The sequence below is a fragment of the Lysinibacillus xylanilyticus genome (assembly GCF_001183605.1).
In the GTDB taxonomy this organism is placed as follows: Bacteria; Bacillota; Bacilli; order Bacillales_A; family Planococcaceae; genus Lysinibacillus; species Lysinibacillus xylanilyticus.
On sequence record NZ_LFXJ01000005.1, the window covers coordinates 1722053 to 1804347 of the forward strand.

Sequence of the window (82295 nt, forward strand, 5' to 3'; positions counted from 1 at the left end):
AGATGTGTCCATGTCCCAGCCCTCGGTAAGGGAACGAATAAAAAGGCTTGAGGAGAAAGACATCATCTCGGGTTATACGGCAACCTTTCGCCATCAGGCGCTAGGCCGAGGGACCACGGCATTCTTTCTTATTAAAACAGAGCAATGTCAAGCACTGGTGGATTTTTGCGAACGAAATCCCGTTGTAACTGATATGTTTCGAATTAGTGGTGAATACAATTACATGATCAAGATTCAGACTGCTTCCATAGAGGATATTGGTCAATTTCAAGATTCTATTATAAAGTTCGGACCATCCAAGTCCCTTATCAGCTTGAAAAACCTGATTGAGAATCGGATTCTACTACAAGCACCATTCTCAAAATAACAAAAGAATCCTACTTATGCTAAACTGCTCCGTTAGTAGCTATATGCATTAAAAAATATATTTTTGTGCGATAAAACCATTAAAAAAGGGCCACTTGAGATGGAGTGACCCTTAGTAAAAAGAATAGGAGGTGTAAGGCTAAATTAGCTTTACCTTACTATTATTATGATGTGATAGATGGTCGCCCTCGCAGCCTGGTGACCCTTTATTAATTTCTTACATCAGAATGCCCCCACCTTACTGAACATTTTCTTTCAGATATTCACTCAATATAGTTATGAAATTTATAGTTTCACTTTGGTATCTCTGTTTAAAGTAACCTTCTACTCCATCTTCAACTTACCTGCACCGTTAGTTCAATAAGAAAAGCAAATCTAATAAAGAATAGTACATACTTATGATACGGTTCACCTTAATATAGTTAGTTTCCATTTTCTATATATATCCTTACCAGCGATTCATAGCTATTTTCACTCAGACAACGTATAATAAGAGAAGCAGAAGAAGAATTCATTTTTCCTCTAGTTAAAAAAAGAGGTGCAATTACTTGAAACAGTTTGAAACAGCATTACCTGAACAGTATGAAACATTAAAAAAACAGGCCAATTATACGTCTAGCTGGCGAGAGCGTTTAGACGCAGTCGAAATGTTATCGGCTTATCACCATGACAAAATCATAGATTTATTAAAAAATCGTATGCAGCATGATACTGTCAACAAGGTGCAATTAGCAGCCTATGAAGCACTCACGGCGTTTGGTGAGGACGTAGAGAAGCCATCACCTGCACGTTTTGATATTATCAAAGGCACAGACAAAATTTTCCTGCGGGTGAAAAAGAGCTTGCCGAAGGACCATACAGTGGCAGACTTTGCGGATAAACTAAAACGTATGCGTTTAGATGTCTTTGATGCGTATGAAGGCGACAAAGGTGTAGAATTTATGAACTGGTTAGAGGAACGTTGGGCAAAACTATAATCAGTAGTTTTGCGATTTATGAAGGAAAGTCATTCTCTCCGCTTGTGGAGCGAATGGCTTTTTCTTATCTTACGCTGCGGTTCATCGAAACTAATATTAAATTGTATTACTTCTTTTCTTGATCATCTATCTTTATTGTTTAATGATAAAACAAACACCTTATTAAACTAACCTACCCCGTTAGCCATCCATGTCGCTTAAAATCAACACTACACCACAGAAAATGAAAGATGATTTAGTTCTTTCATGGGAGTTCAATAAAAATAAGGCTATGTTATAAGAAAAGGTTGATTTATAACTTTAAGGAATCCGCTGTATACGTAAAATTTTATTCAAAATATGACCCAGTGCAATTTCTTTTGAACAGCATTGAAAGCTTTGTTGAATCTAAGGTCAAACGATAGTGCATAAAAAGGTGTATATGAATGAAATACAGAAAAACACTTAATACATTGGTATGACAACGTTTTAAGTGTTTTATTTCGTCCCAAAACTTTCATTTTGGAACGTTTATTAGGTTTATTTTGTATACTTTATAAATCTTTAATAAACTAAAGTAATTTTGATTTTAATAAAATAAAAACGTTTCTTAAACAATCGTGCCTGATTGAGGTATAAATATTATATTTTTGCTAGAACAGAGCTAACAAAATCAGTGTTTCTTCTGGATATTTGTGTTTATTATAGGTCAAGCCGTGATAGCTTACATTTCTTTCTGAGAGATCCTATTCTACTACGTCTTCTGTTATTTTCCCATCTAGATTTCTAATCGCATGCACCGAATTATCCTGAATGATGCCTGTTTCTACAAAACCAAATGAAGCGTATAATTCTTTAGCTATGACATTACTTTTATGATAAAAGAGATCTACATATTGCGCTTCCCCATATGGGATATTTTCAATATCCGCCAACATTTTTTCAAAGGCAAGCTTGGCATATCCTTTCCCCTGATAAATCTTATCAATCATAAAATGCCAAATGAAATAGGTCTTCTTCCCGTAATAAACTTCATTTTGAAATGATTCATGATCCGTCGTATCATAAATATACATCAAAAATCCAACCATCGTATTATTCGCATAAATAGCTAATGGAGAAGCTGGTATACCATCTGTGTTCAACATATGAGCGTCTGCGAAGCATCTAAGGTTAGTAGTTTCTAATATAAATTCTTTCTGGTTTTCTTCAACATCAAGTGCTATTACTTCATCTATGTTATTCCCGTCTATTTTTCGTAATTCAATCATCTTTTTATCTCCTCTCCTAAGACAAGCTACTTCCACACCTAGTCTAAAACATCATAACTATAATTTCCATAATTATTAAAACGAGGTATATAAATATTTACCTATGCTAACTCTTTTTCCCCTGTGAATTCTAAACCTTGTTCCGTAAAATGGCTCGATTGTTGAATAATGAAAATGTACCCAAAGCGTCGTTTGGAACAATTCATTCCTTAACGTTGTAAATCTTCACAAGTCTGGCTCCCTTTATTGAACTAACCTACCCCGTTAGCCATCCATGTAGCGCAAAACCAGTGCTACACCACAGAATATGAAAGATGATTTAGTTCTTTCATGGGAGTTCAATAAAGAAAAAAAGAGCTGCATATGCAACTCAATGTTTTTCAAGTAAAGCACTCTGTTACTTTAAGTACAGTTTTTCACAAACTCTTTAACCAATCTTCGTAGTGATTCAATTGTTCATTGATAGTGACAAACTTTAAATCTTCATCACAATTAAATATATCAACCAAATCCTCCATTTTGGCTTGCCTTCCCAAATGCAGCTTGTAGGCTAACCGTCCAATTCCCATTGAAAGCGCCATTGGAGACGGATAAACATTCAATGCTGCACCATTACACTGGATTTGGATGTTCTTTTGTTCAAGGTAATGTCGAAGTTGTTCTAATGCCTCAAAGCAGTTTTCACTTTTAAAACTGATAACCTCATCGGTTAGTTTCATCTTTAACAATACAAAATCCTCGTCATCTGGTGCTTCTTCGCATATTTCCAGCAGTTCTTCTGTAAACTTGCCTTCTTCCCACAGAAGTTTGACGATTTTCTCCTCAAAACCCATTTACAACACTCTCTTCTTATAATTCCTTCTTGCCTACTCCTTTATTTCCACAAAAGAGGGCACTCTTCCTTCTTCAAGTAACCTGCCTCGTTTGCCATCCATGTAGCGCAAAACCAGAGCTACACCACAGAATATGAAAGATGATTAAGTTCTTTCATGGGAGTTCAATAAAGAAAAAACATACTAAGATTAGTAGTGCAGACCAAGGCATTGGTTCGTACTACTATTTTTTTATATAGTAGAGGTGAAGAATAGGTCGGGCAGCTCTTTGGATCTTGAATCCGTAAAAAAAACTGACCTACTTCACAACCTTATTTGAATCAGGTTTAAGTATGTTGGATCCTTTGAGATCGTGTATAAGAAATGGGAATCAATAAGGCTAATGTGAAGACTTCAAAACACATAGGGAGGGAGAACATGAAACATGTCATCGCCTTTGATATTAGTATGGGAAAGAGTTATATGGTTGTCTATAACGCGCTGAAAAAATGTCAGTTGGAAAAGGAAATTGCGCACAATCGTCCGGGATTTATGGACCTTAAAAAGTTAATTGATGACTTAATTGAAGGATATGATGAGCAACCTCATATCGTATTTGAATCTACAGGAGTCTATTCAAGAACATTGGAACGTTTCATGCAAGAGAACAACTATAGTTATTGCCTATTAAATCCCTTGGAAGCAAAACTCCAATGTGATTCCTTACGGATTCACAAAACGGACCGAAGTGATGCACATCAATTGGCACTCACACACTTTACGCACGAAAGACGGATTGAAACAGATTCCAATGATGTTTACCGTCAGTTAAAACGATTATCGAGACACTACAGCGAATTGGATGATGAATTGAGCGTCACCCGCAGTCGATTGCATAAGGTCGTCCAGGAAACATTTCCTGAACTCGAGAATATTTTCACGACCAAGTCTGAACTGTTCCTAAACGTAGTACAATTATACCCTCATCCAGATCTAGTCTTGAATCATTCAAAAACAATCATTAAAAATCGAATACTCGCAAACACAAATAAACGAATGGCAGTAAACAAAGCAGAAGAAAAAGCTGTTGAATTAATAGAGGCCGCAAAGCAATCTTACCCCGCCGCGTCTTCAACAGATGTGGTTTGTGATCAAGTTCGTGTATATGCTAAACGGTTTCAAGAGCTTCTCCTTCAGAAAGAACAATGTATCAGTAAAATGGAGTCGATAGCCGAAAGGCTTGAAGAGTATAGCATAATACGTAGTATTCCGGCTATTGGAGCTAACTCAGCTGTCAGAATCATAGCAGAAATTGGGAACATTCAGAGGTTTGACAACAACAGACAGTTGAATGCCTATACAGGTATTGATATTAGGCGGTATCAATCCGGGAAGTTTATAGCTAAAGACAAGATTAATAAACGCGGCAATAAACACCTACGTAAAATAATGTATCTAACCGTTCAGAACATGATTAGACAGCGACGATTTGGTGGAAATCACATCGTTGAGTACTACGATAAATTAAAAACGCAACCCTATAACAAATGTCATAAGGTTGCCTCCATCGCATGTGTAAACAAGTTATTGAAAACGATCTTCTTTCTTGTCACACATAATCAAAACTACGACTACAGGTTGGCTCCCTAGTACAGTCGTAGCATCAGTTTAACATACTAAAGACTTATGAAAAATCGAAAAATCACTAGGCTTATTCGGCATGGCCCAATTTATCAAAATAATATCAGAGAGTTAAGAAAGTTATTATAGATACTTGACTAATCGTAAGAAAAGAGCTGCCTATGCAACTCAATGATCTTTAATTAACGCACCTGATAGTTGAAGATCGTTCCAACATTATTGCCAAAGAAAAAAGCACACCGTTGTTCAATAAGATTAAAAAGAGATTTAGTTACCAATTCTATTTATAACAACTTCAGGAGTGCTTTGTAAATTTTTTACTTCCATAAACATATTTAAGTTATATACAAAAACCATACTTTGACATTGTCTAAAGCATGATTTTTATTTGAACTAATATAAAACTGCTAAGTTGATTTTTTAGTTCAGCTATTTATTGAATTCATTAACTGGAAGAAGTATTCAGGTTTATGAGTCTTATTTAGGTTATACCATGAATGTAATGTGTCGGGTGCAAATACATCTAATTTTTTCAGTACTTCCATCGTAAATTCTAGGGGTGCTACTCCTGATGCAGTAATCAAATTCTCACCAGATACCGCAGATCTCATCTCATAAAATTTTTCTCCTTTATAATTTGGACAGACCATTTTAATATACTCTAAGTCATTGCTTGTGTGTTTTCTAGAATCTAAGTATCCCATATTCGCAAGGGCCTCAGTTGCACCACAAATTGCAGCAACAATAGTACCAAGCTTTAAAGCTTCTCCAATTCTTTTTAAGATAGGTTGATGAATATCTTCTCTCCAAGTAGTCCCTCCTGGTAAAATTAAAAGATCATTACTCTCAAGAGTACATTCATCAAGAGAAATATCTGGTTTTATGCTCAGGCCTCCCATAGTAGTAATCATTTCTTTATTAGCTCCTACTGTAATTACTTTTAAAGGTGCTAAATCTTTTTTGAAATATCTTCCTGAGTTTAGTTCAGCAATTAAATATCCATATTCCCAGTCCGACATTGTATTAAATACATATAGAAAAACTTTTTTTGTTTGCATCCAATAACACTCCAATCACAATTGATATAGCTATTATAATATAACTTCCCTGACAGTTAACGTCAGGGAAGTTATCATACTTGATGAAATTTTATTAATTCCGACAGAACTTCAATAAGTCTTTTCTTAAGACTTATTGGCTCAATAACTTTAATAGATTTATTGTACGGTAAAAGTAAATAAGGTACATATGTATGTATCATATCTTTTTCAAGAAGAAAAACTGCTTGATTTGAAGTCCGTTCTTGTAAATAATGTCCTAAAAACCAATGTTGGCAAATATCATCCAACGCCCTTGTATTCCCATTAATAACCAAAGGGATAATCCCTTCCTTACCTTCTATAGTTGGAAGGAGATTGTCCATAAAAAAGTCACGTGCTGAAAAATTTTCTGGTCGGTTAAACTTATTTTCAGTTAGCATTAAGCTTTCAATTCGATCTACTCTAAAGCTACGGATATCATTCCTAAGATGACAAAATCCAATCACATACCACTTATTATTCCAATAAATAATTCTGTACGGATCAACCAATCTAAATGTTGATTGTTCTTCGCCACTTTTAAGGTATAGAATTTTTACAGAGTATCCGTCAGCTACGGCCTGCTCCACTTCCTTCAAGGAAGGCTCCATAGAGATGGAACTTAATCGACTTATTACTTCAAGACTGGTTAAACGTTGGTTTATCTTTGTTTCCTGTTCTTGATTTGAATATCTGCTTAGCTTTAATATAGCCCTATTTAGTGCTTCACCTCCATAATATCCGGCTTCTTCTGCAAAAACAGCAGCGTGAAATAGTGAGGCTTGCTCCTCAAAATCAAAAAAAAGAGGAGCTTCAATAAAATTGTTTAATAAAGTGTATCCACCATTATGGCCTGTTTCTGAAACTATAGGTACTCCACTTGTTGAAAGTGTATCAATATAACGATACACAGTCCTTATATTCATTTCTAACCTTTCTGAAATTTGTTTTGCAGTAATTTTTTCACTTGAATTAAGCATCCATAGAATTGCTAGTATATTGTCAATTTTAGGCATATAAATCCACCTCTATATAGAATTTATTATCTTTCATATAAGTTTATTTTTCTTAATTAGTAATAAGTAAACTTTAGTTTATCATTTAAATTTAACTTATTTCCTTGAATTAGATTATCCTGTCTTGTTAGTTTAAGTATAATTCTTAACAATCTATTTCTGATTTTTAGTATAACCCATCAACTGCGCCGTTAGTTCAATAAGAAAGCAACTCAATGATCTTCAAGTAAAGCACCCCGTTTGTGGAATAAGAAGGTATAGGTATAAATCATCTGTTACCAAACTGATAGCTTTGTTCTTGTATCATTTTTATCAGTAATGTATTGGAGATTTCCAAACCCTTTTATCTTTGCATTATCATATAATCTTTCAAGTTTTTCACTGTCCTTACAATAAATCGTGACATAAACTGAATCCACAACTAATAATACGAGTTCACAATCACTATTAAAAAAATCCCTATACGTTTCAATTAATGATGGATTATTCTCTTTTGAGTAGGCTTTTAAGTCCACAAAAATGAGATAATATCTATTATCTTCTAAAAGTTCTTTAAGGGTTAAGCCTTCTATCCAGTTTACCTCATCTGTGAATAGTAGTTTTCCTAATTCATCATCCTCGACTAAATATGATTCCTCGCCTCCACTTAGCCAAATGAATTTAGTAATTTCAAAGGGTGTTAATACCTCCCAAAGAAACCTTCCGTATTCATTGGGAATTTCAAAACTGATTCCTCGTTTCATTTTTTCTCCTGGCTTTATTTTATTGAATTAACCTGCCTCGATAGCATAAAAAGCAATCGCTCTAATTGAACAATCACTCCTGCTAGTGAAGTAATTAAGGTTTGATAATTTCCCCAGAATATTCTCTTAAATGTTCAATGGCCAGTGTTACTGCACCTTCCTCTGTCTCAATCAAAGACAATCCATTTTTAATAGGACTCCAATACTCATATCCGCAGTCTTCCTGCCACCTATATAATTCTGTGGTAAAAAGACCATCCTTACGTTTAATAATTTGAACTTTATATTGATTACTCGGAGACAACATTTCTTTTAGAACTTGTTCCATTAGCCCACCATCTTTCCTGGTAATAATGTGAATAGTATAGTATTTCTTCTTCAACTAACCTGCTCCGTTAGCACAATAAGTTCAACAAAAAAGGGTTAAAACATCTAAGACTGACGCCTTCAAACGATTAATCTACTTCAATTTTTCAATTGATGTTAGGGATATTTTTTTTGTTAATCCCAAATTATCTGTTTCAGCTTCTAACTCTTTTTCATCAAATGGACCAAAAACTTGATGATTATTTACATCAATAATCCAATATGAAATTTCTTTATTAGAAAGCTTTTCAGGTGGCTTTTCATAACCTTTTTCATCAACCACTAATACTAATTGTTTGGTAACTATATAATCTTTGTTCCACCAAACATCTGTCACTTTAGCTGGAACATATAAATAATTTACAATTGTTTCATCATCAGATTGTACAGGCTTATCTCCATAGATTGCGATTTGATGAGCTGATAGTCGGTCAATTCGATATCCATTTTCTAAATCGATTGTATAATCAGCCATCCCAGCACAGCCAGTTAAAAATAAACATAGCAATATTAATATCACTTTTTTTATCAGAATCACACCCCTCTCAAATATGTAACGACATATTAGACATTGGGTTTCATTTCCACCTCGAACTATACTCCTTATTTAACTAAATGCTCCGTTAGTTCAATAAAGAAAAAAGAGCTGCCTATGCAACTCAATAATCAATAATTAACGCACCCGCTAGCTTAACAAGTGTTAAACCTTATTTCACCATAAATATATTCAGTATTCCGAGTTGTAATTAGCGAAAAAAGGAAATAATAAAACTAAAAAAACACAATATAAAATCATTATCGAAACAGTATAAGAAATGGATAACGATAATTGAGTTGATATGATTGATCCAAATAAACACAATGGTAGAACAGATAACAAAGACAATATAATCCTTGAAAAGAATATTATCCTATGCTCAGTACCACATTGATTGCATTGAATAGGTCTGTATGCTAAAAAAATAGATTTTATGATTTTACTCCATTTAAATTGAGTATTACATTTATCACATTTCTGTAAACTCATATATTCATCTCCTCCTATGTAAGAATCATTACAACTATCTTATCAATTCTCTTGTCCGAATTGGTTTTAATATCCAATTCACTTCAACTAAACTGCATCGTTAGTTCAATAAAGAAAAAAAGAGCTGCCTATGTTATTTGGATTAAATTTGTATAATTAATTCACTTCTTTAGTTAAAAATTTTTCTCCAAAAGTTGTAAGTCTGGCTTTAGATAGGTCAACAGAGTGAACTCTTTCATCGTAATATGTATCATCATCCCCAAACCAATAAATAGTAACATCAGCAATATATGTTCTATCATGCATATACTCAATAAGATCTGCCCACATGTCTAAATTTAAATTGTAATCTGTATGAACAGGTATATTTCCATTTTTGATTTCATTTAAGATATTAAGTATTATTTCTTTGTTTTCCAATTAACAACACCACCTTCCTAAATACTCTATGAATTCCAGTCTATAGTATATATAAAACCTTCTCAAAGCATTGATTTACATAATCACTATTAATCCATCAATCTTTTTGGAAACGATCAGATGGGAGACTACCATTTAAAATATCTTCCGTCCTGCCATAGCAATTCTCAATAAACGTATCACAAACTCAATGTAATTTCGTTAAATTCAAATATGCATTACTTGTTTGCAAAGAATCGTATGTCCAGGTGATTTTTTCGAAGCCAATTCGAGAAGCAAGTTGTTTTGTTGTAAAAAAAACAGCTAAGCACCTATTTGCTTAGCTGGGTTTATTTTAAAATTATGCCTTAATTCTTCCCATGACAATCGTATTATAATAGTTGCCATCTGAAAGGAGTTTATCATTTTTTAAGACGCCTTCAACTTCAAAGCCAAGCTTTTTATAGAGCAAAATCGCTTTGTCATTTGTCTCTATAACATTCAAAGCCATTTTTTTAATATCATTTGCATCAGCCCACTCTACCGATGCTTTTAAGAAACTTTTGCCTATTCCAAAGCGCCAAAACTCCTTTAATACACCAACACCGAATTCTACTTTGTGAGCAATTCTTTTTAATGGAGACCCCGCACATCTAGAAAATCCGATGATTCGATTATCGACCACTGCCACTAAACACAAATTCCTTGGACTTTCTGTGTCTTTCTTAATGATCTCTTCGAATTCTTTCGTATCGATAAAGCCTTCCCCTTGTTCTCTATCGAAGTTTTCCGTTTCACCATCAAGCTGTAACCTTAAATCTGATAATGCTTGGGCATCTTCTATATTGGCGGATCTAATTGTATAATAAAGTTCATTTACATAAAATTCTTGGCTGTTTACAAGCATTATTGAACCCCCTCTTTACTTCGTATTAAAAAAGAAAGTGGCTGAATTTTCACGAATCGATTGTTCCAAACGGACTCGTGGTGCTTTATAATTTGCAGTGCATTTAAAACGTGACTATCTAGTGTGGTATGTGCACCTTCAACTAACATATTATGATGGTATCCACGGCTATAGGCATTTCGGATGGTCGTATCAAGACAAAACTCTGTTTGAGCACCAGCGAAAATAAGCTGCTCAATTTGTTGTTCCTGTAAGTATTGAGCCAACTCCGTTTGATAAAATGCATCCCACGTTGTTTTTTGAATTACTTTATCCTCTGGTTGTCGTAAAAGCCCGTGATATAGATCCCAGCCTGGCTTGCCGAACGCAAAATCGTCGTCTTGATTTGAATCCGTATGCTGGATAAAAACAATCGGAACTTCGCTGTGCCGTGCCCAAGTTATTAACATATTAATGTTTTCTAATACTTTTTCATAATCAAATAAGTAGTTTTCACTATCCAAAAAGAAGGCTTCCTGTATATCCACTATAATTAGAGCTTGCTTCATTCTATTTCTCCTTTAAGAATCTGACTTTAATTCTCTTATTGTACAAAAATTCATTTTCCATTTAAAGTGAATTATAGGAAATGAATGATCTTATGCCAATTTCGTTGTGCATTACGCTAATTTCGACTCATTTTTTTGTAAACTAGCGTTCCCCTTTCGCTTTCTAAAACATCTACTGAGTAAAGATAAAGCCCCCTCCATAATCCATGAAGGGGGTAAACAACATTTTATTTCATTAATTCTTCAACAAATTCAACCGGTACATATGTTTTTGTTGGTTCTAATAAAGCTGGTGCTACTTTAAAATAACGAAGTGCTTTATTATAGCCATATTCTTTTTGACCACGTGTAATTGTATAAGATAATGCGCCTTTAGAGATAATAGCGCCTTTTCCTGTTGATTCTACTTTAAAGCCTAACTCTTCGGCAATTAAACGTAGGGGTACCATTTTAGTACCTTCAACCTCATAAAAGTCATTGTTAATAATCTCTTGTACAGCAGCTTTAGACGGATCCGTTTCACCAGGCTCTTGTGCAATTGTATCTAAAACGACAACTTTAGAAGGTGGTGTTTGTGCTGGGATACTCATTGTTGCAATTGTATAGAACACTAGTAAATGTTGTTCTGCTAAATCCTCAGTCTTCACTTTTTTACCAGATAAGCTAAGTATTTCCGTTTCTTTACCAACATTCAATTTTAACGTATTATCAGTATTCACTAATTCTTTATTGAAAAAGTCTACTTCTACAGTTCCCATTTCTTTTGTTTCAACAATAATTACCTCTGGGTTATATTGTGGTGGATAAATCATAAGCATTGGCTTATTAGCATATGTGTATGCCGTTACTTTATCACCTTTTTGTAGTTTAACTTCTTTACCGGTATTATCGAAAACTAGTGTATCGTCATTTACGACAAAAACATTTGTGTTTTCGTCCTCTTTAACAGTGTAATATGTTGAATCCTCACGTTTTTCAACATTCTCAATTGTTCCAGTTATTTTAATAAAAATAGGTTGAACTTGTGGATTTTGCTCATTATTATCAGTAGCGTTCGTCACAACCGCTTCTCCTTCGTTTGCTGATGCAGTTGGAGCAACTACAGCGCCCCCGATTAATAATGCTGACATGGCAAATGGTACGACTTTCGTCATTTTCATAAAAAAGCATCTCCTTCATTTCACGAATTCAAAGTAGTAGTCGGATATAAAAGAAAAAGGTTACAGCATTGCCAACATTTTTTCATTCCGCTAAAAAAAGCCGTGATTCTTTTACGATGAAGAATCACGGCTTTCACTTATACTATTTGGATGAGTATTTTATTCGGTTCGGGGGTATTCATTCATCTTCCGCGGGTATCTCTCTTCTTCGCGTAGCTATTCATTCGACTTCCGCGAGTATTTCCCTGCTTCCGGAGTATTCACTCTTTTTCCGCGGGTATTCACCCTGCTTCCGCCAGTATTTACTCTGCTTCCGCGAGTATTCATCCTGCTTCCTCGAGTATTCACCCTACTTCCGCGGGTATTTACTCTGCTTCCGCGAGTATTCACCCTGCTTCCGCGGGTATTCACTCTTCTTCCACGGGTATTCACCCTGCTTCCGCGTGTATTTACTCTGCTTCCGCGTGTATTCACCCTGCTTCCGCGTGTATTTACTCTGCTTCCGCGTGTATTCACTCTTCTTCCGCGAGTATTCACCCTGCTTCCGCGGGTATTTACTCTGCTTCCGCGAGTATTTACTCTGCTTCCGCGAGTATTCACCCTGCTTCCGCGAGTATTCACCCTGCTTCCGCGGGTATTCATCCTGCTTCCGCGAGTATTCATCCTGCTTCCCGCAGGTATTGCATATAATCACATTCATTTAAAACATAAAATGAAGTAGGTTTAATATACGCTGTATAAAATATTCACGTTGATTTTGTTTTTTTCTTAATTTTAGAGCCACATCTGGAAGATCGGTAATGACTCCATTGACATTTTTCCGAATAAAATCGTGTAATGATTGATCTTTATTTAATGTCCATACAAACAAATCAATTTTTTGTTGCTTCATCTCACCGATAAGCTGATCTGTTACCCATGCTTCCTCAAGTGAAATAAAATCAACCGTTTCATCCATTGGACCAATATTTAATGCATAGACAATCCCAACACGTAAGTTCGGTGCCAATTTTTTTAACTGTGACATCATTTGTGGATCTGATGATTGCACATAATACTTATCGAGCACCTTATAAGCTTTTAGTTTTTCTACTAACTTGGGTAATACATCTTCCGTTTCTTTACCATGAACTTTCAATTCAATCAGTAAGGAAACATTCAGTGCTTTTGCTATTTCAATAAAATCATCTAAAGATGAAATTTTGTCGTTAAAGCCATTCGCATGAATCGTTAACGTCTTTAATTCACCGAGCGTCATATTGGCGATTACACCATTTTTACCTGTAAGTCTTCTTAATGTTCGATCATGAAATACAACGAACTGTCCATCTACCGTTTGCTGAATATCTGCCTCGATTAGGTCTGCACCAGCACTTGCTGCGCTGACAAGGCCACTGATTGTATTTTCCACATTACCCTCCGTGTAACCACGATGAGCAATAATTTTGGTATCTGGTGCATAGACACTTTTCTCTAACGAAATTATGTTTATCACACTTAATGCGATGAAAACAAACAAAACGATGAATAACAATGGCTTATTGCGCCTTCTCCGAAATTTCGGTGTAAACCTTGACTTGCCTAAAGGCGTATTATAAGTAAAAGCCACCAAAACTTGTGAAAACATTGCTTGCAGTAAACTAAATAACACAACGAAGACTATTTCTAAAAAAGCAAGAGTAATCGCCGCTGTGACCAGTGCTGTACTCGGTATCAAACGCTCCAAAATGTATAATGGCAAGGAGCTTATAAGTGTAATTCCAAGCATCAACAGCAAATGAACCGCAACAAGCATAGCTAATAATCCAAGGAGTTTAAACAAGCCCTGCTTTGATAAACGCCAACTCTGTATTAAAGAACGAAATAATGATATGTTGGGCTGTATTGCAAAAATCGGCAATGCCAAAATGCTACGTATACCCACTATTATTAAAACTATTACTACAACAGCATAAAGTAAACGACCAGATTGACTGCTCATTATTTCATCATTAAAAAAATGGGGGATGGACATTGCTTGAGTTAACGATAGTGGAAATATAAATGAAGCTAATGGCCATAAAAGTGCAATATAAAGAAATAATAAAATGACTTGAATACTAAAAAAATAAATAACCTTACGATTGAGCTGCTGCCATATGTCTAGATATCGATAGCGAATTCCCCGTTGTTGATAAAAGGCCATTAAAAAAAGAAAGCCCATTTCATAATAAATAAATAACAACATGAGCATGAACAAAAGAATAATCATCGAGATGACAAAGGGATGCACCATAAAACTTTGAATATTTTGCTCGGTAATATGTGTGAAGCCCGTTACTCGCAGCATAAGCTTAAATACGATAGCCGTCATAGGAACAATTAATAAAAACTGAAATAACTTAATCAGTGCGAAAACCTGTATATAATCGTAGCGATACAAATAAATATTGTAGACGGCTTGTCGCATTACTTGTCCCTCTTTGTGCATTTCCCCACCCCAGTCATACCTATCGTATCCCCTATCTTAAGCATCTTTACGAATTTTATAAGCTCTTCCTATATGATATGTAAAGCAATTTATTTTAAATTACTTTTCGCATTTGAAATACAATTTGTTCCATATAATATGCGAGGAAAAATGATAAGATTTCTGTATTTTTAGTGTCTATAAATATTTTCTTGAAACTTTTTTGTATGTAACTCAGTAAATAATAGAATCGATACAAATTAAGGGGGCTAATAATTATGAGACAAACATTTTTTAACTTTGGAGATATTAGTACAACCGTACTTCTTGTAATTTTCCTGGCCCTATTTTTCGTGATGATTAATATGATTAAAAAAATGAAATCTACAGCTCCTGTGCCTCCCCAAGAAACTCTTCAGCAAAAAGTAGATGATTTAACAACACGAGTGACAACACTAGAACATCAAGTAAAAAATTTATCAGAAAGGCGCTAGCTCCTAATAAATATTGATGAATGAAAAAAACGCTGTAAAGTTTATTCTTTACAGCGTTTTTCATAAACGATACGGCCATCAACAACCGTATATGCGACTTTTATTTGTGGAATGTTCTCAATATCTATTGTAAAAAGATCTTCTTCTAAAACTGTGAAGTCTGCTGTATAGCCCTTTTCAATCTTTCCTCGAACATGGTCTTGAGCTATTATTTGTGCAGCTCCTACAGTATAGAGTCTTACTGCCTCAAAACGTGAAATCTTCTCTTCTGGACCGTAGCCGTTATGGGATTCCCCAAAATTCCGTCTTGTTACTGCAGCATATATACCAAATAAAGGATTTGGCACTTCAATCGGGGCATCACTGCCACCCGCAACAACTAATCCACGATTTAACAGCGATTTTAATGGGTGCAAACCTTTCGCTCTTTCTTCTCCTAGCCTAGCTAGTTCCGCCGAATACTCACCCTGCACAAATTGAGGCTGCATATCTATTGCGACAGGCAATGCAGCAAGTTTTTCTAGAATATCTTCATCAATCAAGCTGCAATGAATAACACGATCTAATTGTCCTTCGCGGGGTGGATAGGCGGCAAATACTTTTAAAATTGTTTCAATGGCTAAATCACCAATGGCATGAACCGCCACTGTTTGTCCATACTGACGTGCAAGTTTAACATATTCCGCTAATTGTTCTGTTGAATGTACAAGCATACCGTAATTGCCTGGCTCATCGCAGTATGGTTCTCGTAGGGCAGCAGTTCGTCCTCCAAAGGCACCATCGATAAAGATCTTCATTGCACCAAACTCTAGATACGGAGAAGATAGTTCCTCCATCTTGGCAACTTCCTCAAATACCGTGTGGTGTTGTAATAAATGAACTTTAAACGATTGCTTTGCCTCGACAATCTTCCGAAAAGCATTTATTGGTTGAAACGGTGGCCCGTAGTAGCTTAAATCCTCAGAATGGCCACCCACTAAACCATATGATTGCAAGGATACTACCGCCTTTTCAAGAGCATCCTCAATATACTCAGGAGTAATATGAGGCATATGGTTTACAATCATATACAATGCTGCATCCTTTAAGACTCCCGTTAGCTGTCCATCCACCTTATCAATGACGCCACCTTCTGGAGATGATGTGTCCTTTGTAATTCCCGCAAATGCCAGCGCTTTGGAATTAGCCAGAATTAAATGATGGCAGCTTCGCTTAATAATTAAATGGGCATCCCCTAGAGCATCAAGCTCCGCTAATGTTGGGAAAATAGGATCTTCAAATTGTGTCTCATTAAGGCCTATAGCAATCACCCATTCATCAGTGGGAACTTCTAGCATCCGTTCACGAATAATTACCAGTAGCTCATCCTTACTTCTAACGTTCGAGACATCAATATGCTTTAATTTCTCCCCGTAGCCAATAATATGTAAATGACTATCGACAAAGCCTGGATACATTACATTTCCTTGTAAATGTCTAATAGAAGTAGCTTGTGGCGACAAGCTGTCTACTGAGCCTGTCGCCACAATTTTTCCTTCTTTTACAAGGACTGCTTCAACTGTTTCGCCAACTTGCGCCATTGTGTAAATTTTTCCACCTGTCCATAACGTTGCCAAAACAATTCCTCCTTTGCAATCGCTTCTAATCAATTATGCCTCGGCATAATTGTAGCTGTCGCTTTGCTTTCGCTACAGAAAACATTTGCCGCTGTCGCGCAAATAAACAATGCGTCCGGAGGCTTTAACTTCTTTCAGCGGGTGTTTGGACCCCACTGAAAGAAATTAAATGTGCTTGTTCTAAGCGACGACGTACAATTACGCCAAACCATGCTGCCAGAACAGCTTTCACAATACCTACAACTATAAATGGTGCTGCACCACCCATAAATGCAGCTGTCCAAGTTAAATCTCCGACAATTTTTAACCAAGCCGTTCCAAACGCCAATGTCACAACCATCCCAATCACATTCGCAATGATGGCTTGGAAAATTGTAATGCCGAATTTATCTAAATATAAGCCCATAATGATTGCACTAACTAGGAATCCAACAATATAGCCCCCTGTTGGACCAATCAAAATTCCAATTCCACCCGACATACCTGAAAATACCGGAAGACTAGCTGCACCAAGTAAAATATAAAGCAGTACTGATAATGTACCAAGTCTTGTCCCTAAAATCGTTACAACTAAGCCTACTGCTAATGTTTGTCCTGTAATTGGAATAAGTGGTAGCGGAATTGTTACTTGTGCAAGAACAGCAATAATCGCTGCTCCAAATGCCGCTAACACATAATTGTATGTACTACTCTTTTTCAAACTAAATTGCCTCCCTTTGTATGTTAACTCATGCTGAAAACAAGTTAACACAAAGATAATGCAAATAAAAACTGTTGTCAATCTATTTCGAAAAATTGCTATAAAAAAAGAAATTGCTATAGTGAACTAGCAATTTCTCTTCACAAATTACCAAAGCGGATCATTGATAGGATCATTTTCTTGTAAATCAAAGACATATGGTGCTAATAGACGATAATAAATAAGAACACCAACTATAAAGAAAATAATTCCAATCGTAATATTATCAAAAACAAATTGCATAAAAACGAAAAAAGGAATTGGAAATGTTAAAATGCCACCCATTTTCATAGATTTTTTTGTGCGATATTGTTTTTTCCCACAATAAGGACATTCCAGTTGTCCATTTTTTCGGTACATTTTTCGAGCTTGGTTCTCCGACCAAGTTTCCCCACACTCAATGCACACTGGTAGACCATATCCTTTCTTAATTAATACGCGTTTAACAATAAAAGCAATCCCTACAAAAAAGCTAAAAAGCAATATACCATTTACTAAATCGTATTGTAAAAATGTCCATATACTCCATGTGTCCGATTTTTGCTGTAAGCTAGATGCCTGATGACTTCCTGAATTTCTATTGTGTGATAATAAATAACTAAAACCAATGACAAAAAGCGTAAACGTTGCTAGTACCACGCGATATTGCCACGGACTACTTCTTCTTTGTTTAGTTTTACTACGAGCTTTTTGGGCAATCATTAATTTCTTCTGATCTGTAAGACTTACATCTCGAAGTTCATTTAGCACCTCTTCTTTAAATTGATTCATGGCGTAACACCTCCCAATCATAATCACCGATTGCTGTTGCAAGTTGCTTTCTAGCACGCTGTAATCTTGTGCGTATCGTTGCCTCTGGACAACATACGAGCTGTGCAATTTCTACTGTCGTCATATCCTCAAAATAATAGAGAATCAGCACTTCCCTATATGCCACCGATAATGTAAACAAAGCTTCCACTAGCTCTCGTTTTGTAGACTTTGCAAGAAATTCTTTTTCAGGCGTAACCGCTGTCGTACGTCCTGTTATTTTTTCAAAGAGTGTCAGTCGTTTACTTTTCCAGCTACGCAAATAATCGTGGCTTCGATTGACCGTCATTTTCACTAAATATGTACGTAATGATGATTCTTGACGAAATTGCTCCTGCTTTTGATAAAAAGCGATAAACACATCCTGCACAATGTCTTCTGCTGTTGCTTCATTTTTCACATATAAATAAGCAACCTTTAATAAATAGTCACCATGCTCGGCAATAATTTTTTCGATATCCATCGCTGTCCTCTCCTTCTTTCTAAACTATTGACGGAAGCCACTTCATTTCCGATTCATTTTTTCTAAAAATTTTTTAAAAGAAAGTCTTTTTTTCATATTAAAAGCGTATTCGAGAATTTTCGAATACGCTGGTTTTCAAGTGGCAAATACATAAAAATCTACCTTTATAACGTTTCAATTTTTTGAAAAATCTCTTTGTAAAGGGTATCTAACTCTTTTTCATCTTTTAAATAGAAATACCAAGCATCTTCTCTATTTGCATCTACATCAGATAAATAAATTGTCGTATGTGAACCATTATTTAATGATTCCCAATGAGCTGTTTCATAGGTAAGCCCCTCTCTTGTGAATGGAAAATGACGTTTTGTTGAATCAAAAAAAATAATAGGTATTTTAGAATTATTATAAACTTTAACAAATCTATCTTCTGATGCTTCATCAAACATCACTGGTGTTATTATAACAGCATCAAAATTTGTTGATATATGCAATGTATCTTCACTAAATTCATTTAATGAAATTGGTTGGAAATGAATTTTTTCGTTATTTAATTTAGGAATATCACCAACTACAGCAATTTTTAAAGGTGCTCCATCATATTTAACTTCATCATTTGAACACGCAACTAAAAATAACAAACTTAATATTAATAGAATTTTTTTCAAATTTATTCCCCTTCGTTTTATTAACTAAGCTTACTTATGTTTCTTTCATTTATATTATCATTATACAAATATTCTCAAAAACTTTATTATGCTATCATTTTTCTTCGGTGCGTTAATAGACGTTCTATATCCGCATTGGATAAATTTTATAATTCCAGTGATAATCTCAACTCCCTTCATAACTTTTCCGCCTTCGAACATATATAATTTAATAATCATATATCAACACCTTAATTAAATAGAACCAAAAGAAAAGAATCTGCAAAACTCCAACGACTGGTTCGTTGAAGTAAAACAGATTCTTTATAATTGGAAATATCACAATTTAAAATCCACCAGTACCATCATCTGACCTGGTTATTTACTATTTACCACATCGCTATATTGATTATAGAACGTGATTTGGTTACGACCATTGCGTTTGGACTCATACAGTGCTGTGTCCGCGATATGAATCAGCTCTTCGACCGCGGTAATCTGGCCTTGTTTATTTGTACTTACGCCAATACTAAATTCCAACTGAACGTTCTCATCATTGATTGTTAAGGTTAGAGAGTTTAATGTTTGATAGAGATTTTCTGTCATCGTTTGAACAGATTCATCTTCTTGTAATTGACAAAGTACAATAAACTCGTCGCCGCCAAAACGAGCAACTATCGACTCAAAAGGTTGAAAATAGTCCTTTAATGTAGTAGCAGTAATCGTTAAAGCATCATCACCAAATAAATGACCATTTGTATCATTAATTTCTTTAAAATGGTCTAAATCAATCATCATCAATGCTAATTGTTGATTTTCTACTGAAGCTTTCTCCACCATCTTCTCTGCATTCTCATCAAAATAGCGTCGATTATAAATATTCGTTAATGGATCAATGTAAGAGGTTTTTTCAAAATGTTTTTTCTGGTCATTGTACTCCATCTCAAATAATAAATGAGTGTAATTTTCCCTTTGAATTTCTAATAAAATATTAATATATTCCTTTTGTACCGCACACAATATAAGTTTATTACCTTGCTTTTCTATTAGCTTCACCAAAGAATTATAGATCGTTTGAAGCATAGATAAATCATTATTTTGTAAAGCATAGTGCTTTGACTTTTGGTACAAATCAATGGCCTCGCCAATGCGTCCCTGTTTTTCACAAAGTAATGCATAGGCATTTATAACCTCCAATTGTACCTTGGAATAAGGTGGTTTCTGAATCGTCACTAACAGCTCTTGCAATAATTCACTTGCTTCATCAAACTCCTCCAAGCAAATTTGTGCAACAGCTAAGTTTATTTTTGAATAATTAATCCCTGAAAATGGATTTTCATGCTTAGTCTCAAAATAATTAGCATAGTATAAGCTCTTTAAAGCAAAATCCTTCGCTTTTTGATGGTTCCCTAATGAGTTTTCTAAGTCGCTTAAATTATTATAAATTTTCCCTATACTATCTATATGTTGAATACGCTCAGCAATCTTTAGTCCCTTTATCATAAACTCTTTCGACTTCTTTATATGGCCAGACGTCCCCCAATAAATAGCTGCTAAAATATAATGATGGATTAAATCGATATCATCGCCATATTGAAAGGTTAATTCGCGATACTGCTCAAGCACACTAATGGATACTTGCAAATCACCAGTTTGGAAATAGCTTGCACAGCTATATCGCAATAACAGAATTGCTTTTTTATACATACCAAGCTCAATAGCACTTTCAATTGCGACACTACTTAGTTCTATATATTCTATAAAGCGATTCGCTTCATACAATTCATTTAGTGTAATCCATAATTCTTCAAAATCCTGTGTGTTCATACCGCCCCTCCTTAAATTCACCCTACTTCTTTAATACTATCTTTATGCGCATAATATTACAATTCCTCGGACTCATTTATTTCCAAATAAATGAGTAAAATTAATCTTAAAATACCATATAGTGATTCATTTCTCCCAAAATGGTGATACACCCTCTGTAAAATGGAAAGGGAGCCTAGTAAGTAAGTGGGGGTAGTTCAAGACAGTACAATAACTATAATTTCCTGACAAATAAAAAACAAGCCTCTGCTCTAAAGAGGCTTGAAAAATGTTGGAATGAAAATGATGTCACCATAAAATGGGGTGATATTCGTTTTGGCTGACCGCTTTCCTTGAAGCGTCCAATGAGCCCTTGGGCAAGTCACGAAGGCGTTATCACACATCTTTATCGCCGTGATTCCCATTGGAGTAGCCCAACCTTCACTTTAATCAACAACCTAATATTAATAAACCATTTAAGGCTGATTTTCATTTCAAGTGGGCAAGAACAAAGGATTGTCTGTTTAAGATTATTTAATACCTAATATCTTCTTTAGCTCTTCTGATCTTTTTTGACTAAGATGTACGGTACCGTAACCTACTTTATTCAAATAAAGTGATTGACCATAACTTAGCCAGACATCTATACGAACTCCTGCTAGCATAAATGAATAATCTGGAGGGTTTCCTATATCTTTGTCAGGCTGCCACTCTGTTTGTCGAAAGAATTGTATAACTTCCTTTTCATTTTGAATGTTGAGCTTAGTAGTAACTGTTGGTTCACTAATTACCATATTGTTTAATACGCCGTAGTGTGTGACAATTCCATTTTCATCAATCGACTGGTTACTATTTGATTCTATTCCGACATAATCTCCTTGTTTTACAGGGAAATCATCCAAAACCGGATACCAAGTAGCTTTTGGGTACTTTTTCACGATTTGCTCTTGGGAAAGGTTTTCTAAGTCCTTCGGAATAACTCCTTCAACAAATAGAAAGGCATTGGATTCTACCTCTACTTTTATAACTGTTCCCAAATACATAATTCCTTGTGAGCTACTATAATAATTCTTGATGCCATTTTGCTCTTCAAACGTTTTTGCCTGCTCTACAAAATGTTTATCAAAATAACGAAGAGCATCTTGAGCGGCTATTTCTTGTACTATACCTTTCGGAAAAGTGGGGTATTTTTCAAGAAAAAAGGTATCAAGCTTTTTTTTTAGCTGTATACATTGGTAACAACGGCTCCAGATACTTTTTAAAATATTTTTCGACTCCCTCTTCTTTAAAAAGATCAGCATATTCAGGTACTTTTTGTATCCTAACAAGATCTTCATAATGCTCATTTCTCACAGCTTTTAGCTCTGCCTCAGAATAATGAAGACCAAGTGACTTCGCATAATAATAAATGGCAACTACGTTCTTATAGCGTTCAAACGCCTCTTTTGTGTAATATCCCTCGTCTTGTTTGCCCCAATTGATGCGTGTGATTTTTTCAAAATGAGTAAGCTGTGTATCGTTAAATACGTTCGAAGATTGTTGGCTTATGGGTATTGGGGTATACAAACTGGGAAGGGCATATTCTTCAAGCTTTTACTTGGTATTGGAGTACCGGCTTTGTTCGTAGTTATTTGGAGTTTGTTTGGTTCACCTAAAGCAACTTTTCCATTGGATGGAGCTTTGCATTTTATTCTTGAATTAGTAGTATTCTCTTTAGCCGTCATAGCTCTATATGCAACAGGACGAACACAATTAGCTATTGTATTTGCAATACTAATTATCATTAATCAGATTTTATTGTCCGTATTTCATCAACGCTAAAAAATCCACTTTTTTTAAAGGTGGATTTTTAGCTTTTTTGAAGGTAAGTGTATATCGTTGTAAGGTTAGCTTTAATACCGTTTACACCCTTCCATTCCCTATACTCTTTAGGTATAGCAAATCCAGAGATAAATTCTTCCAGTGACAATTTGTATTGAATAGCTTCTTTCGCGCGGTGAGTGATTAAAGACAAATATTCAATTAATGTATCGCATAAAGCCATATCTGTAACATTACCATGACCAGGTACAATTTTACTTATATCAATTTGTTTAACTCGCTTTAATATGGACAAGAAATCTTCAGGGTTATAGATCGGTACATGTAAATCTTCTGTCACTATATCACCCATAAATGCTATTTTTTCTATAGGTAAGTACATAAATGTATCGCTCGGTGAATGTCCTCCGCCTAAACAGTATAATTCCACAGTTCTATCTGCACCAGTGATGGTCAATTTTTCTTCAAACAACATGGATGGTAACACAATTTGCAATCGAGATAAGTCTTCCAACACTTTCGACATTTCTTGATATTGGTTGATCAAACTCGCTTTTATAATGGTGTCCTCTGTTGAATCGATTTGTTTTTTTAGCTGAAGCAGATAGTGATTCATGTCCTGCTTTTCCTTCTCATAATCTTCAATCTTATTTTTTTCTTTGCACATTCTCTCCGTTACATATGTAGAAATAATCGTTGTATCTGAAAATACTTGATTTCCAAAAACGTGATCCCCGTGATAATGACTGTTAATCAAATACTTTACTTTCTTACCCGTTAAACTTTCAGCTTGACGTCTTAACTCCTCCCCCGCTGATGGAGTACTGAGCGAATCAAAAACTAGAAGCTCGTCACCTAAATCAATTATTCCCGCATTACTCCAAGCACCTTGACCTGGTTTAGCAACGGCAGCAAACACACCATCACATAAAGTATGCAAAGTAAAATATTCTGTTTCTACTATCTCTTGTTCCATTCATAGCTCCCCCTAGCAGTTTTTACATATTATAGCATTCAAACTTTAAAAAAGGTTGTTTCTTAAAGATTGTTGCTATCCTACTAACAGAGTGGTTTACAATGAGGTATTGGTTTCGCTGGCTTTAAAATGGAAAATACCAAAAATCAAATCAATTAATAGTATAGATGTTAAAAGCTATTAATAGTCTAATTTTCAGGTATATATTTGTTGCTTCCAGGGAGTTTCTTAATTTTATTCCAAGCTTCAATCGCTTCTGCACGACTTTTTCCTTTGTTATTTGAGTCAGAAAAAAAGTCACGAATGAATTGATTGTATTCAAACTGAGGGGGAATTTTCTTCTGGTGGGATGGGTCTTTCTTGCGTTTATCTTCTTCATACCAAGCACCTACAACATCACGATACGTTTTTCCAATATTGTTTTTAATGTAGTTTTGGATATAGGTAGAAAAATGAAACTTTGGAATTACAGTCTTGAAAAATGCTCTCACATCTTGGCCACATCGATGATTTTCCGTAATGACTGTATCAAGGCTGAGTTCACTGATAGTTCGAGATTTATTATTAGCCTTTAAATTTCTCTGTGGTTTTTTTATCTTTCCTGTCCAAAGAAATGTTTCAATTCTATCTGAAATCTCTATTTTAGAACCCGATGCGCTTATTCCATTATCTCTACAAAATATTTGCAATTCTTCTTTCAACCAATAATAATCCATAAAATCTTGAATACTAATTTCTTTTGTAAGAATAGGTCTCATTCATAACACTCCTTATAAATACACATTCATATTATAGAATGTTTCCTATTTAATGTAATCAAATTTTATTATTTTAAATAGAAACAAACTTTACGAAAACACCTAAAAAAAGAAAACCCACTCTTTTTCAGAATGGATTTTCTCATTATATTAAATAAGTCGCTTAATCTTCGTTTCATATAATGCAACAATTAGTAAGCCACCAAGTATAGGGGTTAAAGAACTAAAACTGAAATATAAACCTCCATCATTGTATTGTCCGAAGAAATGAAATTGCAGCCACGGGACACCATATGTTTCACCTATACCGTATAAAAAAACTGTGCTAAATAAAAACAATGCGAGACATTTAATAAATTCATTGCTCTTCATACAATTCACCTCACTTAACGATGGTCATTTGTTTTGCGTATGCTACAAGGTCTTCGATTGTTAGCTTAGAGTTTGCAAGAAAAATGCTATATTGATAGCCGTTTTCCTGCCAGCTAATACAACGGAAATTTTGCTCATCCATTACAGTACCTTTTTGACCTCGGATGTCCATTTCTTTTTCTCCTAAAATAGGCTCTTCCTTTGTAGCTTTACTATTTGCTTTAAAAACTGTTACTGAAATATCTTCTTGACCATTCTTCGCATAACTAAAGGTATACTCTGAACGATTTTCTATCCCTTTATCTAATGAAATTTGCTCCAAAATTAGTCCATTTTCTTCTGGCACCATTAAAAATTCGCCAAGCTCGTTCTTTACTGTTTCCAGTTTTACTAATTCAGATCCACTTATTTCTTCCACTTTTGCATCCTTTGGAATATCAATTGTAAATTGTGCATCATCAATTTTTGCATTTTCATCCATTTTCGTATACTCTGTTATCATTTTATTTCCAGCACTATTCGTTATTGTTTTTAATGTTACCCATGTTTTTTTATCAACCCATACTTCTATATCACCTATTAAAGTATCATCTTTTTTTGCTTTCGCTACAATTTTATACGTATCTCTACCAGCAATCTTTTCCTCTCCATCAATTTTCACATCATGTGTATCCTTTACTAGATTAAATAGTAATTCTGCCTGATCTCTTGGTGATTGGAATCCATCTAAACCGTCTTCGCCTAAATCCATTTTATGAACCGTGTTTTTTACAACATCATATATAATGACTTGTGAACCATTGTTGACTGAGATGATATGTTCACCATTTTCAGCTGTTGTCTCGATTCGTCGTTTACCATCTTTAGCCCACTCCTTGACTTGAGCTTTTCCACCAACGTCACCCATATCCATTTTGTATTCAGCGTAATAAGTAAGTGGTTCTTTCGTTTCCTGCAATGCTTGATCAATAATTTCCTGTGGTGAATATGATCCCTCTGTATTACAACCAACTAAGCTAAATGTTAGTGCTGCAATTAAACCTGCTGCACGTAATGATTTTTTCCAATTCATTATGAAATCTCTCCTTTATATGGTGGCAACCAGCAAAGTACAGCTGTTCCATAGCCCTCTTTCGATACGAGCTCTACTGTCCCACCATGCTTTTCAATTATTTGTTTTGCTATATTTAATCCTAGTCCAGTTCCCCGCTCCCCGGCTTTTGTTCTTGCCGTATCTGCTTGGTACATGGGCTCAAATAACTTCTCAATATCCTCTTTTTTTACGCCTTGCCCGCTATTTTGCACAATGATATACATACCATCTTGCTGTTCCTGTGCTGGCGATACAAAATCAAAGCACCATATTGGACACTTTCCTGCCCTTACGGCTGCTATGCCTATCGTCGTACCTACTGACCCGTAGCGCCAAGCATTACTCATTAAATTGTCGATCACTCGTTGAAGCTGCTTCGGATGAACTGCATATATCCCCTCTATGTCACAAGTAACTTCAAGCATAAATCCATGATCCTTGCTTAGCTGTTCATAATCAGATAGTGCCATTTCAAAAAACTCTGCCCCATCTACTGCTAAAAGGTCCAAATTATAGCTTGTAGATTGCAGTAAAGTGTACATTAGTAAATCCTCTAACATATGCTTCATCGTTTCAGACTTTGTTAAAATAATTTGACTGTACTCGTCCTGCTGTTCTTCCGATAACACCTTGCTTTGTAAAGACTCCGCATATGCTTGAATAGCTGTAAGAGGTGTTTTCAAATCATGCGAAATACTTGCAATCATTAGCTCCTTCTGCTGTTGTTCAGCTTTTAAATGAGCACGAGCAGTTTCAATTTCTTCCTGCATGGCAAGAAAGGTTTGAGCAAGTTCACCAATTTCATCTTTTCTTGCCACTAAATTCGATTCCACATGCTCCCCCTTTGCAAAAGCACGCATTTGCCTCATTAGTTCTTGCAGTGGTCGATTCAATTTGCGATTAAGTAGCAATATAACCGCCATATAAATTAGGAGAAACAATAATATTGCACCGACCAATACAAACCAAGAACGATTTTCTACTCCCTGTTTCCAGTCCGTCCGAACTAGTTGAATTTCATAAATTCCAAGCAATTCGCCGTTTTGATAAACCGGTTCTTTATACATAAATGCGTTGTACTTTTGTTTTAGTTCATATAGGTTCTTAAAAACTTGTTCTTTCGACGCAAATCTAGTAGTCAACGGATTGGAGGAATACAAAACAATACCCGTTTTGGAATAAAGCGTAATAGCTAGCTGATCATTCGTAAAAGTATTAACTTCTTTCAAATCTGCATTTCTTTTATATAATTCAGGATTACCTATAACAGATTTTATATCATTAAGCTCTGTCAGCTTTTCAAAATATTCTTCAAAGCTTTTTTCATGATAATAGGCATTAATCCATACATAAAGGCTATAAGCACCTGTTATCGGTAAAACCATCACAATGAAAAAAGTGATAAGTAACCATGTTTTTATTTTCATAGCGGTTCACCAATAAATCGATAGCCCTTCCCCCAAACAGTCTGTATGTAATAAGGGGTTTTAACTGGATCCTTTAGCTTTTCTCGCAGTGCTTTTATATGTACTGTAACTGTATGTGTGTCATCTACGCTCGCCTGTTGCCAAATATGCTGATAGAGCTCTTCTTTTGAAAAAGTTTGGCTTGGATTTTTCGAAAGTAGTTTTAACAGAGCAAATTCCTTCTGTGTTAAGGCAAGCTCTTGGTCATCAAGGCGCGCTGTTTCCTTTTGCCAATCAATTTTTAAGCCGTGTGCAAAGGATGTAACATCTTCTGTTATCTCTTTTTTCGTATAACGTTTCCAGCGACGTAAGTGTGAGGCTACACGTGCCTTTAACTCCTCTAAGCTAAACGGTTTAGCTATATAATCGTCAGCGCCCTGCAAACCCTCAACCTTATCTGACTCTTCCTTACGTGCACTCATCATTAAAATAGGAACATCACTTTCCCAACGAATATTTTGACAAACCGTCAGACCATCCATCTCAGGTAACATCCAATCGACTAACACTAAATCGAACGTATCCGCTTGAAAATCCGCTAGCCCTTCAAGTCCTGTTGTTGCCCAAGTAATATGGTAACCCTCCAGCTCAAGCGTATCCTTCACAATACGTCCAATCGCCGTATCATCCTCAATCAGTAATAGCTTTTCTTTCATCTGTTTTCCTCCTGTACTAACCTTACTATGTAAAAAGACATTTTTTCTGAACTTTATACTTTCTTTATAATTACCATAGATACGGCTATCCGTCACTTTTCGGTTTTTATCCGTCGTTCTGACCGGACTTTCCGTCGCCTTCTTTTCTATCCGTCGTTCTGCCTGGATTATCCGTCGCTTCTCCATCTCTATCCGTCGTTCTGACCATTCTTTCCGTCGCTTCTCCTTTCCATCCGTCGTTCTGACCGGACTTCCGTCGCTTCTCCATTTCTATCCGTCGTTCGACTGGTCTTTCCGTCGCTTCGCCTTTTCTATCCGTCATTCTGCCCGGACTTTCCATCGCTCCACTCGTCTCTTTGCCACGATAAATCCATTTCAAATAAAAAAAGGAATGCACATAATTTGTGCATTCCTCCCAATATGTTAGAAAAATAAACTTAATATAAAGTAAATACCTGCAGCCATGACTGCGGAAATTGGCATGGTGATTACCCATGTTGTTATAATTTTACGTGCCATGCCCCATTTAACACCTTTTACACGATGCGCTGTTCCTACTCCCATGATAGATGAAGAAATAACATGCGTTGTAGATACTGGTAAGTGAATTAATGTTGCACCGAAGATGATGGATGCAGAAGCAAGGTCTGCTGCAACCCCGTTTACTGGACGGATTTTCATAATCTTGCCACCGACTGTTTTGATGATTTTATAACCACCTACTGATGTACCAAGACCCATCGCACATGCTGCTGCAAAACGTACCCAGAAAGGAATGTCATCTGTGTGATGTAAGCCACCTGCAATTAATGCGAGCGTAATAATCCCCATCGCTTTTTGCGCATCGTTTGTACCGTGAGTAAATGATTGTAATGCTGCTGTACCAATTTGCATTGTTCGGAAGCCTTTATTCGTTCGATATAAGTTCATATCTTTAAATAACACTTTAAATAAAGACATCATTAAGAAACCGCCTGCAAACGCAAGTAATGGTGAAAAAATAAGCGCCTGAAGGATTTTTATAAAGCCACTATAGTTCAATACATTAAAGCCGGCAGCTGCAATTGCAGCACCTGCCACAGAACCGATTAATGTATGTGATGAACTAGATGGAATCCCAAAGTACCATGTTACTAAATTCCATGTAATCGCTGATAATAATGCCGCTAAAATAACGACAGAACCTGTTATATCTCCATCAAAAGAATTTAAGCTGAACGGGTCAACAATATCCTTTGTTAATGCTTTCGCTACCCCAACGAATGTAATAGCTCCAACGAAGTTCATAACTGCAGCCATATATACTGCTGTACGTGGCCTCAATGCCCTTGTTGATACAGAAGTTGCTATCGCGTTGGCTGTATCATGGAAGCCGTTAATAAAATCGAACACAAGCGCGAACATAACGACTAATATTGTTATCAGTAATATCGTATCCATTTCCTACACTCCATCTTACGCGTTACGCATAATTATTGTTTCAATTGTGTTTGCTACAGTTTGGCAGTAGTCTGCAATATCTTCAAATTGTTCATATATACTCTTGAACACCATGATGCGCATTGGATCCTTTTCTTGAATAAATAATTGCTTCATAGAAGAGCGGAAAATTTCATCACATTCACGCTCATAGTCCTTAATTTGAATAGCATGTTTACGCATTTCAACAAGTTTTTTACTATTTAATAGCTCCATTGCCTGGACCATTTCGTCTGTACTTTTCGCAATATATGTTAAAAATTGGCGCATCGGCTCTGTCACTTCTGTTAAATTATACATGTCAAAATGAGCAATACAGCCTTCCATACCATCAATAACATCATCTAATTTATTGGCAAGTGCTAAAATATCTTCACGCTCGATAGGTGTCATAAATGATTTATTTAGCATAACGATAAGTTCGTGAATTAATTTATCTCCACTTGTTTCATATTGCTTCATTGTGTCTGCGATTTCTTTTAGTGAATCTATATTTTCAATACGTGCATTATGTGCATAGTAAATACCTTCTTTGACATTTTTAGAAATATTTAATAATGCTTTGAAAAATGGATCTTGCTTGTTTGAGTTGAACATCGTGTTCCTCCTGTTGAATGAATATTGTCGATTTCTGCAATCATCATAACAAAACTTTCACATAATTCTACAGATTTTTAAACATAAACGAGTTGAATTTACAAAAATGTAATATAAAATTTGCCACAATTATTTTTAGGCACATTTCCAAGTTGCAAACGTTGGAAACTCGATAACAAAAATTATCGATTTTTCTTCAAATATTACCGTTTTTTCTTTCATTTTTATAAAAATACTTGAAAAAACTTTTTTCCCTTCTATTTTTTTATCGTTATGAATGTTAAGGAATTGTAAACGATATTTACATTCCTGCATTGTCATTTATTACAATCCGCAGTACTGTTATAAGAAAAGTGTAACTTAATAAGGATGTGAGTATCATACATATGGACATCGATTTACTATCACTTGTAATACTTTTAGTACTTGGCTTTATCGCATCCTTTTTAAATGCGATTGTCGGTGGCGGAGGATTAATTTCATTACCTGCGCTTTTGGCTGTTGGTTTACCCCCGAGTACAGCGATTGCCACAAACAAACTAGCAAATACAATCAGCAATGGGACTAGCATGTTAACTTTTTTACGAGCTGGCAAGGTTGATGTTAAAAAGAATAAGAAAATAATGCCTTTTATTTTTATTGGTTCATTCATTGGTGCATACACCGTGCATCTCGTATCACCAGCTATTTTAAAGCCTCTAATGCTTGTTATGCTCGTACTAGTAACAGCTTATACGGTTTTCAAAAAAAATTGGGGTCAGCAACCCGAAGAGCGGACATTAAGTACTGTGAAGAAAATAGCCTTTATTGGCGCTTTTGCTGCTATTGGCTTTTACGATGGTTTCTTCGGACCTGGCACTGGTTCTTTTTTTATTTTCCTTTTATTAATGATGGGAAATGATTTCTTGCAGGCTGCGGGTAATGCAAAAGCCTTTAATTTCACATCGAACTTAGCCGCGCTTGCTATGTTTTTACTTTTAGGAAAGGTTAATTTTTTATACGGTCTACCTATGGGCTTCGTCATGATTTTCGGTGCGATATTGGGTTCAAAATTTGCGCTGAAACGTGGAACAAAAATGATGCGTGTTATTTTTATCATTATGACTTGTACATTAATAGTCAAAAATGCATGGGATTATTTTAGTACCCATTAAGGAAAATCCTATCGATTTGATTGACAATTTTTATCAATCGATTGACAAAATTTATTAGCGTGCTATAATTCTTTTAGGCTTCACCGCGTTGAAGCGAAGAAGTAACTAGTAGGAGGATTAGCATGTTTCGAATAGAAGCAAAGAGTAACCCTCGATTTATCGAGGCAGGCTTTATTATATTTTTAATTATTGCCACGATGGCATTCAGTATTGGGTATTTAAAAGCGACACCCCATATACCTATTTTTCTTGTCATTTCACTTTTAATTGCCTATGGATTACTTAAAAAAGTTCCTTTTCGCGAGCTTGAATCTGGGATGATTGCTGGTGCAAGTGCTGGACTTGGGGCAGTTTTTATTTTCTTCTTTATTGGTATTTTAATTTCGAGCTGGATTATGGGTGGTACAATTCCAACACTTATCTACTACGGCTTTTTAACAGTTACACCAAGCTTTTTCTTTGCAATCGTATTTTTGATTTGTAGTATCGTTGGTGTGTCAGTTGGTAGTTCTTTAACTACTGTTGCAACAGTGGGCGTTGCCTTTATGGGAATTGCCGGTGCAATGGACATTTCTTTAGCGATAACGGCTGGTGCAATTGTTTCAGGAGCTTTCTTTGGGGATAAAATGTCTCCCCTATCGGATACAACCAATCTTGCATCTGGTACGGTTGGAGTCGATCTTTTCGAGCATATTAAAAATATGGGTTGGACAACGATTCCAGCATTCGTCATCTCATTCGTCCTTTATGCAATTTTATCGCCAACAGAAGCAAATACTTCATTTGAAACAGTTGAAAACTTTAAAGAGGGATTACTGTCAACTGGACTTATTCATTGGTATACATTATTGCCAATTGTTGTTCTTGTTATTATGACTTTTTATAAAGCGCCTGCACTTATCACACTCGCAGTTGTATCAATTATCGGTGTTGGACTTGCCTACATACAAGAACCGATTGCACTATCAAATGTCTTTAAAATGCTTTTTGAAGGCTATGTATCTACTACGGGCAATGAAGACGTGGATGCATTACTGAGCCGTGGTGGTATGAACAGTATGCTATTTACAATTGCCTTAGTCTTATTAGCATTAACAATGGGCGGTTTATTATTTACGCTCGGTATTATTCAAAGTATTTTAGCGAAGGTAGAGAGCCTCTTTAAAAGCGCTGGCTCTGTTATTACAGGAGCAGCTATTACGGGGATTGGTGTTAACACATTAATTGGTGAGCAATATTTATCCATCCTATTAACTGGTGAAGCATTTAAAGCACAGTTTGAGAAAGTAGGACTTGCCCCTAAAAATCTTTCTCGTGTTATGGAGGACGCAGGTACTGTAGTCAATCCTCTAGTTCCATGGAGTGTTTGTGGTATTTTTATTGCTAGTGTACTAGATATACCAACAACGTCTTACCTACCATTCACTTTCTTCTGTCTACTCGGACCAATTTTGACGATTATCTTTGGTTGGAGCGGTAAAACATTAACGAAGCTTGAAAAATAAGATAATAAGATTAGTAGCTGATGAATTCGTCAGCTACTTTTTTTCTATCTATGCTTCGGTATAATTGTAGCTGTCACTTTGCTTTCGATATGGAAGAACGTAGAGCAATTTGGACAATATGAGGCATGTATTAGCCGATTACAAAAGATTTAACTTTATTGGTCCTCTGAAAGAGAAATTGCGAAGTAAATTTCCTTCTCTAATTATTTTATTTCTGTCTCCTGCAATTACAAGAATAGAAAACCATGGGATAGAATGAGGGCTGTCACAAAAGTCACTTTTATGACAGCCCTTTTCATTTTATATATGCACAATAAATGTAAGTGTTTGTTATTTAGAAGCAACTTTTATGACTGTTGATTCAATTTTGATTCCAGCCTTGTCTTTAGCTTCAACAGTTAGACTTGTGCCTGCATTTTGGGCTTCAATCTTCACAGTGAATTTCCCTTTTGAATTTGCTTTTGCTTTCCCTATCAATGTTTTCCCGTTATAAACTTTTACAGTAGCATCTTTTTCAGTTGTACCTGTAACTGATTTAGATTTTGTTGTTACTTTATTTACTTTAGGAGCATCAGGTGCAGTGAAATCTGGCATATTTGTTAAAGAAGGCAGACCAGAGATATAACCAATACCACCTGTTTTATTAATACCAATTTGTTCGTCAACAGCTTTAAGTAATTCATCTTTATTAACAGCTGTAATTGACTTAGCATCTACTTCATCACCAGGATGCTGGAAATTACTGAAAATGTATGAGAATCCATTGCGGTCATCAGCAGCAAATAATCCAGTTGCTTCCGCTCCTGCTGGAACAGATAAGACCCGATCTAATTCTTTCGTATCAACGTTATATGCCCATACGTAGTTATTTGTGTGAGCTCCACTATCTTCACCAATAAAGAGTGTTCTCATTGATTCAGAGTAACTTAAGTTATCTGGATTGGCTACTTTATCTACATTTGCAGTGTTACCAAATGAATCAGCTTGTTTTAAATCTTCACCAACAACTAATCCAGACATTGATGGTGCTACATAAGAGCTATGAATAGCCTTTCCTTCGCTATCCTTTTGACCACCTTGCAAATCTAATTGATAAGTTACACCAGCTTTAATTTTTGGTAATTGAATATGGTCTGCTGGGTCTTTTCCAGTTGAATCTTTTTCCATAGACTTACTTTGATCGGAAATTGCGATATATACTTTTTTATCCTTTTCGTTTAGTGCTAAACCTTCCATTTTGTTAAATTCTGTAGTCGCACCTAGAATGGCAGCGTAACGGCGAGTTTCTAGGAAGGCTGCTGCTTTTTCTTTGCCAGGTTTAAGTTTTAAATACTCAACTTTCCCTTCATTTGAGTATGTTTTAATAGCTGTAAAACCTTCTTTTGGCGCATCCGAAGTTTCAAAAATATCATTGAATGTAATGCCGCTATCAATAATAGCTTTCACTTCTTTATCGGTTGCATGTCCTAAATTAATCCATTGTAAATCCCCTGAACCACCGTTTTCAGTACCAATTTGTTTAAATTTAGCTGCATATAATGTACCTGATGATAAATCTTTTGCTTTGTCGGCCACATACATAAACATTCCTGTATTACCGCCATCATCCCCGTAAAAAACAGTTTTGTTATCAGGCATGACTTTCGCTAACTCATGAGAGAAGCGTCCTGTACTATAATGCTTTACAACTGATGTTTTCCCGTTCTTTTCTACTGTAATTTCAGGAGTGTATCCATAGAAATAAGGATTAGCCTTTGCTTTATCTCCAAAATAGAATTGAGAGAATGTTTCAACTTGACTTCTTACTTTCGAAGTTGGATCTAAGAAAAGTCGTGCATCTGGTTCGTACTCTTCAGAACCTAAATGTGTATTCCAAGGAGATAATGATCCGTTACATGGAATCCAAAGTCCATTTACTGCTGAAAAATCAATTTTTTCTACTTTTACAGGTTTCAATTCACCTGTTTTTTTGTCCTGTTCCAACTCAGTTAAAGACATAGAGGCAGGAACTAAACCGTATGCTGATTTTCCAGCAGCATCAATGGTTTGATATTCATAATGTGTAACCATATATAGTTTTCCATTAATAGGCATCATTAAGCTATTTGAATCCGGAGCATCGGAAACAAAGTATTTTCCGTCTGTGCTGCTTGGGTCCTTAATTGGATTTCCTTTTACATCAATTGGTGTACCTGCAGGGATTTTTTTCCCTTTAACAGTTGCTACCTTATCTTCTGATTTAAATAGGTAGTTGTAGGACAACGGAAATGTTTTTACTTTTCCATTGCTATATTTCACATCAACTGTTGCGGTTGTATAAGTTTTTACCATTTCTTCAATAGTAGATGGTGCTTTCATTCCATTAAATTTAACAGCCTCTATTGTTATATTTTTCTGAGCATTCACCGCTGTCGGTGATAATGCTGGAACTGCAAGAGCTAGGGCAAGTGCTAAAGTAGCACCTTTTTTCACAAGTTTTTTATTAATCATCAAATAATCCTCCTAGTAGATTCCTTTTGTACAGTTTTATTAAACTATGTGAATGTTAATTTACTATTGATTTTATATTTAGTATTTATTAACATTTGATGTTACTAGGGGTTCTTTTTTGTAACATTCCATGAAAAGAATGACACGATTAGGAATTAAAAGCTGGATTTTATCGTTCAAATTTAAAATATCATTTACCAAAAACAGCGCCATCCACACGTAATGGAATGGTGCTGTCTCTCTGTTTTTCACAAAAACTCAATTACTTATGACTCGGTTCTCCGTAGCATATCTAAATGAAGTTTAACCTTTATTACTAAAACAAATTTACTAGAATTTCAATATAGAATAGTACTGATAAAAATGCTATTACGCTTTAAAATTAATTCTATCGTTCAGGAATCTCTATCTTTACTGGGTGTGAGAAAATAAGGGGTAACTGGCCAAACTCAAAATTATTTAGACTTTAACTAGTACTGCTTATAGGCAAATAGCTGTCGAACGAGAGATGTTTAATTCTCGCAAAGTAGTGGCGGTTGTATGGCTCGTAGATAATCAGTAGCATTTCTGCAAAATGGTTCTTCAAAAGACGATAAAACAGAACGATATTGCGGTTATATAAATCATTAAGGACCCGTTTTTAAACAGATTGGTGGTCCGCATTGAATATTGCTCATAAGCCTGAGTACCTGAGGTGGCAACAGGCCGTCGAGTCCAGGCTCTTCCCTTTCTTCTTTAGAAAAAGCGGTTCCTTTATTCAAAAAAGGATTTGAAAGAACCTCTATTCCTTTTAATGTTGTAAGAATTACATTTTCAAGAACATTCATGGGTTCCTCTTCTTTTTACAGAAAGGTTTTTATTAAGTACTCTTTAATTTGGTTATATTCATGCTGGTAAACAGGCCTTCCGATGGTTCCATAAATAACCTTGACATCAAGGATTCCTAAATCCTTTAAGAAGTTCAGATACTTTCTCGCAGAGACTCTTGAAATGCCCACAACATTTGCCACTTCTTCGGTGGAAAACGGCCCTTCTTTCAATTCCTGAACCGCTTCCCAGACTTGCTTTAAGGTATCTTTAGTCAACCCCTTTGGGAGCTCTTCAACTATTGCAGCTTCATCCCTGTGCAAAAGATAATTATCGAGCTCCTGCTGGCTGACTGCTTCCAGTGTACCAGTAAGCCGGGTCTTTTGCTGATAGCTGACAAGAGCAGCGTTGAACCTTTCAAATTTAAAAGGCTTTATTAAATAATCGACAACGCCGTACCTTAATGCCCTCTTGATTCGTTCCAAATCCGATGCAGCCGAAATAATGATTACATCGATTTCAAGTTCATTTTTCCGGAGATACGCCAATAGCTCTAGGCCCGGCTTACCCGGCATAAAAATATCCAGAAGTATAAGCTGTATTTCCTCTTTTCCGAGCAAACGGATAGCCTCATCGACTGAATTGGCTATTGCCGCCAAACGGAACCCACCAATCTTAGAAAGGTATCGTTTATTGATTTCCGCCACCATAGGGTCGTCTTCGACAATCATTACATTGATCATGCCTCTTCATCCTCTGCTTTATAAGGTATATATACCGCAAAATTCGTTCCCTTTCCCGGCTTGGAAGAAATGATTAGGTCCCCTTCTAGTCTTTCAATAGCCTTAGCTAAAAGATATAGCCCTAACCCACGATTATCTCCTTTCGTGGAGAAGCCTTTATCTAATATTTTATTTTGCATTGCTTTAGTCATTCCCATCCCTGTATCCTTAACCTCGATTGTTAAAATATCCTCTGCGTAATCGAGCTTTAAGTCAACTTTTTTAATAGGACTGTCCGCTATCGCTTCCATTGCATTATTGACGAGATTTCCAATAATCGTTATCAGGTCATTGGTGATTTCTTGGTTCACAGGCTTGGGAAGCTTATTGGAGCAATCAAATGATAGTGATGCACCTGATTCTCTTGCAAAGCTTTGCTTGCCAATCAAAAATCCGGCTAGAACTGTATCCTGAACATTCTCGGTTACAAAACCCATTTCCGTTTCTCGGTGGTTAACCGTTTCACTCACATAGTTTGCAAGTGTATGATATTGCTCAGTACGGACAAGTCCAAGAATGACATGCAGCTTATTCATGAATTCATGGGCATGGGCACGTAGAGCATCCGCATAATTGCGTACACCTGTGAGCTGTTCGGCCAATAACTGAACTTCTGTTTTATCACGGAATGTAGCGATTGCTCCAACCGGCTGATTATCCACTACTACCGGTACCCTGTTTACTAAAATAGTAACCCCATGCAGATCCTGTTCCTGGTCAAACTCAGTTCCTCCAGACTTCAAAATATGGTTTAAACGGGTACTAGGTAAATAATCTTCTATTTTGAGTCCCATTGGATTCCCTTCTAGACCGGCTTTTTTAAAAAGCTTTCGGGCTGCCCTGTTTACAAGGGTAATTTTTCCTTCTTGGTCAATGGCTATAATCCCCTCACGGACAGACTGGAGCATGGAACTCCGCTCTTCAAGCAGCCTGGCAATAGCGAACGGCTCGAGTCCCAAAAGGATTTTTTTGATAACCCTGGCCAATCCCACTGCACCTGTTACCCCAATAAGTATTCCGATTAATGTCCCGATCACCATGCCCATCCGACCTTTATGTACAGCCTTCGTTACGGTTTCCAAAGAAATCCCTACAGCAACTGCGCCGACTTGTTTTCCCTGTGGATTCTTTATTGGGGTAAAAGCCCGCATGGAGGGGCTAAGAATACCCTTTGAGATGGATACATACTCTTTCCCTTGAAGGACTGGCCCTTCATCTCCTCCCCTGAACTTCCTTCCCACTTCATCTGGATCCGGGTGGGAAAGTCGTATTCCTTTCATATCCATGACGACAACGAAGTTAACATTCGTTAAATCTTTTATTTGATTGGCAAAAGCTTGTACTTCTTTCGGATTTGTTTCCCCCTCAAGAGACCCAATCACTTGCGGGCTTACGGAAATCATTTTTGCGATATTGAGTGCCTTTTCTTTCTGTGTCTCTTCCACACTGGAGGTAATTCTATTACTAATTAGCAAATCGGTTATACCAAGTGACAAAGCGACGACAAGGCATACAAAAATAATAATGATGACTTGTAAACTAAATCTGCCCTTTTTCATAATCTCCTCCAGGTTAACTGCTTAATTATAGTATGAATAAATTTTATCCTTTACATTCATAGAGACCGCGAAGCTCTCTGGAAGAGCTTTGCAGTCTCAATATTAGATCATCTTATTAGTAAAATTTCACCCGCCATGATTGGGCAAGGTATGGTAAAGAAATAAAGATGGAGTCAACGTAAAACTATTGCTCCATCTTTATTTTTCATTCAATATTTAGGCTCTGTTTTATTATGCAGGGCTTCCTATTTTCAGCTTACCCCTTGACTTCTATCTAGAACATACCGAAAGTTCGATTAATTACCAGGAGTACAGGCATTTTATTTAACTATTTAATATGCTTAGGAATTAATCTTTGTCCAAGTACCTACACTCTTAATTTCTTTATACTCAGGTTTCCACATAGAATCTTCAATAACTTTTTCAACATCTTGAATATCTATTCTTGCAATTCCTTCGCTTATTGCAGCACGGGCTACTTCGATGGCTACATATTTTGAAACTTCATGAAGCTTTTCAATAGATGGCAGCAATGATGCTCCAGGTTTACTTGTGTCTGACATTTTTGCAACCGCATATGCAGCAGCTGCAAACATTCCTTTTGAGATAACTTCAGCTTTGGCAACAATCGCTCCCAAGCCTAGGCCTGGGAATACAAATGCGTTATTTGACTGCCCAATTTCATAGGAAACACCTTTGTATTCTACATTGGCAAACGGGCTGCCGGTTGCAATTAGAGCCTTGCCATCGGTCCACATAATCAGGTTTTCTGGCACTGCTTCAGTCAGTGCCGTAGGGTTGGACATAGGCAATATGATAGGACGCTCAACGTGCTTGGCCATTTCTTTAACAATTTCCTCAGTGAACGCGCTAGCTTGTCCTGAAGTACCAATCAGGATGGTCGGCTTCATCCTTTGAACTACTTCCGTTAATGAAATGATCCCTTCCTCATTCTTACCCCAGTCCTTAACTTCATCCATCTTTCTTGTATAAGGCTTCTGGAAGTTAAGAACATCTGGTGTTTCATCTGTTAGTAGACCACGATAGTCTACAGCCCAGAAACAATCACAGGCTTCTTCTTTGGTAGACCCTTCTAGAACCATGGCATCTACCATTTGGTCTGCGATACCAATGCCGGCAGCTCCTGGTCCAAAAACAACAATGCGCTGTTCCTTCAGGGATTCTCCTGTTACTTTTAAAGCAGACATGATAGCAGCAAGAGTAACAGCACCTGTCCCCTGGATGTCATCGTTGAAGGTAAGGATTTTGTCACCGTATTTGTCCAAGATTTTTCGCGCATTGACGTTGCCAAGGTCCTCCCAGTGAATGAGAACCTCTGGAAAGAACTTTCTTGCAGTCTGAACGAATAAATCAATGAATTGATCATAACGATCACCGCGGACACGTGCGAATTTGTTTCCGATATACATAGGATCTGCAATCAAAGCCTGATTGTTCGTGCCAACATCCATCACGATTGGCAGAACACGGCTTGGATCAATACCAGCTGCAGCCGTGTATACGGCAAGTTTACCAATCGCAATATTAATACCGCCTATCCCTTGGTCCCCGATACCAAGAATGCTTTCAGAGTCTGTAACGACGATTAAGTCAATACCATTTTTTTGCTTTCCTAGATTATAAAATGCCTTTTCAATGCTCTCAGGATCCTCAATAGAAAGATATAAGCCACCTGGTCGTCTGTAGCTTTGAGAGTATGACTGAATTGCATCACCGACAGTAGGAGTGTAGATGATAGGGAGCATTTCTGCCAAGTGTTCTTTCAAAAGACGGTAAAACAAGACAACATTGCGGTTATATAAATCAAAAAGCAGCCCGTTTTTGAACAGATTCGTCGTTCGCGTCGAATATTGTTCGTAGACCCTATTAACTTGTTCATCAAGGGTGAGTACTTGTGGCGGTAACAGACCTTCAAGTCCAAGGTCTTCTCTTTCTTCTTTCGTAAAAGCTGTTCCTTTATTCAAAAAAGGATTGGAGAGAACTTCTTTTCCTTTTATTGTAGTTATAATAACATTATTAGGTATATTCATGGTGTTTCCTTCCTTCTATTTTAAAATAGCTATTCCGACAATACTGAAACCACGTTAACAAAATTTTCCTCATTCATTATTTTTTAACATAATGACCCTTTTTTGAACTAAACAAAGCAGACAGTGAAACCGCTGACTGCTTTATCTTTGTTTCATTTTCAAACTGGCTAAAAAGTTACATCTTTATGATGGCCGGGATAACCATAGAATTTTACTTTATTGTTCATGTTGCCCTTGCAATTGATTCTTTAGCTTTTTTCTTTTCGGATCTTTTATATGCATAATTAACAATAATCGGACAGATTATTGCAGATATTACACATGCTGCTGCAACTTGTGCGGTAGCTCCTGGTGCTATGTGAGCTAAGGTTGGATCTGCTGCTGCAACAACAGCTGGTGTAGCTACCGCATTTCCTGCAGTTGATCCTGTTGCTAGACCAACTATAGGATTTTCTTTAAATAACTTCAAAAGTAGGTAAGCTCCAATTCCAGTGAATGCAGCTATTAATCCTAGTAGTATGCCAGGACCTCCCGCTTTTATAATAGTTGAAAGATCCATCCCTGCACCTAATGGGAATGAGAAGAATGGGATTAATAATAATTTACTGCTTCCAAGGAACTTTCTCATATCAGAATCAATATTCCCTAAAATCATTCCTATTACTATTGGAATTAATACTCCTATAAGTGTTTGAAAAGGAATTGTGGCAAGGCCAGATGCACCTAATGCAACTAATGTGAAAAATGGACCATCTTTTAAAGAAAATACAGCATATGCGCCTACATCGGTTTCGTCACCATACGATGAGGCAAGAGATGCATATAATCCACCATTAGCATTTAATAACGCTGCAAGGATGGCTAATGGTGATAATCCTAGTATTCCGGTAGGCCCAAAAACCATTGCTACAGTTATACCTATTCCAGCACCCACTATAAATTTTCCTGTTATTAATATTGCACCTTTTTTTATTGCCTTAGGTGCTAATTTGAAATTAATTTGTGAACCAATTAAAAACATAAAACATGCCAAAATAGTTGATGATGCTTCTTTACTGAATAATGCTGTTGTAAAACTTCCTATTTTTAAAATTTCCGGAAAAAATGTGTTCGTTAATACCCCTAAAAAAAGTGGGACAACCATCATTCCACCTGGAATTTTATCAAGCGTTTTCTTAATTGGAATTTGCATTTTTACCCCTCCTAAAATAGTTTTATAACTTCGAGTGAATCGATTATTTTACCAATTTCTCCGTTAATTGCAGAAAGCGGTTCCAATTTTCTCGCATGTTATACTATTTTTTATCTCCCTTTGCTTTGTTACGTGTCTATCATATTCGGATGAAAACCGTTTTCATAGTTTATGAAAGTTAAATAATCCTTTTTGTAAATAAAAAAAGTAAGCAGCCTTTATCATTAATCATCGAATTAGCAAAATGCCACCCCACATAATCAAGGTAAGAACCATTGCATTTTTTATAATCGAAAGTCGAACATCCACCGATTCGGACAGGGAAAATAAACAGGTTTTCAAAAGTAAGAAATAGCTAAAAAAATTATGGGGTTTTACTTGAGCGCTTTCTTTATGAGGAATGCAGAAGAAGAGATGAAAAAGCGGAGTACTTACACGACAATTTGCTATAGTGAAAAATGGTGTTGCCTATGCGATTAAGAGATTTATCTTGTGAAAATTAACTTAGTACGATCTTTTATCTGCGCCTGGAGCAATTTCAGGAGTTTATTTTCTATGTAAAAACTTGTGAAGAACTTAGCTTTATTGCTGGTGAGTTAATAGATGTGTTCAAAAAGATTTCTTTGTATCTGGAATTTTAAAAGTGTCTTTCCAATATTTAAAAAAGACAATCCCCCGTATAATTGTGTAAGGAGGGATTGTCAATAGCACTTTTCTCGGAAAGGAACCCATAAAACAACAAAAAGAGTATGTTTTGGAATAATTATTCAAAACATACTCTAATTTTTTTGTGTATTGGCCAACTAACTACTTAATTAGTTTGATCCCTTTGACTCCGAAGATGAAGCGTCATCTGCTTCATTGTCCTTTGATGATAAAAACTCTTCTAATGCCTGTTTGTTCTTATCTAAGTTAATATCTAAGACATCACCTACATTCGTACGTTTATCTTCATAAGAATCTGCAACAGGAATTCGTAAAGTTTCCATACCTTTAGATTTTCCATTTACGATTCCTTTTCCAATTGTAAGGATTGTTTTATTATCAACATTTGTATCAAAGTATGAATCTGCAACACCAAGTAATTTTGGCAAATTCATTAAGCTTGATACACCGATTTGTTCTTTCACCTTCGTCAAAACCTCTTGCTGGCGTTCCACTCGACCAAAATCACTTAAACGATCGTGGCGGAATCGTACATAACCTAATAACTCATTACCATGTAAAACTTGTTTTCCAGGATGTAAGGTCATACCAATTCCATAAGACATTTCATAAGGAATATCAACCTCAATCCCATCCGGTGCTAAAAGATCTATAATTTTAGGAAATCCTTTAAAATCAGCAAGAGCATAGTAATTAACATCAATACCAAAATTCTGCTTAATTGTTTTCCTTACAAGTTCAGGACCTCCAAAAGCAAAAGCAGCATTTATTTTATTCATTCCGTGCCCTGGGATGTCGACATACGTATCTCTCATGATAGAAACAAGTTTTACATCATTCGTCGTTTGATCATAGTGTGCAATCATTAACGAATCCGATCTACCGTCCTCGTCTCTAGCATCACTTCCTATTAATAGCACATTAATCTGACCAAATTGCACATCCGCACCTTCAAATGGGTCATACGCCTTTTGGTCATCTTTATACAGACCATCGTCTGCCATAGCCAATCCGCTATTGTATTGATAAACCCCATAAATAATCCCTGCTACGATTACTAATGCGAATGCCAAGAACAAATTTCTTAGCCATTTACGGCTCTTTTTACTTCTTTTCATAATTAAATCCACCTATCTTATCAATTATTCCTCGGCATAATTGCGTCTGGAATCGGTTTTGTGAAGAAGTTAAACTCTAAGTTATTTTTTTAATTAATGTCTTTGTAGTAAGTTGTACAGCTATTGCATCGTCTAAATAACCAATAGGAAATAGATAATCCGGTATAACATCTACAGGAATAATAAAATATAATAAAGTACTTCCGATTACGGTTAGTTCAAAAAGTGTTCCTTTCCCCAGTGAGAATTTCTCATATAACTCTTTTAATTTGCTTATAAATGGGCCTATGCTTCCTACACTTTTAATTTTTTCATCAAAATCCTTATGAATCGTATTTTTACCTTCTTCTGTTTGCGCATAGAGTCCATAGCTTTCTAGTTTCTGTTCTACATGTGACACCGAAAATTCATCATCATAAACATTAGAAGATTTAAGAAGAGATTGTATTGCATCAACAGACGTATGAATATCTGAATCTGACTCTTCTTGTCTCTGTTCTATGGCGTATCCTGCCGCTTCAAAAAGATTGATTAAAGGAACATCAAGGCAGTTAGCAAATTTTTCTAAATGTTGTGGTGTCGCATTCCTCTTTCCATTTATTATCCGTGAGATCGTAGCTGTGTCGATTCCAGTGAGTTCACTAAACTTCCGCATAGATAATGAATGTTCTTTCAATAACTCTCTCAGCAATAAACCAAGTGTATTACTGTTTCTCTGCTCAGCCATCTTCGATTCTCCCTTCTTACAGTGACTAACATGACTTCACGCAGTTGTCTATTATGAAAATCTCATTCTCAAGAAGTGTATAGTTACGTTGACATTTTGTCAACACTTTAGTTAGAAGAATGCTGCAAAAGCGATTATTAACAACATTACTCCACTAATAATTGTTCCAAATTGCCCTACAGTAAATGAACCGATGCGAACATCCGCTACTTTACTACCTAACTTAACACCTAACCAAACAGTAATAAAACTCCCAATTGCAGCAAGTATCGAGATGACAAGCGGCGAAAGTCCAAGTAAACCTGCACCTACCCCATTCGTAAGTGCATTCGCCGCTAAGGCAATGCCGAGAAGTACAGCTTCTCCCCATCCAATTTCTCCAGACTTATTAAAATGGGCTTCCTCGGGATTTCTTAAAATATCTTGAACATTATTATTGGACTGCATTTCATTTTTCCTATCCACTATTGAAGTTTCTTGTTTCCGCGGTTTAGCCAAAAGAATAATCCGAATTCCGATTATACATAATAATACCGCTCCGATGACCACAGGAATCATACCTGGAAGAATTTTTGACAGCCATACACCAAATGTAATGCCTGCCATACTCATAAGAAAACAAATGACCGAGATTAAAATATTTTTATCAAATCTAACATTGATCTTTCGAATCCCGTAAGAAAGTCCGACACCCAAATTATCAATACTAGATGAAAATGTAAAAGCCAAAATGATTAACCAAGTCACTCAACCACATCCCTTATTTTTTTATAGCATATTATTCGCGTTGACAAATGGTGCGTATTATCCGGAAAATGTTGACAAAAAAACAACAACTCCTTAGTAACACCATACAAAGTACTGAAAAATCGGTGAATATTGGATTACCACCATGCATGAAAGCGATATTTTTACGCACGCAAAAAAAGACTGAACGAAATATTCATTCTTTCGCAAGGTCGGATTGTATATAGTGAAGTTACCATTTATAAACAGCTGGAAGCCCCTCTTTCGTATTCATATGGTAAATTGAATTAAAGAAGATGGCTTACAACTTTCAAAACCTTATTCATAATGACGGCAACCATAATATGTTTAATGCTACCCTCCAATAGGGAATCTATTGGCAAGCATACATTAAATTAAGTTATGTTCACTAACAATATAACCATTATTATTTGCATCTTGATCCACCATATATTTAGGGAAAAAGTCGCTGGTTGTCCATCTATAATAAACTGCCGCATAAAAATGTACTATTCTACTACATTGTTCATTATTATCCATCAATAATTTACTTAAAATTAAAATTTATAGTAAATTTTTATAAAGTTAATATTTAATTTTCATCAGCTCTTCGGTATTTTTTACTTTAATACATAACCTTTCATAACTAGGAGAATATATCCTTTTATTGATTTTATAGTTAATTTTTTCGTGTGTTTTTTGTATAATAATGCAATATAGTTTTAAAGGAGTGTCATTTATGAAAAAACATATTTTAAGTTTATTTCTTGTGATGTTTGCTATGTTTGGATTCGCTTCAACAAGCAATGCATCAAATACGATTTATTTAGAATCTGGCAACACACATTCAAACACACTAACATCTCCAAAAGAATCACAGTGGTATCAAATTAATACTACGCAAGATAACAGCGATATTAATATTTATTTAGCAAATACAACTGCACCAATCAGATTTTCTCTATATGATAGTAATAAAAATTTAATTGAATGGAATTCTACATCTGTTTTCAAAACTTTAAAAACTGGTACATACTATATTGAAGTTTATGATTACGATTGGGGTAATAGCTATTCTAGCGGATCTTATGAAATTAAAGCGACGTATAGTAGTGGAAAAAACGTTACTCATGATCCGACTACATTTGAACCTAATGATACGCGTGAAAATGCTTTCCCTATTCAGTCAGGAAAAAAGATTTCTTCTTTAATTTCAAATGAAAATGATGTTGATTTTTATAAATTTAGTACGACTGTAGACAATGGTGATGTTAATATTTATTTAGCAAATACATCCGCACCAATCAAATTTAACCTATATGATAGTAATAAAAATTTAATTGCTAGCAATAACTCATCTCTTTTCAAATCTTTAAAAGCTGGTACATATTATATTGAAGTTTATGATTTCTATTGGGATAGACAATACTCTTCTGGTACGTATGATTTAATTGCGACCTATTCTACAAATTCTAAAGAGCACAATCCATCAACATTTGAACCTAATGATACGCTTGAAAATGCTTTCCCTATCAAATCAAATATTTCAATCAACTCTCAAATTTCAAATAGCTCTGATATTGATTTTTATTCAATTACGTTAAATAAAGAAGGAAATGTAAACATCTCGTTATCCAATACTTCAGCGCTAATACGGTTTAAAATATATGATGCCAATAAAAAACAGTTGGATACTAGCTCAGAATCTTCTTCAAAACATTTAGCAGCCGGCACATACTATATCGAAGTTTACGCTGACTATTGGGGTGATCAATACTCTTCTGGTACGTATACTTTAACTGCTGGTTATCCAAATGCAATAGCAAAAAGCAACGAGATTTTATTATATTTAAATAGCAAAACAGCCTATATTAATGGTAAAAGTAAAACACTTGCCATTGCACCTTTCACTAAACAAGAAACAACCTTTGTACCTTTACGCTTTGTAAGTGAAGAGCTTGGTGCAAAAGTTAACTGGAATTCTAAAAATAATGATATTACAGTACAGTTAAACGGTTCAAAAATCATATTAAATACCGAAAGCTATTATGTAACTGTGAACGGCAATGGTAAGACACTTCAAGTAAAACCTGAAGTCATTAATGGCACGACATTTGTTCCACTTCGCTTTGTAAGTGAAGCACTTGGTAAATCTGTACTTTGGAACGCTAAAAACAAGAGCATTTTAATTAAATAATTACAGTAAATTTCTCTAATAAACAAGGCGCTTAAAGCGTACCCAGAACGCAAATCAATTCCTTCAATGGCAAAAAGTCATCATTTTTCTCTTTCGAAAAATGATGACTTTTTATTATGTCCCTAGCTCTCTTTTCATAAGCGCACTTACTTATGGTGCGGTTTACTGCGTCAAAATAAAAGACTAAACCTTTTCCTTTAATAATTTTCTTTTCTTCTTATTTATGTACATCTTCGCATCTGCTTGGCTAAACAACTGCTCCATAACGCCGTAAGAGGAGTTGCTATATTCATATCCGATAGATATTTTAATCGATGAGAACGGCAAATCTTTATAGTCTTTTTGCATTTTCATCTCAATATTTTTTAAATACTGCTCCACTTCTAACACGCTTTTATTTGGAATAAGAATAGAGAATTCATCACCACCGATTCTTGCTATAAGCATGTCATTATCTGCATAAGCTTCCAAACAAGCTGCTGTTTCACAAACTAATTTATCCCCTATTTGATGACCGTATTTGTCATTAACCCATTTCAGCTCATCTAAATCAGCTAGGACTACTGTAATCGGGTCGTTGCTTTCGTTAAAATGAGCCATTTTTGCTTGAAAATATTCACGATTATACAAATTTGTTAAGGCATCATGTGTAGATTTGTACTCTAATTGCTGTTGTAATACGATTTTATCATTAATATTTCTAAATAAACCTTGTACAGCTACATACTTGCCATCCTTATAAACAGGTGTAGCATATTCTTCAGTCCAAATATATTCCCCTAGATGATTTTTTAAGCGCACCGTAATAGGCTGGTTAAAATTAAGTGTCCCAAATATTTTCTTTTCTAAGATCTCATAATCATCTGGATGGACGATTTCAAAAATTTTATCAGGATCCTGTAAATGATCACTTAATGCATTTGGACCAAGGAGATTATTGATAGTAGGACTTAAATATAGATATTTCAACTTAGGATCCGTCTCACAGTAATATAAAATATCACGTATATTTTCAACCGATTCTACCAATGGTTCTAATAACTCTACTTTTTGTTGTAGCTTAGATTTTTGGTAATGTAGGCGTAAACATATTAGTAAAAGTCCTATTATTATGCCCTTCAAAAAAATCCACATATAATAACCCGCCCTCATTTAAATTGTGCATTTAAATTTTGTAATTTTATTTTCCGGAAATAACAATAAATTTCCGAATTTTGTAACATAAAATAAATTATACCTCCATTTTACCTATAACAAAAGGCTAATATATTATTTATTTAATACCTCCATTTAATGAAATAAAAAAATGAATTAATTGAGTAGCTGCACAATAGTTATGAAGAATCAGATGCCAATGAGATGCTGATTATTGCAAATTACATTTTGTTGCTATAAAAAAATAACAATGAAATTGTAGTAAACATTGACGTATCATTTAGCGCATAAAAAAACGCTTGGAAAATATCCAAACGTTATTCTTTATATTTACTTATTTGAAATTCCTGACTGCATTTCGTAATTTCTAACGAGCATTCCGTTGATTTTATCATTCCTAACTTCTCATAATAAGGAACTAAGTCATTATCACAACACAAATCAATCATATATATATCGTCAAGCTCTTTTAACATTTGTTTGACTAATTCCTTGCCGATACCTTTACTTTTATACTCTGGCAAAACTTCAAGGAATGAAATGTAGGCAGATAGAACGCCATCGCTAATCGCTGTTTATTAAAATTTTAAATTTAATATAAAGAAACCTTCACAATCTTGAATTTACTCAAACTGTGAAGGTTCAAAATTTTTATAAGGTGAAATTCTCCCTATCATGAACGAGGTATTAAAATTACCAAAACACCAATCAAACAAATGCCTGCTCCGACGAAATCCAAGATGTCTGGTTTTTTTCCGTCGATTCCCCAGCCCCATAAAATAGAAAGGACAATAAAGACACCTCCATAGGCTGCGTAGACTCTACCAAAGGTTGGGAAGGACTGAAAAGTGGCGACAACTCCATATAAAGCTAATGCAATCCCGCCAATAATACCCCAATAAAATGGTTTACCTTCTCTTAACCAAAGCCATATTAAATAGCCGCCCCCAATTTCGCCGATTCCTGCGAGGATAAATAATAATGTAGCACCAATCATTTTTTTCACTCTTTCTGTATATGTTTAAAAGGAAAATTGCATTATCTGTTCTATTATACATAAAAGCACGTTACCATTAATGAAATCAAAAAATTCCGCTATTCTCCTGTGTAACGATGGGTAAGATATTTAAATGGAAGGATGCAAAATATTGAACGTTGATATCGCTATTATGTTTTACTATACTCCTCTTACTTGTAACATAATTTTAGATATGTTGCAGTCTTTATAAGGCGCATCGTCATTTATTTATACCAGCTTGGTTTTATATTATTAAAATACTGATGCTCATCTAGGAAGATATTAATTCTATTTCTCATATTATCCATATCTTCTGGTATTGTTTTTAATGTCCATACAATTGTTGAAAATACACACATGGCTAAATATAAACTATACAAAGTCCAAAATTCATCACTTGGTTCTTTACCATTAAAATAACCTTTTATTTGACCAATGGAGAAAGGAACGCTAATATTTCGTGTGAAAATACCGATTTTCAAAAATTCATGAATCGGATCACCCCAATCATATCTCCCAAAATCAATAATTCCTTTGAATTTCCCTTCCAGTACAATTAAATTACTTGGGTGATAGTCATCATGCTGAAATATATTAGGGCGATTTTCCATCAACAACATATGATTATCTATAAATTGTAGGATTTTTTCATCTTGATCAATTTTTATTGGGCATGCTAGATAAGCCTCAACATAATTTTTTGCTATCAATTATGCTTCAGCATAATTGCGTCTGGAATCGGCTTTGTGCTTGCACAAAGAACTCATTTCCGATTCCATGACATCCGCCGGAGGCTTTAACTTCTTTCAGCGGATGTTTGGCCACCCGCTGAAAGAAGTTAAACTTTTTCGCGCATACCATGATTCTATATGTTTAGGTGCTTGTATCTTATGTAGGTTCAATAGTTCTTGTCCCGCTTCAAAACCTAATTGATATTGTTCTCTTTCTGTTAATACTAACAATTCTTCTTCAACATCATTCCCATCCATTTAAGTGGTTACCATATAACCGTGATCTTGAATTTTTCCAATCTCACATGCTTTTATTGCTTTATTTGTATAAGTCTCAACTGTCTTTAGTATTGCAAACTCCTTTTCTCTATCTTCAAATTGACTAATTGGGAAAAATCTTAGCATATATTTTTCATCGCTATTTTTTAGAGAAATGAATTGTTCATAGGAGTTAAGAAATACTGTAAACGGTCCACTAATGGTTTGGCTTATTTTCGACATTAAACTATACATCTATAAACACCCTCTATTTTTTTAAGTAATTCACAGATTGAGAATCTCTAGTTATTTACTGCTTTTATATATATCAGATGACAAACTGCTACAAACGCCTCGATATCCGATGTTCCATATTTCGTTAAATAATAGCGTATAATCATTCACGAGAACATAAAAGAAAAATCCTGTATCAAAAAAATTAACACAGGATTTTAATCAAATTTTATTTTAATTCTCAATTGAGCATTACTCCACCTTAATTTGACCCATCATTCCATTATCCTCATGCTCTAAAATATGACAATGGAACATGAAGATGCCCTTATGCTTAAATTGTACAGCTATTTTTACTGTCTCATCTGGCTTTACGGAGATACTGTCCTTCCATCCTTGTTCATTTTCAGGTGGCTTTTTTTCATCACGAGAGAGTACTTTAAATTGTGCTCCATGAATATGGAACGGATGAATCATACCGCCCATCATATCCGGTTTATTATAAATTTCCCATACCTCGGTAACCCCTTGTTTTTGTGTAAAATCAATTCTTTCCGGATCAAATTTCTTTCCGTTTATCGTGACCATGTCCATCATTCCAAAGAGTTCCACTTTTTTTGTAACGGGTAGATCCATTTCTTTATCTTCTAATGAAAGATCATTCAATTTTTTAGGGACCATACTCGTTTTTCCACTTTGATCAGTAACTACAAATGGTAAAAGGACAGATCCATCCTCATTTATTAAAGCTAGGTCATTAACTTCCTTAATTTTTGAAAAGTCAACTACAATTTCTGCCCTTTCAGAAGGCGTTAGTGTAATCTCTATTAAAGAAACGGGTTCATTCAAGAAACCACCATCTGTTGCGATTTGAAGAAAGGAATTCCCTGAACTCAATTTAAAAGTATAATTTCTCGCGTTAGATCCATTTAATAAACGAAGTCGCACTTTCTCTTTGTTTACAGTCAATTTAGGATTGAGCGTTCCATTAATTAATAATGTATCACCAATTGTTTCGTCTGTGTTCATTGCAGCGCTATAATTCAATTGTTTCTTATCATCAAATGTTCTATCTTGGAAGATCAAAGGGAAATCGTTCTTCCCATAATCATTTGGCAATCCTAAACTTTTTGAATGATTATCTTCAATGTAAACCAAGCCTGCAAGCCCGTTATATACCTGTTCAGCCGCTTTTCCATGTGGATGAGGATGGAACCATAGCGTCGCCGCTTCTTGATTCACTTTAAATTCGAAGGTATTTTCTTCTCCTGGTTTAAGAATGCTTTGTGGACCACCATCTTTTTCTCCTGACACCTCTAGTCCATGCCAATGAAAAGTTGTATCCTCATCAAGTTCATTTATAGTTCTAATCTTTACGGTTTCACCTTTTTCAAGACGAATCATCGGGCCGAGAAACGATCCGTTATACCCATACGTATTTGTTTGAACACCATCGAATATTTCTGTTTTTCCTTTTTGTGCCCTAACTGTGTAAACAACTTCATCCTTATTATTACGTTTAAGTTCAGCAGGGACTTTTACTTCATTTACCCCTGTCGAATTGTTTAAACTTGCCACATTGCTATGACTCTCATGACCCTTCATCTTGTCATGATCCATGTCTTTCATATCTTTCGAAGAGTGATCCATACCTTCCATTTTCATAGAGGAATGATCCATGTCCTTCATATCATTACTATCTCCTTGGCTACAAGCCCCAAGGATACCCAAACTTGCAATAATACTCGCTGCTAACGCTATTTTCCTCATATCAACCATTCCTTTCACCTTAAGTATATGGAACAGTTGTGTAGGAATTATGTAGAAAACGGCATTTGTATACAAAATGTAGTTCCTATATTTTTCTCACTTTTGACGGAAATTGTACCGTTATGTGCCTCCACAAGTTTTTTGGTAATTGTCATACCAATACCATTGCCAGTATATCGATTTTCCACTCGATAATTTCGCTCAAAGATTTTTTTACTTGCTTCTTCATCCATACCGACTCCATTATCATGTACAAGAATTATATAATCTCCACTTTCTTTAAATAATTTGATTACTATAATGCCATCTTTTTGAACATGGTACATAGCATTTTTTATAATGTTGTGTAGAATTTGATTCAATCTTAAAGCATCTACCTTTGCATTAATTGTTTTGTCTAAATCCAATTCTACCTGTATTTCTCTTTCAAGTAATTCACTTGCCAGCGCAATAACAGACTTTTCGATTACATTAGCAATCGGTTGCTCTTTCATAATGACCTTAAATGTAGGATTATTAATATCATTTAATGTATCTAATTCCCCAACAAGGAGAATTAACCTATCAATTTCCTCAACACATGCTTTCAAACGCTCTGGAGTAGCTGTCCAAATCCCATCTTCAAATGCACTTAAATAGCTTTTTATTGAGGCTAATGGATTACGAATTTCATGTGCAAGATCCTGTGTCATTTCTTTACGACGGAGTTCATAAGCGTTTAATGTTTCATCTAGTTTCATTAGTGATTTACCTAATTGACCAATTTGATCATTGATCGTATAGCTTATTTTTAAATGACGGTCTCCACGCACTAGTCTTAACGCAAAGTGATTCAGTTCTTGGATAGGTTTCGTTAATGTTTTTGCAATTAACAAACTAGAAATTAGTATAAAAATAAGCAAAAGGCCTAATGACCACATTGCCGTTTCCCTTAATGCCATATCAAAATGGTGAATTAATTCCTTCGAATCTGTAATATGGAGCATCATCAAATGTTCATGTCCCTTATAAAGTAATATCCCTGTGATGAATAAGAGTATGCTTGTAGAAAAGATAGCTATAATTAAGGCAATTTTTATATGAAATTTCATTGATTTATAACCTTTTCATTTATTTTGTATCCCAAACCAAAGACAGTTTGTATGTACTCTTCCTTAACTTTTTTACGGATATTTTTAATATGTTGATCCACAATACGAGGATTCATGTCCGAATCAAAACTATATATTTTTTGAATAATATCATCCCTACTAAAAACCTTTTTAGGATTTTCAGCTAGTAATAGTAAAATGCTAAATTCATGTGGCGTGAGCTGAATACTTTGATGATTAACTAATACTTTTCTCTCTTCTTTATGGAGTTCCAACTGTCCAAAAATAAGTATTTGGCTTTTATGTGAACTGGGTAACAACCTCTCTGCTCTTATTAATATTTCTTTAGGATGAAATGGTTTAACGACATAGTCATCTGCACCCATTTCAAATCCAATTACCTTATCATCAATAGAGATTTTTGCTGTAAGCATAATCACAGGAATATCGTAATTTGATTTTACATATTGGCAAATATCCTCTCCGTCCATATCCGGCAACATTAAATCTAAAATAATCATATCAAGAGGTACTTGATCGATCACTTGGATTGCGGATTCTCCTGTATGTGCAATATATGTATGATCTCCGTTATTTTCAAAATAAGATGCCAATACCTCTGTAATCTTTACTTCATCATCTACGATTAACACTTTCATTTTCTAATTACACCAACTTTGTATAAGAGATTCAAGAAGACTAACAATAAAAACTCAATCTAATTACCCTATAATGAAAGAACTTTATTATCAGCTAACGCTTTTAATACACTCTTTGGGATTTCAGTTGAAAAATTTCTTCTTCCAATCCTTTAATTCTAGCTCTCATATTAAAGCCTAACTTCCATAACTATGCCTCTCTAGTTCTTCATTCATTATATCGAATACTATTTACGTCTTGAAATCTTTTCTAACAAAATACTAACTAAAACTTAAAAGCAGTTGAAGCTCTTATCTTCAACTGCTTTTTACCTACTCTTGTAGATCTGTTAAAATCATAACATTTGGATGCTTTGTTAGAACACTTGCTGGTATATCTTCAGTATATTCAGAATCAAGTACACGTTGTAATACATCTCGCTTTGCTTCTCCAACAGCGATTAGTAAAATGCATTTTGCACGCTTAATGGATTGAATCCCCATCGTTATTGCTTGGGTTGGAACTTCATCGATTGAATCAAAGAAGCGTGCATTTGCTTGTCGGGTTGATTGTTCAAGCGTTACAAGATGTGTCAAAGAATCAAATGGCGTTCCTGGTTCATTGAAGCCGATATGGCCATTTTGTCCGATACCAAGTAATTGGAAATCTATCGGATTATGCTGTAAAAGCGATTCATAGCGCAAAGCTTCCTCTTTAGGGTTATCAGCTAAACCATTCGGTAAATAGGATTCTTTAAATGGTTTATGACGAAATAAATATTTATCCATATAATTTGTATAGCTTTGTTCGTGGTTGACACTTAGTCCAACGTATTCGTCTAAATTAAAGCTAATACAAGTTGAAAAATCAACATTACTTTCACATATTATAGAATATAGCGGTTCCATTGTACCGCCTGTGGCTAGACCGAACGTTGTAGCACCGTCATTTTTAGCATTCCCGATAATGTCTACTGCACGAGTGTATAAATCTTTCCTAGAAGAATAACGTTCTATTTTCAATTCTTAATGCCCCTTTACTCAAATTTTTTTACGTTAAAGCTCCATTACGTGTAAATCTCCTTACTACAGTTAGATTATCTCTTTTATTACTTCTTAATAGAAATAATATTATTAGAGCCCGCTCGTTGGAAGCCGGATTTTTCAAGTATAACTTTTTGTCCAATTAAACTCGTGAATACAATGGGTGTAACAATAGAAGGTACTTTGTCTTTTATGTTCTCAAAGTCTACTTTTAATAACCGATCACCACGTTTGATTAATTGACCCTCTGTAACTAACGTTTCAAAACCCTCACTGTTTAGCTTTACAGTATCTAAACCGACATGAATTAATAGTTCTACACCTGTATCGGATTTTAAACCAATAGCATGCTTCGATGGAAAAATCATGACTACTTGCCCATCAAACGGTGCATAAACCGTACCATCTTTCGGATGAATGCCAAAACCCGGCCCCATAATACCTGATGAAAATGCTTCGTCAGGTACTTCAGCTAACGGTATTAAATCACCCGTAATAGGCATTTCAAAATCATCTAAAGAAATTGTTGCCTCTGCTACAGTCTCATGAATAACAGACGGATCTTGCTGTAATGACATATTTGCAGGAGTTGGGTTACCTTTTTTCAGGCGATCTTTTATAGCTTCTGCTAAAAATTCTACAGATGTACCGATAATTATTTGTACGTTAGTCTTGCTAATTCGCATAATACCACGCGCACCCGCTCGTTTTAACGCTTTCTCATCCACCTGATCCACATCACCTACAGTCATTCGAAGTCTTGTTGTACAGTAATCGACTTGCTTAATATTATTTTGCCCACCTAATGCTTCAATTGTTTTGTAAGCTCGAACATCTAAATCGTTAGATATAGTTGAAACAGCATCTGTTCCGTCCTCATCTTCGTCTTCACGACCAGGCGTTTTCAAATCTAATTTCTTGATTAAGAAATAGAAAATGACAAAGTAAATAGCCCCAAAACCCAATCCTAATGGAATTAATAGCCATGGTTTATCTGCTAAACCAAAGTTTAATAAATAGTCAATTAAACCTGCTGAAAAACCGAAACCATCACGGAATCCAATAATATAAGAAACAGCAAGTGAAATACCTGTTAATACAGCATGGATACCATAAAGTACAGGTGATAAGAACATAAATGTAAATTCAATAGGCTCTGTTACGCCTGTTAAGAATGCTGTTAACGCGATGGATACGAACATACCACCGACTGCTGCACGTTTTTCTTTTTTCGCTGCGAAGTACATCGCAAGACAAGCTGCTGGTAATCCAAACATCATAATTGGGAAGAAACCTGCTTGGAAATGTCCAGCTGATGGGTCACCTGCTAAAAAGCGATGGATATCCCCTTTGACAATTTCACCTGCCGCATTTGTAAATTCGCCAAAGTCAAACCATATCACTGTATTAACAACATGATGTAGACCGACCGGGATTAATAAACGATTTAAGAAACCATACATCCCAACACCAACTTCTCCTGCACCGATTAACCAATTCCCTACTCCATCAATCCCGCCTTGAATTGGCCCCCACACTACAGCTAAAATACCACCTAAAATCGCCATAGTAATAGACGTTATAATTGGCACAAAACGCCTTCCTCCGAAGAATGATAGCCATTCTGGGAATTTCACATTATAAAATTTGTTATAAAGTAAACTTGCTGTAACACCAGCAATAATACCGCCAAAAACACCCATATTTAATTCTTCATTAATGCTTCCAAGAACTGCAACTAACACAAGATGCGCAATGGCACCTGCTAACGCAGCACCACCACTATTATCGTGCGCTAAGCCCATAGCAATACCAATCGCAAAAATAATAGGTAAATTACCTAAAATAGCATTGCCTGAAGCAGCCATAATGCTTGCAATATAATGAACAACGTCATTTGGCACTGCACCAAGCATATCATCTGAGCCTAAGCGTAATAATAATGCAGCTGCTGGTAATGTAGCGATTGGAAACATTAACGACCTACCGATTTTTTGTAAGAAAGCTAACATGTTTCTGCCTCCCCCTTTTCGGTATAGTTGTCTATACCAATTATGTTACAATCTATTATATTCTTTATCTTGAAAAAAACAACCATTTTTCAGAATTTTCTATATTTAACTTCTTATCTTTATGTATCCGTTTTATTTTGGATAAAGTTATATACGGTTTGTTTTCAATCCCTAGTTTTCCAGCTAAAAAAAGCACCTCCAATTGTTAGTTATATTTCTAACAATTGAGGTGCAGTTCATGAAGCGTCTAACGCCTTTTTATGCTGTTACATCACGTTTCATAAATGACATATAGCTGATCACAAGGAAAATTAAAGCGTAAATCGCAAGAATTGTGAGTGAGAATGGCATTGTCATTCCACCTACTATAAAGTGACCATTTTCATATTGTGTTAAATCTGAATGTGTTAGCCAAATATATTTAACGATGTCATATCTACTTAAGAACATCACAATCATTCCACCTGTAAAGGATAAGAACATCGTTAAGCCAATCGCTAAAGAGCTTGAACGGAAAACTGAGCCTACTAAGAAAGCAAATAATATTGACATGACAAAGTCTCCGCCAGAAAGTAAATAGTGATATGCTAAATCATTCCAAACTGCTTTTTCAACAACCTGACCGCTGACCATTTCTAGCTCAACACCAGTTGTAGCACCAAATAGTATCAGTCCAACTAGAGCACTTACTACTACATTGACTACAAATAAAAAGAGTCCAAATATGAATGTTGTAAGTAATTTTGAGGTTAATACTTTTGCCCGCGAAACCGGACGCGTTAATAACATTTTAATCGTACCTGTTGAGAATTCACTTGATACGATGCTAGCTGCAACAATAACTGTAAATAATGTTACTAAAGTCAGCATGCCACCTGTAAATGACATAAAGCTTGCGACGCTTCCATCTTTTTGAGACGGCAAATCATTTGCTAATCGATACTCCGAAATAGCAATCTTCTCCTCGTATAATGTTTTATCCTCTGCTGCTAAGTCATCACTTTTCATGATTTCTTTATAATCATTAATAGCCTGCTTTTCAGTTTCCTGCCACGTAGTATCCTCTGTCGTTTTTGTTTCATAGTATTTCATCATAATACCAGGACCAATAATAAAGAGGATTACTAGCGCGACCATTGCCCAAGTTCCTTTTTTATGCCATAATTTCATCCATTCATTTTGAATTAGCTTCAGCAATTTGGCCACCTCCTGTCATTTCTAAGAATTGATCCTCTAATGTCTTTTGATGCGGTTGTACAGCAAATAATTGAATTCCTTCATTAACAAATTGCGAAATGAGTTTTGGAATATCTTCTTTCTTTATTTCCACTACATAACCATTATTTTCAGATACAAAGTTATAATCGAGCTTTTGTAGAAGTTCTGCAGCCTTATTATTTGGTGTAGCTTCAATATAATAAAACGAAGAAGTTTCAACGTTGATATCACGAATATCGATAAGTTTGCCATTTTGTATGACAGCCACTCGATCACACATTAATTCAATTTCGGATAATAAATGACTGGAGACAAAAACAGATACGCCATCCTCCGCAGCAATTTTACGTAAATACATACGAAACTCGCGGATACCTGCTGGATCCAGACCATTTGTTGGTTCATCTAAAATTAAAAATTTTGGGCGATGAAGTAGTGCCTGTGCAAGACCTAAACGCTGACGCATCCCTAGCGAATACGTTGATACCTTTTCATGAATGCGTTTCTCAAGTCCAACTTGTTTAACGACTTCTTCAATACGCTCTTTTGTAACGTTTTTATGCATACGCGCAAAGTGCAGTAAGTTTTTATAACCCGACATAAATTTATACATTTCTGGATTTTCTACAATTACGCCGACCTTACTAATCGCTTCCTCATAATTCTCCTTTAAGGAAAGGCCATCAATAATGACATTCCCCTCAGTTGGATGCATAAGTCCTGTCATCATACGAATTGTCGTCGTTTTACCTGCGCCATTCGGTCCTAAAAATCCAGTAATTTGACCTGGATATAAATCGATATTCAATTGCTGAATCAATTGCTTACCACCAATGGTTTTTGAAATATTTTGCAATTGAACAATTGGTTGTGTTGTCATAAATTTCACCCTTTCTTATAATACGCCTTCATCCATTGCACAGCATCCTTATTCGAAACATCTCGAATCGTTTCTACTTCTTCGTGTGCAATGATCGAACCATTTTGCAATAAAATGATTTGATCTAAAATAGGCTCTACCTCATATAATTCATGCGTTGATAATAATATTGTCTGGTGTTCAATATCTGTAAATTGAATTAACCCTTTAATAAGCTGCTCACGAACAATTGGATCAAGACCAGAAAATGGCTCATCCATTAAATAAAAGGGTACTTCTCGCCCAAGAGTTGCGGCCATTTTCATTCGACCACGATTCCCCTTTGATAATTGCCGTAGCTTCACATTTTTATCAACCTGTAAAAACTCCGCAACAATACATGCCTTATCATACGAAAAATCTTCGAATTGAGAAGCATAGTGCTGAAAAAGCTGCTCACCTGTGTAAAAATCAAAAAACAAATCAATATCTGGTAAATATGCAATTTTATCAGCACTTCTACGCGTAACAGGCGTTCCATTTAGCAATACTTCACCACTAGATGGACGTAATAAGCCTGCCAACACTTTTAATAGTGTCGACTTGCCACTACCATTCTCTCCAACAAGCCCTATGATTTGTCCAACAGGTAAGGAAAAAGAAACTTCTTGTAGAATAGGCTTTTTCATATAACGAAAAGAAACATTCGATAGCTGTAGCATTTATTTCACCTCACGATTTATTTTGTAAAACAAAGAGCATCTCTTCCTTTGAAAACCCAAGTGCTTCAATGGAAGTTAAAAAATGATCTGCTAATTGATTTTTCATATCTTCACGTAAAAGAGCAATTCGCCCTTCATCAGTTGTAATAAATGTACCTTGGCCTCGTTTGGTTTCCGTTATATTCATTGCTTCTAACTCCTTATACACCCGTTGCACAGTATTTACATTGACACCTGTTTCCACTGCATATTCTCGAACCGAAGAAAGTCGATCCCCAAGCACTAGCTCCCCTTTCAAAATGTCCCCACAAATCCGATCTACAAGCTGGCTATAAATGGGCTTATCACGTGAAAAGTCGATTGTCATCGTAAAACCACCTTTTCAAGCCACTTTGTCCCTATGATAAATAGGATGGCTACAAAAATGATAGTTGCTACTTCTTCTACGACATAAATTGAGCCTAAGGTTGACTCCATTGCTAGTAATTTCGGGAAATATTGTTCCACCCACGTTAATGGAATTCCTATATGTTGGAAAATGTTATCATAAAATTTACTTCCTGTAAATTTAAACCATAAATCCATACTGAAGAAAAAGGTAACCATAGTGATAACAATGGAAAATCTACCAACTAAATGTTTCATTTGGAGATTAAATGCTAAAAATAATAGCATTATTACAAACATCATCAACTGAAGAATTACACTAATTACTACAAAAAATAACAGCAATAAAAGTACTTGGGCGAAGTTGCCTACAATTTCATCTTTGACTTTGTAGATAGCTATACTCATAAAGATAATATTGAAGATAGCATATCCTATTAAGGAAAATACGATTTTCACACCCACAAGCTGTGCGATAGAACTAGTTGAATGCAGCCATATCTCTTTGCTCTTCAAGTCATGACGGATACTAGCAAGGAATTGTAATATCGAATAAAATCCACCTAATACAAGTACTAGTATTGAGAAGGCAAATGACAGCTGATTCTCCATCGTAAATTCTACACTAAAGCGCCTTATTAAATATGGGATTACCATTGACATCATGATCCCTATAAAAATTCCAACAAATAGCCATGCCCTATAAAGCACCCATTCCTTTTTAAATAGCCCTGCAAAATTTTTCAAAGAAAACACCTCGTGTCATAGTGTACTAGTCAAATAGTACACTATGACTTTTAATTTTGCAAGCATTAAAAGCAAAAAAAAGGAAGAACCTAATAAATATAGGCTTCTTCCTTCAGGTTCTAATGAAATTAATGCTAATAAAGTATGCATTTCAGGCAATATTGGGGTGATTTCCTGAGGGGGCAAGTCTTCACTCCAATCAACTTATCCACATGACAGACGTTTTAACAAAACTTTTTAAGTTTATCGGAACACATTTACATTTTATCACCCAACTTTTTAGTTTTATCACCCAACTTTTGCGTTTTAACAACCAACTTCTTAGTTTTATCACCCAACTTTTGCGTTTTATCACCCAACTTCTGAATTTTATCGACATCCACCTTCCAAAGAGCAAAAGAAGATTCACACAGAAAAGCTGTCCGTTAATTCGTAGTCATAATGAGAGGTGATTTCCGTTACGACTGGTCGCTTTCCTGGAGCGTCATGGCTCCTTTGCGCTCCAGGGTCTCATTCAGCGTTAGTTCACACAACAACTCATATCCCTATTTCCCTCATTTTCTCCGTTACTTCTCCTACCCTACCATCAACATTCGTTCCGTCAAACTTCGGAAGTTTCAGCTCACTTACGATTTTCCCGTCGAGCATAAACAGAATACGCTCCGTCCGCGCCGCTACCTTTGCATCGTGAGTGACAAGCATAAGCGCAGTACCGCCCGCGTTAATTTCGGAAAAAATGTCCATGATTTCCTGCGCTGATTTTGAGTTAAGTGCACCCGTAGGCTCATCACCGAAAATGATTTTCGGGTTGTTCAAAAGTGCTCGACATATCCCTGCCCGCTGAAGCTGACCTCCCGAAACTTGTGTAATGTCGCGCATTTCAAGCTCCGCAATGCCAACCCTCTTCATAAGTGCTCTTGCCTTCTCCGAAATTTTTGCTACATTTTTTCTGTTATCGCGCATTGATGGAAGAATAATATTATCAAGAATATTTAGATTTTTGAGCATAGTTGGCTGCTGAAATACAAAGCCCATTTTAGTTCTACGTATGTCTGAAAGCTCAACCTCTCGGACTGACGATAATTCATTGCCATCAAAAATAACCCTCCCGCCATCAACGCTGTCCATGCCACTCAGCGCAAACATTAGCGTTGATTTGCCAGAGCCTGAGGGTCCCATTATCGCAACAAATTCACCTTCGTTTATGTCAACGGACGCTCCGTCAAGAACATTGATCTTTTCATCGCCCTCGCCGAAAGATTTTACAATGTGTTCACCGATTATAATCTTCTTCATAAGCTACTCCTTTATATTTTCGGATATTTTTATTTTCCCCGCGCCCGCTGTGCCAATTATTGTTGTGATCAGTACCGAACATACCATTATTAAAGGACAAAGAACGTACGCAGAAAGTGGATTGACCGAAAAACTAAACGATGACGCCCCAAAAGAGGTGATAACTGCGCCCGCAAGTACCTCTCCAAGTGTATTTGCCAGTAGAGTTCCAAGAACAATTCCGATAATTGATACGAATACTGCTCGCGAAACAAACTGTATTGTAATATCCGAGTTTGTAAAACCTATTGCTTTCATGACGGCAATAGAATATCTGTCCTTTGCGACAAGCATTTTCATAAACAATAACGTAACTAGTACCGTTATTACGAGCGCTATAGCAATTGCAGCACTGGAGGCCTTTCCGATAGATTTTATTGTCGAGCCGAATGTTTGAGTCACAAATTCATCAATATTGGAAATCTTTGCGAAAGTAAATCTGTCCGCATACTCAGAGACTTTTTCATCAATAAGAGATTTATCGGAAAGCTTCGCGCAAATTACGCTCCACATTATATTTTCCGAAGTGTCGCTAAAAACTGCCTTTGCCGTTTTTCCGCCGTTAGTAATGTCGGAATAAATGCCACTTACCGTTAGCTTTATGTCCTTCCCCTTCATCACGACTGTAATGACATCGCCGACCTTTTTGCCCATTTCATCAGCGTTCAAAGCCGAAAGTGCAATTTCGTTTTCTGTTGCGGGTGCTCTGCCCTCGGTATATTCAATAGGGAATATCGAGTGGTCTCCGAGTTCGATTTTTATATTTTCTTCCGAACCGTCTTCCGTTTTTGTTTTGAATGTCTTAGTTGTAAGGATGGTATATTTTGTAATGGAATTATCGTTGTTCATAGATTTTAATACTTCAGCAGATTTTCGGGATATATGATCGGTCTGCTGAATATCGATACGAATATCATAGTTTCCAATACCCATATATTTAATGAAGCTTGTTGAGGAAATCGTGTTGTAAAGGTTTTGTGGGACAATAATGATAAATGCTGAAATTACAAGTACTGCAAGCATTGTGGCGTATAGTCTTTTCCTTGCGAGAACGTCTTTGATACCAAGGAAAATGTTCGTGTTAAACAGCTTATTTCTATTCAGGCTAAAACGTTTTGTAACTGCGTTTCTTTCCTGTGATGTGCCAAAGCGTATTGCTTCTGCAGCAGATATTTTCCGAAAGCGTCTTAGCACTCCGCTTACATAGGCAATTATTGCGAGGAATACAAGCAGTATGCCGATAATTCCTATTGCCGCAGCAAAAGAAGAGTTTTCACTTTCCCCCATATAAAGTCGGATATTTTCAAGAAGCAGGCCTTTGAAAAGCAACGAAAGTGCAAAACCAAGAATACTACTTAGCGCCGCGATAGCTGTGTACTTCGCAAGGTAAATTTTTTTAATGTCGGAAAGACGCAGCCCTATCGCCTTCATAACACCAATTTCACGGTAATCGTCCTCAATTTTCGCAAGAAGTGTAAAGCGTATGCACATAAATGCGATAGCAACGACAAGAACACTTATCAGAAGTATAACTGCTATCATCATCCCATCGGAAAGTGCGTTAAGTGTTTTGAAAAGTGGATATGTAATCGTTGGTCCGTTCGCTTCAAGTCCTGCGGAGGCATAAGCTGTTTCAAATTCACCAAGTGCCGATATATCCTTTAGTCTAAACTCAATCAAATACTCCGTACTTCCATGGCTTTTTATTGTCGCGTAATCATTTTGACTAACAAGAAATCTTTTTGAGGAAGACAGCATAGAATTCATTTGTGAATCACGGTGGAAGCCAGCTACAGTAAATTCCTTTCCAGCTATTATTGCTTTATCCCCAACCTTTATGGCGGTGTCCTTCATATAGTTTATCGGAACATAAAGCTCACCATCGGATACGTTTATAATGTCTCCTTCAAGGTCAAGAAGATAATCAAATTTTTCACTCTGTATACTAAGACCATTGTCTTGAACATTATTCGCTAGTGATTGATCACCTAAAATAATTTGCCCGTTATCAATGTTGAGAAACTCAAGCACTTGATATTCATCGACGTTGCTGTTTTGCTCCGCGAAATTCGCAAGCCTTACAGTATCAATATCACCCGAGTGCATTTGCATAAAATGCGGAGTTTTAGCCTGATGCATAAGGGAATCTATCGCACCAGAAAGATTGACAATAAGTATCGCCGATAGAGAAACAAGCATTGCCGCAGCGGCGACAAATATCGTTGTTGTTAGCGTTATTAGTTTGCTTTTAGAAAGGTCATTACGGATTAATCTGAAATACATAAGTCACCTCGGTTTTCAAATTGAAGAAAATTAATGAAGTAATTCCCAAGCCCACTTCCTTTGCTGAAATGAGCTTTCCCGACTTTTGCAGAAAAACCTTCTGAAGAATCCTCAGAATTAACCACCGTCGTTTCCAATTCCTCAATCCTCACCTCCGTTGCCAAACATCTTCATCATGTACATAAGACTTCCGCTTTCGACACCGAGCAGTCTTTCTACGTTGAAAATAAAAGCTGGTATACGTGCAGCACGCTCTTCATCTGTTAGATCTACCATATCATCATCAAAAACAGTATTCGTATAAGCCACAATCATTTCCATACATTCATACGGATATGGCGTACTAAATAGTCCTTGCTCAATACCCTCACGGATTATTTCCGTCAATATCGGTGGCAGACCGTTAATGATGACCTTTTGTATTTTCTGATGCATAAGCGCGTTTTGAGGCTTATGTATATGGTCAATAATTTCTTTACCGTTTCCGCCACTTATGTTTAGTGCCATCACAACACGGACAATACGCTCGTGAACGGGTATGTTTTTATTTGAGGCAATTTCTTTTGCAGAGCCTAAAATTTGAGTATTATATCGTTCAATTAGCGCATCCATAATATCTTCCTTCGACTTGAAGTGATAATACAACGTACCCCGTGCAATTCCGACCTTTTCGAGAATATCGTTAGTACTTGTGCCATCAAAGCCCTTTTGACCGAAAAGCTCATCAGCCGCATCAAGTATTTCGTTTCTGCGCTCCATCGCTTCTTTTCTCATTTTTACTCCCCCTAACTAGACCGACAGTCTGTCGATAAAAATTATAGCATTTTACAATAAATTGTCAATAGGCTGTTCCGATTTTGTAAAAAACTATCAATTTATTGAAATCTCACATGCAAAAATATCCTCTTATTCATTTTAAATGATAGAATTAAATGTAAGAAGTATATATGTTGAGAGGAAATCTAAAATGTCAGAAGTACAAAAAATGGATTATACAATGGGAAAAAAGATACGTGAAAGTTTACAGGCAGATTGTCAAAGTTGTTTTGGTCTATGCTGCACGGCTTTAAATATTGCTGCTTCTAGCGACTTTGCCATTAATAAAGCAGCTGGGACACCTTGCCCTAATCTACAATCAGATTTTAGCTGTCAAATTCATAGTAAACTTAGAGATCAAGGGTTTAAAGGATGTACAGTTTTTGATTGTTTAGGAGCTGGACAAAAGGTTTCACAAACAACCTTCCACGGACAAGACTGGCGACAACACCCTGAAACTTCTGAGAAAATGTTTCGTGTCTTTCCGATTATGGACCAACTTTATGAAATGATTGCCTACGTAGCAGAGGCAATATCGTATAAGGTTAATTCATCCCTATTTAACAAGCTACAAATACAATTAGAACAGCTACAGCGTGCAACAGAGCTAGAAGCTGATGCTTTACTAGCAATAGATATACCTAATTTTCGATTGCCAGTAAATAGTTTACTGTTAGAAACAAGTGAACAAATTCGCCATAGCCTAATCAAAAAAACTGATAATCAAAAAAAACATCGAAAGTATGATTATAGAGGAGTCGATTGGATTGGGAAAAATTTAAAGGGCAAGGATTTAAGAGCAACTGATCTTAGAGGATCTTATTTAATTGCTGCCAATCTACAAAATGCAGATTTAAGAGGGGTTGATTTTATTGGCGCAGATTTACGTGACGCAAATTTACGTGGCGCAGACCTTTCAACGAGTATGTTTTTAACTCAAATGCAAATTAATTCAGCACAAGGCAATCATCAAACAAAACTACCCTCCCACCTAAAACGTCCTTCTTATTGGGTTGACTAACATGAGAAAGGGCAGATGAACGTAATTCATTTGCCCTTCTGACTGTAGATAAATTCTATTTTGTCTACTTAAAAATGTATGGTATTTTAAACGGCTAACACCGTTATTTGTAAAAAAGTTTGATTAAGACCACAGAAGTATTCAAAGCAGCTGTAGCACTTGTGAGCGTTGATTCAATCATAACTACAGCTTTGACTGTTCAAAGCATATGAAGATGTAGAAACGTTCCTGTAAGTGAACAACGGGACAAAAGGACTAACGTGTATGAGTTGTAATATGTACAAGTCCTTTAGATTGTTGGAGCTAAAAAATTATTATGAAAATTGCACCCAATGAATATACAATCCCTATTTCAGTATAGTTGCATTTATAAATTAATTACGAATAAATTCAGAGCCCAACTAAGAATTGAAATAATAACAATACTCCAAGCATTTTTCTTACGCTGTGTTACACCTATAATTCCCATAATCACCCCTAATAATGGTGAAAATAGAATAGCGATAATATACGCCAAAATATTGTAGATTCTGTAACTGTAGATTTCGTTACTTTCATTACCGTGTTTGACACTATCCATTTTCATTCCCCCTATCTTGCTTTTCTTAACTAACGAGAAATTTTTCTAATCAACTATGCCTCGGCTTTTGGCCAACTTGATATAGGTCACTCAGTCATGTGTTGTTGCTGTCGCTTCGCTTTCGCAACTTTGAGTTATCTACCGTAACAGTTTTAAGATTAATAAACCTATTCGAAAAAGACTCAAATAATATTATCCATTCTTCCATTTATAGGGTATTTTTACCCAATCGTAAAATATATTAAAAAGGAAATATAAAATTGATATTCCAATAATTTGGCCCCATTGAATGTCATCACGAAATAACCATTGAAATGTAATAAACAGTATGAAAAAAATAAGCGAATATTGTATATTTTTCTTTATAATTTTTACCATATTCATCCTCCTCATACAATAATACACCATTTATGCTTATCTAAGAAACCTCCACCGTTAGTTTAAATCCGCTTCGGTATGCTCACGATTCATTGCAAAATATAATTGCAAACGCCACTTCAAATTAATCCTTGAAGTGGCGTTTTTAGTAATCTTCTATAGATATATTTATTAACTTACCAAATCTTCTCCACCCATTCAGGATGGTCTATAAACGGATTTCGATTTCCTTGGATTTCGTAAATTCTTTCATTTCTTTGTTTTTCATATTCATCTACAGGATCTTGTTTGTGCCATTGTAATAGAACCGAAAGTTTACCGTGGTAAGGAGCTGTTCCATTATTGACTTTGTCATTTAATTCAAGATCCACCTTATCTCCAGCCTCATAGCGAGTTGCCATATATAATAGTATACGTGCTACATCACCTTTTACACGATTAGGTGGTTCGAATGAATCTGAATCTTTCAAGCAACCATTACAGCCAGCCACTGGACTGCCACCATTGTCAAAGTCTAAATTTCCTCTTGAGCTATTAACTTGTACATCGGTTGGGCGTAAGTGATGGATATCTGTTCCGGGTCCATTGCTTGTCCCAAAGTTACCATGTGATTTTGCCCACGTATGCTCTCGGTTCCAGTTCCCTACATTACCACCACTGTTTGTTTTTGAACTAGATTTACCAGAGTAAAATAAAATGACATTACTCGGATTAGAAGGATCTTCATCTGTATACTTCAATGCATTCCAAACATCATCATAAGAAAGTACCTTTTGTTCAGAAATGATATCATGAAGAGCCTTTTTTAGCGCTTGACCTTCCTTGTTATAGGCACCTGCATAATAATCATTAGCAATCACTGTAACACTAAAACTTGTAGTGACACTTTTCTTTCCATCAGATGCTGTAACGCCAACAATATGACTACCCTCAGCTAAATTGAGTGTTAGAACCTTTCCATTGATAGTGCCTTTTGTAGCCGTAAATGAAAGTTCATCACCATCAGGATCGGAAAAATGATTTGTTAAATCAATTTTAATTTCTTCTCCTACAGCTACAGTTTTATTTGAAATCGGATTTTGAATTATTGGTTGATTGTTTTCTGCAGGCACAGATGGATCCACAATTGGTTTCCCCTTCGAATTTGTAAATTTAATTTGCTCAGGAGCTGCACCCTTTGTATATATGATCGATTTTAAATCTAAATTTTCAGCGCCTCTTATTTCACTTACTTTTGCACCTTCAATTGTGAGTGATTTCACGGTAGTGCCTTTAAGGTCAATAATCATCCCTGCTTTCGCTGGGCTAAGAATAACATCAGTCGTCTTAAAGCCTTCTCCATGTAGCTCCGCATAGGCACCTTTAAGGAACACACCTTTTGGAATAACAGATTGAGCGTCTAGATGTACTGCTACACTAGGTTTATTTATTGTCAATTTGTTCTTTTTGAAGTTCTTATAGTCATATACTATTTCAGGCTTAATGGGTTCAACTGTTGGTTTATTAACATCTATTTGAACCATTACAGGATCATGGTCACTTGCACGGCCAGCCATGTCCGTAAAATCCGCATTAATATGAAGAATATCAACATCCGTTTTCTCTGCCAGATTGTTTGACACTAAAATATGGTCTAATACTTGTGAGTTCCCTTGAAATACATATGTGTAACGATCAGAGGCTTCTACTTTATTAATCATATTTGTCATTAATTGACCTTCATGGATTTTAAGCGAATCCGCAAATTGATAATCATTAAAATCACCTAAAGATACAATATTGGCATCAGGATTTTTTGTTTTAATATCCCCAACAAAATTATTAACGATGTTGGCGATTTTTTTACGTTGTGCTTCACTTCCATACTGTGGAGGCTGAATCGCACCAAATAAAGGAGTATCTCCTGTTTTTGAATTCCAATGATTTGCGATAACAACTACATCTTCATCTTGGAATTCAAATTGTGCTGCTAAAGGTTTGCGGCTACTATTAAACGCTTCGTTGTTTGGGTCAATTCGACCAGGGTTCAGTGTTAATTTTCCATCTTGATAACCAACAGCTGTTGTAGCATCTCCTGCTAGCATACCTTCCTTCAGCTTCACTCGCTCTGGATTATAAAGGAAGCCAACTCGAATATTCGCATCTGGTGCTCCACCGTCTTGATTGTTAATTGGATCGATATTAACATATTGATACTCGACACCACCTACACCTTTAATAGCGTCAATTAGTCTTTTGTAACTTTGATCCGCTTTGGAATCTCCAGCTGATGGCCCGTTATTATCCTGTACCTCTGTAACACCAACAATATCAGGGCTACCCATATCAATACCAATTGCTCTTGCTAGTTTTTTCGCTTTATCATCAGTAGTAGAAGTTTTGTTATTAGAGAAGTTCTCCAAATTATACGAGGCAATTGTTAGCTTATCTTCTGCCTTTACTATTTTTGTTCTCTCTGGTGATGTATTTCCTTTTTCATATGCTGCCTTCATTTCATCTAAAGAAGCATAGATTTTAAAGTTTTGATAGGAATAGCCTACGATTCCTGTAATTGGCCCTTTAAATTTATCACCTGTAGCAACCTCAAAATCACGTGCAGCTCCATTCGGTTCTAATCGGAATTGAACTCTGTTTGGATTTGCATTATCTTTCTCATACAATACCCCACCGTGAATGGTGTTTGTTGGTTCATCCTCAAGTACCGTTACTAAATCTCCATGCTCCTGTGGCGCTACCGCTTTCACGTTGCCAACTTCTACTCTCATACCTTCAATACTTTCCCAAAAATCAATAGCGTCGATTGTTGGATTAAAAATGCCAAGCTGATCACTGTCTATTTTACTAAAAGACATTTTTAACTTATCAATATTAATTGCTTTTGGTAATGCTACACTACTTTTAAGTACTTCTACTTTCCCATTTTGATCGTTACGCACATTAATTTGTGTAGTTTTTAAATCTGTTTTCTGCCTGTCATCATAGCCATCGTAAGCATATTCGCTTACTTTACCTTTAACAGATACTAAATCCCCTACCTTTACTGGCCATGGTTTATTGCCACTGTACAGAAAAATTCCTTCAGAAGTATTTGGATCATTATCAGCCAATTCATCTGGCGTTTGAATCGTATAATACCAATTATTATTTAACGTAAATGAATAAGTTACGATTCCTTCAATTCCTTCAACTGTCTTCCCATCAAATGTTGAAGCATGCCCTGCACCTTGAATATCATGAATTTGTAATTTATCTGCAAAGGTATAATCAAATGTAGTTATTTCACTGTATGTGCCATCTTTAGCTTTAACTATTGTTTTTAAAGTAGTATTTTTGCTAATCTCAATTGGTGTCTCATATTTAATACTTTTATCAGTTGGTTCCGTGCCATCTACTGTGTAATAAATTTCTGCATTTGCCGTCGGTGTTGTTAAGGTAATTGTTGTTTTCCCAACAAACGTCCCACTTCCAGGAGATGCGATAGCAGGTTTTAGTGCTGAACTATCCTCTATGATATCTTCTTTTGATCGAGGAATGACTTGATAGTCTGTATCGAACTGTTGAACAATCCCAGTGATAGATTCATAGTTTGTACCGACAGTTAATCCCAGCGAATTTGTTTCATCTCGTACGAGGAAATTCGTTCCGTCATTTGCAGTAAAGTTTGCCCATCCAGCCCCTTGCTGAACATCTGTAAGAGTAACATTATTCACTGTTACTAGCTGTGATTCGCTATCCTCGTTTACTTGAGCTCCTGTTACTACCTTTGGAGAAGGTACACCAGCATTTTCAACTTTTTCAACGATTGTAGCACCATCTAATTGTAGTAACCCTCGATAGTCAACTAACTTTCCTTTTAAAGTAACTTCATCTCCGACAGACATAGCTAGACTAGTAGGTCTTACGGCAATACCACCTGTATCATCTTGGACCGAGAACGTATTTTTCAAGCCCGCTACAACTCTACCTTTGATAGTGACCGTTTCACCTTCACCTTTATTTCGAGCATCTCCAATTGAAAGAATTGCCGGTGCTTCGGGGTCAACAGGCTCACCTGAATCGTTATCCATTACGTGTTGCCCTAAATTGGAGAAATCATCTACTGAAAATGAATTCCATTCTGATGCTGAATTAAATGGATCATTAATATTTGTATCACCCGTCAAGACTGAAGCCTTTCTTACTAAAGTTACATCTTTAGCAAAATCTGCTGAAGAACCTACTTGTCCAATGGAATCGACTATTTCACCAGATTTCCTTAATACGACTGGATCATTTCCATTGAAATTTATAACAGTTATGTTTTCTAGATTTCCTTTTGCTTTAATGTTTGGATTTGCATCTTTATGGTATAAAACATAGGTAGCCCCATTTTCTAGAGTACCTGTCAGACTCACTTTATTCTTCGCGGTTGCTTCTCCGTTCGTATGAAGCTCTAGCGTATAATTACTTAGGTCAACCGCGGTGCCTGTACCATTATATATTTCAATTGCTTTATTAAAGGAACTTCCCTCAATATACTCTGAAATGATTAAATCCTTTGCAAGGGTTTCAGCATTTACAGTAATGGGTGCTACTGGTGCGGCAATACTTGCAATTAAAGTTGTTGCTAAAAAGGCATTTATCGGCTTCTTCCAATTCTTCTTTGACATCTAGTAAATTCTCCTTTCAATTTTAAGAATGATAGTTTTTATCAATTATGCCCTGTCATAATTGCGTCCGGAATCGGGAATTATGCGCCCTTAATGAAATCAACTAATGCTTGGTGTCCTTCTGTTGTTTATTGGCTCTAACCTCCTTAACTGCTGTCACCTTTCTAGCAATATTGTTTAGATTCGCGCCTGTGTGTCGTTTGAATGCATTAACACAAAGTAAATCTATCATTGCTATTTCACCTTATCTAGGCTTTCCGTTTGGGCAGATACCGTACAGACGACTTTTATCGCATACGACATGTCGTAAATAGTCGAACTATTTAAAACACATTCTCCCATTACATATATATGTAAACATATTATTATTAATTCACTATTTTTATAGTATTTAAATTATGTTAATGAATTGTAATAATAGAAAAACACATCTACTATAGGGAGTTTAACGATTTATAACATAATTTTAACAAATAAACAAAATTTGACACTCACCCGATTTACCTAACTATAAAAGAACGGGCAAATTACATTTACATCAAGAAAAATAGTCTCTTAACCAATTAATGGTCAAGAGACTATTTCTTTCTTACTACTATTTTATACTTTCTTAAACTAAAAAAGGTTTTAAAAATGTTGAAGTGCTGTATCAGGAGATTGATACGTACATTTTGGAAATTGTACATGTACCTGCTACATCCACTTCTAAATTCAGAGCTTCTATTTGTTTATTATTACTCAAGATAAGTGATTATGAGACTCTACAGCGCAGCGGTTGTTTTCTGTGCGAAAGCGAAGCGTCAGCAACAATGTTTTATCTGCGCGAAAGCGGAGTGTTAACGAAGCGTCAGCAGCAACAAAAACGGTTCATCGGATTCCCCCACGAAAGTGCACAGCCGCAACGGAAACTAACCCTACATTTTGCGCAAGAGTGTTTCCTTATTGCAGGTGACACACCGTAATTTCATTGACATAATAGTCTTTCTACAAAATAAAAGGCAGATGAAAATATATTCATCTGCCCCTCTAATATTATTTTTGTTTCTTTTTATAAATGATCGTAGCTACTACAAGTAAAAGTAATATCGCTTGTCCTATCATTGTTTCTACAGTTGGATAGAAACCAATGATGCTGACAACTGGCAAGCCATCAACAATTGTTGTTGATACGGAATCTCTTAGCTGCAATGTATGCAGACTGACACCAATAATTTTAAATGCCAGCACATAAATTAACACCGTTGCCACTGCGAAAAATTTATGAATTGGAATTTTTCCACTTGCTTTAAATAACACAAATGCAAAAATAGCTAATATTAAAATTGCTACTACGATACCTAGCACAAATTGAGATGTCTCCATTTTAGGTGCAATTCCTGCGTAGAAGACAAGTGTTTCTGCCCCTTCACGGAAGACGGATAGGAAGCTAATAGCTGCCATCGCAAATACCGAACCACTAGAGATTGCATTGCCCATTTGTTTGGAGATATAGCGATTCCAGCTTGTCACACTTGATTTACTATGGAGCCAAATACCAACTCCAATCATCATTGCAGCAGCTAGTAAACCAATATAACCTTCCATCAGCTCTCGGCTTGTATCAATTGTCGCAGATTGGAAAAGTGTCGACATTAAAACAGCTGCTACCGCAGATAGTAAGATCCCTACAAATGCACCAACATATATCCATTTGCGCATTGTTTTTTGTCCAGATTTCTCTAAGAACGATACTAATGCCATAATAATGAGCAGTGCCTCTAAGCCCTCTCGCAGTAAGATTAATGCTGCATCCCACAGAGTATAATCTGAGTCACCTTGGATCAGTTCAATTTCTGTGCGGAAAGTATCAAGCTTACTTTTAATAGCTTTGGCATCGACGTTAGACTTCAATAAGTCACTAACGAGGATCGGCATATCACTTTCAATTTTTGTATAAAGACTGCCGTTACGTGTTGAAATATCAATCTCTACACTTGGCCATATTTTAATGAACTCTCGAATTTTATCAGAAGCTGCTTTATAGTCACCTGCATCGATAAAATCATTCGCCTCGTCAATATAAGCGACTAATGTTGCTAAAGAATACTCACCTTCAACAACCTTCGCCGTATCATTACCTGCTACAAAATCCTCAATCGTTTGTTTTAATTCTGCATATTGAGATTGCATTAAGACTACATCGGGCTTTTCGGAAGCAAGTGAAATTCGGATAAAGGCCATCTGTGTTTCAATTTGTCCGTACATCGCAATGCTTTGCTCACGTACAGGGCGTTCAATTTTTTTCCACTTCGCATTAAAATCCTTATATGCTGCGTCGATTGTAGTTATATCCCCACTTGCTAAGGCATCTTCAAATGCTTTCAATACGGGTTTAAATTTCGTGCCAAATTCTGCTCGCTGCGCCGCTTCATCTACAGGATTCTCAAGTTTTTCTAATGCACGTAAGGCATTTGACAAGTCAGATAGTGCCTTTAAACGTTCATCCTTAGATGTAGCTTCAACTGCTTGCGCAAGAATTTCGTCCACTTTTTCTTTTGCGTCCTTTTGCTCAGATGTGACCGACGCCCAGTCTGTGGCAAATTGTTCAAGGGCATGTTCTGCCTCAGCTTCTTTGTCCTGCTTCGTATTCATCAGTGCATCACTTATTGAAATATACAACTGACTATATGATTGCGCTGCCTGCACTGGTACAGCAAGTGCCAATAACAAGCAAACTACTAAACTACAGCGCGTTAAAAAGTGCTTCACCTACATAACTCCCCTTTGATACTCCAGGTAAGCAAGCAAACACTGCGCTGCCTCGATGGGTAATGTACTCATTCATTTTATCCATACGTCCTAAGCTATTTTGGACTGTTGTAAATTGGGCCGGGTCTTTTTGAAAAGAAATAAACAGGAGTCCCGCATCATGCGCACCTGTATTCGTCATAACACCTGATGCATAAGAGTAAGAACGACGTAAAATACGCGCACCAGATTTACGTGCTAAATGTACATGTGAAGTATCCGGCATAATATACTCACCGTTGCTATCTTTCGCCTCTACATCGAAATTATCGAACTCTTTCTTTTTACCAAAAGGTGCACCACTATCGCGATAACGACCAAAAGTTGCCTCCTGATCTTTTAACGATGTACGATCCCATGTTTCAAGATGCATCTGAATTTTACGGGCAACTAAATAAGAGCCGCCTTTTAGCCAACCTTTATCTACCCATACTACTTTATTTAAATCTTTTTCATCGGTACTCGATGGATTCACCGTACCATCCTTGAATGCAAATAAATTTCTAGGTGAGCCTCCGCCAGCTGGGAATGAGTTAAATCCTGCCTGTGACCATTTAATTTCTACCTTTCCAGATGCTGCACGAACTAAATTACGTACTGCGTGGAATGCCACCTGTGGGTCATCCGCACATGCTTGAATACAAAGATCTCCACCAGTAAATTCTTTTTGTAACTGATCCTTTGGGAAATGAGGTAAGTCTTTTAATTCCTCAGGCTTCAAATGCTTGATTCCAAGCTTATCAAACAAAGATGGTCCTACACCTATCGTAATCGATAAATTTGAAGCATCTAAGCCCTCCGCTTCACCTGTATCTCCTGTTGGCACTCTAGTATTTGTTGTTAAATCTACCATTAATTCACCATTCATTAAACGTACAACAAGAGGTGTCCATTGTTTGAACAACTCTTGTAGTTCTTTCTTTGATGTAAATAAAACATCTAAAGAAGCAAAATAAATATTTGTTTGAACTGGTGTAATAATGCCAGATTGATGTTTTCCATAGAAATCAACTTTGTTAACTGCTGTCGTGCTATCTGCAACAGGCTCAAACACATCATAGCCCATTACTTTCATAACACCACCTAAGCCAGAGGCTCCGATAGCTATACCAGCTGCTCCGATACCTGTTAGCTTTAACATGTCACGTCTTGATATTTTTTTATCGATCCATTTTTCATCATTTGACACTGTCATTTATTATCACTCCAAAATGATACCCATTTGGCTTAATGGTTCTCCAAGTTGATTTACTGCTGCTGCAAGCGCTTTTGTGTTTTCTTCTGTTAATTCTTCGTAAGAAACATATCCGCCATCAGCTGTTGCATGTTTTGCCAATAAATCATCTACTGCTTTGAATTTTTCATCTAATGTAGCTACTAAGTCTTTATCTTTCGCTTCTAATTTCGGACGTAGGATTTCAAAGATTTTTTCTGCGCCTTCGATGTTAGCTTTAAAGTCATAAAGGTCAGTATGAGAATAGATTTCTTCTTCACCAGTGATTTTAGATGTTGATACTTCATTTAATAAATCAACCGCACCTGTAATCATTAAATCTGGTGTTACTTCTACAGTTTGAACTAAAGCGTGTAATTCTTTTGCGTCTGCTAGTAATTGATCTGCAATTGCCTCGTAGCCTGCAGTTTTATTTTCTACCCAAAGCGCATGTTCAAGCTTATGATAGCCAGTCCATTCTTCTTCGCCCTTACCTTCTTCTTGAATATCAGCCAAACGACCGTCAATACGTGGGTCAAGGTCACCGAAGCTCTCAGCGATTGGCTCTGAACGTTCAAAATACATACGTGCTGGTGCATATGCTGCTTTTGCTTTTTCGATGTCACCGGCTTTAAATGCGTTCACAAATTTTTCTGTTTCTATTAAGAATTGATCCATCTGCTCTAACGCAAATTTTTGATAGGCTGTTAATTCAGCGGATAAATCAACTTTTGTAGTTTTTTCTGCTTGCTCTGTTGCAGGCTTATCTTCTTTTTTAGCTTCATCTGTATTGCCACAGCCAGTCATAAGAATGCCCCCTGCAACTAATACTGACAATAATGATGTTTTTTTCATGCAAAGTACCTACTTCCGAAATAGTTTATATTGAGAATGATAATGATTATCATCACCGATTGCAAGAAGTATTTTTATTTAAAGAAAAAAACGACATTTTCTAGTTGATATATTTAAAAAACTAGTAAAATATCGTTTTTTCTACAATATAATGATTATAAACTATGAAATTTTCGCTTGTTTTTTATATTCATATTTTCCATATAAGAAATAATAAAGCACAATTGACACTAAAATAACGAATACCATTGCGAAGAAAATGGCGCTGTACCCCGAAGTCGGAACGAAGAATCCTAAGAAATAAGGACCAACACCTAAACCTAAATCATATAAAATAAAATATGTCGATGTCGCAAGTCCTAAACGCTCATTTGGTGTAACCTTAATGGCTATTGCTTGCGCTACTGAATTGAAATTGCCATAACCAATTCCTATGCAAGCAGCAGCTAGTAAAAAGACAACACTACTTGTTGCCGAACTAAAGGCATACATACCGATCGCAAAAATGACTAGACATGGATAGATTATAATGTTCGCACCTCTAGTATCTAATAATTTCCCTGTAAATGGGCGTGTCGCTAAAATAACAATTGCATATATAATAAAGAAATAACTTCCCGCCGCAACCAAATCAAGCTCTTTCGCGTAAAACGTCATAAATGACATAACCCCTGAGTAGGCAAAGCCAATAACGAGCGCCACAAAAGCAATTGGCAAAGCGCGCATTTCGATAAAATTGCTTAACTTAAAGCCTGCTTTCTCAGCCATTTCTTTGGCCTTCTTCGGTGCATCTGGAACTGAAACGATGAAATACATTAAAAAGCAAACAATAGCTAATACGGAATCAACAGCAAAAATCATCCGATAATCTTCAAATAGCTGTGTTAAAAGAATACCTATAAAAGGTCCAATAGCCGTTGCTAAAATAGCACTTAAGCTGTAATAACCAATACCCTCTCCCCGACGCTCAGGCGGTAAAATTTGTGCAATAATTGTTCCTGTCGCCGTACTTGCCATCCCAAGTGCAATCCCTTGTACTAAACGATTGATCATTAAAAGCGGCAAATTCGTCGCGATAAAATAAGACATCGTTGATAGCATAAACAATAATAATCCACAAAATAATGTTTTTTTGCTACCCCAATCTCCAATAATACGTCCTGTTCCCAGACGGCCAAATAAAGTACCAATAATAAAAATACTCGATACAAGCCCTGCCGTACTAGTTGATGCCCCAAAATGCTCAACCGCATAGCCTGCAATTGTAACCATTAATAAATAAAAAATTAATGTAATGGTAAAGTTAATAAGTGAGACGATTAAAAAGTCCTTCGTCCAAAGTTTTTGTCTAGGTGCTTCCACTTTTTCCCTCTCCTACCGATTGATGTTTGCACAAATATTCGCTAAAACTTGTGTCGCAATTTCAATTTCCTGCTTTGATACCCCTGCGAGTGCCTGTTCAAAAAATGGCTTTAACTGTGCCTGAATTTCTTGCACAATCTCTTCACCATTAGCCGTTAATTGCACAAGCTTCTCACGCTTATCCCTACCAGCTACCGTTTCCACATAGCCAAGCTCCACAAGCTTTTGAACAAGCCTTGTCACACTCGGCTTTTCAATAAACATAAAATTCGCAATGTCCACAAATGTATGTGACCCTTTATCCTTCAATAATCGAAGAAGAGCCCATTGAGAACTAAATAACTGATATTTCTCTAGCAGCACATTTACTTGATTGATAAACGGTCTGTACATTAAGCGGTACTGATTAAAAAATTCTTGTTCAATCGTCAAAGTTACCACTCCTTTTATATTAGTTAGCCTAGCTAACTATACGCTTGTAAAGCGTATTTGTCTAGTAGGGAATAAGCGAGAAGTCCTGCATTTTGGACGGTCTTTCCAGTATTTTCGACTCGCAATCCATGATTTTGAGCGGACTATCCATCATTTCCGGCTTTCTATCCATGATTATGATCGTTATCCATCTTTCTCAGCTTTCTATCCACGATTTGGACCGAGCTATCCATCTTTATCGGCTTCCTATCCACGATTTGGACCGAGCTATCCAGCATTCTCGGCTACCTATCCACGATTTGGACCGAGCTATCCAGCATTCTCGGCTACCTATCCACGATTTGGACCGAGCTATCCAGCATTCTCGGCTACCTATCCACGATTTGGACCGAGCTATCCAGCATTCTCGGCTACCTATCCACGATTTGGACCGAGCTATCCAGCATTCTCGGCTACCTATCCACGATTTGGACCGAGCTATCCAGCATTCTCGGCTACCTATCCACGATTTGGACCGAGCTATCCAGCATTCTCGGCTACCTATCCACGATTTGGACCGAGCTATCCAGCATTCTCGGCTACCTATCCACGATTTGGACCGAGCTATCCAGCATTCTCGGCTACCTATCCACGATTTGGACCGAGCTATCCAGCATTCTCGGCTACCTATCCACGATTTGGACCGAGCTATCCAGCATTCTCGGCTACCTATCCACGATTTGGACCGAGCTATCCAGCATTCTCGGCTACCTATCCACGATTTGGACCGAGCTATCCAGCATTCTCGGCTACCTATCCACGATTTGGACCGAGCTATCCAGCATTCTCGGCTACCTATCCACGATTTGGACCGAGCTATCCAGCATTCTCGGCTACCTATCCACGATTTGGACCGAGCTATCCAGCATTCTCGGCTACCTATCCACGATTTGGACCGAGCTATCCAGCATTCTCGGCTACCTATCCACGATTTGGACCGAGCTATCCAGCATTCTCGGCTACCTATCCACGATTTGGACCGAGCTATCCAGCATTCTCGGCTACCTATCCACGATTTGGACCGAGCTATCCAGCATTCTCGGCTACCTATCCACGATTTGGACCGAGCTATCCAGCATTCTCGGCTACCTATCCACGATTTGGACCGAGCTATCCAGCATTCTCGGCTACCTATCCACGATTTGGACCGAGCTATCCAGCATTCTCGGCTACCTATCCACGATTTGGACCGAGCTATCCAGCATTCTCGGCTACCTATCCACGATTTGGACCGAGCTATCCAGCATTCTCGGCTACCTATCCACGATTTGGACCGAGCTATCCAGCATTCTCGGCTACCTATCCACGATTTGGACCGAGCTATCCAGCATTCTCGGCTACCTATCCACGATTTGGACCGAGCTATCCAGCATTCTCGGCTACCTATCCACGATTTGGACCGAGCTATCCAGCATTCTCGGCTACCTATCCACGATTTGGACCGAGCTATCCAGCATTCTCGGCTACCTATCCACGATTTGGACCGAGCTATCCAGCATTCTCGGCTACCTATCCACGATTTGGACCGAGCTATCCAGCATTCTCGGCTACCTATCCACGATTTGGACCGAGCTATCCAGCATTCTCGGCTACCTATCCACGATTTGGACCGAGCTATCCAGCATTCTCGGCTACCTATCCACGATTTGGACCGAGCTATCCAGCATTCTCGGCTACCTATCCACGATTTGGACCGAGCTATCCAGCATTCTCGGCTACCTATCCACGATTTGGACCGAGCTATCCAGCATTCTCGGCTACCTATCCACGATTTGGACCGAGCTATCCAGCATTCTCGGCTACCTATCCACGATTTGGACCGAGCTATCCAGCATTCTCGGCTACCTATCCACGATTTGGACCGAGCTATCCAGCATTCTCGGCTACCTATCCACGATTTGGACCGAGCTATCCAGCATTCTCGGCTTCCTATCCACGATATGGACCGCTCTATCCAGCATTCCCGTCTTTCTATCCACGACTTTGAGCGGACACTATCCAGCACTCTCCGCTTCCTATCCACGACTTTGAGCGGACACTATCCTGCATTCTCCGCTTCCTATCCCGACTTTGAGCGGGCTCTATCCAGCATTCTCCTATTTCTATCTACGATTATGAGCGAGCTATCCATCATTTTCATCCTCCTATCCACGATTTTGAGCGTTCTATCCAGCATTCTCCTCTTTCTATCCACGATTTTGAGCTCTCTTTCCAGCATTTTCGTCCTCCTATCCACGACTTTGAGCGGACACTATCCAGCACTCTCCGCTTCCTATCCCGACTTTGAGCGGGCTCTATCCAGCATTCCCCGCTTTCTATCCCGACTTTGAGCGGGCTCTATCCAGCATTCCCCGCTTTCTATCCACGATTTGGAGCGCTCTATCCAGCTTTCTCGTCTTTCTATCCACGACTTTGAGCGGACACTATCCTGCATTCTCCGCTTCCTATCCCGACTTTGAGCGGGCTCTATCCAGCATTCCCCGCTTTCTATCCGCGATTTGGAGCGCTCTATCCAGCTTTCTCGTCTTTCTATCCACGACTTTGAGCGGACACTATCCTGCATTCTCCGCTTCCTATCCCGACTTTGAGCGGGCTCTATCCAGCATTCCCCGCTTTCTATCCGCGATTTGGAGCGCTCTATCCAGCTTTCTCGTCTTTCTATCCACGACTTTGAGCGGACACTATCCTGCATTCTCCGCTTCCTATCCCGACTTTGAGCGGGCTCTATCCAGCATTCTCCTATTTCTATCTACGATTATGAGCGAGCTATCCATCATTTTCATCCTCCTATCCACGATTTTGAGCGTTCTATCCAGCATTCTCCTCTTTCTATCCACGATTTTGAGCTCTCTTTCCAGCATTTTCGTCCTCCTATCCACGACTTTGAGCGGACACTATCCAGCACTCTCCGCTTCCTATCCCGACTTTGAGCGGGCTCTATCCAGCATTCCCCGCTTTCTATCCCGACTTTGAGCGGGCTCTATCCAGCATTCCCCGCTTTCTATCCACGATTTGGAGCGCTCTATCCAGCTTTCTCGTCTTTCTATCCACGACTTTGAGCGGACACTATCCTGCATTCTCCGCTTCCTATCCCGGCTTTGAGCGGGCTCTATCCAGCATTCTCCTATTTCTATCT

General features: G+C 36.6%; 75 protein-coding genes and 2 pseudogenes (1 of these 77 cut by a window edge). 10 read left to right on the top strand and 67 right to left on the bottom strand.

The window, feature by feature from the left end; translation table 11 throughout:
- Both ACZ11_RS11295 and ACZ11_RS11300 read left to right on the top strand, forming a co-directional pair.
- On the top strand, positions 1-367 hold the 3' portion of the coding sequence (locus ACZ11_RS11295; protein ID WP_049666119.1) for an Lrp/AsnC family transcriptional regulator. It extends 86 nt beyond the left edge of the window; the window shows 367 of its 453 coding nt (coding positions 87-453); its start codon lies off the left edge, out of view; it ends in the stop codon at positions 365-367.
- A gap of 547 nt (positions 368-914) precedes the next feature.
- Positions 915-1343, top strand: coding sequence for a HEAT repeat domain-containing protein (locus tag ACZ11_RS11300; RefSeq protein ID WP_049666120.1), 429 nt, complete (start codon positions 915-917; stop codon positions 1341-1343).
- Positions 1344-2068: 725 nt separating this feature from the next.
- Here the strand turns inward: ACZ11_RS11300 and ACZ11_RS11305 are convergent.
- Together ACZ11_RS11305 and ACZ11_RS26595 are read right to left on the bottom strand one after the other, a co-directional pair.
- The gene (locus ACZ11_RS11305) at positions 2069-2593 is read right to left on the bottom strand and encodes a GNAT family N-acetyltransferase (protein ID WP_049666121.1); all 525 of its coding nucleotides are present in this window, start codon (positions 2591-2593) and stop codon (positions 2069-2071) included.
- A gap of 416 nt (positions 2594-3009) precedes the next feature.
- On the bottom strand, positions 3010-3426 hold the full coding sequence (locus ACZ11_RS26595) for a hypothetical protein (protein ID WP_049666123.1): 417 nt from the start codon (positions 3424-3426) through the stop codon (positions 3010-3012).
- A 417-nt stretch (positions 3427-3843) separates the two neighbouring features.
- On the opposite strand from ACZ11_RS26595, the gene ACZ11_RS11315 reads away from it, so the two are divergent.
- Positions 3844-5055, top strand: a complete 1212-nt coding sequence (locus ACZ11_RS11315) for an IS110 family RNA-guided transposase (RefSeq protein WP_049664684.1) — start codon at positions 3844-3846, stop codon at positions 5053-5055.
- 416 nt (positions 5056-5471) lie between these two features.
- Here the strand turns inward: ACZ11_RS11315 and ACZ11_RS11320 are convergent, their stop codons facing one another.
- The 11 genes from ACZ11_RS11320 to ACZ11_RS11365 all read right to left on the bottom strand — a co-directional run bounded on the left by ACZ11_RS11320 (position 5472) and on the right by ACZ11_RS11365 (position 14761).
- Positions 5472-6104, bottom strand: a complete 633-nt coding sequence (locus ACZ11_RS11320; protein WP_049666124.1) for a type 1 glutamine amidotransferase family protein — start codon at positions 6102-6104, stop codon at positions 5472-5474.
- 74 nt (positions 6105-6178) lie between these two features.
- Positions 6179-7141, bottom strand: a complete 963-nt coding sequence (locus ACZ11_RS11325; RefSeq protein WP_049666125.1) for a helix-turn-helix transcriptional regulator — start codon at positions 7139-7141, stop codon at positions 6179-6181.
- Positions 7142-7416: 275 nt separating this feature from the next.
- Complete coding sequence (locus tag ACZ11_RS11330) at positions 7417-7884, bottom strand: DUF2691 family protein (RefSeq protein WP_049666127.1); 468 nt, start codon at positions 7882-7884, stop codon at positions 7417-7419.
- Between the two features lie 94 nt (positions 7885-7978).
- Positions 7979-8212, bottom strand: coding sequence for a hypothetical protein (locus ACZ11_RS11335; protein ID WP_049667167.1), 234 nt, complete (start codon positions 8210-8212; stop codon positions 7979-7981).
- A gap of 132 nt (positions 8213-8344) precedes the next feature.
- Entirely contained in the window at positions 8345-8758 is a 414-nt protein-coding gene (locus ACZ11_RS11340) for a DUF3997 domain-containing protein (protein WP_049666128.1), read from the bottom strand.
- Between the two features lie 219 nt (positions 8759-8977).
- Positions 8978-9277: a TIGR04104 family putative zinc finger protein gene (locus ACZ11_RS27550; RefSeq protein ID WP_082172755.1), complete on the bottom strand. Its 300-nt coding sequence runs from the start codon at positions 9275-9277 to the stop codon at positions 8978-8980.
- 156 nt (positions 9278-9433) lie between these two features.
- Positions 9434-9697 carry a hypothetical protein gene (locus ACZ11_RS11345; RefSeq protein WP_049666130.1) on the bottom strand — a complete coding sequence of 88 codons (264 nt, stop codon included), beginning with the start codon at positions 9695-9697 and terminating at the stop codon, positions 9434-9436.
- A gap of 340 nt (positions 9698-10037) precedes the next feature.
- Entirely contained in the window at positions 10038-10583 is a 546-nt protein-coding gene (locus tag ACZ11_RS11350) for a GNAT family N-acetyltransferase (protein ID WP_049666131.1), read from the bottom strand.
- Entirely contained in the window at positions 10583-11131 is a 549-nt protein-coding gene (locus ACZ11_RS11355; protein ID WP_049666133.1) for a cysteine hydrolase family protein, read from the bottom strand. The genes ACZ11_RS11350 and ACZ11_RS11355 overlap by 1 nt, the downstream gene beginning before the upstream one ends.
- 227 nt (positions 11132-11358) lie before the next feature.
- Positions 11359-12291: a stalk domain-containing protein gene (locus ACZ11_RS11360; RefSeq protein ID WP_082172756.1), complete on the bottom strand. Its 933-nt coding sequence runs from the start codon at positions 12289-12291 to the stop codon at positions 11359-11361.
- Between the two features lie 700 nt (positions 12292-12991).
- Positions 12992-14761 (bottom strand): glycerophosphoryl diester phosphodiesterase membrane domain-containing protein, encoded by a 1770-nt coding sequence (locus tag ACZ11_RS11365; RefSeq protein ID WP_049666135.1) that lies wholly within the window; start codon positions 14759-14761, stop codon positions 12992-12994.
- Between the two features lie 257 nt (positions 14762-15018).
- Here ACZ11_RS11365 and ACZ11_RS11370 point away from each other — a divergent pair, with 257 nt between their 5' ends.
- Positions 15019-15234, top strand: coding sequence for a FeoB-associated Cys-rich membrane protein (locus ACZ11_RS11370; RefSeq protein ID WP_049666136.1), 216 nt, complete (start codon positions 15019-15021; stop codon positions 15232-15234).
- 41 nt (positions 15235-15275) lie between these two features.
- On the opposite strand, the gene ACZ11_RS11375 is transcribed toward ACZ11_RS11370, so the two are convergent.
- The 7 genes from ACZ11_RS11375 to ACZ11_RS11405 all read right to left on the bottom strand — a co-directional run bounded on the left by ACZ11_RS11375 (position 15276) and on the right by ACZ11_RS11405 (position 22649).
- A complete protein-coding gene (locus tag ACZ11_RS11375) occupies positions 15276-16850 on the bottom strand; it encodes an amidohydrolase (RefSeq protein ID WP_049666138.1) in 1575 nt (524 codons plus the stop codon).
- Between the two features lie 124 nt (positions 16851-16974).
- Entirely contained in the window at positions 16975-17550 is a 576-nt protein-coding gene (locus ACZ11_RS11380; RefSeq protein WP_049666140.1) for a biotin transporter BioY, read from the bottom strand.
- Between the two features lie 147 nt (positions 17551-17697).
- On the bottom strand, positions 17698-18360 hold the full coding sequence (locus tag ACZ11_RS11385) for a TIGR04104 family putative zinc finger protein (RefSeq protein WP_049666142.1): 663 nt from the start codon (positions 18358-18360) through the stop codon (positions 17698-17700).
- Positions 18347-18862 (bottom strand): sigma-70 family RNA polymerase sigma factor, encoded by a 516-nt coding sequence (locus tag ACZ11_RS11390; protein ID WP_049666144.1) that lies wholly within the window; start codon positions 18860-18862, stop codon positions 18347-18349. The genes ACZ11_RS11385 and ACZ11_RS11390 overlap by 14 nt, the downstream gene beginning before the upstream one ends.
- Positions 18863-19026: 164 nt before the next feature.
- On the bottom strand, positions 19027-19527 hold the full coding sequence (locus ACZ11_RS11395; protein ID WP_236690841.1) for an amino acid oxidase: 501 nt from the start codon (positions 19525-19527) through the stop codon (positions 19027-19029).
- A gap of 357 nt (positions 19528-19884) precedes the next feature.
- The gene (locus ACZ11_RS11400) at positions 19885-21333 is read right to left on the bottom strand and encodes a tetratricopeptide repeat-containing diguanylate cyclase (protein WP_049666148.1); all 1449 of its coding nucleotides are present in this window, start codon (positions 21331-21333) and stop codon (positions 19885-19887) included.
- A gap of 509 nt (positions 21334-21842) precedes the next feature.
- Positions 21843-22649: a hypothetical protein gene (locus ACZ11_RS11405; RefSeq protein ID WP_049666150.1), complete on the bottom strand. Its 807-nt coding sequence runs from the start codon at positions 22647-22649 to the stop codon at positions 21843-21845.
- Between the two features lie 163 nt (positions 22650-22812).
- Between ACZ11_RS11405 and ACZ11_RS11410 the strand changes: the two genes are divergently transcribed.
- A complete protein-coding gene (locus ACZ11_RS11410; RefSeq protein ID WP_082172757.1) occupies positions 22813-23133 on the top strand; it encodes a YrdB family protein in 321 nt (106 codons plus the stop codon).
- A 28-nt stretch (positions 23134-23161) separates the two neighbouring features.
- Here ACZ11_RS11410 and ACZ11_RS11415 read toward each other — a convergent pair whose 3' ends face one another.
- From ACZ11_RS11415 to ACZ11_RS11460, 10 genes are all read right to left on the bottom strand, one after another.
- Positions 23162-24109: an MBL fold metallo-hydrolase gene (locus ACZ11_RS11415; protein ID WP_049666154.1), complete on the bottom strand. Its 948-nt coding sequence runs from the start codon at positions 24107-24109 to the stop codon at positions 23162-23164.
- 188 nt (positions 24110-24297) lie between these two features.
- Positions 24298-24867, bottom strand: coding sequence for a DUF6434 domain-containing protein (locus ACZ11_RS11420; protein WP_049666155.1), 570 nt, complete (start codon positions 24865-24867; stop codon positions 24298-24300).
- A gap of 150 nt (positions 24868-25017) precedes the next feature.
- Positions 25018-25239, bottom strand: coding sequence for a hypothetical protein (locus ACZ11_RS11425; protein WP_049666156.1), 222 nt, complete (start codon positions 25237-25239; stop codon positions 25018-25020).
- Between the two features lie 10 nt (positions 25240-25249).
- Complete coding sequence (locus ACZ11_RS11430) at positions 25250-26311, bottom strand: LolA family protein (protein ID WP_049666158.1); 1062 nt, start codon at positions 26309-26311, stop codon at positions 25250-25252.
- On the bottom strand, positions 26311-27759 hold the full coding sequence (locus ACZ11_RS11435) for a HAMP domain-containing sensor histidine kinase (RefSeq protein WP_049666159.1): 1449 nt from the start codon (positions 27757-27759) through the stop codon (positions 26311-26313). The genes ACZ11_RS11430 and ACZ11_RS11435 overlap by 1 nt, the downstream gene beginning before the upstream one ends.
- A complete protein-coding gene (locus tag ACZ11_RS11440; RefSeq protein WP_049666160.1) occupies positions 27756-28454 on the bottom strand; it encodes a response regulator transcription factor in 699 nt (232 codons plus the stop codon). The genes ACZ11_RS11435 and ACZ11_RS11440 overlap by 4 nt, the downstream gene beginning before the upstream one ends.
- Before the next feature lie 106 nt (positions 28455-28560).
- Complete coding sequence (locus ACZ11_RS11445; protein ID WP_134008383.1) at positions 28561-28851, bottom strand: hypothetical protein; 291 nt, start codon at positions 28849-28851, stop codon at positions 28561-28563.
- Between the two features lie 26 nt (positions 28852-28877).
- Positions 28878-29894, bottom strand: a complete 1017-nt coding sequence (locus tag ACZ11_RS11450; protein WP_049666164.1) for an inorganic phosphate transporter — start codon at positions 29892-29894, stop codon at positions 28878-28880.
- 15 nt (positions 29895-29909) lie between these two features.
- Complete coding sequence (locus ACZ11_RS11455; protein WP_049666165.1) at positions 29910-30530, bottom strand: DUF47 domain-containing protein; 621 nt, start codon at positions 30528-30530, stop codon at positions 29910-29912.
- Positions 30531-30665: 135 nt separating this feature from the next.
- Entirely contained in the window at positions 30666-30851 is a 186-nt protein-coding gene (locus ACZ11_RS11460) for a hypothetical protein (protein WP_049666167.1), read from the bottom strand.
- Positions 30852-30916: 65 nt separating this feature from the next.
- Between ACZ11_RS11460 and ACZ11_RS11465 the strand changes: the two genes are divergently transcribed.
- Together ACZ11_RS11465 and nhaC are read left to right on the top strand one after the other, a co-directional pair.
- Positions 30917-31684, top strand: coding sequence for a sulfite exporter TauE/SafE family protein (locus ACZ11_RS11465; RefSeq protein ID WP_049666169.1), 768 nt, complete (start codon positions 30917-30919; stop codon positions 31682-31684).
- Positions 31685-31806: 122 nt separating this feature from the next.
- Positions 31807-33189: a Na+/H+ antiporter NhaC gene (nhaC, locus tag ACZ11_RS11470; protein ID WP_049666170.1), complete on the top strand. Its 1383-nt coding sequence runs from the start codon at positions 31807-31809 to the stop codon at positions 33187-33189.
- Between the two features lie 330 nt (positions 33190-33519).
- On the opposite strand, the gene ACZ11_RS11475 is transcribed toward nhaC, so the two are convergent.
- The 9 genes and pseudogenes from ACZ11_RS11475 to ytaF all read right to left on the bottom strand — a co-directional run bounded on the left by ACZ11_RS11475 (position 33520) and on the right by ytaF (position 45328).
- Positions 33520-35679, bottom strand: a complete 2160-nt coding sequence (locus tag ACZ11_RS11475) for an alkaline phosphatase PhoX (protein WP_049666172.1) — start codon at positions 35677-35679, stop codon at positions 33520-33522.
- 541 nt (positions 35680-36220) lie between these two features.
- Positions 36221-36506: pseudogene (locus tag ACZ11_RS11480) on the bottom strand (NAD-dependent malic enzyme); the annotation flags it as partial.
- A gap of 15 nt (positions 36507-36521) precedes the next feature.
- Complete coding sequence (locus tag ACZ11_RS11485) at positions 36522-37229, bottom strand: response regulator (RefSeq protein ID WP_049666175.1); 708 nt, start codon at positions 37227-37229, stop codon at positions 36522-36524.
- Positions 37226-38827, bottom strand: a complete 1602-nt coding sequence (gene dcuS / locus ACZ11_RS11490) for a DcuS/MalK family sensor histidine kinase (RefSeq protein ID WP_049666176.1) — start codon at positions 38825-38827, stop codon at positions 37226-37228. Before dcuS ends, ACZ11_RS11485 begins: the two co-directional genes overlap by 4 nt.
- Before the next feature lie 341 nt (positions 38828-39168).
- Positions 39169-40878 carry an NAD-dependent malic enzyme gene (locus tag ACZ11_RS11495; protein ID WP_049666177.1) on the bottom strand — a complete coding sequence of 570 codons (1710 nt, stop codon included), beginning with the start codon at positions 40876-40878 and terminating at the stop codon, positions 39169-39171.
- A 223-nt stretch (positions 40879-41101) separates the two neighbouring features.
- Positions 41102-42070: a 2-keto-3-deoxygluconate permease gene (locus ACZ11_RS11500; protein ID WP_049666179.1), complete on the bottom strand. Its 969-nt coding sequence runs from the start codon at positions 42068-42070 to the stop codon at positions 41102-41104.
- 815 nt (positions 42071-42885) lie between these two features.
- The gene (locus ACZ11_RS11505; RefSeq protein WP_049666181.1) at positions 42886-43854 is read right to left on the bottom strand and encodes an LCP family protein; all 969 of its coding nucleotides are present in this window, start codon (positions 43852-43854) and stop codon (positions 42886-42888) included.
- Between the two features lie 76 nt (positions 43855-43930).
- A complete protein-coding gene (locus ACZ11_RS11510) occupies positions 43931-44581 on the bottom strand; it encodes a helix-turn-helix domain-containing protein (protein WP_049666183.1) in 651 nt (216 codons plus the stop codon).
- A 111-nt stretch (positions 44582-44692) separates the two neighbouring features.
- On the bottom strand, positions 44693-45328 hold the full coding sequence (gene ytaF, locus ACZ11_RS11515) for a sporulation membrane protein YtaF (RefSeq protein WP_049666185.1): 636 nt from the start codon (positions 45326-45328) through the stop codon (positions 44693-44695).
- Positions 45329-46067: 739 nt separating this feature from the next.
- Between ytaF and ACZ11_RS11520 the strand changes: the two genes are divergently transcribed.
- The gene (locus ACZ11_RS11520) at positions 46068-47525 is read left to right on the top strand and encodes a stalk domain-containing protein (RefSeq protein ID WP_049666187.1); all 1458 of its coding nucleotides are present in this window, start codon (positions 46068-46070) and stop codon (positions 47523-47525) included.
- Between the two features lie 183 nt (positions 47526-47708).
- On the opposite strand, the gene ACZ11_RS11525 is transcribed toward ACZ11_RS11520, so the two are convergent.
- The 19 genes and pseudogenes from ACZ11_RS11525 to ACZ11_RS11610 all read right to left on the bottom strand — a co-directional run bounded on the left by ACZ11_RS11525 (position 47709) and on the right by ACZ11_RS11610 (position 65801).
- Positions 47709-48659, bottom strand: a complete 951-nt coding sequence (locus ACZ11_RS11525; protein ID WP_049666189.1) for a sensor domain-containing diguanylate cyclase — start codon at positions 48657-48659, stop codon at positions 47709-47711.
- A gap of 351 nt (positions 48660-49010) precedes the next feature.
- A pseudogene (locus tag ACZ11_RS25215) lies at positions 49011-49255 on the bottom strand (GNAT family N-acetyltransferase); the annotation flags it as partial.
- Positions 49256-49353: 98 nt separating this feature from the next.
- Positions 49354-49677 carry a YnfA family protein gene (locus tag ACZ11_RS11530; protein WP_049666191.1) on the bottom strand — a complete coding sequence of 108 codons (324 nt, stop codon included), beginning with the start codon at positions 49675-49677 and terminating at the stop codon, positions 49354-49356.
- Positions 49678-49922: 245 nt separating this feature from the next.
- A complete protein-coding gene (locus tag ACZ11_RS11535; protein ID WP_049666193.1) occupies positions 49923-50408 on the bottom strand; it encodes an aminoglycoside phosphotransferase family protein in 486 nt (161 codons plus the stop codon).
- Positions 50409-50504: 96 nt separating this feature from the next.
- The gene (locus ACZ11_RS11540; RefSeq protein ID WP_049666195.1) at positions 50505-50687 is read right to left on the bottom strand and encodes a hypothetical protein; all 183 of its coding nucleotides are present in this window, start codon (positions 50685-50687) and stop codon (positions 50505-50507) included.
- Positions 50688-50942 carry a hypothetical protein gene (locus tag ACZ11_RS11545; RefSeq protein ID WP_049666197.1) on the bottom strand — a complete coding sequence of 85 codons (255 nt, stop codon included), beginning with the start codon at positions 50940-50942 and terminating at the stop codon, positions 50688-50690.
- Between the two features lie 231 nt (positions 50943-51173).
- Positions 51174-52691 (bottom strand): multicopper oxidase family protein, encoded by a 1518-nt coding sequence (locus ACZ11_RS11550; RefSeq protein ID WP_049667169.1) that lies wholly within the window; start codon positions 52689-52691, stop codon positions 51174-51176.
- 47 nt (positions 52692-52738) lie between these two features.
- Positions 52739-53782 carry a sensor histidine kinase gene (locus ACZ11_RS11555; RefSeq protein ID WP_049666199.1) on the bottom strand — a complete coding sequence of 348 codons (1044 nt, stop codon included), beginning with the start codon at positions 53780-53782 and terminating at the stop codon, positions 52739-52741.
- The gene (locus tag ACZ11_RS11560) at positions 53779-54441 is read right to left on the bottom strand and encodes a response regulator transcription factor (protein ID WP_049666200.1); all 663 of its coding nucleotides are present in this window, start codon (positions 54439-54441) and stop codon (positions 53779-53781) included. Before ACZ11_RS11560 ends, ACZ11_RS11555 begins: the two co-directional genes overlap by 4 nt.
- 312 nt (positions 54442-54753) lie before the next feature.
- Positions 54754-55443 (bottom strand): glucosamine-6-phosphate deaminase, encoded by a 690-nt coding sequence (locus ACZ11_RS11565; protein WP_049666202.1) that lies wholly within the window; start codon positions 55441-55443, stop codon positions 54754-54756.
- A gap of 86 nt (positions 55444-55529) precedes the next feature.
- The gene (nagE, locus tag ACZ11_RS11570; protein WP_049666205.1) at positions 55530-57476 is read right to left on the bottom strand and encodes an N-acetylglucosamine-specific PTS transporter subunit IIBC; all 1947 of its coding nucleotides are present in this window, start codon (positions 57474-57476) and stop codon (positions 55530-55532) included.
- A 258-nt stretch (positions 57477-57734) separates the two neighbouring features.
- On the bottom strand, positions 57735-58673 hold the full coding sequence (locus ACZ11_RS11575; protein ID WP_049666206.1) for an ABC transporter permease: 939 nt from the start codon (positions 58671-58673) through the stop codon (positions 57735-57737).
- A complete protein-coding gene (locus ACZ11_RS11580) occupies positions 58651-59574 on the bottom strand; it encodes an ABC transporter ATP-binding protein (protein WP_049666207.1) in 924 nt (307 codons plus the stop codon). The genes ACZ11_RS11575 and ACZ11_RS11580 overlap by 23 nt, the downstream gene beginning before the upstream one ends.
- A 5-nt stretch (positions 59575-59579) precedes the next feature.
- Complete coding sequence (locus ACZ11_RS11585; RefSeq protein WP_049666210.1) at positions 59580-60275, bottom strand: ABC transporter ATP-binding protein; 696 nt, start codon at positions 60273-60275, stop codon at positions 59580-59582.
- Positions 60276-60285: 10 nt separating this feature from the next.
- Positions 60286-60642, bottom strand: a complete 357-nt coding sequence (locus ACZ11_RS11590) for a GntR family transcriptional regulator (RefSeq protein WP_049666212.1) — start codon at positions 60640-60642, stop codon at positions 60286-60288.
- Positions 60639-61409 (bottom strand): hypothetical protein, encoded by a 771-nt coding sequence (locus ACZ11_RS11595; RefSeq protein ID WP_049666214.1) that lies wholly within the window; start codon positions 61407-61409, stop codon positions 60639-60641. Before ACZ11_RS11595 ends, ACZ11_RS11590 begins: the two co-directional genes overlap by 4 nt.
- A gap of 537 nt (positions 61410-61946) precedes the next feature.
- Positions 61947-62705, bottom strand: coding sequence for an ABC transporter ATP-binding protein (locus ACZ11_RS11600; protein ID WP_049666215.1), 759 nt, complete (start codon positions 62703-62705; stop codon positions 61947-61949).
- 3 nt (positions 62706-62708) lie between these two features.
- Complete coding sequence (locus ACZ11_RS11605; RefSeq protein ID WP_049666217.1) at positions 62709-65027, bottom strand: ABC transporter permease; 2319 nt, start codon at positions 65025-65027, stop codon at positions 62709-62711.
- A gap of 141 nt (positions 65028-65168) precedes the next feature.
- Positions 65169-65801: a TetR/AcrR family transcriptional regulator gene (locus ACZ11_RS11610; RefSeq protein ID WP_049666218.1), complete on the bottom strand. Its 633-nt coding sequence runs from the start codon at positions 65799-65801 to the stop codon at positions 65169-65171.
- 193 nt (positions 65802-65994) lie between these two features.
- Here ACZ11_RS11610 and ACZ11_RS11615 point away from each other — a divergent pair, with 193 nt between their 5' ends.
- Positions 65995-66864, top strand: a complete 870-nt coding sequence (locus tag ACZ11_RS11615; RefSeq protein WP_049666220.1) for a pentapeptide repeat-containing protein — start codon at positions 65995-65997, stop codon at positions 66862-66864.
- 367 nt (positions 66865-67231) lie between these two features.
- Here ACZ11_RS11615 and ACZ11_RS11620 read toward each other — a convergent pair whose 3' ends face one another.
- Both ACZ11_RS11620 and ACZ11_RS11630 read right to left on the bottom strand, forming a co-directional pair.
- Positions 67232-67444 (bottom strand): hypothetical protein, encoded by a 213-nt coding sequence (locus ACZ11_RS11620; protein ID WP_049666222.1) that lies wholly within the window; start codon positions 67442-67444, stop codon positions 67232-67234.
- Positions 67445-67998: 554 nt separating this feature from the next.
- On the bottom strand, positions 67999-72471 hold the full coding sequence (locus tag ACZ11_RS11630) for an endonuclease (RefSeq protein ID WP_049666228.1): 4473 nt from the start codon (positions 72469-72471) through the stop codon (positions 67999-68001).
- Positions 72472-73142: 671 nt separating this feature from the next.
- Here ACZ11_RS11630 and ACZ11_RS11635 point away from each other — a divergent pair.
- Positions 73143-73433, top strand: coding sequence for a hypothetical protein (locus ACZ11_RS11635; RefSeq protein WP_049666231.1), 291 nt, complete (start codon positions 73143-73145; stop codon positions 73431-73433).
- Positions 73434-73503: 70 nt separating this feature from the next.
- On the opposite strand, the gene ACZ11_RS11640 is transcribed toward ACZ11_RS11635, so the two are convergent.
- The 7 genes from ACZ11_RS11640 to ACZ11_RS26305 form a co-directional block, all read right to left on the bottom strand.
- On the bottom strand, positions 73504-75219 hold the full coding sequence (locus ACZ11_RS11640; protein ID WP_049666233.1) for an FTR1 family iron permease: 1716 nt from the start codon (positions 75217-75219) through the stop codon (positions 73504-73506).
- Complete coding sequence (gene efeB, locus ACZ11_RS11645) at positions 75194-76453, bottom strand: iron uptake transporter deferrochelatase/peroxidase subunit (protein WP_049666236.1); 1260 nt, start codon at positions 76451-76453, stop codon at positions 75194-75196. The genes ACZ11_RS11640 and efeB overlap by 26 nt, the downstream gene beginning before the upstream one ends.
- A 6-nt stretch (positions 76454-76459) precedes the next feature.
- A complete protein-coding gene (efeO, locus tag ACZ11_RS11650) occupies positions 76460-77326 on the bottom strand; it encodes an iron uptake system protein EfeO (protein ID WP_049666238.1) in 867 nt (288 codons plus the stop codon).
- Between the two features lie 162 nt (positions 77327-77488).
- Positions 77489-78688, bottom strand: a complete 1200-nt coding sequence (locus ACZ11_RS11655; RefSeq protein WP_049666239.1) for an MFS transporter — start codon at positions 78686-78688, stop codon at positions 77489-77491.
- Between the two features lie 12 nt (positions 78689-78700).
- Positions 78701-79120, bottom strand: a complete 420-nt coding sequence (locus ACZ11_RS11660; protein ID WP_049666241.1) for a MarR family winged helix-turn-helix transcriptional regulator — start codon at positions 79118-79120, stop codon at positions 78701-78703.
- 2098 nt (positions 79121-81218) lie between these two features.
- Entirely contained in the window at positions 81219-81377 is a 159-nt protein-coding gene (locus tag ACZ11_RS26300) for a hypothetical protein (protein WP_161804457.1), read from the bottom strand.
- Between the two features lie 484 nt (positions 81378-81861).
- Positions 81862-82020 (bottom strand): hypothetical protein, encoded by a 159-nt coding sequence (locus ACZ11_RS26305; protein WP_161804457.1) that lies wholly within the window; start codon positions 82018-82020, stop codon positions 81862-81864.
- Positions 82021-82295 lie beyond the last annotated feature (275 nt).

Bases quoted from the DNA above. Each gene is read 5' to 3' on its own strand.
- ACZ11_RS11305 (WP_049666121.1), bottom strand. From the start codon at position 2,593: ATGATTGAATTACGAAAAATAGACGGGAATAACATAGATGAAGTAATA.
- ACZ11_RS26595 (WP_049666123.1), bottom strand. From the start codon at position 3,426: ATGGGTTTTGAGGAGAAAATCGTCAAACTTCTGTGGGAAGAAGGCAAG.
- ACZ11_RS11315 (WP_049664684.1), top strand. From the start codon at position 3,844: ATGAAACATGTCATCGCCTTTGATATTAGTATGGGAAAGAGTTATATG.
- ACZ11_RS11320 (WP_049666124.1), bottom strand. From the start codon at position 6,104: ATGCAAACAAAAAAAGTTTTTCTATATGTATTTAATACAATGTCGGAC.
- ACZ11_RS11325 (WP_049666125.1), bottom strand. From the start codon at position 7,141: ATGCCTAAAATTGACAATATACTAGCAATTCTATGGATGCTTAATTCA.
- ACZ11_RS11330 (WP_049666127.1), bottom strand. From the start codon at position 7,884: ATGAAACGAGGAATCAGTTTTGAAATTCCCAATGAATACGGAAGGTTT.
- ACZ11_RS11335 (WP_049667167.1), bottom strand. From the start codon at position 8,212: ATGGAACAAGTTCTAAAAGAAATGTTGTCTCCGAGTAATCAATATAAA.
- ACZ11_RS27550 (WP_082172755.1), bottom strand. From the start codon at position 9,277: ATGAGTTTACAGAAATGTGATAAATGTAATACTCAATTTAAATGGAGT.
- ACZ11_RS11350 (WP_049666131.1), bottom strand. From the start codon at position 10,583: ATGCTTGTAAACAGCCAAGAATTTTATGTAAATGAACTTTATTATACA.
- ACZ11_RS11355 (WP_049666133.1), bottom strand. From the start codon at position 11,131: ATGAAGCAAGCTCTAATTATAGTGGATATACAGGAAGCCTTCTTTTTG.
- ACZ11_RS11360 (WP_082172756.1), bottom strand. From the start codon at position 12,291: ATGAAAATGACGAAAGTCGTACCATTTGCCATGTCAGCATTATTAATC.
- ACZ11_RS11365 (WP_049666135.1), bottom strand. From the start codon at position 14,761: ATGCACAAAGAGGGACAAGTAATGCGACAAGCCGTCTACAATATTTAT.
- ACZ11_RS11370 (WP_049666136.1), top strand. From the start codon at position 15,019: ATGAGACAAACATTTTTTAACTTTGGAGATATTAGTACAACCGTACTT.
- ACZ11_RS11385 (WP_049666142.1), bottom strand. From the start codon at position 18,360: ATGAATCAATTTAAAGAAGAGGTGCTAAATGAACTTCGAGATGTAAGT.
- ACZ11_RS11390 (WP_049666144.1), bottom strand. From the start codon at position 18,862: ATGGATATCGAAAAAATTATTGCCGAGCATGGTGACTATTTATTAAAG.
- ACZ11_RS11400 (WP_049666148.1), bottom strand. From the start codon at position 21,333: ATGAACACACAGGATTTTGAAGAATTATGGATTACACTAAATGAATTG.
- ACZ11_RS11405 (WP_049666150.1), bottom strand. From the start codon at position 22,649: ATGAAGATCTTGTTAGGATACAAAAAGTACCTGAATATGCTGATCTTT.
- ACZ11_RS11410 (WP_082172757.1), top strand. From the start codon at position 22,813: ATGAGTAAGCTGTGTATCGTTAAATACGTTCGAAGATTGTTGGCTTAT.
- ACZ11_RS11415 (WP_049666154.1), bottom strand. From the start codon at position 24,109: ATGGAACAAGAGATAGTAGAAACAGAATATTTTACTTTGCATACTTTA.
- ACZ11_RS11420 (WP_049666155.1), bottom strand. From the start codon at position 24,867: ATGAGACCTATTCTTACAAAAGAAATTAGTATTCAAGATTTTATGGAT.
- ACZ11_RS11425 (WP_049666156.1), bottom strand. From the start codon at position 25,239: ATGAAGAGCAATGAATTTATTAAATGTCTCGCATTGTTTTTATTTAGC.
- ACZ11_RS11430 (WP_049666158.1), bottom strand. From the start codon at position 26,311: ATGAATTGGAAAAAATCATTACGTGCAGCAGGTTTAATTGCAGCACTA.
- ACZ11_RS11435 (WP_049666159.1), bottom strand. From the start codon at position 27,759: ATGAAAATAAAAACATGGTTACTTATCACTTTTTTCATTGTGATGGTT.
- ACZ11_RS11440 (WP_049666160.1), bottom strand. From the start codon at position 28,454: ATGAAAGAAAAGCTATTACTGATTGAGGATGATACGGCGATTGGACGT.
- ACZ11_RS11450 (WP_049666164.1), bottom strand. From the start codon at position 29,894: ATGGATACGATATTACTGATAACAATATTAGTCGTTATGTTCGCGCTT.
- ACZ11_RS11455 (WP_049666165.1), bottom strand. From the start codon at position 30,530: ATGTTCAACTCAAACAAGCAAGATCCATTTTTCAAAGCATTATTAAAT.
- ACZ11_RS11460 (WP_049666167.1), bottom strand. From the start codon at position 30,851: ATGACAATGCAGGAATGTAAATATCGTTTACAATTCCTTAACATTCAT.
- ACZ11_RS11465 (WP_049666169.1), top strand. From the start codon at position 30,917: ATGGACATCGATTTACTATCACTTGTAATACTTTTAGTACTTGGCTTT.
- nhaC (WP_049666170.1), top strand. From the start codon at position 31,807: ATGTTTCGAATAGAAGCAAAGAGTAACCCTCGATTTATCGAGGCAGGC.
- ACZ11_RS11475 (WP_049666172.1), bottom strand. From the start codon at position 35,679: ATGATTAATAAAAAACTTGTGAAAAAAGGTGCTACTTTAGCACTTGCC.
- ACZ11_RS11485 (WP_049666175.1), bottom strand. From the start codon at position 37,229: ATGATCAATGTAATGATTGTCGAAGACGACCCTATGGTGGCGGAAATC.
- dcuS (WP_049666176.1), bottom strand. From the start codon at position 38,827: ATGAAAAAGGGCAGATTTAGTTTACAAGTCATCATTATTATTTTTGTA.
- ACZ11_RS11495 (WP_049666177.1), bottom strand. From the start codon at position 40,878: ATGAATATACCTAATAATGTTATTATAACTACAATAAAAGGAAAAGAA.
- ACZ11_RS11500 (WP_049666179.1), bottom strand. From the start codon at position 42,070: ATGCAAATTCCAATTAAGAAAACGCTTGATAAAATTCCAGGTGGAATG.
- ACZ11_RS11505 (WP_049666181.1), bottom strand. From the start codon at position 43,854: ATGAAAAGAAGTAAAAAGAGCCGTAAATGGCTAAGAAATTTGTTCTTG.
- ACZ11_RS11510 (WP_049666183.1), bottom strand. From the start codon at position 44,581: ATGGCTGAGCAGAGAAACAGTAATACACTTGGTTTATTGCTGAGAGAG.
- ACZ11_RS11520 (WP_049666187.1), top strand. From the start codon at position 46,068: ATGAAAAAACATATTTTAAGTTTATTTCTTGTGATGTTTGCTATGTTT.
- ACZ11_RS11525 (WP_049666189.1), bottom strand. From the start codon at position 48,659: ATGTGGATTTTTTTGAAGGGCATAATAATAGGACTTTTACTAATATGT.
- ACZ11_RS11530 (WP_049666191.1), bottom strand. From the start codon at position 49,677: ATGATTGGTGCTACATTATTATTTATCCTCGCAGGAATCGGCGAAATT.
- ACZ11_RS11540 (WP_049666195.1), bottom strand. From the start codon at position 50,687: ATGGATGGGAATGATGTTGAAGAAGAATTGTTAGTATTAACAGAAAGA.
- ACZ11_RS11545 (WP_049666197.1), bottom strand. From the start codon at position 50,942: ATGTATAGTTTAATGTCGAAAATAAGCCAAACCATTAGTGGACCGTTT.
- ACZ11_RS11550 (WP_049667169.1), bottom strand. From the start codon at position 52,691: ATGAGGAAAATAGCGTTAGCAGCGAGTATTATTGCAAGTTTGGGTATC.
- ACZ11_RS11555 (WP_049666199.1), bottom strand. From the start codon at position 53,782: ATGAAATTTCATATAAAAATTGCCTTAATTATAGCTATCTTTTCTACA.
- ACZ11_RS11560 (WP_049666200.1), bottom strand. From the start codon at position 54,441: ATGAAAGTGTTAATCGTAGATGATGAAGTAAAGATTACAGAGGTATTG.
- nagE (WP_049666205.1), bottom strand. From the start codon at position 57,476: ATGTTAGCTTTCTTACAAAAAATCGGTAGGTCGTTAATGTTTCCAATC.
- ACZ11_RS11580 (WP_049666207.1), bottom strand. From the start codon at position 59,574: ATGACAACACAACCAATTGTTCAATTGCAAAATATTTCAAAAACCATT.
- ACZ11_RS11585 (WP_049666210.1), bottom strand. From the start codon at position 60,275: ATGCTACAGCTATCGAATGTTTCTTTTCGTTATATGAAAAAGCCTATT.
- ACZ11_RS11590 (WP_049666212.1), bottom strand. From the start codon at position 60,642: ATGACAATCGACTTTTCACGTGATAAGCCCATTTATAGCCAGCTTGTA.
- ACZ11_RS11600 (WP_049666215.1), bottom strand. From the start codon at position 62,705: ATGAAGAAGATTATAATCGGTGAACACATTGTAAAATCTTTCGGCGAG.
- ACZ11_RS11605 (WP_049666217.1), bottom strand. From the start codon at position 65,027: ATGTATTTCAGATTAATCCGTAATGACCTTTCTAAAAGCAAACTAATA.
- ACZ11_RS11610 (WP_049666218.1), bottom strand. From the start codon at position 65,801: ATGAGAAAAGAAGCGATGGAGCGCAGAAACGAAATACTTGATGCGGCT.
- ACZ11_RS11615 (WP_049666220.1), top strand. From the start codon at position 65,995: ATGTCAGAAGTACAAAAAATGGATTATACAATGGGAAAAAAGATACGT.
- ACZ11_RS11620 (WP_049666222.1), bottom strand. From the start codon at position 67,444: ATGGATAGTGTCAAACACGGTAATGAAAGTAACGAAATCTACAGTTAC.
- ACZ11_RS11630 (WP_049666228.1), bottom strand. From the start codon at position 72,471: ATGTCAAAGAAGAATTGGAAGAAGCCGATAAATGCCTTTTTAGCAACA.
- efeB (WP_049666236.1), bottom strand. From the start codon at position 76,453: ATGACAGTGTCAAATGATGAAAAATGGATCGATAAAAAAATATCAAGA.
- efeO (WP_049666238.1), bottom strand. From the start codon at position 77,326: ATGAAAAAAACATCATTATTGTCAGTATTAGTTGCAGGGGGCATTCTT.
- ACZ11_RS26300 (WP_161804457.1), bottom strand. From the start codon at position 81,377: ATGCTGGAAAGAGAGCTCAAAATCGTGGATAGAAAGAGGAGAATGCTG.
- ACZ11_RS26305 (WP_161804457.1), bottom strand. From the start codon at position 82,020: ATGCTGGAAAGAGAGCTCAAAATCGTGGATAGAAAGAGGAGAATGCTG.